The organism is Actibacterium sp. (assembly GCF_055134745.1).
On the sequence record NZ_JBSRVX010000031.1, the window covers coordinates 1 to 98469 of the forward strand.

Below are 98469 nucleotides of genomic sequence, written 5' to 3' on the forward strand. Positions count from 1 at the left end.
TGCCGGCTCTGGGATGTGAAGACCGGGCAGAAGCTGGACAAGGACGTGTTCCGGCGCGATCTGGGCAGCCTGACCGACGCCTATACCGAGGTCGCACGCCGGCTGGGCGTTCTGCCCACCAATGTGACCCACGCCACCAAGCCCACCCTGATCAACTGAAGGAAGCCCGCCAGATGAAAGCCCGTGTTCATGTCATGCTGAAAAACGGCGTTCTTGACCCGCAGGGCGAAGCGATCCGCCATGCGCTGGGAACGCTGGGCTTTGACGGGGTGCAGGGCGTGCGGCAGGGCAAGGTGATCGAACTGGACCTGGACGAGACCGATGCCGACAGCGCGCGCGCGCGCGTGACGGCCATGTGCGAAAAGCTGTTGGCCAATACGGTAATCGAAAGCTACAGCGTGGATATCGCCTGATGCGCGCGGCTGTCATCCGCTTTCCGGGATCGAATTGCGATCGTGACATGGCGGTTGCCATCGAAAGGGCGACGGGCCATGCGGTGCAGATGGTCTGGCACAAGGACAGCGTGCTGCCCCAGGGGCTGGATCTGGTGGCGATCCCCGGCGGGTTTTCCTTTGGCGATTATCTGCGCTGCGGGGCCATCGCGGCGCGTTCGCCCATTGCCCGTGCGATTGTCGATTTCGCCGGGCGCGGCGGGCATGTTCTGGGGGTGTGCAACGGGTTTCAGGTGCTGACCGAAACCGGGCTTCTGCCGGGTGCGCTGATGCGTAATTCCGGGTTGAAGTTCGTCTGCAAGACCGTTGATCTAAAAGTGGAAACTTCCGAAAGCCCCTTTACCTGCGATTATGAAAGGGGCCAGGTCATCCAGGTGCCGGTCGCCCATCATGATGGCAATTACACCGCCCAGCCCGACATGTTGGCGCGGTTGCAAGGCGAAGACCGCATCGCCTTTCGCTATGTCGATAATCCCAATGGCGCCATGGACGATATCGCGGGTATCCTGAGCGAGAACCGCCGGGTTCTGGGAATGATGCCCCATCCCGAACGCGCGGTAGAGCCGGCACAGGGCGGGACCGATGGATCGGTGCTTTTCCGCTCATTGCTGAGTGCGATGGTCGCCGGCTGATCGCGGGCTTGAGCGAAACGCGCCGCGCGCCTAATGTCGGTGCAATGACAAAGACCGGGACAGAGCTTGCGGAACGGCCTCTGGCGGGCGGCATTGGCTGGCCGGTCAGGCTGATCATTGTCCTGTTCATCGTGCTGGCGGTTGGTATCGTCTGGTTTTCGAACAACTGGCTGACAGAACGTTACACCACCAGCACCCGCAACCGCGCCGAGGTGCGGCTGGCGTTGTATTCGGGAAACCTGGTGTCAGAGCTGCGGCGCGCTTCGGTCGTGCCGGTGCTGCTGTCGCGTGATCCGACGCTGATCGGGGCGCTGAACGCCGCCGATTACAGCCAGAGTTCCGCGCATCTGATCTCTTACATGGAAGATATCGGCGCGGCCTCGCTGACGCTGCTGGACGAAAGCGGGCATGTGGTGGCAGCCAATGACCGCAGCAAGCTGGGGATGGATCTGTCACTGGCGCAGCAATTCATCGAGGCGCGGCGGGTGAACGAGAACGTCTTTGTCGCCGATCGCAATGCCTCGGGTGCGTTCGAGTTCAGCTATTCGCGGCGCATAAGTTCCAATGGCCAGATCGTCGGCGTGATTGTCGTGGGGGTCGATCTGGCCAAGTTCGAGCAAAGCTGGGGCGGTATTTCCGATGCGGTCGTCGTCACCAACAGCACCGGCGAGATCATCCTGTCGACCGAACCGACATGGCGGGGCCGCGATCTGGAACAGGCGCTTGCCGTGCGTTCGGCGCCGTCGGCCATTCAGCGCGCGCTGCAGGTGACGGCGGAATGGGCATCGCTGCCGCCGGATGCCTTTGTGATGGGCGCGGGCGTGATGCAGAACGAGGCGCGCGTGCCGTTCCAGGGCTGGCGCATGGTCAGTTTCACTACTTATTCGTCGATCCGCGAACGGGTCAACGGCGTGCTGGCGCTGGAAATCATGGGCTTTGCCATCCTGCTGGCGCTGACGTTTTACATGATGACCCGCAAGGCCCAGTCGCAGACGGTATTCTTTCAGCGCGAGTCGGCAGAGCTTCGCGCATTGAACGCCCGCCTGCAGCGGGAAATCGCCGAGCGTGAAAAGGCCGAAAAGCATCTGGAGGTGGCCGAACAGACCCTGGCGCAAAGTTCGAAACTGGCCGCTTTGGGCGAGATGTCGGCCGCTGTCAGCCACGAATTGAACCAGCCGCTGGCGGCGATGAAAACATATCTGGCGGGCGCGCGGTTGTTGCTGCAACGCAAGCGCCCGGACGAGGCGCTGTCGGCCTTTCTGCGGATCGACGATCTGATCGACCGCATGGGTGCGATCACCCGGCAATTGAAAAGTTATGCCCGCAAGGGCGGTGATGCCTTTGAACCGGTTGATTTCAAAGCGTCTTTGTCGTCATCCCTGGCGATGATGGAGCCGCAGCTGAAATCGCGCAAGGTCACGATCACCCGCACATTGCCGCCGCATCCGGTGATGGTATCGGCCGACCGGGTGCGGCTGGAACAGGTGATCATCAACCTGCTGCGCAATGCGCTGGATGCCACGAAGATGACGCCGGATGCCCAGATCGACCTGATCCTGTCGGCGGGTGAAACCGCCACCCTGACGGTGCGCGACAACGGGCAGGGGATCGAGGATCTGGATGCCCTGTTCGAGCCCTTCTATACCACCAAGGCCCCTGGCGACGGCGTCGGGCTGGGGCTTGCCATTTCTTCGGGGATCGTCAACGACCTTGGCGGACGGCTGACCGCGCGCAATGCGCGTGACGGTGGGGCCGTGTTCGAAGTACAGTTGCCGATCCTGGATGATAAGGTTCAGGCGGCGGAATAATGAGCAGGAGAGCAGTCATGGGACGTGGCATCAAGATTGCAATCGTCGATGACGAACAGGATATGCGCCAGTCGATCAGCCAGTGGCTGTCGCTGTCGGGGTTCGATACCGAAACCTATGCCTCGGCCGAAGAGGCGCTGAAATCCATCGGGGCCGATTTTCCCGGCGTCGTCGTTTCGGATATCCGCATGCCGGGTATGGATGGCATGGCCTTTCTGAAACGGCTGATGAGTCTGGACAGCAGCCTGCCGGTCATCATGATCACCGGACATGGCGACGTGCCCATGGCGGTCGAGGCGATGCGGGTGGGCGCCTATGATTTTCTTGAAAAGCCCTTCAATCCAGACCGGATGAACGAACTGGCCAAACGCGCCGCCCAGACCCGCCGGCTGACGCTGGACAACCGGGCATTGCGGCGCGAATTGTCAGACGGCACCGTGCTGATGAAGAAGCTGATCGGCACCTCGCCGGTGATGGAACGCCTGCGCGAAGATATCCTCGATCTGGGCCAGGCCGACGGTCATGTGCTGATCGACGGTGAAACCGGCACCGGCAAGACGCTGGTGGCGCATGCGTTGCATGCGGTCGGGCCGCGCGCCGGGCGCAAATTCGTTCAGATTTCCTGCGCGGCTTATGGCGAGGCCGAACTGGCCGCCCGCCTGTTCGAGCCGATGACAGATGACGGCGCTTTGCCGCTGGTGGAAGAGGCGCGTGGCGGCACCCTTTGCCTGGAAGACATAGAGGCGCTGCCTCAGGCGCTGCAGGCGCGGCTGCTGACCTTCATAAACGAGCAGGGCACCCCGGCCGAAACCCGCATCATCGCCGTGTCGAATCTGCAGGACCCGGGCAAGACCTGCGAAGACATGCTGCGCCCCGACCTGTACTATCGTCTGGCGGCGATGAAGATCACCCTGCCGCCGCTGCGCAGCCGTGGCGAGGATATCCTGACCCTGTTCACCCGCCTGTCCGACCAGTTCGCCGAGGAATACGGCTGTGATGCTCCACAGGTCAGCGCCCAGGAAGCTGCCCAGCTGTTGCAGGCGCCATGGCCGGGCAATGTGCGCCAGCTGATCAACGTCGCCGAACGGGCCGTGCTGCAGAACCGCCGCGGGTCTGGCACGATCGCTTCGCTGCTGATGACCGCTGATGACGACAGCCAGCCGGTGATGACAACCGAAGGCAAGCCGCTGAAAGAATATGTCGAGGCGTTTGAGCGGATGCTGATCGACAACACCATGCGCCGCCACAAGGGATCCATCGTCAACGTGATGGAAGAACTGAGCCTGCCGCGCCGCACCCTGAACGAGAAAATGGCCAAATATGGATTGTCGCGGTCTGACTATCTGTAAGGGTGGCAAACGGTCAGCCAGAAGCGATGCGAATTTTCGCAGAAAATTCGGGATGTCCGAATGACAGGGGCAGGGCGCGCCGACGGATCGGAAAAACACCATTGTCATTGGTCGCGTTCTGCCGCTAAGGTCTGGCAATGGCAGGCTGGCTGATCATTCAGCCCCGCATTGTTCAGTTTCGCTGATCCTGCGCGCTTCCGGCTTATGACCGGTGCAATCAGGGTCAGACCGACCGGCCGAGATGGCCACAAGATTGCCTTGCCCGGTTCGGGCGGGACATAACAACGGGTGCCAGCAACGGCGCCGGAGACAAACCGCGATGGAACGCGCGAGCACAGACAGGCATCAGACAGGCAGGCCTTGCGCCGCCACCTGTGCCGCTGTCGTACGCCCCAACGCCCAAATCAGACACCACCCGCACCGTATTCGCCCGCCAGGGCTGATGCGTGTGCGCCGGTGCAATGGAACACTATGGCTCAGAAAATGCTTATCGACGCCACCCACGCGGAAGAATGCCGCGTCGTGGTGGTTGACGGAAACAAGGTCGAGGAATTCGATTTTGAAAGCGTCAACAAACGGCAGCTTGCCGGAAATATCTATCTTGCCAAGGTAACGCGGGTCGAACCCTCGCTGCAGGCGGCCTTTGTCGATTATGGCGGCAACCGTCACGGCTTTCTGGCCTTTTCGGAAATTCATTCGGATTATTACCAGATTCCGGTGGCTGACCGCGAGGCGCTGCAGGCCGAAGAGGCCGCCTATGCCCGCGCCGAGGAGGAAGAGGAAAACAAACCCGCCAAATCCTCCAGCCGGTCGCGGTCGCGCAGCAAATCCAAGGCTCAGGCCACCACATCCACCGATGCGGTTGAAACCCGCGTGGTGGCCGACAGCATTCCGGGCATGGATGTGGTCGATCTGGACGACGAAACCGATCAGCCTGATACCGGCGACATCACTGATGCCGGTGCCGATGCAGATGACGTAACAGATGACGGCGATGCCGGGTCAGATGATCTGGACGATGCCGCCGCCCGCGATTCCGAAATCGAATCCGTGGCCGAAGAAGACGTGGCCGAAGAAATCCGCGCCCCGCGCAAACCGCGCCCCAAGCGTTACAAGATTCAGGAAGTGATCAAGGTCCGGCAGATCATGCTGGTGCAGGTCGTCAAGGAAGAACGCGGCAACAAGGGCGCGGCGCTGACCACTTATCTGTCGCTGGCCGGGCGGTATTGCGTGCTGATGCCCAATACGGCGCGCGGTGGTGGTATTTCCCGCAAGATCACCAATGCCGTTGATCGCAAGAAGCTCAAGGAAATTGCTGCCGAGATCGAAGTGCCGCAGGGTGCCGGGCTGATCGTGCGCACCGCCGGTGCCAAGCGCACCAAGGCCGAGATCAAGCGCGATTACGAATACCTGATGCGTCTGTGGGAACAGATCCGCGATCTGACACTGAAATCCATCGCGCCCGCCCCGGTTTACGAGGAAGGCAACCTGATAAAGCGCACGATCCGCGATCTTTATACCCGCGAGATTGACGAGGTTCTGGTTGAAGGCGAGGCCGGCTATCGCGTGGCCAAGGACTTCATGAAGATGATCATGCCGTCCCACGCCAAGAACGTGAAACATTATCAGGACCAGATGCCGCTGTTCGCCCGCTATCAGGTGGAAAGCTATCTGTCGTCGATGTTCAATCCGACCGTCCAGTTGAAATCGGGCGGCTATATCGTGATCGGCGTGACCGAGGCGCTGGTGGCCATCGACGTGAACTCTGGCCGGGCCACCAAGGAAGGCTCGATCGAGGAAACGGCGCTGAAGACCAACCTTGAAGCGTCGGACGAGATCGCCCGCCAGTTGCGCCTGCGCGACCTGGCCGGTCTGATCGTGATCGACTATATCGATATGGAAGAGCGCAAGAACAACGCCGCCGTCGAAAAACGCCTGAAAGACAAGCTGAAAACCGACCGCGCGCGCATTCAGGTCGGCCGGATTTCCGGTTTCGGCCTGATGGAGATGTCACGCCAGCGCCTGCGCCCCGGCATGCTCGAGGCCACGACCCAGCCCTGTCAGGCCTGCCACGGCACCGGGCTGATCCGCTCGGATGACAATCTGGCGCTGAACATCCTGCGCCAGCTGGAAGAAGAGGGCGTGCGCGGACGCTCCAAGGAAGTGTTGCTGAAGGCGCCGGTCGGGATCGTCAATTTCCTGATCAATCAGAAGCGCGACCATATCGCCGGGATCGAAACCCGCTATGGCATTTCGGTGCGGGTCGAGGCCGATCCTTTCCTTGTCAGCCCCGATTTCACCATCGACAAGTTCAAGACCGCCACCCGTGCCGTGCCTGATGTGGTGCTGCCGGTCGTGTCACTGGAATCGAGCGAATTCTCAGAGATCGACGAGACCGAGGACGAGGATCAGGACGATGCCGTGGTCGATGCCGAAGAGAGTTCGGAAACCGCAGCCAGCGCCGACGGCACCGCGCCCAAGAAACGCCGCCGCCGCCGCCGCCGCAAGAAAAGCAGCTCTGCCAGCGGTGAAACGAACGGTTCGGACCAGTCGGATAACGGTGATGACGATGAGGATGTGACGGCAGATCAGGAAACTGCCGCGCCCCAAGCCGGCGCGCCGGTTGACGAACCTGTGGCGGAACCTGTTGTGGACCCGGTGCCACAGGCTGCCCCCGAACCCGTTATCGCGGCCCAGGAGACAGCACCGGCCGAGACCCCGGAGCAAGAACCGCAGACCCCGGCCGCGGTCGTACCGCAACCCGAGCCGGCCGACGAAGCACCCGAACCAAAGCCCGAGCCGGAAATGGCCACGGCCGCCGAGGAAGAGGATGACGGAAAGCCCAAGAAACGCGGGTGGTGGTCGATCCGCGCCTGAAGATCGGAACGCCGGGTCACGCACCCGGCGTTTTTGTCTGTCCCCGCCGGATCAGATAGGCCTGCACCGGCCCCTGTTCGGACATCCCCAGAAAGTCATGCCCGGCCTGCGCGCAAAAATGTGGCACGTCGATCACCGCTGCCGGATCGCTGGCCAGCAGGCGCAGAACCGCACCTGGCGGCATGCCCAGCAGCCGCTTGCGCGCACGCAACACTGGCAGGGGGCACAGCAGGCCAATCGCGTCGATCTGTTCATCGTAATCCATGGCGGCGGGGCATAGGGGCCCCGTGCGGCAAAGTCTACGGGAATGTGACATCGCGCCAGATGACGCCAGCCTTTCGATAGGCTAGGAACGACGGAAAAGGGCACTGGATGTTTGGAATAGAAATTCTGGATGCGGGCTTGATCCCGGCGATGGTGGTGGCCTTGCTGGCCGGGGTGGTCAGCTTTGTCAGCCCATGCGTTCTGCCGGTGGTGCCGCCCTATATCGCCTATATGGGCGGGATCAGCATGGGCGAGCTGCAACAGGGCAGCGCGCGGCGCAAGGCGGTGCTGACGGCGCTGTTCTTTGTTCTTGGCCTGTCGACGGTGTTTCTGCTGCTGGGGTTCACGGCCTCGGCCTTTGGGATGTTTTTTCTGAGCAATCAGGACCTGTTCAACACCATTGCCGGGGTGGTCGTTATGGTGTTCGGCGCGCATTTCGTCGGTGTCTTCCGTATCCCGTTCCTGGAACGCGAGGCCCGGCTGGATGCGGGCGAGCGGGGCGGATCGGCCTTTGGTGCCTATCTGCTGGGGCTGGCCTTTGCCTTTGGCTGGACGCCCTGCATCGGCCCGCAACTGGGCGCGATCCTGTCGCTGGCGGCATCCGAGGGCGATGTGGGGCGCGGCACGGCCTTGCTGGCGGTCTATGCCGCCGGGCTGGGCATTCCGTTTTTGCTGGTGGCGGCCTTCTTCCCGTCGCTGACCGGCACCATCGCCTGGATGAAGCGCCATATGGGCCGGATCGAACGGATCATGGGCCTGCTGTTGTGGACGATCGGGCTGATGATGCTGACGGGCGGGTTTTCGCGAATGTCCTATTGGTTGCTGGAGACATTCCCGGCCCTGGGCGGGCTGGGCTGACGGCTTACTTTCGCCCCGAAGCCGCGCTATGCTGGAACCGGTAACAGGTGCAGGCGATGAACGATCAGGCAGGGCAACAGGTGGCGCGGCGGCGGGTATTCTATATCCCCGGCTATGACCCGTTCCCGCCGCGCCGCTATCGTGAACTGTATCGCAGCGAAGGTGCCGCGCAGGCGAAGATCAGCGGATATAACATTGAAATTACAGGTGATCCCGGTGCCAAAACCTTTGGCTGGGATGTGGTCGGGCACATGGACGGCGCACAGACCCGCGCCCGTATTGATGTGCTGGTCTGGTCCGATATCGTGCTCGGATCGATGGATCAGGGGATTGTCGCCACCTATCGCCAATTGCTGCGCACGGCGTGGATCTATATCGCCTCGGGCGCGCTGTTCCGGCTGATGCGGTTGCGCAAGGGGCCGGTGATCGCGGCACTTTATCCGGTGGTGATGCTGTTGGCGCAGCTGGGCGTGGCGCTGGCGGTGGCGCGGGGCGTGGGCGCGGTGCTGGGGCTGACGGGCCTGCCTTGGGTGGGCTGGCTGGGGCTGGCGGCGGTCTGGCCGGTTCTGCGCTGGTTTCGGGCGCGCGACGGGCGGCTGTTTGCCTGGTATCTGATGCATGACTATGCCCATTCCGCCGCGTTCTGGGGCGCCTATCCGCCCGAGATTGAGTCGCGCATGGCGCAGTTCCGCGCCCAGATCGCGCAGGCCCTGCAAAGCGATGTGGACGAGGTTCTGGTGATCGGCCATTCGTCCGGGGCCTATCTGGCGGTGTCGATTCTGGCCGACCTGCTGCGCGATGGGCGCGGCGCGGGGCCGGCATTGGCATTGCTGACATTGGGGCAGGTGATCCCGATGGTGTCATTTCTGCCGAATGCCAACCGGTTACGGGCCGATCTTAACTTTCTGGCCGGACGCGATGATCTCACATGGGTCGATGTCACGGCGCCGGGCGATGGCTGCACCTTTGCGCTGTGCGATCCGGTGGCGGTGACCGGCGTGGCGCCTGCCGATCAGCGCGGGCCGCTGGTTCTGTCGGCGGCCTTCACGCAAACCCTGTCGCCCGAACGCTGGGCTGCGCTGCGCTGGCGGTTTTTCCGGCTGCATTTTCAGTATCTGTGCGCCTTTGACCGGCCCGGCGATTACGATTATTTTCGCATCACGGCGGGGCCGGTCACGCTGGGGGCGCGGTTTGCCGGGCGCGCACCGTCCAAAAGCGCGGTCAGCCTGCCGGTTTCGCGCTATCGGACCATGGCCGCATGACGATCCCGCCCAAACCGGCCGCCCGGCCTGACAAGGTATCGCTTTGGCGGCATCTGCGGGCGTTTCGCCGCGATATCCTGTCATCGCAGCCGGCCAGGCTGTATCACGCCTGGATGGCCGAATTTCGCACGCCGTTCTTCAGGTCTTACCTGATAAATCAACCGGACCTGATTGATATTGTTCTGAAAGACCGCCCCATGAATTTCCCGAAATCCAACCGCATCGCCGAAGGGTTGCGCCCGTTGCTGGGCCAGTCGGTGTTTCTGACCAATGGCGCGCAGTGGCAGCGCCAGCGCCGTATCATCGACCCGGCCTTTGGGGGCGGGCGGCTGCGCGATACGTTTCCCGCGATGCTGGCGGCGGGTCAGGCGGCATCGGCCCGGCTGGCCGAAGGTGTGCGGGAAATCGAGGCCGAAACCAGCCACGCCGCCGCCGATGTGATCTTCCGAACGCTGTTCTCTTTGCCGATCGAAGACGCCGTGGCCGCGCAGGTGTTCGACCAGTTTCGCGCCTTTCAGCGGGCGCAGCCGGTGCTGAACGCAGGCGCATTCCTGCCGCTGCCCCGCTGGATGCCGCGCGGGCATCGCCGCCAGACGCGGGCCGCGGCGCGTCGGATCCGCGCGCTGATCACCGGGCTGACACAGGATCGCATGGCGCAGATCAGGGCCGGCACCGCGCCCGATGATCTGGCGACCAAGATCATGACCACCCCCGACCCCGAAACCGGCGAAACCTTCGCAACCGATGAAATGGTCGATCAGGTGGCGATCTTCTTTCTGGCGGGGCATGAAACATCGGCCTCGGCGCTGGCCTGGGCGCTGTATCTGCTGGCGCTGTTCCCCGATGCGCAGGACCGTGCGGCGGCCGAGGCCACAGCTTTTGCACAAAACCCAACGTTTTCAAACCTGTCCGCGCTGCGGTTCACCCGCGATGTATTCCGCGAGGCGCTGCGCCTGTATCCACCCGTGCCGATGATGGTGCGCCAGACCACCCGGCCCGAACAGTTTCGCAACCGTGATGTGCCGGTGGGCAGCCAGATCGTGATCTCGCCCTGGCACCTGCACCGGCATGACCGCCTTTGGCCCCGGCCCGATGAATTCGACCCGGATCGCTATGCCACCGAAGACGGCACCGCCTGCCTGCGCGATGCCTGGCTGCCGTTTTCCAGCGGCCCGCGCGTTTGCACCGGGGCGGGTTTTGCCATGGTCGAAGGGCCGTTGCTGCTGGCGCTGTTGCTGGCCAAGTGGCGCTTTGAGGCGCTGCCAGATCGCATACCGGTGCCGGTGGCGCATCTGACGGTGCGCGCGCGGGAGGGGATCTGGCTGCGGCTGACCCGGCGCTGATCGCTATTGCGGTGTCAGATGCGTGATGCCCGCTGCACCCGCCCGCGCCAGGGCGGGGTCCAGTGACATCGGCACATATTCACCCCGCCGCCACAGATCGCCCAGATCGTCATAATGACGGCTGAGCGGATGGCCCGACTGCCCGGTCGTGGTCACGAAAACCGAACTGTCGGGATCGGCAAAATCATAGACGCCCCGGTAAACCGCCCCGTGCACATTGGTGAACGGGTCGGGATCGGTGCCGCTGGACTGGCCGCGTTGCAATGTCTGATCGCCACCCGATGTGGACTGGCGAATATTGACCAGCCATTTCAGCACCGGCAGTCCGCCCAGCACCGGATGGTCGTGGCGGGCCTGATGCGCATCGCCCCAGCGCAGCGAGTCAAGATTGCGCCCGTAATGTTCCTCGATCCAGATCAGGGCCTCGTCCAGTGAAATTCGGGCGATATCGGTGCAGCTTTCCACCGCGGTCGATTGCACCACATCGCACCAGGCAGCCGCGCCATCGACATTGCGGAACACCCGTTCCAGGAACAGCGGTTCGACATGGGTGAACTCGGCGGCGAAGGGGCCCAGATCATCGCGGATCAGGCGATCCTGCAAATGCCGCATCCAGGCGGCATAGATCAGCGGCTCGGGCATGTGCTCGTTCATTTCGCCATTCCAGTTGGCCAGCAGGTCAAGCGCCCGCTGGCGCTGGCGTTCGCGGCTGCCGTCGGGGGCGGCCTCGCCGGTATACCACAGATCGCGCGCGATCAGCGGCAACAGGCTGCGTGCGGCAAAGCTGACCGTATCAAGCTGCGCCTCGATGAAACTTTCACGCGTGTGCACCTTGCGCCCCTGCATCAGGTTGCGCCAGCGCTGGATGCGCTGCGTGTCGCCCCAGTCGAAACTGACATGGCGCGGAAAGGGGGCATCGGTGATCTTGTTGTTCATATGGCCCAGAATACCGCCTTCGGGATTGATCCAGGCAGGGTTTTCGGCGGCCGGAAACACACCTTGCCACCGGTTTTCGGCGCGCCAACCGGGGCTGGGAATGCGGCCCTGGCTTTGGTGGCGCGCATCGCGGCGCGGCATCGCGCCGATCATCTGCATCGCGATGTCCTGTTTGTCGATCACACTCAGCATCATCGCCGGCGCGATCCAGCCTTCCCCGGCCTTCAGCGCATCCCGCGCCGACGGCGCGCGCATGATGTTCATCGCGGCTGACAGCGTGCTGTCGCGCGGCGTCAGCAATGTCCAGGACAGCGACGCCACATGGCCCGGCGGCGTGATGGATTTCAGATCGTAATGACTGCCTGGCAGAACCGGACCGTTCTCGGTCCAGCGCAGGGTGATCGTCACCGGATCGCCATCCTTGACCTTGATGATCGAGCGGCGCGTCACAAAGGGCTTGTATCCTTCGGGGGTCAGATATTCCTCGGGATTGTCGGGGTTGAGCTGTTCGATATGCACATCCTGATCGTCCAGATAGGCCGAGGTCAGACCCCAGCCCAGCCTGTCGGATCGCCCCAGCATCAGCGCCGGCGCGCCGGGCAAAGAGGCGCCGATGACCCCGCCCGATGAAAGATGCAGCGCGGCAAGATAAAAGATCGACGGCGCCGTAAAACCAAGATGCGGATCATTGGCCAGCAATGTATGCCCCGCCGCCGATCGCGACGGCGCGGCCACCCAGGCGTTCGACGCTCCGGCAAAGCCGCGCCGCACAAAAGGCGACAGCGGATCCGCCTGCGGGATCTCCAGCGCGGCAAAGCTGCGCGGCACGCCGGGCATCAGGGCTGCGTAATCGGGCAGGGCGGTGATGGCCGCGCCCGGCACATCCGGCAGCAGATCGCGCAGCCGCTCAGGCGGCAGGATCAGCGAGGCCCGCGCGCGCAACACCTCGGTTTCCAGCCCGCCCGCCAGTTGAAGGCCGACCAGCTTGCCGATCGCGATCGAATCGGCCGGCTGCCAATAGGCGATTTCATTCGAGAACATGAAAAACTCTGGCGCGCCACGCCCCAGCGCGCCCTTGTTGACCTCGGCGATCCAGGCGTTCACGCCGCGGGCATAGGCCTCCAGCGCGCTGCGGGTTTCGGGATCTTGCACGGCCAGCGATTGCACCGCCAGCGCATAGAGATCGAAGCGGCGCATTAATTCGTCGGTCTTGACGGTGCGCTGGCCGAACATCTCGCTAAGCCGGCCCTGAACAGTGCGCCGCATCAGCGTCATCTGCCACAGCCGGTCCTGGGCATGGGCAAAACCAAGCCCGAAATAGATATCTGCATCGCTTTGGCCAAAGATATGCGGCACATCGGTCGTGTCGCGGACAATCTCGACCGGGCCGGAAAGGCCCTGAACCGAATAGCCGGCATTGTAATCGGGCAGCGAACGCGCGGCCAGGTAATAGACCCCGGCCGCAGCCATTGCCGCCAATGCGATCAGTGCCATCAGAAGGCGCAACAGCCAGCGATAAAGGATCGGCATCATGGTCCTTGTAATTGCGCGCGGGTCAGGCCAACGACTGGGCGCAAGGTAAGCGATCGCTGTGCCATGCGAAAGGGACCGCGCGCCCTGATTTGCACGGCCCCGCCAGTATCAGGGTCGGGATGCCTCCGGCGGGGGTATTTGGGCCAAGAATAAACGGCACATCCCCATCTTCTTGGCACAAATACTCATCTTCCACCTGACTGCGCTTGCCGCACGGCCTGTCAGGGAATGATGCGGGTATATTTGGTGCCCGCCAGCGAGGCGCCGACGATCAGCCCGGCCTGACCAAACACGACCGCGATGATCGGGTCGAGCGCGGTCAGGGTTTCGGCCGACACGTTTCCGCCCTGATCCTTGAGCGCATATTCCAGATCGGCGCCGGCCGACCATCCGGCCGAGCGGCGGAAATCCGACAGCGCGTCTTCGGTCATGAAGAACAGCGCATGGGCATATTGCTGCGCCCCGAATTGCAGGCCGAACGACCCCTGCGTGGCGGAATAGTAATCGACAGTGATGTCGTTCACCCGCAGCGCGCCCTGCCCATATGCCCCGCCAACGAAGAAGCCCGCCTTGGTCATCAGCGGCATCCACAGGATGCCATGGGCCTTGGCGGCCAGATCCGAGGTGCCGGGATAGGTGTTGAACAGGTAATTGCGCGTGCTGTCCACGCGGGCGTCGATGGTGGGGCCGCCATTGCTGCCGATGCCATTGCCGCAGGCGGCGGTCATGGCGGTGGTGGCCCCAGCGGCCATCAGGAATTTGCGTCGGGAATAAATGCTCATGCTCTTGCCCTTATGGTGCCTCGGGTTCTTGGTCTTGTCTGACCATTACCCCTATCTATAGGGGTTTTGACGGGCCCTGTCATCATAACTTGTGGTTCCTCGTCGCGGCGAACCGGCATATCTATGCCAGAAGGCGTGCCGCATGGGGGGCGAAATAGGTCAGGATGCCGTCGCATCCGGCGCGTTTGAAGGCCAGCAGCGATTCCAGGATCACCTTGTCGGACAGCCAGCCATTGGCGATGGCGGCCTGCATCATCGCGTATTCCCCCGACACCTGATAGGCGAAGGTCGGCACGCCGAATTCGGTTTTTACACGGGTGCAGATATCCAGATAGGGCAGGCCCGGCTTGACCATGACCATATCCGCGCCTTCGGCCAGATCGCGGGCCACCATGCGCAAGGCTTCGTCGCCATTGGCGGGATCCATCTGATAGGTGTTCTTGTCGCCGCTCAGCGCGCCCGAGGCGCCCACCGCATCGCGGAAAGGGCCATAGAAGTTCGACGCATATTTCGCCGAATACGACATGATCGCCACATCCGTATGTCCGGCGGTTTCCAGCGCGGCGCGGATGGCCCCCACGCGACCGTCCATCATATCGGACGGGCCCAGGATATCGGCCCCCGCTTCGGCCTGGGCCAGCGCCATCTTGACCAGCGCCGCGACGGTTTCGTCATTGACGATGACGCCGTCGCGCACGATGCCGTCATGGCCGTTGATGTTATAGGGATCCAGCGCGATATCGGTCATCACCGCGATATCGGGCACGGCCGCCTTTATGGCGCGGATCGCCCGGTTCGACAGGTTGTCGGGGTTCCAGGATTCTTCGCACAGCAGGGTTTTCAGCGCGGGATCGGTATAGGGAAACAGGCAGATCGCCGGGATGCCCAGATCGGCGGCCATCCGGGCGGCGGCCACGGCGCGATCCACCGACAGCCGGTTGACCCCGGGCATCGAGGCGACCGGCTCCTCTATCCCGTCACCGTCACGCACGAAGACGGGCCAGATCAGGTCGCCGGCGGTCAGGACGTTTTCCCGCACCAGCGCGCGCAGGGCCGGGGATTTGCGCAGACGGCGCGGGCGGGCGGCCGGAAAGGGGGCGGGCAGGGCAGGCATGGGCAAACCTTTGGCTTGTTTTCCCCTGCGTGGCATGGTTTTGGCCATATCTCAAGGGTAGGATTCCCGTCATGACGGGACTAGGGTCCGGCAGGCGCATAAGCGGGGGCAAGGTTTGAACTGGTATACGTCCGTCTTCGAAGTGATCGACATGCGGTCATTTTCCAACCTGTGGTACTGGATCATGCTGGCGGTTGTCTGGTCTTCGACATCACACTGGGTGCTGGGGGTGCCCTTTGATCTGATCCAGCGCGCCGCCCGCCACGGGGGCCAGGCCGAGCAGGACCTGCAAGACATCGTGCGTATCAATGTGAACCGTATCCAGTACATTTCCGGCGTATCCGGCATGTGGATTTTGGGATTTGCCTGTTTCATCCTGACCGTGCTGGCGGTTCTGGGCTTCTTTTACCGGATCGAGTTTTGCCAGGCGGTGTTCCTTCTGGCGCTGCCGCTGTCGCTGATCGGGGCGTTCAGCGTGCGCAGGGCGCATCGTATCGCGGCCGAGGCGCCCGACGGGGCCGAACTGCGTTACAACCTGATGGCGCATCGTCGGATCACGCAGGTAATCGGCATGATCTCGATTCTTGTCACATCTATGTGGGGCATGTGGCAGAACATGGCGATCGGCGCGCTGGGTGGTTGACAGCGCGGCCTGCGCGTATAACTGACAGCCCCATGTCCCGGTCCGATCACATCACTGTCGGCGGCGCGCCCGAGGGGTTCGACGCAAGGCTTCTGGCGCGAGAGCTGGAAAAAACCGGGGGACCGGTGTGCCATATCGCGCGCGATGACAAGCGGCTGGCCGAAATGCGCGCCGCACTGGCGTTTTTCGCCCCCGCCGCGACGGTTCTGGATTTTCCGGCATGGGATTGCCTGCCCTATGACCGGATATCGCCCAATGCCGATGTGTCGGCGGCCCGGATGGCCACGCTGGCGGGGCTGGCGCATGGGCTGCCGGGGCCGTTCATTTTGTTGACCACACTGTCGGCCGCCATGCAATATGTGCCGGCGCGCGCGGTGTTGAAACGATCGGCATTTGCCGCGCGTGTAGGGCAGCGAATTGATGAAGCAGCGCTGCGCAAATTTCTGACAGAAATGGGTTTTTCGCAATCGGCCACGGTGATGGAGCCGGGCGATTACGCCATTCGCGGCGGCATCATCGACATATTTCCGCCCGGTCAGGGCGGGCCTGTGCGATTGGATCTGTTCGGCGACGTGCTGGACGGCGCGCGCCGGTTCGATGCCGCCACCCAGCGCACCGTTGAAAAACTGGATGCGATCGAACTGGCCCCGGTGTCAGAGGTGATCCTGGACGAGGCCGCGATCACCCGGTTTCGTCAGAATTACCGCATCGCCTTTGGGGCCGCGGGCAATGACGATCCGCTGTACGAGGCGGTCAGCGCCGGGCGCAAGCATCAGGGGCTGGAACACTGGCTGCCGTTCTTTCATGACGGGCTGGAAACGCTGTTCGACTATCTGCCTGGCGCTTCGGTGTTTCTGGACGATCAGATCACACCGGCGCGCCTGTCGCGCTGGGAAGGCATCGCGGACCAGTATCAGGCCCGGCACGATGCGATGTCGGCCAAAGGGCGCCTTGATACGGTCTATAAACCCTGTCCGCCGGGGCAGCTTTATCTGGACGATACCGCCTGGGCGGGGGCAATCGCGGGCCATCGTGTGCTGCAACTGGTGCCGCTGCCGCAAAGCACCGGGCCGGGGGTCATTGATGCGGGGGGGCGGATCGGGCGCAATTTTTCGCCCGAACGCAAGCTGGAAAACATAAATCTTTTTGGGGCTTTGGCAGATCATATCAAGGTTTGCCGCAAGGATGGGCCGGTGGTTATCGCCAGCTATTCCGAAGGGGCGCGCGAGCGTCTGACCGGGCTGCTGGATGATGAAGGCGTCAGCGATGCCATACCGGTCACCGACATCCGCGATGTGGCGGCGGGCCGGGGGCTTTATGTCGCGGTATGGCCGCTGGAACACGGGTTTCATGGGCCGGGGCTGACGGTGATCGCGGAACAGGATGTGCTGGGTGACCGGCTGATCCGATCCGCCCGAAAACGCCGCCGGGCCGAAAATTTCTTGTCCGAGGCCCAATCCCTGTCGCCCGGCGATCTGGTGGTGCATGTCGATCATGGGGTCGGGCGTTATATGGGGCTGGAAACCATCACCGCGATGGGCGCGCCGCATGAATGTATCGCGCTGGAATATGCCGGGGGCGACCGGCTGTTCCTGCCGGTGGAAAATATCGAACTTCTGTCGCGCTTCGGCCATGAAGACGGGCTGCTGGACAAGCTGGGCGGCGGCGCCTGGCAGGCCAAAAAGGCGCGGCTGAAGGAACGTATCCGCCTGATCGCAGATCAGTTGATCCGGGTGGCCGCCGAACGCGCCCTGCGCCGCGCGCCGGTGCTGGAGGCAAGCCACCACATGTGGGAAGAATTCAGCGCCCGTTTCCCGTATGAGGAAACCGAGGATCAGCTGAAAGCCATCGGCGATGTGCTGGCCGACATGGCATCGGGCCACCCGATGGACCGGCTGATCTGCGGCGATGTCGGTTTCGGCAAGACCGAGGTCGCCATGCGCGCGGCCTTTGTCGCGGCGCTGTCGGGGGTGCAGGTGGCGGTGATCGCACCGACCACGCTGCTGGCGCGCCAGCACGCGAAAAGCTTTGCCGAACGCTTTCGTGGATTTCCGATCAATGTCAGAACCCTGTCGCGCTTCGTGAATGCAAAGGAAGCCGCGCAAACCCGCGAAGGTCTGGCCGATGGAACGGTCGATATCTGCATCGGCACCCATGCGCTGCTGGCCAAGAATATCCGCTTTGCCAATCTGGGCCTGCTGGTGATCGACGAGGAACAGCATTTTGGCGTCACCCATAAGGAACGTCTGAAACAGATGTGGTCCGACATCCACGTGCTGACACTGACCGCCACCCCGATCCCGCGCACGCTGCAGATGTCGCTGACCGGGGTGCGCGATCTGTCGATCATCGGCACGCCGCCGGTGGACCGGTTGTCGATTCGCACCTATGTTTCCGAATTCGATACCGTGACGATCCGCGAGGCGTTGCTGCGCGAACATTATCGCGGCGGGCAAAGCTTCTTTGTGGTGCCGCGCATCAGCGATCTGCCCGAGATCGAGGATTTCCTGCGCAACCATGTGCCCGAAGTCACCTTTATCACCGCCAATGGCCAATTGGCGGCAGGCGATCTGGATGACCGCATGAACGCCTTTTACGATGGCAAATATGATGTGCTGCTGGCCACGACCATCGTTGAATCGGGTCTGGATATTCCCACGGCCAACACGATGATCGTATACCGGGCCGATATGTTCGGGCTGGCGCAGCTTTATCAGATCCGTGGCCGGGTAGGCCGATCAAAAACCCGCGCCTATGCCTATCTGACGACCGCGCCGCGCAAGCCATTGACACCGCAGGCAGAAAAGCGGTTGCGGGTGCTGGGCAGCCTGGATCAACTTGGCGCCGGGTTCACACTGGCCAGTCAGGATCTGGATATTCGCGGTGCCGGCAATCTGGTGGGCGAGGAACAGTCCGGCCATGTGCGCGAGGTGGGCTTCGAGCTGTATCAGGCGATGCTGGAAGAGGCGATCGCCGATATCCGGGCGGGCCGCGCCAATATACTGACGGAATCCGATGGCCAATGGGCGCCGCAGATCAACCTTGGGGTGCCGGTGCTGATCCCCGAAGCTTTCGTTCCCGATCTGGATGTACGGCTGGGCCTGTATCGCCGCCTGTCCGGGCTGACCACCAAGGTCGAACTGGAAGGCTTCGCCGCCGAGTTGATCGACCGTTTCGGTCCGCTGCCGCGCGAGGTGAACACATTGCTGCTGGTGGTGCGGATCAAGGCCATGTGCAAACGCGCGGGCATTGCCCGGCTGGATGGCGGCCCCAAGGGCGCGACTGTGCAGTTTCACAACGACAAATTCGCCAACCCCGCAGGGCTGGTGGAATTCATTCAGGGTGAAAAAGGGTCGGTAAGGGTCAGGGATAACAAGATTATCCTATTGCGCGACTGGTCCACCGAGGCCGACAGGATCAAGGGCGCCTTTGCCATTGCCAAGGCATTGGCCGAACATGTGGTGGCCGCCAAACGCGCCTGATCACGCGGCGGGGCTGACTGGGTCAGCGACCGTCAGCCGCATCAGCAAGAACGCGCCCCCCGAACAGAACAGCGTTCCCAGCAGCGCCGGAATGACCGTGCCGTTGAAGGCCAGCCCGACCGGCACCGCAATGGCCACCCCCATGACGGTGGCCAGGGCCGTGATGATCGAGGCCGCGGTGCCCGCGATATGGCCCAGATGCTGCAAGGCCAGCGCGTTCAGGTTGCCAAATGTCAGCCCCACCATGAAGAATATGGACGTGGACCAGATGAAGAATACCGGAAAGACCAGCGCCTGCGGCAACAGGTTTCCCAAGGTCAGTATCAGATAGGTCAGCGAAATTGCGGTCTGCCCGCCAAAGGCAGATATTGCCATGCGCCGCATTCCCAGGCGCATCACCAACTGTCCGTTCAGTACCGTGCCAGCGCCAGCCAGAACCGCCATCGCCGCGAACCACAGCGGAAAACTGTCGCCCTTGCCGAAGACATCGGCATAGATCTGCTGGGTCGACGACAGCGCGGCGAACATCTGGCCAAAGCCAAGGCCGATCACCACGATATAGATGCGCACCAGCCCGTTGCCCAGAACTTCGCGCAGGGCGGCCATCAACGGGGCAATGCGCAGCGGACGGCGGCGCTCGGGTGGCAGGGTTTCGGGCTGGCGCAGATGCAGCCACAGCCCGGCGCACAGCGCCACCAGAACAAAGGCCAGAAACACCGCCCGCCAGCCAAACAGTGCGATGATGACCGCGCCGACTGAAGGGGCCATGGCGGGGACCAGCATGAACACCGTCATCACGAAGGATGTAACCTGCGCCATGCGGCGGCCTTCGTACAGATCGCGGATCATGGCCATGGATGTCACACGCGGGCCGGCGGCGCCGATGCCCTGCACCAGACGCGCGGCCAGCAGGGTTTCGATGCTTTGCGCCTGCCAGGCCAGCAGCGCCCCCACGATATACAGGCCCAACCCGGACAGGATCACCGTCTTGCGCCCGAACGCATCGGACAAAGGTCCCGAAAACAGCGTGCCGATACCCATGCCCAGCACGAAGGATGTCAGGATCAGTTGCGCGCGGTTCACGTCATCTGGCACCAGCGTGCGCGCGATCTCTGGCAGGGCGGGCAGCATCGCGTCGATGGAAAAGGCAATGATCGCAAAGATCGACGCGGTCAGCGCCACAAATTCTGGCAGGGAAAGGGGGCGCTTGGGCATGAATTATCCGATGGATGATTGATTTGCGGCAAGCTAGACCCGCAAGGCCAGATTGACCAGTGCGCGGTCTGTGCATGTGCGAAGGTTGGCTTGTGCGCGGGGCGCGGTTCAATCCTGCGCGATCTGTTCCATCAGCTCGTCTATCGCCTGTTCCCACAGATGCGCGGGCTGCGCGCCTGACAGCACATGCTGATTGGCCAGAATATAGGTGGGCACGCCGCTGACGCCCCGGCTGCGGGCATGGGCGTCGCGATCACGAATCATCTGTGCATCGGCATCGCCCGACAACAGGCGGGCGATGGCCGGGCCATCCATTTCCGCCCGTTCCGCCAGCGCCACCAGAATATCCGGGTCGCCGATATCCTGACCATCCTGGAAATAGGCCTGAAACAGGAAGGACACCATCGCCAGTTGCCGCCCTTCGATTCCGGCCCAATGGATCAGCCGATGCGCGTTCAGCGTGTTGGGAATGCGGGGGATCTTGTCGAAATTGATGGTCAGCCCGGCCTGCTCGGCGGCGGCCTCGACCCGCTTGTACATCTGGTCGGCCCGGTCGGCACGCCCGAACTTTTCGGTCAGATAGGCGTGCCGGTCGACGCCCGCGGCGGGCATGTCGGGGTTCAGTTGAAACGGGTGATATTCCACCGTCAATGGATGACCCGGTCGTGCGGCCAGCGCCCGGTCCAGACCGGCCTTGCCGATATAGCACCACGGGCAGATCGGGTCGGACAGGATATCAAGTTTGATCATGCGTGCTTTCCCATGCCTGCCGCAGCGCACGGCGGTTCAGCTTGCCATTGCCCCCCCTGGGCAGGGCCGCCATATGAATATACAGCCTTGGTTGTTTATAGCGCGCCAGCCGGGTTTCGGCAAATGCGCGCAAGGCGGCTTCGTCGGTCGGGGTGCCGGTGTAAAAGGCGGCGATCACAGTGGTGTCGGATTTGATCTGCACCTCGGTTGTGGCGACCTCGGTCAGGTTGGGATGGGCGGCCAGGGCGGCCTCGACCTCCAGCGGGGAAACCCGGAAGCCGCCGGCATTCATCATGTCATCGCCGCGCCCCAGATAGGTGATAGCCCCGTCTTCGGCCATTTCCACCATATCGCCGGTCAGGAACCAGTCGCCGTGAAACCGGGCGATGGTTTCGGCCTGCGCACCGTAATAACCCAGCATCAGCCCCGGATCGCGCCGCGATATCGCCAGTTGGCCCGGTATGCCGCGCGGGGTGGGCCCCGTGATCTCATCCAGCACCGCGATGCTGCGCCCCGGCTGGGCATAGCCTGTGGCCGGGCGCGGCGCGGGCCGGGCGGGGCTGCCGGAGATGAAGGTGGAACATTCCGACATTCCCAGCGCCTCGTACAGGGCGGTGCCGGTGGCGGCATTCCAGGCGATCCGCGTGGTTTCGGGCAGTTTTTCACCGGCAGACAGCGCATGGCGCAGGTCGGGCAGGGGCGGGATTTGCCCTTTCAGCATCTGGCGGAACACGCCGGGGGCGGCGGCAAACAAGGTGGCGCGGTGGCGCGCCAACAGGGCGGGCAGATCGGCCGGGGCCACATCCGCACCGGGGATCAACGCGGTGGCCCCGATCGCCCAAGGATCCAGCAACCCGGTGCCCAGCGTATAGGTCCAGTTGAACGCGCCCGCATGCAGCAACCGATCACCCGCGCGCAACCCATACCAGCCATCCCACATCATGCGCCGCGCCCAGACCGCGCGATGGGCGTGGATCACGGCGCGGGGATTGCCGCTGCTGCCGGATGTGAACACCATATAGGCGGGGCGTTCGGGGTCGCCCATCACGTAATCGGCGGGGGGATGGGTGAACAGGCGTTCCAGCTGATCGCTGTGCAGAACCGGCGCCGTGGTTTCGGGCAGGGCCACGCCGGGGCCTGCGATGATCAGCGCGGGGTCGATCTGTCGTGCCAGCCTGGTGATTTCCGGCGTGGTCAATTGCGCCGAGGTCGGCACCGGGATCAGCCCCGTCGCGATGGCCCCCAGAAAGGCGATGGGAAAGTCGACCGTATTGCCCAGCCGCAGCAACACCCGGCTGCCGGGTGGCACCCCGCGCGCGGCCAGCCCGCCCGCCACGCCGCGCACGGCCCGTTCCAACCTGGCAAAGCTCCAGTCATCGGCGCTGTCAGCGCGGATGATGGACAGCGCCGTCTTGTCGCCCGTTGCCGTGGCATGTGACAGCACATAGGCCGCCAGATTGAACGGGGCCGGGCAGGGGGCGGGGGCAAGATCATGGGTTATCGACAACATGCCCCCTGCTAGCGCCGGGTTGCGGGCTGTGCAAGATTGGCCGTTTCGCAGAAAGTTTCATATTGTGCAAAATCGTGTCAATGATAGGACCAATAAGAAGATACAAGGGAGGAGAACGATATGGCGTCCCGCACGCTTCGCAATTCCGCCGCCATCGTCGGCGTGGGCGAAACAACCTATTACAAGCACGGGCAATCGCCTGATCCCGAATTCAAACTGGCGTTGAAGGCAATATTGAATGCCTGTGCCGATGCCGGGGTCGACCCGCGCGATATCGACGGATTTTCCGGTTTTGCCAATGATCGCAGCGAATCCGTGCGGCTTGCCACCGCCCTTGGCACCCGCAACATGCGCTTTACCGCGATGCATTGGGGCGGCGGTGGCGGTGGCACGGCGGGGGCGGTGGCCCATGCGGCCGCGGCCATCCATTCGGGGCTGGCCGATTGCGTGGTGGTGTTCCGGTCACTGGCCCAGGGCCAGTTCGCGCGCTATGGCCGCACCGCCTATGGCGCGGACAGCGGCACCGAAGTGCCGACCATCGCCGGCGATCTGGCCTTTTCGCTGCCATATGGCGCAATTTCCCCGGCGCAGCGTTTCGCGATGAAAGTGCGCCGGTTCATGCATGATTACGGCGTGAAGCAGGATGCGATGCGCGCCATCGCGCTGGCGGCCTATCATCATGCGCAGTCCAACCCGCGGGCCATCATGCAGGGCCGCCCCCTGACCGAGGAAAAATACGACGCCTCGCGCTGGATCGTGGAACCATTCCACCTGTATGATTGCTGCATGGAAAATGACGGCGCGGCAGCGGTTATCCTGATGTCGGCCGAGCGCGCCCGCGACATGGCGCAAAAACCGGCTTATGTGATGGCCGCCAGTAGCAACATGGATTACCGGTACAACGCCCATGGCCATAACGCGCCCAATTACGGCACTGCCGATTTCGTCGATGCCGGGCCGCGTCTGTTTCAGACGGCGGGCATCAAGCCATCCGATGTCGATGTCGTTCAGGCCTATGAGAACTTCACCGGCGGCGCGATGATGAGCCTGTGCGAACATGGTTTCTTCAGCCCCGAGGAAACCAATGATGTGCTGACCAGGGATAACCTGATCGCACAGGGCGGACGTTTGCCGCTGAATACCAGCGGCGGGCATCTGGCCGAATGCTATATGCATGGAATGAACCTGATCATCGAGGGCGCGCGCCAGATTCGCGGCCAATCGACCAATCAGGTCAGGGATGCCAATATTGCCGCGATGATCGCAGGGCCGATGGTGGCCCCGGTCAGCAGCCTGTTGCTTGGATCGGAGGCCACGCTATGAAAACCGCAAGTTTCTATCTGCCCGAAGGCCTGCCGGTTCCCGTCACCGAGGCCGATGGCCTGAGCGCGCCGTTCTGGGACGGGCTGCAACAGGGCGTCGTCAAGGTGCAACGCTGCAACGCCTGCCAGACCTGGCAATGGGGCCCCGAATGGATTTGTCACCACTGCCATTCCGACGATATCGCCTGGGTCGAGATCGAACCCAAGGGAAGGATTTTCAGTTGGGAAAGGGTCTGGCATTCGGTCCATCCGGCATTGAACGAAAATGTGCCCTATCTGGTGGTGCTGGTCGAACTTCCCGGCGCGGGTAATATCCGCATGCTGGGCAATCTGCTGGGCGATCCAAAGCAGGAGGTTCAGATCGGCGCCGCCGTGACCGGTGTGCTGGAGCATCACCCAAACGCGCCCAAGCCCCACAGCCTGCTGCAATGGAAGCTGGGCTAGGGGTCAAAGCATCGCGGGCAGGCTGGCCTTCAGCCTGTCCATCCCGCCGGGGCGCCATCCCAATGCGCGCATCTTGTCGGTGCGCATTTGCGATATCGGCGCTTCGGCTCGGGGCGGCAGGGGCGTGCTGATACGTACCTGCCCGGCCACCAGCGCCAGCAGATCGTGCCGGTCCAGCACCATATCCGACAGGTTATAGGCCCCCGCCGCCGCCGCGCGGCACAGACGCGCCGCCGCCGCCAGATCAGCGCCGTGCAATTCGGTGGCGCGGCGCGGCGCGATGGCGCGCCCAGCCCGGAAATCGTCGAACAGATCGGCCCATTTATGCCGCTGGCCGGGGGCGGCGGGGCCATAGACGCCGGTGGCGCGCAGGCTGGTGCCTGAAAATTCACCTGAGGAAAGACCGGCAAGTATCTGTTCGGTATCCCATTTTATCTGACCATACAGTGTATCCGGGCGCGGAGTCAGGGTTTCATCCAGCACCGTTCCGGGCGGATAGTCACCATAAACGGCGCGGCTGGACAGGAACTGAACCTGTTTCACGCCCGCATTGCGTGCGGCCTGAAACAGGGTGGCCGTGCCATCCAGATTGGCGCGTATGAATCCGGTGGCATCATCCCCCTCCCCGCCGCGATATTTGCCCGGCACATGCGCAAAGGCGCAATGGATCAGCAGGTCATACCCGCCCAGATCAGGCTGTTCGCCCAGACGATAGGGCATCAGCGCGACGCGGCCCTTGAACTCACCCATGCTGCGACCCAGCAGGGTGACATCGTCCCCGCCGTCAAGCGCGTCCAGCACCAGAAACCGGCCCACCAGCCCGGTGCCGCCGGTGATGGCAATCCTCATGCGCGCGGGCCCGGCAGGCTGGCGATATCGGGCACCGGCCCATCCCCGGCATAGGCGCGCCACAGGTCAATCAGCGGGCGTAATTGCGCCGCCTTTTCATGGGCTTCCCAAGGTTTTTCATACTGAAAATGCAGCACGTGAATGGCGGACCAGTCCCACAGATCGGGCAGGGCGAACCAGACATATTGCAGCATGTTGTAATAGACCGGCAGCCCGTGCCAGTCGGGGAAGAATTCCTGCAAGAAGGTCTGATCGGTGCGCCGCCAGAACGCGCCCGGCACGTCAAGCCGGGCCAGCATCACATCGAACACCGCCGGATCGGGGCGCGCGGTAAAGACGCCCGAATTCATTCGGTGAAAATCGGCCAGCCCTTCATATACATTAGGGGCGGCGCAGAACTGTGGGTAATCAAACAGTTTATCGCAGTTGCGCAGCACCAGCGTATCGGCATCCAGAAACACCACCCGGTCATAGGGCAACTGCCACAGCCGCAGCTTGGCAAAATTATCCAAGGGCGTGTGAAAGGCGGGCTTGGTGCCTTTGGTAAAGGGCGCGGCCCCGTGCAGTTTCGCCCGTGCATGGGCCTGGTTGAAGGCGTCCGATGTCGGCAGCAGGTCAACCGGCACCAGCCGCGCGCCGCGTGCGGCCAGCGGGGCCAGCGCCGCGTCGGACACGCCACCGGTATGCATCACCACGATATCGGCATCGGTGCCCGACAGCGACAACGAACGCACCAGCGCCCGCGCCCCCTGCGCGAAATCGTCATTCGTCACCAGCGTGACATAGGCGCGGCGCGTCATGAAACGGATTTGAGCCGCTTGCCCTCGGGGTCTTTTTCCACCCGCTGGGCGATGTCCCTGGTCCAGGCCGAAACGGCGGGAACCCGTTTGCGATCAATACGATGCGCGTATTTCTTCGCAACCTCTACCACCTCGTCCAGCAGGCCTTCCTGCAAGGTGGTCGGGTTCAGCCCCAGCGCCAGAAACTGATCGTTCTTGACGATCAGATCGTTTTCCTCGGCCTCCTTGCGCGGGTTGGGCAGATAGGCGATGCGCGCGCCGGTCTGTTCGGCGACCAGTTCGGCCAGATTGCGCACCCGGTGGGTTTCGGTCATCTGGTTGAAGATCTTGACCCGCTCGCCCGCGCGGGGCGCATCCGACAGCGCCAGCTCGATGCAGCGCACCGAATCCTGCAGATGGATAAAGGCCCGCGTCTGCCCGCCGGTGCCATGCACGGTCAGCGGATAGTCGATCGCGGCCTGGATCAGAAACCGGTTCAGCACGGTGCCATAGTCGCCGTCATAGTCAAAGCGGTTGATAAGCTGTTCGTGGCGCCGGGTCTGATCGGTATGGGTGCCCCAGACGATGCCCTGATGCAGATCGGTGATGCGCAGCCCGTCATTCTGGGCATAGAACTGAAACAGGATCTGATCGAGCGATTTGGTCATGTGATAGACCGAACCGGGCCGGGTCGGATAGAGGATCTCTTGCGATTTCTTGCCATATGGCGTGTCGATCTGCACATCCAGATAGCCTTCGGGGATCGGCGCACCGACCGATGAATAGCCATAAACCCCCATCGTGCCCAGATGCACCAGATGCGCGTCGATCCCGGTTTCCACCAATGCGGTCAGCAGGTTATGCGTCGCGTTGACGTTGTTGTTGACGGTATAGACCTTGTGGCGGTCCGATTTCATCGAATAGGGGGCGGCGCGCTGTTCGGCGAAATGGATCACCGCATCGGGCCGGTTTTCGGCCAGCCACTGCTTGAGCCGTTCATATTCGGTGGCCAGATTCAGCAGGTGGAAATGCAGCTCCTGCCCGGTCAGTTGTTTCCAGATCCGGCAGCGTTCCTGAATGCTGTCCATCGGTGTCAGGGATTGCACGCCCAGTTCGGTGTCGATCCAGCGGCGCGACAGGTTGTCGATGATGTGAATCTCGTGCCCCTGATTGGACAGGTGCAGGGCGGTGGGCCAACCGCAAAATCCATCGCCGCCCAGAATTGCAATCTTCATGCCCACCCCCGTGATTTCGCGGCTCATTCGCCAGCATCTGTGTTACCTCTGCGATAAGGATGCCGCATGTGAATGTCATTTGAAAGTTTTGTGTCAAGGGGCGTGAATCCGGCAGGTTTTCGCGCAGTCTGCATATCGGTCCAACAAATGAAAAAACGCCGCTTGATGCGGCGCATTCGAAAACATGACGGATAGTGCAGCCTTAGCTTCCCCAGGTGCGGATATCACCGCAATCCATGTGAACGAAGTTCGAGCGGGAATATTTCCCGACACCACCGGCATTGCAGGCCGATGCGGCGCGGAACATCTGGCTGACCGAGCGGCTTTTGAGCCGCAGATCGGCGGCCTGTGCCTGCATATGCAGCGAATTGCGGGCCACGGCGCTGGAGCTTTCACGAAGCATCGCATTGGTCTGCGGTGTGCGATAGCCCGACAGCAGCATATAGGGTTCGTCAATATCCATCAGGCGATGGGCCGCCGCGGCGATGTCGATGGTGCGCAGATCAATCGTTTTCTTGGCGTCGCTGCGCCAGTCCCGCATGAAATAGGTGATCTCGTCAGCGGCTTCCTTGATATACTGACCGTCGATCCAATAGATCGTGTTGATCGATTCACCGGTGCGGCCGGAATACATGGAAATCCGTCGTACATCGCCGGCGCCGCGCAATATGCCGAAAGCCTTTGAACTGGTGGGCACCGCCGCGATCGTCGTGGCTGCGAAGGCCGCAAGCAATCCCCGCCGTGAAATGCACGATAAATCCGCTGTCATGGTGTAATCTGCCCGTTCCGTACATGCTGCCGCCATTTTTTGCGGCTTGTTGCGTTGTCATCCCCCGATGTGCCTTATTTCTATGCCATGGTTCGCGGTATCGACCAAGTGCGGATTCGGCAACAATGTCAGGAATTAATGACTATAGGCAGAAAATTGCTCAAAATTGCCGTTGCGGAAGAATTGGCGTTCAGGCGTGCCTGTGCAACACAGGCGGTCGCAATGGCCATCTGGCGCTATTGTGACTGGACAGACAAAACGCGGGTCGGGCACCTGTGACACATGACGGCCGGATAAGATGAACAGTGGTATGAACAGGGTTTTAGTGGTGCATAACAAGGCATTTTACAAAGGTTTCGCAGCTGTGGCGATGTTTGTCGCGGCTCTTGCGATGACAGGCCCGCGGGCCGGGGCGCAGGATGTCGCATTCAAGCAGGCGCTGGCGCAGGCAGCCGCGGGCGACCGGGCGCTGGCTGAATTCTACCGCACACGCGGTTATGAACCCTTGTGGACATCAGGCGGGGATGGCGCGCGCCGCCGTGCCTTGTTGCAGGCGCTGGACGGGGCCGATGATCATGGCCTGCCTGCCGCGCGTTATGACGCCGCCGCACTGGAGCAGTTGTTCCGCAGCGCGCGCACGCCGAATGATCTGGGCCGGGTCGAGGCCGAAGCCAGCCGGATTTTCCTGCAATATGCACAGGATATCCAGACGGGCGTTCTGAATCCGGGCCAGTTGGATGACGAAATCAAGCGCGTCCCGCCGCGCCGCGACCGGCTGTCGCAACTGGATGCCTTCGCCAAAAGCAGCCCGCGCGCTTACATGAATTACCTGATCCCCGGCAGTGGCGAATATAATCGCCTGCTGGTCGAAAAGCAGCGATATGAACGTATTCTGGGGGCCGGTGGCTGGGGCGAAACCGTGCCCGATACCAAGTTGCAACCCGGTGATTCCGGGCCGGCGGTGGTCATGCTGCGCAACCGGCTGATCGCGATGGGCTATATGGGCCGATCGTCGCAGCAGGTCTATGATGCGACACTGCAACGTGCCGTTCAGGCCTTTCAGCAGGATCATGGCCTTGCGCCCGACGGGGTGGCCGGCGCGGGCACGATCGCCGAAATCAACCAGCCGCCCGAACTGCGCCTGCAGTCGATCATCGTCGCGATGGAGCGGGAACGCTGGCTGGGGCCGGACCGGGGCAAGCGGCATGTTCTGGTCAATATCCCGGATTATCACGCGCGCATCGTCGAAAACGGCAAGACCGTGTTCGAAACCCGCGCCGTGGTCGGATCGAACCGCAAGGATCAGCGCACACCGGAATTTTCCGATACGATGGATCACATGATCCTGAACCCCACCTGGAACGTGCCGCGTTCGATCGTGGTCAAGGAATACCTGCCGCTGCTGAAAAAGAACCCCAATGCGGCGGGGCAATTGCGGATGATCGACGCATCGGGGCGCGTGGTTGACCGCAATGCGGTGGATTTCAGCGCCTATACCGAAAACACCTTTCCCTATGGGCTGAAAGAGCCGCCTTCGGATGGCAATGCGCTGGGGCTGGTGAAATTCATGTTCCCCAACCCCTATAACATCTATCTGCATGATACCCCGGCCAAATCGTTGTTCGGGCGTGAAACCCGCGCGTTTTCACATGGCTGTATCCGGCTGGCCGACCCGTTCGATTTTGCGTATGCGCTGCTATCGGCGCAGGTGCGTGATCCGCAGGGATTTTTTCAGGCGACGCTTGCCGGGGGCAAGGAAACGCGTGTCGATCTTGTCCGACCCTTGCCGGTGCATCTGATCTATCGCACGGCGTTCACTCAGGCTAAGGGTCATATCCAGTTCCGTCGCGATATCTATGGGCGCGATGCAGAGATCTTCGCCGCCCTTGCAAAGGCCGGGGTGGTTCTTCGCGCCATTCGGGGATAATCCTGTCCCCCGAGGTGATGTGACGGGCATTGGCAAGAGGGGCAACATGGTTTTTACAATTCAGCAGATCGCCGATGCCTTGGGGGCCGAGGCGGTGGGAGATGTTTCCCTGACCGTCGCCCGCGCGGCCGAGCCGGCCCAGGCGGGCCCCGATGCGCTGGCCCTGGCGATGAGCCCGAAATTTGCCGAGGGTCTGGCACAGGGTCAGGCGCGCGCCGCGATTCTGTGGCCCGGGGCCGACTGGCAGGCGATGGGGCTGGCGGCGGCGATCTTTGTAGCGCGTCCGCGCTATGCGCTGTCGGGGCTGACCCGCCTGATGGATCCCGGCCCCCGCATCGCGCCGGGCGTTCACCCCAGCGCCATCATTGATGATACCGCCCTGATCGGGATCAATGCCGCCATCGGCCCCTTCGTGGTGATCGGTGCCGGTGCACGGATCGGCGCCAATGCCCGCATCGCATCGCATGTCAGCATCGCCGAGGATGCCCGCATCGGCGATGATGTGCTGCTGATGCAGGGCGTGCGCATCGGCGCGCGCGTGGTGATCGGCGATCGCGTGATCGCGCAGCCCGGCGCGGTGGTGGGGGCGGATGGGCTGTCTTTCGTGACGCCGGAAAAATCGACGGTCGAAACCGTGCGTGAAAACCTGGGCCAGGTCGGCAATGTCGCGGCCCAAAGCTGGGTGCGCATTCATTCGCTGGGCAGCGTGCAGATCGGTGACGATGTCGAACTGGGGGCCAATTCGGCCATCGACCGTGGCACGATCCGCGACACGCGCATCGGGGCGGGCACCAAGATCGACAATCTGGTTCATGTCGCCCATAACGTCCAAATCGGGCGCGATTGCCTGTTTGCGGCGCTTGTCGGCATCGCGGGCACCACGAAAATCGGCGATCGGGTGGTGCTGGGCGGGCAGGTCGGCGTGGCCGATAACCTGTTCGTTGGCGATGATGTCGTGGCGGGTGGCGGCACCAAGATCCTGTCGAATATCCCCGCCGGACGGGCGGTTCTGGGCTATCCTGCCATGAAGATGGAGACCCATATCGAGACCTATAAGGGGCTTCGGCGCCTCCCTAGGTTGTTTTCGCAGGTGGCCGACCTGCAAAAAGCTGTTTCAAAGCGCGACCAGAACGACTAAATCAACGCCACAGACAGGGCAGGGAAGCAAACCATGACGGAATCCGTGAAAGACAGGGTGATCCGCATTCTGGCCGAACAGGCTGTTCTCGAAGTGTCGGATGTCGGAATGGACAACACGTTGGAGGATCTGGGAATCGACAGTCTTGGGCTGGTCGAATCGATTTTCGCGATCGAGGAAGCCTTTGACATCCAGGTGCCCTTCAACGCCAATGATCCCACCGAAAGCGAATTCGACATCTCGTCGGTCGCCGCGATCGTCCGCGCCGTCGAGGCTTTGGTGGCCGACCAGAAAGTATGAAGCGCGTCGTCATAACCGGGCAGGGAACGATCAACGCGCTTGGCGCGAATGCGCCCGATACAATGAAAGCCATGGCCGAAGGCCGCTGCGGCATCAGCGAACTTGATATCCGCGATGTCGAACGCCTGTCGATCCGCATCGGCGGGCAGGTGCATGGCTATGACCCCGAAACCCATTTCAACCGCCAGCAGATCGCGCTGTATGACCGCTTCACCCAATTCGCGCTTCTGGCCGCGAAAGAGGCCATCACGCAGTCGGGGCTCAGCTTTTCGGGCGATCTGGCGGCGGCGTCAGGCGTGGTGCTGGGCACATCCGGCGGCGGGATGAACACGCTGGATGAAAATTATCGCAGCGTCTATGAAGACGGCAAGAACCGCGTGCATCCCTTTGTCGTGCCCAAGCTGATGAACAACGCCGCGGCCAGCCATATTTCGATGGAATACAACCTCAAGGGGCCCAGCTTTACCGTGGCCACCGCCTGTGCGTCATCCAATCACGCGATGGGGCAGGCGTTTCAGCTGGTGCGTTGCGGGGCAAGCCAGGTGATGATCACCGGCGGATCGGAATCGATGCTGTGCTTTGGCGGGATCAAGGCCTGGGAAGGGCTGCGCGTCATGTCCAAGGATGCCTGCCGCCCGTTTTCTGCCAATCGCAACGGCATGGTCCAGGGCGAAGGGGCAGCGATCTTTGTCTTTGAGGAATACGAACATGCCCGCGCGCGTGGCGCAGATATTCTGGCCGAGGTGATCGGCTTTGCCATGACATCGGACGCCTCTGATATCGTGATGCCCAGCAAACACGGCGCGGCGCGCGCCATCGCCGGCGCCGTGCGCGATGCCGGGGTGAACCGCACCGATATCGGCTATATCAACGCCCATGGCACCGGCACCGCCGCGAATGACAAGACCGAATGCGCTGCGGTGGCCGATGTGTTCGGGGCCCATGCCGACCGGTTGATGATCTCGTCAACCAAGTCGATGCATGGTCATCTGATAGGTGGCACGGGGGCCGTGGAGCTGCTGGCCTGCATCATGGCGTTGCGTGACGGCATCATCGCGCCCACCATCGGCTATGAAGAACCCGACCCGGAATGTTCGCTTGATGTGGTTCCCAACGAGGCCCGTCAGGCCAGGGTCGATGTGGTTCTGTCAAACGCCTTTGCCTTTGGCGGGCTGAACGCCGTGCTGGCGCTGCGCAGGATCTGAACCAAACCTTGGCCGGGCGCGCGATGCGCCCGGACCCTTTGCACCGGCTATTCTTGCGCGGCCGCAAGCGCGGCTTTGGATGCCTCCAGACCCGCGGTAAAGCCTTTCAGCGAAATGTTCAGATCCACCGAACTGTCCGGGGCACCGACGGGCACGATGCTCAGAACCGCTGTCGCCCCGGATTTCATTGTGGCAACCTCTTCGGGGGTAAAGCCAAGCCGCGCCACACAGCCCACGCGGCTGCACCAGGCAAAGGGGTAACGCTTTACCGCGCCGCCATCAATGGCAAGGCGCACCTGCTGGGTCAGCAGCGTTTCCAGCGGCGTGATCACGGTTGCGCCGGCGGCGGCCTGCTGTCCATCCGGCAAGGCGAAAATGCTGATTTCGGCGACCGAATTGTCATTTTCGTCTTTCAACAGCTGATACAGCTCGCAGGGGTCTGTCTTGCCCTCGGGCGCGTGCACACAGCGCAGTTGCCATGCGCCGAACTCTTCGCGGACATAGGCGCTGCCGATCTCTTCCTTGCCAAGCGACAGGGGCTGCTCGGCTGCGGGTTTGGCGGCCGGCGTTTCGGGCTTGTCTTTCTGGTCCTGTGCCTGTGCCCCGGCAGCAAGGCCCAGCGACAGGGCGACGATAAAGGCGGCGGTGGTCGGAAACTTGAACATATCGATCCTTGATCTGGTCTGATATCTGTCTGCGCCCTCTAGCACGGGTCGGCGGCGCTGTCAGGCCGAAAGCAGCGACATTGTCAGGCTATGGCAAGAAAACGCCATGAAAAAAAGCCGCGCCCGGGGGCACGGCCAGTCTGTCAGGGAGGAAGTCATGCCACCGGACAGGACCCGAACGCCCGGTTGCAGATCAATGCTGGCACAAAGAGGTTAAGAATGTATTTTAACGTGACACGGCGCAGCAGGGGAGTTTCATGAGCGATACGATTTTCATCGGCGGTGGTGGCGAAGACTATGGCGCGCCACAGGATCTTTTGCTGCGCTATGGCAACCGACATGGGCTGATCGCGGGGGCCACCGGCACCGGCAAGACCGTGACCCTGCAAATCATGGCCGAAGGCTTTTCCGCTGCCGGCGTTCCGGTTTTCCTGTCTGACGTCAAGGGCGATCTGTCAGGGCTGGGCGCTGCGGGATCAGCGGCGCACAAGCTGCATGACGCCTTTGCCAAACGCGCCGCCACCATCGGACTTGATCTGACCTACCAGGCCTTTCCGGTCACCTTCTGGGACATGTTCGGCGCGCAGGGCCACCCGATCCGCACCACGGTCGCCGAAATGGGGCCGCTGTTGCTGTCGCGCCTGCTGGAACTGACCGAGGCGCAGGAAGGTGTGCTGAACATCGCCTTTCGTCTGGCCGATGAACAGGGGCTGGCGCTGCTCGATCTGAAAGACCTGCAGGCGCTGCTGGTCTGGCTGGGCCAGAATGCGGGCACGCTGACGCTGCAATACGGGAACGTGTCCGCAGCCTCGATCGGCACGATCCAGCGCCGCTTGCTGGTGCTGGAAAACCAGGGCGCGGCACAGTTTTTCGGCGAGCCGGCGGTCGATCTGGCCGATCTGATGCTCTGCGATGACCAGGGACGGGGGCGGATCAATATCCTGGCCGCCGATCAATTGATGCAATCGCCGCGCCTTTACGCCACCTTCCTGCTGTGGCTGCTGTCGGAACTGTTCGAATCCCTGCCCGAGGTCGGCGATCCCGACAAACCCAAACTGGTCTTCTTCTTTGACGAGGCGCATCTGCTGTTCGACGACGCGCCCAAGGCTCTGGTGGACAAGGTCGAGCAGGTCGCCCGCCTGATCCGCTCCAAGGGGGTCGGCGTCTTCTTCATCACCCAGAACCCGGCGGATGTGCCCGACGATATCCTGGGCCAGCTGGGCAACCGGGTGCAGCACGCGCTGCGCGCCTTCACCGCCAAGGATCAGAAAGACCTGGCGCGCGCCGCCCAGAACTATCGCCCCAATCCACGCTTCGACACCGAAACCGCCATCAAAGAGGTCGGCACCGGCGAGGCGCTGACATCCTTTCTGCAGGCCAAGGGCGTGCCGGGCGTGGTCGAACGCACGCTGATCCGCCCGCCATCCTCGCAGCTTGGGCCTCTGACTGCCGATCAGCGCCGCGCCCTGATCGACGCATCGCCCCTTGCGGGCAAATACGACACGTTGGTCGACCGCGATTCGGCGCATGAGAATCTGACCCGCCGGGCAGCCGAGGCCGCCAGGGCCGCGCAAGAGGCAGAGCGGATCGAGGCCGCGGATAAATCACGGGCCGACGCGCCCGCCTCGCGCCGCTATACCGGCAGCAACAGCCGGGCCAGAAAGGAAACCTCGATCGGGGCCGAGATCGGCAAGGTTGTGATCAAGGAATTGAAAGGCACCACCGGAAAACGCATCGTGCGCGGCATTCTGGGCAGCCTGTTCAAGGCACGCTAAGGCCGCCGCCCGTTGCGGCCGTGGACATGAGTATTTGGGCCAAGAAGATGCAGCAGTGTGATCCCTGTCTTCTCTTCTTGGTCCAAATACTCTCGCCGAAGGCGGGCGCCCGCAACGGGCGCCGTTTTACAGGGGGCGGATCTTGAGGCGGGTCAGGCGGTTGTCCTTGCGGGCCGCGACTTCGAAGCGGAAGCCGTGAAAGCTGAAGATCTGGCCTTCATTGGGAATGGTCTGGGATTCATGAATCACCAGCCCGGCCACGGTATTGGCTTCGTCATCGGGCAGTGACCAGTCGGTGGCGCGGTTGAGATCGCGGATGGTCATGGCGCCGTCGACGATCAGGGTGCCGTCTTCAAGCCTGCGCATCGGATTTTCGGCGCCGACGTCGAATTCGTCGGTGATCTCGCCCACGATCTCTTCGAGTATGTCTTCCAGCGTGATCAAGCCCTGCAATGCACCATATTCATCCACCACCAGGGCAAAATGGGTATGGCGGCGCAGGAATTCGCGCATCTGGTCGTCGAGTGTCGTGGTTTCGGGCACGAAATAGGGTTTCATCGCCACGTCGGTGATCTTGAAATCGGCCAGCGCGGCCAGCGTGCGTTCGGGGCCGCGCACCAGCTTGTCGATGGCGCGCAGAAGATCCTTGGCATGGACAACCCCGATGATGTTCTCCGGATCGCCGCGATACAGCGGCAGCCGGGTATGGGCGCTGTCCAGACAGCGCGAGATCAGCACTTCGGAGGGTTCATCGGCATCCAGCATCTCGATATTGGAGCGGTGTCGCATGATCTCTTCGACGGTGCGCTCGCTCAGGTCGAGCGCGCCCAGGATGCGGTCACGGTCTTCCTTGTGCACGACCCCTTCGGAATGGCCCAGTTGCAGCGCGCCGGCTATTTCCTCGCGCACGGCCAGAATATGGGTGTCGGGGTCGGTCTGCACGCCGAACAGCGCCAGGATCAGGCGCACGAAGGCGCGCACGGCGTTGACCATGGGCGAGAATACGAAGATCACCCAGCGCACCAGCGGCGCCATGCGCGACGCGGCCGTTTCGGCATTGGTGATAGCATAAGTCTTGGGCAGAACCTCGGCGAAGATCAGCACCAGCAGGGTCATTGCCAGCGTGGCAAATGCCACGCCGCTGTCGCCCAAAACCCGCGTGAACAGCGATGTGGCCAGCGAGGCCGCCAGGATGTTGACCAGATTGTTGCCCAGCAGAACCGACCCGATCAGCCGTTCATTGTCTTCGGTGATGTCAAGGGCGGTTTGCGCGCCCTTCGACCCCTTGTCGGCCTGGGCGCGCAGTTTCCCGCGCGAGGCTGCGGTCAGCGCGGTTTCCGAGCCGGAAAAGAAGGCCGACAGCATCAGCAGGCCGACAATCGCGGCGCATGTCAGCCAGAAGGCCGTGTCGAGATGTTCAGCAATGGTCATCGTGGCATCCTGCAAGACTTTGGGATCTTATGCGGTTTGTAAAGATATGGATCAAGCCGTGCCGCGCCGCCGGGCCAGCGGGTGATGATCCAGAACCAGATCGCGCAGCCGGTCTTCCAGCACATGGGTATAAATTTCGGTTGTGGAAATATCGGCATGACCCAGCATGGTCTGAATTGCGCGTAGATCGGCGCCGCCCGCCAGAAGATGGGTGGCAAAGGCATGGCGCAGGGTATGCGGCGTGACCCGGCCCGGATCGATCCCGCCCGCAACCGCCAATGTCTTGATCATCGCATAGAAGCGGTGGCGGGTCAGATGGCCTTCGCGGCTGTGGCTGGGAAACAGGAACCAGCTGGGCGGGGCGCCTGTTTTCTGGTTCTGTGCCTGAACCATGGCGTCGCGCCGGGTCAGCCAGTCGGCCAGCGCTGACCGCGCCGGGGGCGACAGCGGCACCATGCGTTCCTTGCCGCCCTTGCCGCGCACCAGCAGCATCCGCGGATCGCCGCGCGCCGCCGATACCGGCAGGCCCACAAGTTCGCTGACGCGCATGCCGGTGGCGTAAAGCAGTTGCATCAGGCAGGTATCGCGTATCTGGTCGCGTCCGGGCCGTTGTGCGGCCTCGATCAGGCGGTCCACCTCGGCGATGGTCAGCGTCTTGGGCAGGCGCTTGTCCTTGCCGGGGCCCTTGATCTGCAGGGCGGGATTGTCGGCGCGCCAGTTTTCCTCGAAGGCGAAACGATACAGCTGACGGATCGCCGACAGACGCCGGGCACGGGTGGCGCGCGACAGGCCCTGCGCATCGCAGGCTACCAGATAATCCTCGATATCGGCGCGTTCGGCCTGCATCATTTCTCGGCCCCGGGTTTCGACCCAGCCTGCGAAATCGGTCAGATCGCGGGCATAGGCCAGCTGGGTGTTGCGGGCGGCATCGGTTTCAGCGGCATTGGCCTGCAGGAATGTCTGGATCTGGCGGGCGTGATCAGGGGTCATCCGTGCCGCTCCAGCACCAGCAATTGCAGGGCGGCACGGCGGGCATCGGCCTCGAGGCCGGCGCGGCGCAGCACCACCAGGCCTTCGGTCACATCGGCCACATCGCCATGGGCGCCGTCGCTGATCAGGTTGACGGCCAGCAGCACGGCCTCGCCCACGCGGCCCTCGGACAGGCGGGTCTGCATTGCGGGGCCGGGTTGCGCATCCGGGGCAAAGGCGGCGGCGATACGTTCGGCCATCGGCCCTGTCTGGGGCTGCCCGGCGATATCACCGCGCGCCAGCCCGGCCAGGAAGGCATCTTCGGGGGGCAGATCCGTGCGGGCCTGGGCAATGCGGGCGGCCTCGTCCGACAGCAGCCCCACGCGAAACGCCAGGGCGCCCGCCGGGCCGGCCAGATCAAAATGGGATAGCTGGTCGCCGTATAGCCGGGCAAAGGCCACTTCCAGACCGGCGGATTGCATGGCCTGCCAGACACCGGGCAGGGCAGAGGCAACCGCATCGGAATTGCGGGACAATACTGCAATATCAAAGGTCTGCAACGCGGCAACGCGGTCCCAGACCCCGCCTGACGCCGCCGGGCGCTGGCGGGTATAGATACCCAGCAGCCGGTTGGGTTCGATTGCCCCGCTGCGCGCCAGCCGCTCGGCCGCCTCGATCTGCGCCTTCCAGCCGGTGGTGTTGCGCAGGTCGGCCTGGGCAAAGGCCAGCGGCAGGCCTGTGGTGGGCAGGGGTTCACCGATCGCCTCCAGCATCCGAAAAACCAGCGGGCTGGGGCGTTGGGGCGGCGGCAGCAGGCTGGCTTCGGCTTCGGGGTCCAGTTCCAGGAAACGCACCAGAAGATCCGACATTGCCGAATCGATGAAGCCCAGCGCGGTGCCGGTTTCCAGCGTCAGCGCCGCCGCGTTCCAGTCGCCGCCCCGCGCCAGGCAGAAGATCCGCGCCGGAAAGGTGGGCGCGATATCGGGGGTGGCGCGCATCGTGTCGCAGGCCCGGTTTTCCTGGCCCGTCAACAGCGATACGTCGAACCAGCGGCGAAACAGCTCCGGGTCGTTGGGCCCGGCGCGTTCAAGCAGGGCCTGAGCCTGGTCCAGCGCGCCCATATCCAGCAGCCGGTCCAGACGCGCCAGCAGCAACTGGCCCGCGTCATCATCATTGCGGGGCGGATCAAGTTCGGCCAGCAGGATGCGATGCAGCAAGGCCTGCATCGCAGGCAGGGCATCGGCCCGGTCGGCACGGATCAGCCGCGCGATTTCGCTGCCCGGGGTCGGCCCCCAGAATTGCGCGGGCAATCCTGCCACCGCGGGCGACAGCAACCCGACCGCATCGGGATTGGGCTGGCCCAGCGCCGTGACGGTGATCTGGCCGGTTGCCGCCGTGCTGGCAACACCCGGTTCGGCCAGGTTGGGCGGCGCGGCAACCGACCGCGACAGCCAGTCGATTGCCGAAAGGGGGGCCTCGGCCTGTGCAAGACCGGCACTGGCGATAAGGCAGGCAAGCGCGCCTTTAATTGACATCCAGCGTCACCGGTTGTCTGACGGGCTGGCGCTGTGGGGCAAGATCGCCGATATAGGCAAAGCCGACCAACAGGAAAAATCCCATGACGATCAGAAATACCAATGCTTTGAAAATGCGCCCCATTTGCCCTGCCTTTGCTTTTGTCGCTTTGTGACCTGCGATTTCTACGCGTTATATATAGCATTTTGGGAAAGATCACGCCATTGAGGAACGAATTGTGAAGAACGGCGGGAGGTTGCCCATTGGCCGGGCGGCTTAAAAAAACAGTTGTGCTGGTCGGGATGATGGGGGCGGGCAAGACGGCGGTCGGCACGGCGCTGGCCCGGCGCATGGGCGTTCCCTTCGTCGACAGCGACGAGGAAATCGTCAAGGCCGCCAATATGTCGATCGCCGAAATATTCGAGCGTGACGGCGAGCCGTTCTTCCGCCAGAAGGAATCACAGGTGATCCGCCGGCTTCTGGCCGGGTCAAGCTGCGTTCTGTCGGCCGGGGGCGGCGCGTTCATGTCGCCCGAAAACCGGGCCGCGATATCGCAGATGGGCATATCCGTCTGGCTGAAGGCCGATCTGGATGTGCTGTGGCAGCGGGTGCGCCACAAGGATACACGCCCCTTGCTGCGCAACCCCGATCCGCGCGGAACGCTGGAACGGCTGATGGCCCAGCGCGCGCCGGTCTATGCGCTGGCTGATCTGACGGTCGAATCCCGGCCCCATTATTCGGTCGACGACATGGCCAGCGCGGTTCTGGCGGCACTGGCCGCGCGACCCGATGTCTTGCAACAGGAAAATCACCAATGAGCATCGAAACCGTTCACGTGCCGCTGCCGGGGCGGGAATATGACATTCATATCGGTCCGGGTCTGATGGCACAGGCCGGCAGCATGATCGCGCCGTTGCTGGCGCGGCCGCGCGTTGCGGTCATCACCGATGAAAACGTGTCTAACCTGCATCTGGACGGCTTGAAGGCGGGACTTGCCAGGGCCGGCATAGACATGGAGTCGCTGGTGCTGCCGGCGGGTGAATCGACCAAGGGCTGGGATCAGTTTTCACGCGCCGTCGAATGGCTGATCGCGGTCAAGGTCGAACGGCGCGACATGGTGGTTGCCCTGGGCGGCGGGGTGATCGGCGATCTGGTCGGTTTTGCCGCCGCCGTGCTGCGACGCGGCGTGCGCTTCGTGCAGGTGCCCACATCGCTGCTGGCGCAGGTTGACAGCTCGGTCGGGGGCAAGACGGGGATCAATTCGCGCCAGGGCAAGAACCTGATCGGCGCCTTTCACCAGCCCAGCCTCGTGCTGGCCGATATCGACGTGCTGAACACGCTGCGCCCGCGCGATTTTCTGGCCGGATATGGCGAGGTCGTGAAATACGGCCTTCTGGGCGATGCGGCGTTCTTCGACTGGCTGGAAGGGCAGGGCCCGGCGCTGGCGCGTGGCGATGCGGGCGCACGGGTGCGCGCGGTGCGCCGGTCTGTGGAAATGAAGGCCGAACTGGTGGTGCGCGATGAAACCGAACAGGGCGATCGCGCGCTCTTGAACCTGGGTCACACATTCGGCCATGCGCTGGAGGCCGCCACCGGCTATTCCGAGCGGTTGCTGCACGGCGAAGGGGTTGCCATCGGCTGTGCGCTGGCCTTCGAGCTGTCGCAGCGGATGGGGCTGTGCAGCCAGGAAGACCCCTCGCGCATTCGTGCGCATCTGGATGCGATGGGCATGAAAAAGGATCTGGCAGATATTGCGGGCGATCTGCCGGATGCCGACGGTCTGCTGGACCTGATGGCGCAGGACAAGAAAGTGCGCGACGGGCGGCTGACCTTCATTCTGGCCCGTGGCATCGGTCAGGCCTTTGTCACGTCGGATGTGGATATCGCACAGGTGCGCAGCCTGTTGACCGAGGCGCTGACGGGGCGCTAGTCACGGCCCGCCAGCACCATCAACTCGCCGATGTTTTCACGGGTGATATAGCCCAGCATCCGTCCCGCCGCATCAGTCACAGCCATGGCGGGCGCCTGCGCGTGATGCAGCGCATCCAGCGCCTTGTCCAGCGGCGCGCCCAGGTCGACACCCGGCACCGGTGCGATCATCGCGTGACCGACGGTCTGGTCGGGGTCTTTGGCGGCAAGGGCGTGAAACAGCGCGTCGCGGGTCAGAAACCCCACCGGCGCGCCATTGGGGCCCAGAACCGGAAATTCCCGCTGGGTGGTGCGGATCAGCGCGGCAGCGGCAGCCTGCAGGCTGTCGCCCGGAGACAGGCTTTCATATGCGGTGATCATCGCCTGACGCGCCAGCATCTGGCGCGCGGTCATGTGCAGCGTGACATCCGAGCGTTCGGCGGCGGCGGCCATGAACACGAAAACCGCGATCAGCAGCAGGATCGGATTGCCGCTGGTCAAGCCCCAGAACCCCAGCCCAAAGGCCAGCGCCTGTCCGGCCCCGGCGGCAATCCGGGTGGCGGTGATGCGGTCGGTGAACAGCGACAGGCCCGCGCGAAACACCCGCCCGCCATCCATCGGAAAGGCCGGCAACAGATTGAACAGCGCCAGGAACAGGTTGACCGCCGCCAGACGCGACAGGAAATTCTGTTGCGGGTCGTCGAACTGGACCAGCACATCCAGCCGGGTGGCCGCGCCGAAGGCCAGCGACAGGATCGCCCAGATCGCCACGCTGACCGCCGGACCGGCCAGCGCCACGGTGATTTCCTGCAGGGGCTTTTCGGGCATCCGTTCCAGCCGCGCCATGCCGCCGATCGGCAATAGCGTGATGTCGGGGGTGGCGATGCCATAGCGGCGCGCGGTCAGCGCATGGCCAAGCTCATGCGCCACCACGCAGGCAAACAAGGCGACAATGAACAGCACGTTTTGCACCGCCGCCGCCGCGCCACTGTCCAGATAGGCGGCCACGCCGATCCACAGAAGCAACAGAAAAAACGTCGCATGAATCCGCAGTTGCGATCCGAACAGGTGCCCGACGGGAAAAGACCATGTCATCTTTCAGGCTCCTGCGCCGGGGCGTCCCGCCCGGTCGGGCCGTTCAGAACGGGATTTCGTCATCCATGTCGCGTGCCGGGGATGCGCCGCCATAGTCGCGCCCGCCCGACGGGCCACTGTCATAGCCGCCCTGCGACCCGCCATAACCGCCGCCACCCGATGCGCCGCCGCTTTCGCCGCGCCCATCCAGCATGATCAGCGAACCGTTGAAGCCTTGCAGGACGATTTCGGTCGAATATTTGTCGGCACCCGACTGATCCTGCCATTTGCGGGTCTGCAACTGGCCCTCGATATAGACCTTGGACCCTTTGCGCAGATATTGTTCGGCCACCCGCACCAAACCTTCCTGAAAGATCGCCACCGAATGCCATTCGGTCTTTTCGCGGCGTTCGCCGGTGGCCTTGTCCTTCCAGGTTTCCGAAGTGGCGATGCGAAGGTTGCACACCTTGCCGCCATTGGGAAAGCTGCGCACTTCGGGGTCGCGACCCAGATTACCTATCAGGATTACCTTGTTTACCGATCCGGCCATCTTGCCCCTCCTTCGAATCTCGGTGGTGTGTCCCAGCCGTTACACCACCGCATCGCGGTTAATGAAAGGTGAAACTTGCCCCGGTTGCGGTCAAGGTCCAAGCAAAATCTTTTCAAGCGGCCGCGCCGCGTGTCACAGGTCCGGTGCCTGCAAACGCACGCAGGAAAGGCTGGCGGAGGAACCGATCTGTTGTATAGTCGCGCCGCTGCACTGGTTCATGGGGGATGAAATGCGCATCACGGGCGCAGGTCTGGTTTTGCTGTTATCGGCGCATCCGGTATTGGCCGATAAGGCCGTCGTCAGTTCCAAGGCGCGCGCGATGCTGTTTTCGTCGCAGACGCGGGTGCTGGATACCCGTGCAGCCACGCAATATTCGAATTCGGTGCGCTTGCAGCCGCCTTCGGCCTATGGCCTGTCGGGCAGCCCGTCCTATACGGGCAGCTATCGTGGCGCCTATCTGGAGGTGGCCCGCGCGGTGGCCCGCCGCCACGGCGTGCCCGAAGACCTGTTCCTGCGGCTGGTGCAGCAGGAAAGCGGCTGGAACCCCGGTGCGCGCAGCCATAAGGGCGCGATCGGCCTGGCGCAGCTTATGCCGGAAACCGCGCGCGGGCTGGGCGTCGATCCGCATGACCCCGAACAGAACCTGGAAGGCGGGGCGCGCTATCTGCGCCGCCAATTCAACAAGTTCGGCAACTGGCGTCTGGCGCTGGCAGCCTATAATGCCGGGCCGCAGGCGGTGGAAAGACACGGCGGCGTGCCCCCCTATGCGGAAACGCGCAATTACGTGAAGGCAATCTGGGGCGGCTAGACCCCAGGCGGATACTGCCTGACGTGCCGCAAGGCTCAGGCCGCGCCCTTGCGAAAGGCCAGCGGTGGCTTGCCCACACGCGCCTGGAACGCGCGGGTGAAATAGGCCGGCGAGGCAAAGCCAAGCCCGGCCGCGATATCCTTGACCGGCTGTCTGGTATCGGCCAACAGGCGGCGCGCCTCGGCCAGCTTGCGCTCGGTCAGAAAGCTGGAGGCGGTGCGGCCGCAGCTTTGCTTGCACACGCGGGTCAGATGGGTGGGCGTGACACCCAGCCTTTGCGCATAATCCGCCACGCTGTCATGGCTGTGAAAGCCCTGTTCCACCAGATCGCTGTATCGCCGCATCAGGCGGCGCGTGGCGCTGGATTGCGCCAGCGCGTCTTCATGGCTGTTCACCTGCCGCTCCAGCCAGACCGACATCAGCCCGGCATAATGCTGCATGGCGCGTTCAAAGGCGGGTTGCTTGCGGTCGAATTCGCGTTGCAGGCTTTCAAGGATCACTGTCATCTCGCCCTGATCCTGCGCATCGCGGATGCGCAGATGGCAGGCATGGTCGGGCAGGATCAGGTCATGCCCGGCCCCCAGAATGACGGCGGTGCCGAACACCGGCGCGGTGATGTCAAACGCATGCATCGTGCCCGCGGGGATGAACACGACATTATGCGTGCCAAAGCCGCGCGTCGTGCCGGCCACGGTAAGGCGGCCCTGGCCGCGCGTGAACCACAGCAACTGGTCGCTGGAATAGCTGCGCATGGCGGCGGTGCGCCATTTGTCGCCCTTCAGCATCACATGCAGTGAAACAAGGCGCAGGTCAGGAACTTGCATTCGGCACTCCTTCGGCTTGGAGGTTGGACAAGTGAAATTCGTATCGGGGCGATTCGAATCAGGCAATCAGGAATGTTCGAATCGTGACTCTGGGCGAATCATCGCCGAAAACCGTTACCCTGCGGCAACAACGCGCCAGCCCCGCATGCGGGCGCGAAACCAGGTGCGCTGGCGTTTGGCATATTGGCGCGATGCGGCCCGGGCCTGTTCACGGGCCTGATCCAGCGCGATTTCGCCGCGCAGATGGGCGATCAGGTCCGGCGCGCCGATCGCCTTGCACGACAGCAGGGCCGGGTTCCAGCGCGGCAGGTTGTTGCGGGCCTCGTCCAGGGCGCCATGCTGCAGCATCAGGTCGAACCGGCGGTCGATCCGCTTCGCCAGCCAGTCGCGCCCGGCCTCCAGTACAAAGGGCTGGGCGCGGTCTGGCGACAGCAATGGCGGGGGTGTGTCATCCTGCCATGACGCCAGCCCGCGCCCGGTGGCCTGTTGCACCTCCCAGGCGCGCTGCACGCGCACCGGGTTCAGCGGGTCGACGCGGGTTGCTGTCACGGAGTCCAGCTCGGCCAACATTCCGGCATGGCCTTCGGCCAGACGCCTTGCATCGGCGCGGGCGCGAATGGCGGGCGGGGTCGGCGGGATCGCCGCCAAGCCTTCGGTCAGGGCCGTGAAATACAACCCCGTGCCCCCCACGATGATCGGGCGGGCATCCCCGGCCAGCAGCGGCGCCACGTCGCGCAGCCAATGGCCAACGGAATAGTCGCCATCCCACGCGATATGCCCATACAGCGCGTGGGGCAGGGCGGCCTCATCCGCCAGCGAAGGGCGCGCCGTCAGCACCCGCCAGCCATCGAATACCTGCAACGCATCGGCATTTACGATCACGCCCCCCTGACGCGCCGCCAGTTCCATCGCCAGGGCCGATTTGCCGCTGGCGGTGGGCCCGGCGATCAGCACCGGCCGGTCCGGGTCGATGTCTGCGGGTAACTTCACGCGGTGATCCTGTCGTTAAGCGTTGAACCTGCCGCTCTTTTCCGACATTTTGCGCCCAACGCCAAGACCAGCCCGGAGAAGACTACATGAACGATGGCAAACCGACCGCGGCCTATAAGCGTGTGCTGCTGAAAATTTCGGGCGAGGCGCTGATGGGCGATCAGGGTTTTGGCCTGCATCCGCCGACTGTTCAGCGCATCGCGGCCGAGGTCAAGACCGTGTCGGATATGGGCGTTCAGGTCTGCATGGTGATCGGGGGCGGTAATATCTTTCGCGGGCTGCAAGGCAGCGCACAGGGGATGGAGCGCACCACGGCGGATTACATGGGCATGCTGGCGACCGTGATGAACGCGCTGGCCATGCAATCGGCGCTGGAAGGGCTGGGCGTCTATACCCGCGTGGTATCGGCCATTCCGATGGATCAGGTCTGCGAACCCTATATCCGACGCCGCGCCGTGCGCCATCTGGAAAAGGGCCGCGTCGTGATTTTCGCCGCCGGAACCGGCAACCCCTATTTCACCACCGATACCGCCGCCACACTGCGCGCCAGCGAAATGGCCTGTCAGGCGATTTTCAAGGGCACCAAGGTGGATGGCGTATATGATGCCGACCCCGTGAAGAATCCCGATGCAAAAAGATTTGATCGGATCAGCTATGACGATGTGCTGATCAAGAACCTGAAGGTGATGGATGCCTCGGCCATCGCGCTGGCGCGTGACAACGATCTGCCGATCATCGTGTTTTCACTGGATGAACCCGGCGGTTTTCGGGGAATACTGGCCGGGGAAGGCACCTATACAATCGTGCATGGTTGACGCTATAGCAGGAGCAGGCCCGGCAAGAGGCGAACACCGACAAGAAGCGAGTAGACAACATGGCTGACGAGATCGAGATAGACCTGGATGATTTGCAGCGCCGCATGGACGGTGCCCATGCCGCCCTGCGCACTGAATTTGCCAGTCTGCGCACCGGGCGCGCCTCGGCCGGGATGCTGGAGCCGGTGATGGTCGATGCCTATGGCCAGTTGACCCCGATCAATCAGGTCGGCACCGTCAACGTGCCCGAGCCGCGCATGGTCACGATCAACGTCTGGGACAAGGCGCTGATCGGCAAGGTTGAAAAGGCGATCCGCGAAAGCGGGCTGGGCATCAATCCCCAGACCAACGGCACCATCATCATGCTGCCCATCCCCGAGTTGAACGAGGAGCGCCGGCGCGAACTGACCAAGGTCGCCGCCCAATATGCCGAAAGCGCCCGCGTCGCCATCCGCAATGTGCGACGCGACGGCATGGACCAGCTGAAAAAGGCCAAGGCCGACGGGATGAGCGAAGACGACCAGAAGATCTGGTCGGACGAGATTCAGGAGCTGACCAACGCGGCCATTGCAAAGGTCGACAAGGCGCTCGAGGCGAAACAGCAGGAGATCATGCAGGTCTGAGGCCTGTTCATGATCGGGAAGGGGCTTTCCTTGGCCGCGACGAAAGAATTGCAAGGCGGGCCCCAGCACGTTGCCATCATCATGGATGGGAATGGCCGGTGGGCACAGCAACGCAATCGTCCCCGGCTGTTTGGTCATCAGGCCGGCGCGCGCCGGGTGCGCGAGATCGTCAATGCCTGCCCGGATCTGGGCATAAAATACCTGACGATCTTTGCGTTTTCGACCGAGAACTGGAAACGCACCCAGGCCGAGGTTTCTGGCCTGATGATGCTGTTTCGACGCTATATCCAGAAGGAATCGCAGGCCCTGCTGCGCGAAGGCGTTCGGGTGCGGTTCATCGGCGACCGCGACCGGCTGGAGGCCAAGCTGGTGCGCCTGATGGACGAGCTGGAAACCCTGACCGCTGGCAATGACCGGGTGCATCTGACCATCGCGCTGAATTACGGCGGCCGGGACGAGGTGGCCCGCGCCACCAGACGCCTGGCGCATGAGGTCGCCGCCGGCCATATCCGCCCCGAGGATGTCGATGCCGAAACGCTGGCGCGGTTTCTGGATACCTGTGTGCTGCCCGATCCCGATCTGGTCATTCGCACCTCGGGCGAGGCGCGCATTTCCAATTTCCTGCTGTGGCAGTCGGCCTATGCCGAATATGAATTCACGCCCGTCCTTTGGCCCGATTTCACCGCCGAGATTTTCGGCGAGATCGTCGGCCGTTTTTCCCAGCGCGAACGTCGTTTCGGCGCGATCGGGCACTGAGATGGCACGCGCGGGTCAGTGGGACGATCTGGTGGTGCGGCTGGGATCGGGCGCGGCAATGGCCGCGGTCGGCATCGTGCTGATCTGGGCGGGGGGCGCGTGGTTCGCGCTGTTGGCCGCGCTGGTCAGCGGCATCATGATCTGGGAACTGGCGCGGATGCTGGCGCCTGCACAGACCATGCTCGCGCTGGGTCTAGGGGTTGTCGGGGCGGCGGTGGTGCTGCTGGCGCGGCTGACGCCGGATCTTTATGCGCTGTGGGTGGTGTCGCTGCCGGCGCTGGCCGGCTTTGCCACCATCCGGCGCGACCGGGTGCTGTTCATGCTGTTCGCGCTTGGTATCCTGCTGGCCGGTTACGGGCTGTCGGGGTTTCGCGACAATTACGGCATGGTCTGGCTGTTCTGGCTGGTGCTGGTGGTGATCGCGACGGATGTGTTCGGCTATTTCGGCGGACGGCTGATCGGGGGGCCGAAATTCTGGCCGCGAGTCAGTCCGAAGAAGACCTGGGCCGGAATTGTCGCGGGCTGGATCGCGGCGGCGCTGATCGGGGTCATCTTCCGGCAGTTCACCAATGCGGGCGTCGATCTGCCGTGGATTTCCGTTGCCCTGTCCTTTGCCAGCCAGTTGGGTGATATTGCCGAAAGCGCGATCAAGCGCCATGCCGGTGTCAAGGACAGCTCGAACCTGTTGCCCGGCCATGGCGGCTTGTTCGACCGGTTCGACGGGCTGCTGGGCGCCTCACTTTTCATGTTGTTGGTTGCACAGTTCGTCTATGTGCCAGAGGTTACATTCTAGACAATGCGGCGGATTTCCATCTTTGGCGCCACCGGCTCGATCGGGGTAAATACGGTTGATCTGATCACCCGGCAGGGCGGGTCTGACGCCTATGACGTGGTCGCCCTGACCGGCGGGCGCAACGTGGCGCGGCTGGCGCAGCAGGCGCGCGATCTGCGCGCCGATATGGCGGTGACCTGTTTCCCAGAGTGTTACACGGCACTGAAAGAGGCGCTGGCCGGCAGCGGGATCGCCGCCGCCGCCGGGCCCGATGCCGTGGCCGAGGCCGCCGACCGTCCCGCCGACTGGACGATGTCGGCCATCGTGGGCGCGGCCGGGCTGGTGCCGGGGCTGCGCGCGTTGCGCCATGGCGGCACCCTGGCGCTGGCCAACAAGGAAAGCCTTGTCACCGCCGGACCCTTGCTGATGCAGACCGCGCGCGATCACGGCGCGCGCATTCTGCCGGTGGACAGCGAACATTCGGCGATTTTCCAGACGCTGGTCGGCGAAGACCCCGCCGCGGTTGAACGGATCATCATCACCGCATCAGGCGGGGCTTTTCGCGACTGGCCGCTGGACCGTCTGGCGACGGCAACGCCCGCACAGGCCGCGACCCATCCCAATTGGGATATGGGCCAGCGCATCACCATCGACAGTGCGTCCATGTTCAACAAGGCGCTGGAAGTGATCGAGGTGCAGGAATATTTCGGCGTCGATCCGACCCAGATTCAGGTTCTGGTCCATCCGGAATCGCTGGTCCATGCCATGGTGGGCTTTCGCGACGGCGCGATCATGGCACATCTGGGGGCGGCCGATATGCGCCATGCCATCGGCTATGCCCTGAACTGGCCCGACCGGGCCAACCTGCCGGTGGAACGGCTGGATTTCGCCAGGATCGGCCAGCTGAATTTCCGTGATCCCGATCCGGCGCGCTATCCGGCGTTGGTTCTGGCGCGCCAGGTGATGGCGACGCGCGGGCTGGCCGGGGCGGTGTTCAACGCCGCCAAGGAAGCGGCGCTGGATGCCTTCATCGACGGACGGATCGGATTTCTGGCGATGGCGGAAGTGGTCGGCGCGGTTTTGGACAGGGTTTCGCACGAAACGAGTCTCACTAATGCCGTGATCAGTCTTGATAATGTCATGCAAGCTGATCAACTGGCCAGAGACTGCGCCGCGCAGATCATAAAAAAATCGAAGCAGTATTAAAGGAACGCTTGTGGAAATTCTTGGCCTTGTCCCGTCGTTCGGAAATCTTCTGTATACCCTTGGCGCTTTTGTTCTGGCGCTCAGCATCATCGTCGCGGTGCATGAATATGGCCATTACATCGTGGGCCGCTGGTGCGGTATCCGGGCCGAGGTGTTTTCGCTGGGTTTTGGGCCGGTGCTGTTTTCGCGCGAAGATCATTGGGGCACGAAATGGCAGATCGCCGCGCTTCCCTTTGGCGGATATGTGAAATTCCTGGGCGACGCCAACGCGGCCAGTGATCGTGCCAGCGCCACCTTGGCCGATATGGATGCCGAGACACGCCGCCATACGATGCATGGCGCCCCGCTTTGGGCGCGGGCGGCAACCGTGGCCGCCGGACCGGTGTTCAACTTTATCCTGTCCTGCATCGTCTTTTCGATGGTGCTGCTGTTTCAGGGCAAGGCGATCGAACCGCCCACGATCGGGCAATTGCAGACTGTTCCGGTTGCGTCGGCCGAACTTTATGCCGGCGACCAGATCGTCGCGATCGAGGGCATGGCGACGCCCGATTATGCGGCCTTGTATGACGTGATCGAAAAGCTGCCGGTGTCGCAGCAACTGGCCTATGACATCCGTCGCGCCGGGCGCGACATGCAGGTCAGCGGACCCTATCCCTTTCCGCCGCTGGTGACCGGCTTGCAGGCCGGATCTGCGGCGATGGATGCCGGGCTGAAGGTTGGCGATGTCATCGTCACCCTGGACGGCGAACCGGTGCCTGCCTTCAAGCAATTGCAGCAGATCGTGACCCAATCGGACGGGCGCGAGCTGCAACTGGGTGTGTGGCGCGACGGCAAGATGGTGGATTTTACTCTGGCGCCGCGCCGGGTCGATCTGCCGCTGCCCGATGGCGGGTTCGAAACCCGCTGGCTGATCGGGATGACGGGCGGGCTGTTCTTTGAACCCCGGACCGAGACCCCGGGAATCGGTTCGCTGTTGTCTTACGGTCCCGAACAGGCGCTTATGATCGCGCGCTCCAGCATTTCGGGGCTGTATCACATGATCACCGGCTCTATCAGCAGCTGTAACCTGCGCGGACCGCTGGGCATTGCCGAAACATCGGGCGCGGCCGCAAGCCAGGGCTGGATCAGCTTCATCTGGTTCATCGCGGTGTTGTCCACGGCCGTGGGCCTGCTGAACCTGTTTCCGATCCCGGTTCTGGATGGCGGGCATCTGGTGTTCCATGTCTACGAGGCCCTGACAGGGCGTCCACCGTCAGACCGGGCCTTGCGGGTGCTGATGGGGATCGGGTTTTTCCTGCTGATGGCGTTGATGCTGTTCGCGCTGACCAATGACGTTCGCTGCCCCTAAGCGGCCCGTTTGATGCCGCAAAGCTGACATAGTCAGCCCCTAGACAGAAATGGCCGGCCTGTGTCGAACCTTTCAGGAGGACGTATAGATGCACACGCTTTCACAGGGCTATCGCGGCCTGTCGCTTCTGGTGAATCTCAACTGGGATCGCCTGTTCTATCTTGCCACGATCTTCGCGGCGCTCAGTGCGGGCGCCTATCTGGGCACGATTCTATAGAAACAAGCTGCATCTTGTGTCACCCAGGGGGCACTTACCACACAGTTTTGTCTGTAAACGCGCAATTTGATCGCCCTTGCCTTTTGACAATCGGCGCCTTTGGCACTACTCAGTAGGGCAATCATGGCGTCAATGCGGGGCAGGCTGATGACCAATAATAATGACAGGGCGGTAAATCGGGCAGCTTGGCGGGCAGGGCGGCCCGGATTGTTGTTCTGGGCGATCATATTTGTGCTGGGGATCAGCCTTGCGATCACGCCACATCGGGCACTGGCGCAGGAATACCGGTTTTCCAGTTTTGATCTGCGCGGAAACCAGCGCGTCGATGATGCCACGATCCTCAGCTATGCCGGGATTGCCCCCGGCCAGGCGGTTTCGGCGGCGCAACTGAACGAGGCCTATCAGAAAATAGTCGACAGCGGCCTGTTCGAAGAAGTCGCCATCACCCCGCAGGGCGGAACCCTGGTGATCAGCGTCACCGAATATCCCACGATCAACGTCATCAGCTTTGAAGGCAACAGCCGGATCAAGGATGATATCCTGTCCGGTCTGATCCGGTCGCAGTCGCGCCGGGTCTACAGCCCGCGCCAGGCCGAATCCGACGCCGCCGCCATCATCGAGGCCTACAGCCAGCAGGGGCGGCTTGCCGCCAACGTGACCCCGCGCATCATTCGCCGGTCTGACAACCGTGTTGATCTGGTCTTCGAAATCGCCGAGGGCGGCGTGATCGAGGTGCAGCGCATTTCCTTTGTCGGCAATCGCAGCTTTTCGGATTATCGCCTGCGCCGGGCGCTGGGAACAAAACAGGCCGGCCTGCTGCATAACCTGATCCGGTCCGATACTTACGTGGCCGACCGGATCGCCTTTGACCGCCAGGCGCTGAGCGATTTCTATATGTCGCGCGGGTTCATCGACTTTCAGGTTCTGTCCGTCACCTCGGCGTTGACCCGCAAGCGTGATGCCTTTCTGATCACCTTCAACCTGCGCGAAGGCCAGCAGTTCCGCTTTGGCAAGATTTCCGCCTCTTCCAGCCTGCCCGAAGTGGATGCCGCCGAATTCCAGTCGGTGATCAAGCTGCGCCCGGGCATCGTCTATTCGCCGGTTCTGATCGAAAGCACGATCGAGCGGCTTGAACGGCTGGCCCTGCAAAAGGGGCTGACATTCGTGCGCGCCGAACCCCGCGTGACCAGAAACGAGCGTGACCAGACGCTGGATATCGATTTCGCCATCATCCGTGGCCCGCGTATCTTCGTCGAGCGTATTGATATCGAGGGCAATGCCACCACGCTGGATCAGGTGATCCGTCGCCAGTTCAACACCGTCGAGGGCGACCCGTTCAACCCGCGCGAGATCCGCGATTCCGCGCGGCGTATCAGGGCACTTGGCTTTTTCGAAACCGCCAATGTCGATACCCGGGCGGGCACCTCGCCCGACCGCGTGATCGTCGATGTGAACGTGCAGGAAAAGCCCACCGGATCGCTGTCCTTCGGCGTCAACTATTCGGCCACGAATGGCGCGGGCGGCGTGATCAGCTTTGCCGAAACCAATTTTCTGGGGCGCGGGCAGGGGCTGAACCTGGCCTTCGATACCGGGCTGGACAGTTCGCAATCCTCGTTCAGCTTTACCGAGCCGGCCTTTCTGGGGCGCAATGTCAGGTTCCGCTTCAGCGCCGCCTATGAACAATCGGATGAGCTGAACAATGCGCTGTATCGCACGCGCAACCTGCGGCTGGGCGTGGGCCTGGAATTCCCGGTCAGCGAGAATGGACGACTGGAGGCCCGCTATACCATATCCGAAGACAATATCTTCCAGTATACCGGCACATCCACAATCATCACCGCAGAGGCCGCGCAGGGCGCCCTGACCACCAGCAAGCTGGGCTATTCCTACAGCTATGACACGCGCAAGACCGGGCTGAATCCCAATGCAGGCGTTCTGCTGCGGATCGGGCAGGATTATGCCGGGCTGGGCGGCGATTCCGAATATATCGAAACCACCGCACTGATCGCTGGTGTGACCACGATGCGCAACGAGGATGTCGAACTGCGCGCCGAACTGGAAGGCGGCTATATCAGCATGCTGTCAGGCAACAGCCGGGTGACCAACCGCTATTTCGGCAACGGCAAGATCCGCGGTTTTGACGGCAACGGCCTGGGCCCGCGCGACCCCGCTGTTCCGGGCGGCGAAGCCTTGGGCGGCAACGCCTTTGCCGTTGCCCGGCTTGAGGCGGCATTCCCGCTGGGCCTGCCGCAGGAATACGGCATTCGCGGCGGTGTCTTTGCCGATGTCGGATCGGTCTGGAGCCTGGACAACACCAATGGCGGCGCGGTTGATGACAGTCTCAAGCTGCGCTCGGCCATCGGTGTATCGCTGTTCTGGGACAGTGTGCTGGGGCCGCTTCGGTTCAACTTCTCGCGTGCGATCAAGAAGGAAAGCTACGATAATACCCGCAGCTTCGATCTGACCTTCTCGACGCGGTTCTGATCCGATGCGCTGGCTGCGCCTTATGGCGATCGGCCTGGCGCTGGCAGGCGTGGCCCAGCCGGCGGCGGCACAAACCGCCGACGCGGCCCGCCCACGCAGCCCGGTTCTGACCGTGGATCAAGAAGCGCTGTTCACCGACTCGCTGCGGGGTCAGTCCATGCTGGCCGAGATTGACGAGGCATCGCGCGCGCTGGCCGCCGAAAACCGCCGGATCGAGGCTGAACTGGTCGCCGAAGAACAGGCCCTGACCGATCAGCGTCCCACGCTGGACGCCGTAACCTTTCGCGAACGCGCGGCAGCCTTTGATGCCAAGGTCGTGCGTATCCGCAATGAACAGGATGAAAAGGCGCGCCAACTGGTCGTGCAGCGCGACAAGATGCAACAGGAATTCTATACCGCTGCCCTGCCGGTTCTGACCGAAATCGTGCGTGACCGCGGGGCGCTTGTGGTTCTGGACAGCCGGTCGGTGATCATGGCCGCAGGCACGATCAACATTACCAGGGATGCCATCGCGCTGCTGGATGAGGCATTTCAGGAACCCGACACCCAGCCCGGGCAGGACGGTCCGCAATAACCCCGGCGCGCCTTGTCTCATTGCGGGGTTGTTGATAGGTGAACGGTTGAAATACGGCAAGGCAGCACGACAAGAGAGGGCCCGTTCATGAGCGTCGACATCCCCACCGAGGCCGATATCAGCCTGATAAAACGGATCATCCCGCATCGCTATCCATTCCTGCTGGTCGACAAGGTGCGCGATATTGTGCCCAATACATCGGCCGTCGGCATCAAGAACGTCACGGTGAACGAACCCCATTTTCAGGGGCATTTTCCCGAACGCCCCATCATGCCCGGCGTCACGATCATCGAAGCCCTGGCCCAGACCGCCGCCGTCATGGTCGGGGTGTCAAAGGGGCTGGCCGACAAGAACATGCTGGTCTATTTCATGGCCATCGACAAATGCAAATTCCGCCGCATGGTGGTGCCGGGCGATGTTCTGGAACTGCATGTGACCGCCAAGCGAGGCGGATCGAAAATCTGGAAATTCGAGGGCGTGGCCAAGGTTGGTGATGAAATGGCCGCCGAGGCCGAGTTCACCGCCATGATGGATATGCCGCAGGAGTAGGCCGGATGGCAATTCACCCCAGCGCGCGAATACACGCAAGCGCGATCATCGAAGACGGTGCCAGCCTTGGCGCCGATACGGTGGTCGGCCCGTTTTGCATCGTCGGGCCGCAGGTGCGGCTGGGTGCGCGGGTCTTGCTCAAAAGTCATGTGGTTGTCACGGGTGATACCGAAATAGGCGACGACACCCAGATCTTTCCCTTCGCCAATATCGGCGACATTCCCCAGGATCTGAAATTCGCCGGTGAAAAGACCCGGCTGATCGTGGGCGCGCGCAACCGTATCCGCGAAGGCGTGACGATGAATACCGGCACGGCGGGCGGTGGCGGCATCACCCGCGTGGGCGACGATTGCCTGTTCATGACCGGCGCCCATGTCGGGCATGATGTGCAGGTCGGCAACCGGGTGATCCTGGCCAATCAGGTGGCGCTGGCCGGGCATTGTATTCTGGCCGATGATGTCATCGTGGGCGGGCTGTCGGGGATTCATCAATTCGTGCGCATCGGACGCGGCGCGATCATCGGCGCGGTCACGATGGTCACCAATGACGTGATCCCCTATGGCCTGGTGCAGGGGCCGCGCGGCGGGCTGGACGGGCTGAACCTGGTCGGGCTGAAACGGCGCGGCGTTTCGCGTGCCGACATCGCCGCCTTGCGCGCCGCCTATCAGGCGCTGGCGCAGGGCGAGGGCGCCTTTCAGGACCGCGCCCGCCGCCTGGCCGAAGACACCGACAGCAGCTATGTGCGCGAAGTCACCGATTTCATCCTGGGCCAAAGCGACCGGTCCTTTCTGACGCCGGGCTAGGGTCATGGCGGGGCAGACAGCGATCATCGCCGGGCAGGGGGCGTTGCCGGTGCTGCTGGGCCGGGGACTTGCGGGACTGGGCGCGCCCTTTGTCGTGGCCCAGATGGCGGATTTTCCGTTCGATAATCCCGATGGCTGGCCGGTCGAAACTTTCCGGGTTGAAACGCTCGCGCATCTGTTTGACCGGCTGCGCGCGCTGGGGGTCGATCGGGTCAGCTTTGCCGGGGCGGTGCGCCGCCCGGCCATTGACCCGGCCCGGATTGATCCTGACACTGCCCGGCTGCTGCCTCGCCTGCTGCCGGCTTTCGGTCAGGGGGATGACGCGCTGTTGCGCGCGGTGATTGCATTGTTCGAAGAGGCGGGTTTTGCCGTGCTGGGTGCGCATGACCTGCTGCCGGGCCTGCTGCCGGGGCCGGGCGTGCTGACCCGCGCGCAGCCCGATGCCGGCGCGCAGGCCGATGCGGCGCGCGCCGCCGATATCGTGGCAACCCTTGGCGCCGCCGATCTGGGGCAGGGGGCGGTGGTGGCGGGCGGGCTGTGCCTGGCGGTCGAAACCCTGCCCGGCACCGATGCGATGTTGCACTGGGTGGCCGATGTCGCCGGAAAATTCCGGCGCGACGGGTCGGGCGGCGTGTTATTCAAGGCGGCCAAACCCGGTCAGGATCGCCGGATCGATCTGCCGGTGATCGGCCCCGATACCGTCGCCGCCTGCACCCGCGCCGGCCTGTCGGGCATCGCGTTTCAGGCCGGCAGCGTCATGCTGCTGGACCGTGCTGCCACCATCGCCGCGGCCGATGCCGCCGGCCTGTTCCTGTGGGCGCGATGAAACGGTTTTTCCTGATCGCGGGCGAACCCTCGGGCGACGCGCTGGGGGCCGCGCTGATGGAAGGGTTGCGCCAGTTGCACCCCGATGTGCAGTTCACCGGCGTCGGCGGCCCCCTGATGGCCGAACAGGGGCTGGTCAGCCTTTTCCCGATGGACGAGCTGTCGGTGATGGGCATCGCCGAGGTTCTGCCCCGCTATCGCGCGCTGATGCGCCGGATCAACCAATGCGCCGAAACCGTGCTGCGCGAAAAACCCGATGCGCTGATCACCATCGACAGCCCCGATTTCAGCCTGCGGGTCGCGCGCCGGGTCAAGGCGGCCTCGGATATCCACACCGTGCATTACGTCGCCCCCACGGTCTGGGCCTGGCGGCCGAAACGTGCGGAAAAGCTGGTGGGAGTCATCGATCAGGTGCTGGCATTGTTCCCGTTCGAGCCACCCTATCTGCAACGCCACGGGCTGCGCTGCGATTTCGTCGGCCATCCGGTCGTGACCGCCCCGCGCGCCAGCCGCGATGAGGCCGCGGCGTTTCGCAAACGCCATGGTATCGGCGCGCACACGCCGCTGGCCCTTGCCCTGCCCGGATCGCGCCAGGGCGAGGTTGCCCGCCTGACGCCGATCTTCGGCGATGCCCTGGGCGTGGCCCGCGGCCAGCACCCCGATTTGCAGATCGTGCTGCCCGCCGCCGGGGCGGTGGCCGCTCTGGTAACCGATCTGACCGCCAATTGGCCCCACAAACCGATCATCCTGAACCCGCAGGGCCTACCGGCCGCAGTCGCCCAGGCCGAGAAACGCGCAGCCTTCGCGGCGGCTGATGTCGCGCTGGCGGCTTCAGGCACGGTATCGCTGGAACTGGCCGCCAGCGCGACACCGATGGTGATCGCCTATCGCATGAACCCGATCAGTTTTCGCATCATCCGGTCGATGGCGCTGATCGACACCGTCACGCTGGTGAATATCGTCACCGACACCCGTGTGGTGCCCGAATTCCTTGGGCCGGACTGCCAGCCCGGCCAAATCGGCCGGGCCCTGTCCGAACTGCTGACCGATTCGAAGGCCCGCGCCGCCCAGATCGCAGCGGCGCACCTGACAATGGAGCGACTGGGGCAGGGGGCGGAACCACCCGGCCTGCGAGCGGCCCGTGCCGTGCTGGATGGGCTTTCCCCCTGATCTTCTTGGCGAAAATACTCCCGCCGGAGGCGCAAAATTTTTCCGGAAAAATTTTTGGTCCCCTCAGGCGCCGCGCCAGATCCAGCCACCACCCAGCACCCGGCTGCCACCGGTTTCATAAAACACGCAGGCCTGGCCGGGGCTGACGCCTTCCTCGGGTGTCAACAACTCGACCTCGGCGGTGGTAGGTGACAGCGGGCGCAGGATCGCCTCGCGCGGCGGGCGGGTCGATCGAACCTTGACCGAAATTTCCCAACAGTCGCGATCGGTGATTGCCTTATCGCCCAGCCAGTTGATCTCGCGGATCGGAACGATGCGGGTGGTCAGCATTTCCTTGGGGCCGACGATGACGCGCCGTGCATCGACATCCAGCCGCACCACATAAAGCGGGTCCGTCAGCCCGCCGATTCCCAACCCGCGCCGTTGCCCGATTGTGTAATGGATCACGCCGTCATGCTGGCCCAGAACGGTGCCCCGTGTATCGACGATCTCGCCCGGTTGGGCGGCGCCCGGGCGCAGTTTTTCAATAACGGCGGCGTAATTGCCATCGGGCACAAAGCAGATATCCTGGCTGTCGGGCTTGTCGGCCACCGGCAGGCCATATCGCGCCGCCAGCGCCCGGGTCTCGGCCTTGCTGACCAGATGACCCAGCGGAAAACGCAGAAAGTCCAGTTGTTCGGCCGTGGTCGAGAACAGGAAATAGGACTGATCGCGCGCGGGGTCCGCAGCCACATGCAGACGGGCCCCCGTCAGACCGCCCTTGCGTTGGATGTAATGGCCAGTGGCCATGCAATCGGCGTCCAGATCGCGGGCGGTGGCCAGCAGATCCTTGAATTTTACCCGCTCGTTACAACGAATACAGGGCACCGGCGTGGCCCCGGCCAGATAGCTTTCGGCGAATTCATTGATCACGGAATCGCGAAAGATATTTTCGTAATCCAGAACATAATGCGGAAAGCCCATGGTTTCGGCCACACGGCGTGCATCGTGAATGTCCAGCCCCGCACAACAAGCCCCCTTTTTGGCCAACGCCGCACCGTGATCATACAGTTGCAGCGTGACCCCGATCACGTCATAGCCTTCATCGGCCAGCATCGCCGCCACGACAGAGCTGTCCACCCCGCCCGACATCGCCACCACCACGCGCGTCTGCGCAGGCGGTTTTGCAAAACCGAGCGAGTTCAGCGGCGGCTGGGTTTCGTCAAGCGACATCAGATTCACCTTTGGGGAAAGTTCCCCGAAATATAGGAAAATGCCACATATACTCAACCCCTTCGTTTCATCCGTCGTTAAGCACGCCGGTCACAGGCTGCCCGCGCGAGATATGAAAGGGGTGCCATGTATATCAAACGGATCACGGGGCCGCGCGCCATCACCTTGCCTGACGGCACATCCATGACATTGGCGGACCTGCCGCCGCCCGACACCAAACGTTGGGTTGCCAGCCGCAAGGCCGCTGTGTTGCGGGCACTGGCCAGCGGGTTGATCACCCGCGCGCAGGCGCTGGAAACCTATGCCCTGTCGGATGAGGAACTGGATGGCTGGACCCGCGCGGTGTGCCAGCACGGGCCGCGCGCGCTGAAGGTCACGAAGTTACGTCGCTATAGACAACCCTGAATTGCATCGCTAGCATTTATTCATTGGTAACGGGTAATTAACCATTCTTATTCAATGCTTGGTTGAGTGATACGCATAGAAAGGGGCTTGTTTAATATGCGCGTTCTTTTGATTGAAGATGATCCCACTACCTCCAAAAGCATCGAGATGATGCTGACCCACGCCAATCTGAATGTCTATACCACCGACATGGGCGAAGAAGGGGTCGATCTGGCGAAACTATATGATTACGACCTGATCCTGCTGGACCTGCACCTGCCCGACATGACCGGGCACGAGGTGCTGCGCCGCATCCGCCTGGCGCGCGTCGATACGCCGATCCTGATTCTGTCTGGCGCGGATGATACGGACAGCAAATTGAAAGGTTTCGGTTTCGGCGCTGATGATTACCTGACCAAACCCTTTCACCGCGAAGAACTTGTGGCGCGCATCCACGCGATCATCCGCCGCTCGAAAGGCCATGCGCAATCGCTGATCAAGACCGGCCGCATCACTGTGAATCTTGATGCCAAAACTGTTTCGGCCGATGGCAAGCCGGTGCATCTGACCGGCAAGGAATATCAGATGCTGGAACTGCTCAGCCTGCGCAAGGGGACGACGCTGACCAAGGAAATGTTTCTCAACCATCTTTACGGCGGCATGGATGAACCCGAACTGAAGATCATCGACGTATTCATCTGCAAGCTGCGCAAGAAACTGGCACAGGCCACTGATGGCGAAAACAATATCGAAACCGTCTGGGGCCGTGGTTATGTACTGCGCGATCCGGAACCGGTGATGGAAACCGGGCGCATCGCCATCGGCGCCTGAACCGGGCCTGTTGCGCAATCTGCTGCCGGGGGCGCGTGTCCCTGGTCATGTGCAACCGACTGGACCTGAGGGCGGTGTCCTCCTATCAATTCCGCAGGACAGGCCGCAGGGGGCGGATATGGCGGATTTGAAACCCGTGGACAGATTGACCAAGGATGAGGCCCGCGCCGAACTGGCGCGGCTGGCGGCTGCCATAGGGGCGGCCGATATTGCCTATCACCGCCAGGATGCGCCCGAGATATCGGACGCCGAATATGATGCGTTGAAGATACGCAATCGGGCGATCGAGGCACGCTTTCCCGATCTCAAACGCCCCGACAGCCCCTCTGAATCGGTGGGAATCGCCCCGGCAGAAGGTTTCGGCAAGGTCGTCCATGCGGTGCGAATGCTGAGCCTGGAAAACGCGTTCGCGGCAGATGACATCACCGAATTCGACGCGCGTATCCGCAAATTCCTGGGGCTGGCTACGGATGCGCCGCTGGCCTATACCGCCGAACCCAAGATCGACGGTTTGTCACTGTCGTTGCGCTATGAACAGGGCAAACTGGTTCAGGCGGCCACACGTGGTGATGGCGAAACAGGTGAGAATGTCACCGCAAATGCCAGAACCATAAGCGATATTCCCCAAAACCTGACCGATGCGCCTGATCTGCTGGAGGTGCGGGGCGAGGTATATATGGCGCATCACGATTTCACCGCCCTCAATGCCCGCCAGGCGGCTATCGGGGCCAAGACCTTTGCCAATCCGCGTAACGCGGCTGCAGGATCCCTGCGCCAACTTGATGCACAAATCACCCGGACCCGACCCTTGCGATTCTTTGCCTATGCCTGGGGGGCGCTATCGGCCCCGCTTGCCGATACCCAGAAAGGCGCCATCGACCGGTTGGCGGCACTGGGGTTTTCGACCAACCCGCTGACGGTACTGTGCGACGGGCCGGATCAACTGCTGGCGCAATATCGCGCCATCGAGAGCCAGCGCGCCACGCTGGGCTATGACATCGACGGGGTGGTTTACAAGGTCAACGATCTGGGGCTGCAGGCGCGGCTGGGGTTCCGATCGACCACGCCCCGCTGGGCGATCGCGCATAAGTTCCCCGCCGAACTGGCCTGGACACGGCTGGAAAAGATCGAAATTCAGGTCGGGCGCACCGGTGCCCTGTCACCGGTGGCGCGTCTGCATCCGGTTACGGTGGGCGGGGTTGTGGTGTCGAATGCCACCCTGCATAACGAGGATTACATCGCCGGCCAGGATGCGCGCGGCCATCCGATCCGCGACGGCAAGGATATCCGCGAAGGTGACTGGGTGCAGGTGTACCGCGCCGGTGACGTGATTCCGAAAATCGCCGATGTTGACATCAGCAAGCGCCCGCAAGACACAGAAAAATATCTATTTCCCATCAAATGTCCCGAATGCGGGTCCGATGCGATCCGCGAAGAGGGCGACGCCGTGCGCCGCTGCAGCGGTGGTGTGATCTGCCCCGCGCAAGCGGTTGAAAAACTGAAGCATTTCGTAAATCGCCCCGCTTTCGATATCGAAGGCTTGGGGGCGAAACAGATCGAGGCATTTTACGCCGATGGCTGGATCCGCGAACCCGCCGATATCTTTACCCTGCGCGACCGTTTTGGCGCTGGCATTCAGCAGTTGAAAAACCGCGAAGGTTGGGGCGATAAATCGGCCGCAAACCTGTTCAACGCGATTGATGAACGCCGTTCCATTCCGCTGAACCGGCTGATCTTTGCCCTGGGCATTCGCCACGTCGGCGAGGCGGGCGCCAGCCTGCTGGCCAATCACTATGGCAGCTGGCCGGTTTTCGAGACCGCGATGACCACCGCCCGCATTAATGAGGGCCCCGAATGGGACGAACTGACCGGCATTGACGGGGTAGGCGATGTGATGGCCACGGCACTGGTCACAGCCTTTCACCAACCCGCCGAACGCGCCAGCATCGACCGTTTGCTGGTCCATCTTGACGTGCAGGAAATGGCCGCGCGCGGTGCCGTCGACAGCCCCGTGGCCGGCAAGACCGTGGTCTTCACCGGCACGCTGGAAAAGATGACACGCGCCGAGGCCAAGGCCCGGGCCGAGGCCCTGGGCGCCCGCGTGGCCGGGTCGGTTTCGGCGAAAACTGATCTGTTGGTGGCGGGGCCGGGGGCGGGCAGCAAGGCGAAAAAGGCCGCCGATCTGGGCGTGCAGGTGATCGACGAAGACGCCTGGCTGGCGCTGATCGGATGACCGGGCGGCCCGATATCTTGTTTCCGCTGTTCGCGGGGCTTGAGGCGCTGGACGGCGTCGGCCCGAAAACCGCCAAGACGCTGGGGCAAATGGGCATCGAAAAGCCGCGCGATCTGCTGTTTACCCTGCCGCATTCGGGCATCGACCGCACAAGGCGCGCCTCGATCCGCGATGTGGTGCCGGGCAGTGTGGCCACCGTGGAAATTGAGGTGGGCCGCCACCATCCCCCCGCCAGCCGCGGCCGCCCCTACCGGATCGACGCACAAGACGCGGCCACCAGCTTTCAGCTGGTCTTTTTCCATGCCCAAGGGGATTACCTGCAAAAACAGCTGCCCACTGGCCAGCGCCGCGTGGTGTCAGGCAAGGTCGAACTGTTCGACGGGGTGGCGCAGATGGTGCATCCCGACCACATGCTGCGCCCCGATCAGGCCGAGGCGATCCCGAAGTTCGAACCGGTCTATCCGCTGACGGCGGGTGTGACGCAAAAGCTGATGGCGCGGGCGGCACAGGCGGCGTTGGACCGTGCGCCGGATCTGGCCGAATGGATCGATCCGGCCCTGATGGTGCGTGAAACCTGGCCCACCTGGCGGGCCGCCATCCGCGCCGCCCATGCCCCGCAAAACGCCGCCGATCTGGCCGCCACCGCGCCCGCCCGCCAAAGGCTGGCCTATGATGAGCTGTTCGCCCATCAGTTGACGCTGGCGCTGGCGCGGCGCGATCAGCGGCGCGGGGCGGGCAAGCCGACCACCGGCAACGGGCGGCTGCGCCGCAAGGTGCTGGCGGCCTTGCCTTACCGGCCCACGGGTGCCCAAGCCCGCGCGATGGACGAAATCGCCGCCGACCTGGAAAAGCCCGTCCGGATGAACCGGTTGTTGCAGGGCGATGTTGGTGCCGGCAAGACGCTGGTGGCGTTCATGTCGCTGTTGGTGGCGGTCGAATCCGGCGGGCAGGGTGTGATGATGGCCCCCACCGAAATTCTGGCGCGTCAGCATCTGGCCGGGTTGCAGCCGCTGGCCGAACAGGCCGGTGTGGTGCTGGAAATTCTGACCGGGCGCGACAAGGGGGCCGAGAGGGCCGCGAAACTGGCCGCACTGGCGCGCGGCGATATTCACGTGCTGGTCGGCACCCATGCAGTTTTCCAGAAAGGGGTCGAGTTTCACGACCTGCGGCTGGCGATTATCGACGAACAGCATCGTTTTGGCGTGGCCCAGCGGATGGAACTGGCGGCCAAGGGGCAGGGCGCGCATGTGCTGGTGATGACGGCCACGCCAATTCCGCGCAGTCTGGCGCTGGCGCAATATGGCGATATGGATGTGTCGGTGCTGGATGAAAAACCGCCCGGTCGCCAGCCGGTGAAAACCGCGCTGGTGTCAACCGCCCGCATGGATGAGGTGGTGGAACACCTGCGCGGCGCGATTGCCGAAGGGCGGCAGGCCTATTGGGTGTGCCCGCTGGTCGAGGAGAGCGAACTGGTTGACATGACCGCGGCGCAAGAGCGGTTCAAACGCCTGCGCGCGGCCTTGGGCGAGGGGCGCGTGGGGCTGGTGCATGGCCAGATGCCCCCGGCCGAAAAGGATGCCGCGATGGCGCGTTTCAACGCGGGTGAAACGGCCGTGCTGGTCGCCACCACGGTGATCGAGGTGGGCGTCGATGTGCCCAACGCATCCATCATGGTGATTGAACAGGCCGAAAGTTTCGGCATGGCGCAACTGCATCAGCTGCGCGGTCGGGTGGGGCGCGGGGCTGCGGCCTCGACCTGTTTGCTGATGTATCAGCCGCCCTTGACGGAAAGCGGCCGCAAACGGCTGGAGGTTCTGCGCCAGACCGAAGACGGCTTTGCCATTGCCGAGGAAGATCTGGCCCTGCGCGGTGCAGGCGATGTGATCGGCACCGCCCAATCGGGCCTGCCCCGGTTCCGCATCGCCGATCTGGAACGTCAGGCGGCATTGATGGCGGTGGCGCAAAGCGACGCGCGCAAGCTGCTGCTGGACGATCCTGAACTGACCACCCCGCGCGGCCAGGCGGCACGGGTGTTGCTGTGGCTGATGGAACAGGACAGGGCCATCCGTTTGATTTCAGTGGGTTAGGCCGAATGTTCTTAATTGTTCGCTAATGTTCACTAAAAGTTCTTTACTTTGCGGCAGCGATATGAGAACAAAGTGGCAACAAGATCAATTGCCAAGGATACAAACCATGCTGAAGGATCTGAAATCCACGTTCGAGCGCAGCGCGCCCACATTGATGCAGGATTGCCTTGGCGCCGTGTCGCTGGTGATCATGCTGGTGGTCGGCCTGCATCTGCCCGGCCTGATCTGAACCCGTTTCTGCCTGCGGTCTGTTCCGGGTTTCGCATTCCCCGATGCGGTTGCCTGTCCCACCCGGTTTTCAGATACGCCCCTGCCGCCGCCTTCGTCCCCGAAGTGCGGCGGTTTTTTTATGGTGGCGGGTCAGGCTGAACTGGCGGATGTGGCGGTGGCCGCGTCAAAGGCGTCAAGCGTGGCCTCGAGCGACAGCAGGATCGAGGCGTGCCGGTTCTTGTAATCGCGCGCAGGGCCCAGAACCTGAAGCCCGTCAAAGGGGGCGTGGGGATCAGGCCCGCCCTGTTTCAACATCGCGGCCAGCTGGTCGCGCGCGGTTTGCACCTGATCGCGGGTGCAGCCGATTATATTTGCGCCCACCACGGCGGCTGCGGCCTGACCCAGGGCGCAGGCTTTGACATCCTGGGCAAAATCGCTGATCCGGCCATCCGCAATGATCAGATCAACCGTGACGGTCGATCCGCAAAGAGGTGCCCGCTTGCGTGCAGACCCATCGGGCGCGTCCAGATGTCCCAGATGCGGGATATCGGCGGCCAGGGCCAGGATACGCTGGGAATAAAGCTTGATCAGATCGGTCTCGGCGCTCATGTCTTTCCCTTTCGCGGTCTTTCCCCTAGATAGCCTCGCATCCGGCCTTTGCAAAGGAGTGCGCCCATGGCTTTTGACCCGGCCAGCCTGAAATACGATACCCAGGGCCTGATCCCCGCCATTGCCCAAAGCGAAAGCGGCGAGGTGCTGATGATGGCCTGGATGAATGCCGCCGCGGTGGCGCGCACGTTGGACACCGGGCGCGTGACCTATTGGTCACGGTCGCGTCAGGCGTTCTGGGTGAAGGGCGAAACCAGCGGCCATGTGCAACGGTTGGTGGATCTCCGGGTGGATTGTGATCGTGACTGTCTGTTGCTGGTCGTCGATCAGACCGGCCCGGCCTGCCACACCAACCGGCGCAGTTGTTTTTATACCGCAGTGCGTAACGGACAAGAGGTTGAATTGCTGCGCCCGGAAGAATGAGTATTTGTGCCAAGAAGATGGATCATAGCCCGATCATCCGGCGAATGTCGGCAGGGCTGGCGCCATCAGTGCGGTATCGGGCAATGGCGCGGGCATCGTCGCGCTTGGCCAGCCGTTTGCCCTGATCGTCGCGGATCAGGTGGTGATGGTGATAGCGTGGCGTCGGAAGTTTCAGTAAAAACTGAAGAAGAACCTGCAAGGCTGTGATTTCAAACAGATCACTGCCACGAACGATCTCGGTGATCTGCTGGGCCTCATCGTCAACGACCACTGCCAGACTGTAAGAGACCGCGCCCATGTCACGGCGCGCCAGAACCGTATCGCCGATCTGCTGGGTCAGGTGATCGGCGTTCAGCGGATGATAACCGGCGTGATCGGGGCCGCTGTCATGAAAGCCCAGGCGGCTGACATCGCCCAGGCAGTCAATGGCACGGGCCATGTTCAGGCGCAGCGCATCGCCGGGCAGGCGGCTGGCCATGGCGCGCGTGCGGCAGGTGCCGGGATAGGCCGGGCTGGCCGGCGCGCCTTCTTGGGGGGCGGTTTGGGCGGCACGGATATCGCCCCGGCTGCACGAGCAGGGATAGACCAGCCCGGCATCCGTCAGCCGATCGAGCGCGTGCTGATAGCCGGGCAGATGCTCTGACTGGCGGCGCACAGGCTGTTCCCAATGCAGGCCCAGCCAGTTCAGATCGTCATAGATCTGGGTTTCCCAGTGGGGGTGACAACGGTCAGCGTCGATATCGTCGATCCGCAGCAGAAAGGCACCCTCCTGTTCCTGTGCGCGTTGAAAGGCCAGCAATGCTGAATAGGCATGGCCCAGATGCAGCGGCCCGGTGGGCGAGGGTGCGAACCGGGTGCGGTATGTCACAGCGTCAGCCAGACCGACCACGCGGATTTGGCGCGATCTGTATAGGCCTGATACCGGTCCTTGCGGCCGCGACGCCCGGCTTTGAGGCCCTCGACCGGGGGAAACAGGCCGAAATTCACGTTCATCGGCTGAAAGGTTTTTGCATCGGCGCCGCCGGTGATGTGGGTGACCAGCGCGCCGGTGGCGGTTTCGGGGGGCGGCGGGGGCAGGGTGCGGCCCTGCAATTCGGCTACGGCCAGACGGGCCGCCAGCAGACCCATCGCGGCGGATTCGACATAGCCTTCCACCCCGGTGATCTGCCCGGCAAAGCGGATATGGGGCCGCGATTTCAGGCGCAGCTGATTGTCCAGCAAGGTGGGTGAGTTCAGGAACGTGTTGCGGTGGATGCCGCCCAGCCGGGCGAAGCGGGCATTTTCCAGACCTGGAATCATACGAAAAACAGCGGCTTGCGCGCCGTGTTTCATCTTTGTCTGGAAACCCACGATATTATAGAGCGTCCCAAGTGCATTGTCGCGGCGCAACTGCACCACCGCATGGGCCTTGATATCGGGCTGATGCGGATTGGTCAGGCCGACCGGTTTCATCGGCCCATGGCGCAGGGTTTCGCGGCCACGTTCTGCCATGACCTCGATCGGCAGGCAGCCGTCGAAATAGCCCGCGGTTTCGCCCTCGTGAAATTCGGTCTTCTCGGCGGTCAGCAGCGCGTCGATGAAGGCGTCATAGGTGGCGCGGTCCATCGGGCAGTTGAGATAGGCGGTGCGCTGTTCCTCGGTCTCGCCCTTGTCATAGCGCGACTGGAACCAGACCTGGCTGAGATCAATGCTGTCGAAATGGACGATGGGCGCGATGGCGTCGAAAAAGGCCAACGCATCGGCCCCGGTTTCGGCCTGGATCGCGCGCCCCAGCGCATCCGATGTCAGCGGTCCGGTGGCGATGATCCAGTTGCCGCTATCCGGCAGGGCGGTGATTTCGCCCGGCTGAACGGTGATCAGGGGATGCGCGCGCAGCCTGTCTGTCACCGATTGCGCGAACTTATCGCGATCCACCGCCAGTGCCCCGCCGGCGGGCAGGGCATTGGCATCGGCCATTTCCATGATCAGCCCGCCTGCGGCGCGCATTTCCCAATGCAGCAGGCCGACGGCGTTCTGTTCGCTGTCATCCGAGCGGAAGGAATTGGAGCAGACCATTTCGGCCAGATTGCCGGTCTGATGGGCAAAGGTACCGACCTGCGGCCGCATTTCGTGCAAGATGACGGGGATACCGGCCTGCGCGGCCTGCCAGGCGGCTTCGGATCCGGCCATGCCGCCGCCGATGATATTGAGCGCTTTGTTCATGCCGCCGATGTAAGTCAGATCGCGGGCAAGGGGAAGGGGCGGCCAATTGGCCACCCCCAAAGCGTCAAGCGGTTGCCTTGGCCGACAGCCAGCGTTCCACCGACAATGCGCCGGCACCATGAACGACCAACAGCAGCAGACCGCCGGTTATGGACAGGTTTTTCATGAACATGATCATCTGCATCTGATCCGCCGGAACGTAATGAAACAGAAAACCGGCGATCAGCGTGAAGCCGGCCAGCAGAAAGGCGGCGATACGGGTCTGATAGCCGACCAGAATCGCGATTCCGCCCAGAACTTCGACCGCGATCGTCGGCCAGATCAGGATACCGGGCACATTCATGGCCTGCATATAGCCCATGGTGCCGTCGATGCTGCCCAGTTTCTGAAGGCCCGACAAAATGAAGATGGCGGCCAGCAAGAGGCGCGCCAGAAGGTCGGCATAAGGTTTGAGATCGGTCATTATTGAATTCCCTGTTGCACCCGTCCGGGCAATGGGAATTCAATAACGTTGTGTTACGACGCAGAGAATTCGGGATTCTCTCACATCAACTGCGCGTTAGTGCACAGCCTGGTGATCAATAATCGACCGCCATCCCGATGTCGCAAAGATAGGCCTTTTCATGCGGCGCGAATTTAGAGCGCTGCGCGGCCTTGGCGGTTGTATTGGTCTTGGCGCGGGGGGCAAAGAATTCGGCCATGGTGGCAAACAGGCTGCCCAGTGCGATGGCATTGCCCGAGGGTTCGTTGATCAGCTTGGCGTCAAAATCGGTCTGGGTCATTTAAGCCTCCATCTGCTGTGTCGGATCGGACGTTTGGTCCGGTCTGCGATGCTGTCCCGTGAACTCATCCTAGGCGTGCAGTAAGTCCGCTTTTCGTTAGCTTTGTGTTAATTCTGTGTCCGCAGATATCAGAATTTTTTGTCATTTATCGCCGGACACAAAAAAGTCGGGGCGACCCCGAAGGACCGCCCCGAACAAGCCTGAGAGTGGGGCTTGGTAGTTACAGAATATCTTTCCAGCCGTGCCGGTACATGCTCCAACGCCCGCCGCCAAACAGAACCAGCGGCATCGCAAGGGCATAAACGGTCAGCAGAATGATCGAAGGCAGAATATCCACGAACAGCGAGTCTGTCTGCACATAAGCAAAGGCCGTGAACAGAACCCCGCCCAGAAGGGCCACAACGCGGGTGCGGATACCGAACATCAGCCAGATGCCGATGACGAATAGCAACATGTTTACCCCGATCGCACTGAAATTCATCAAGGTCGTATAGGCATCAAAGCCAGAGGCTTTGACCTCCATCAAGGGTGTCACCAAGGCATCCATGGATTGCTGTATCAATAAAAACGACAGCCCCAGTCGAAAGGGCACCTGCAAGGATGGGAACCGTGTCTGCATCATACTGCCTCGAAGTCTTGTTTTTTTGTTATCATTACAACTATAGCGAGATTGACAATCTCCTTTGCCGCGAATGCCTTTTTGCAAATTCGCAAACATTTGTTATTAAATGATAATTTTAATTAATTTTGTCTTAATTGACGAGTTGCGTCGATGATCCAGTCGCTGACAAGCTTGATGATCGGGTCTATGCGTCGCGTCTGGTGATACAGCATCCACAATTCGACCGCATAAGACTGGTCCGGATCGCCCACAGGCTGCAACATCGGATCGCATTGGGCCAGTGGCGCGGGCAGTATGCCCGGCAGTCTTGTGGCCTGGATCACCGCAATTGCCTGATCGAAATTGGCGGTCCGTATGATGGGCTCGCGTCCAAACAGGCGCAGACCCATCTGATTGCCAAGCAAATTATCGAAATCACGCGCAATACCGACCCATTCATCATCGCCTGTCAGAGGGGCATAGCCATAGGCGCGCAAATTCATTGTGCCGACACGGCGATGCACAATGCGCCCGGTTTCGGGCCGGGTGGTCTGGATGACAATATCGTAATCCCCAAGGCCTTCGCCGCCATAGCGTTCAAAAAACTCAAGCTGCACGTTTTCCAGCATGGCCGCTGCATTTTGCAGAGAGGGGAACAGAATCTGAGAGCATAAAACGGGGGGCGCGCCGATACGCACCGGCAAGCGTTCGCTTGGGCTGAGAACCGAGACACTGTTCAGCTCGCTGCTCAGTTCGGAATCGAACATGTCAAGCATTTCCAGCAGGCTTAGCACCTTGGGGTGTGCGCTCCAGCCTGAGGACGACTTGAGGAATGGCGGAAAGCCAAGCTGCTCGGTAAGTTTTTCGATGCGCCGTGAAACCGTGGCAACATTTGTTCCCATCACGGACGCCGCAGCCGACATCGTCCCGCTTTTATGTACCGCGAGCAAGAATCGCAGGTCGTCCCAGTTGTTCATCGTGTTCTCGTATTGCCGCGCTTTGCCTAACGCGGCAACGCGTCATTCGGTTCCGTTGTCGACGCCCTGATCTGCGATCCAGGCCACCGATACCACCTCTTCACCCTTAGAGGTATCGAACACACGCACTCCGCCTGCCGATCGCGAGCGGAAGGAGATATCTTGAACCGGGCAGCGAATGGCCTGGCCCGTGCTTGTCACAAGCATGATCTGATCGTCGATCTCGACCGGGAAGCTGGCGACCAGCCTGCCGCCGCGCATGGCCTTGTCCATGGCCTGAACCCCCTGGCCGCCGCGTCCGCGCACCGGATAGTCATGGCTGGACGACAGTTTGCCCGCGCCGCCAGCGGTGATGGTCAGGATCAGATCCTCGGCCGCCGACATCTCGACATAGCGGTCCTGGCTGAACTCGCCGGCGGCTACTGTGTCTTCGTCTTCGTTTTCGGCGTCATCGGCCAAGCCGGCCACGGCGCGGCGCATCTTCAGATAGGCGGCGCGGTCTTCAGGCGTCGCCTCGAAATGCCGGATCACCGCCATCGACACGACATGATCGCCTTTGGCCAGCCGGATACCGCGCACGCCGGTGGAATCGCGGCCCTTGAACACGCGCACCTCGGTCGTGGGGAAGCGGATCGCCCGGCCAAGCGAGGTGACCAGCATCACGTCCTCGTCCTCGGTGCAGATGCGGGCATTCACCAGGCTGACACCATCGGGCAGCTTCATCGCGATCTTGCCGTTGGATTTGACATTGGTGAAATCTGACAACTGGTTGCGCCGCACATCGCCATCAGAGGTGGCAAACACGATCTGCAGATCGTCCCATTCTTCTTCGGGCCGGTCCACCGGCATCACTGCGGCCACCGACATGCCCACCGGGATCGGCAGGATATTGACGATGGCCTTGCCCTTGGCGGTGCGTCCGCCTTGTGGCAGGCGCCAGGTCTTCAGTTTATAGACCATGCCTTCGGTGGTGAAGAACAGCAATTGGGTATGGGTATTGGCCACGAACAGGGTGGTGACCACGTCTTCGTCCTTGGTGGCCATGCCCGACAGGCCCTTGCCACCCCGGCGCTGCGCGCGGAATTCAGCCAGCGGCGTGCGTTTGATATAGCCGGTCTGGGTGACGGTCACGACCATGTCTTCGCGTTCGATCAGGTCTTCGTCTTCCATGTCGCCCGACCAGTCGACGATCTCGGTGCGGCGGGGCACGGCGAAGGCGGCCTTTACCTCGCGCAGCTCATCCGAAATGATCGCCATGATCCGGTCGCGCGATCGCAGGATATCCAGATATTCGCGGATCTTGCCGGCCAGTTCCTGCAACTCGTCAGTGACTTCTTTCACGCCCATCGCAGTCAGGCGTTGCAGGCGCAGGTCCAGAATGGCGCGGGCCTGAATTTCCGACAGGTTATAGGTGCCATCATCGTTCATCGTGTGGCTGGGATCGTCGATCAGCTGAATATATTCGGCGATGTCATGGGCGGGCCAGCGGCGCGTCATCAGCTTTTCGCGCGCCTCGGCCGGATCGGCCGAAGACCGGATGGTCGCCACGACCTCGTCCACATTGCTGACGGCCACGGCGAGACCGCACAGGATATGGCTGCGTTCACGTGCCTTGCGCAATTCAAACGCGGTGCGGCGGGCAACAACTTCTTCGCGGAAGTCGATGAAATATTTGATGAAATCACGCAGCAACAACTGTTCCGGCCGCCCGCCGTTCAGCGCCAGCATGTTGCAGCCGAACGAGGTTTGCATCGGGGTAAAGCGGAACAGCTGGTTCAGCACCACCTCGGCGGTGGCATCGCGTTTCAGCTCGATCACCACGCGCACGCCGATCCGGTCGGATTCGTCCTGAACGTGGGAAATGCCTTCCAGCTTCTTGTCGCGCACAAGTTCGGCGATCTTTTCGATCATGCTGGCCTTGTTCACCTGATAGGGAATCTCGTCCAGAATGATGGCATAGCGATCTTTCCTGACTTCCTCGATCCGGGTTTTCGCCCGGATGATGACCGAGCCGCGCCCTTCAAGATAGGCCTTGCGCGCCCCCGATCGGCCCAGAATGATGCCGCCCGTGGGAAAATCCGGGGCAGGGATATAGGTGATCAGGTCTTCGCTGCTCAGGTCGGGGTTTTCGATCAGCGCCAGCGTGGCGTCGATCACCTCGCCCAGGTTATGCGGCGGGATGCGGGTGGCCATGCCCACCGCGATGCCTTCGGCACCGTTGACCAGCATATTGGGATAGCGCGCGGGCAGGACCGTCGGTTCGCGGTCCTTGCCATCGTAATTGTCCTGAAAATCGACGGTATCCTTGTCGATATCGGCCAGCAGGAATGCCGCGGGCTTGTCCATCCGCACTTCGGTATAGCGCATCGCGGCGGCGTTATCGCCGTCCATCGACCCGAAATTGCCCTGACCGTCCAACAGCGGCAAAGACATCGAAAACGGCTGTGCCATCCGCACCAGCGCGTCATAGATCGCGGAATCCCCATGCGGGTGGTATTTGCCCATCGTATCGCCCACGGGACGGGCGGATTTACGATAGGGTTTGTCATGGGTATTGTTGGTTTCGTGCATCGCAAACAGGATGCGCCGGTGCACCGGTTTCAACCCGTCGCGCAGGTCGGGAATGGCGCGGGATACGATCACACTCATCGCGTAATCAAGATAGGAGGTTTTCATCTCCTGCTCAATACTGATCGACGGGCCGCCATAGGCAGGCCGCTGCGGCGCGTTTTCGTCTTCGTTTTCGGGGATTTCCGGCGTGTCGGTCACGTAAGCTCCCGCCCATTCTGCGTCAGGCTATATATTGTTGCGCCGACTATATCTTAACCGCGATCTTGTGCGCAATGGGCAGGGGGCAGGAAAACGGCCCCAACCCGCATGCAATCGGGAAACAAGGATGAATTCGGCTGCGGCGATCAAAGAAATGTGGCGATAATGCGGCCACGGCGCGCACTAGCATGTCACCAATCCCGGATCGGCCTGATCTTGCCGCAAGGGAAGCGGCATTCCGCCAAACCTGCGGGCCAGCGCCACGATTGCACCCGGATGAGTTGTGGAACAAATTTCATGCCGTGGTATTTTTGTTTTACCGATTATGTTTGAAAGGGTTTTGAAATGAACAGACTCTTGCCTTTGGCGGGGCTGGCCGGGTTGATTTTCGCCGCTGCACCTGTCGCTGCCTCGACCACCACGATGACCTATAATTTCGACACGCAGCCTGCCGATATCTGTGCCGGGGTTGCGGTTCAGGGGCCCATCACCGGCACCATGCCCAACCAATGCCTGTATGGCATCGCGTTGCAATCGGTGGTTCTGGGCGATGACGGCCTGTATGACAGCGCCATGCTGAGCACCGATCATGGCTATGTCTTCGATCTGCTGGCAGGCGATATCTTTGCCTTGTCCAGGATCCAGCGCATAGATGCCCGCGCGGTGGCTGATTACACCGCCTTTTATGACGCCTTGCCGCTGGCCGATCAGTTTTCCTATCCGCATGGCTATTATTACCCCGGCGAATGGCCGGTGGAGTTTCTGGCCGAATACACCGCTTACAGCGCGGAAAAAGACCCGCTCAGCGGTTTGCTGATCCAGGGCTATCGCAACAACGTGCTCAAGGCCGAACAACTGATCACCAGCGATGGAAACGGGCTGGCCTTCGATCCGGCCTTCACCAAGCTTGACCGCGTGACGATCACTGCCACCAATGGCGGCAATCTGTATGGCTTCAACGGTTTCATCACCTCGACGATTGCGGGGGGGTATTATTATGCCTGCGAGGCCAATTGCGTCGGCGGCAGCTATGACAACCTGGTGCTGAACATCGCCGCGGTGCCGTTACCGGCCGGCGGGCTGCTGCTGGGGACAGGGCTGATCGGCCTGACCGTCGCCAGACGTCGCAAGAAACGCGCCGCCTAGGATTTCAGGGCGGCGCGCAGCCAGATCAGCGCCAGAATCAGCGCGAAAATCGCGTTCAGGTTGGCCATGGACAGACCGAACATCTGCCAGGCTACCTGATCGCACATAATCACGCGCGGCGCTTCGGTCACGCTTAACAGATCCTTGCCGGACAGGCCCGACAGGGCATTGCCGCCGCCGGTGCAGGATGTTGGCCCCTGCCACCAATGCCGCTCCACACCACTGTGATACAGGCCGATGCCGCTGGTCGCCAGCGCGGCCAGCGCCCCGAGCGCGGGCAGGGCCGCCCCCCGCCACATCAGCGCCAGCAGGCCGATAACGACCGCCGCCAGATGCGGCCAGCGCTGCCAGATGCACAGTTCGCAAGGCGGATAGCCGCCAATATACTGGAATCCAAGCGCCCCCAGCAGCAACGCCGCCGAGCCACCCGCCGCCAGCAATATCAAACCATTGCGTGTCACAGGTATTTCACCAGAAAGAACCCGCCCACCAGCAACACCATGAACAGGGTAAACATCAACCCCAGCCGGCGTTCGATGAAATCACGAATGGGTGTGCCGAATTTCCACAACAGGGCCGCGACCACGAAAAACCGCAAGCCGCGCGCGATGATGGCGGCGACAATGAACACCGGCAATGACAGATGCGTCCAGCCCGATACGATGGTGATCACCTTGAACGGGAACGGCGTCACACCGGCCACCAGAACCGCCCAGGCACCATAATGGTTGAAGCGTTCAGCAAAGGCGGTGGCGGCGTCGGTCTTGCCATAGAATTCAAGGATGTGCTGGCCGATGCTGTCAAACAGCACAGCCCCGATGAAATAGCCCAGCAATCCGCCCAGAACCGATGCCACCAGCGCGATCAGCGCGATCAGCCAGGCGCGTCTTGGTCGCGCCAGGATCATCGGGATCATCAGCACATCGGGCGGAATCGGAAAGACCGAGCTTTCGATAAAGGCGACCAAGGCCAGCGCCCAAAGGGCGTATCGGCTGTCGGCCAGCGAAATTGTCCAGTCATACAGCTTGCGGATCATCGCGGCCCGTCCCTTGCATCGGTCGCCGCAGTTGCATCATGGGGGCGGCGGAAGGTCAAGATGCGGAAAGCTTTGCGCCGAACGAACATGCCGATTAGAAGTTGTCTGGTGTATCGGGTCAGGGGTGTCACATGAAATGGCAAGGTCGGCGCGGCAGCGGCAATATCGAGGACCGGCGCACGCGCCGGGGCGGGGCCGCCGTCGGCGGCATCGGCGGGCTTGGCGTTCTGGCGGTGCTGGTCATCGGTTACTTTCTGGGTATCGACGTGACCCCGCTGTTGCAGGATGTCGCAGCGCCCCAGCCTGGGGCAACGGTCGAACTGACCGAGGCGGACAGGCGCGCCGGTGAATTCGTATCCGTCACCCTGGCCGATACCGAAGAAATATGGGCCGGCATCTTCGACCAGCAGGTCGATCGCCCCTATCAGCCCCCGGTTCTGGTGCTGTTCAAATCGGCCACGCAATCGGCTTGTGGCGGGGCAAACGGGGCAACGGGCCCGTTTTACTGCCCGTCCAATCAGAAGGTTTATCTGGACACCGATTTCTTCACCACCCTGTCGCAGCGCCTGGGGGCAGGGGGCGATTTCGCCGCCGCCTATGTCATCGCGCATGAGGTGGCCCATTCGGTGCAGGACCAGCTTGGTATCCTGGGGCAGGTCAATCAGCTGCGCCAGCGTGCATCGGCTGAACAGTCCAACGCGCTGTCGGTGCGCATCGAATTGCAGGCCGATTGTTTTTCCGGCGTCTGGGCCGCTCATGCCCAGAACCGGTTCGCCACCCTGGAACCCGGCGATGTGGCCGAGGCAATGAATGCCGCCAGGCAGATCGGCGATGATACGTTACAGCGCAATGCCGGCCAGCGCCCGATGCCCCATACCTTTACCCATGGCACATCGGAACAGCGCCAGCGCTGGTTTGCGACCGGATACAACAGCGGTGACATGAATACCTGCAACACCTTCGAGGCGCGCAACCTGTAACGCATTTCTGCCCGTTGACCGCCGCGCGGGGGCGCGCTAAACGACCCGGCACAGGGCCCGAGTGGCGGAATGGTAGACGCAGGGGATTCAAAATCCCCCGCCGCAAGGCTTGTCGGTTCGAGTCCGACCTCGGGTACCAGGGCTTTCTTTCCATCGCGACAGCATCCCGATTCGGCGGGGTTCTGCCGATCTGCGGCAGGTCGGACGATCAATCCGGCGTGGCGACCCCGATTGTGCATGTTTCCCGAACGATCGCGCCGCCATATTCCTGCCACAATTGCGCAGCGATGCCCGGGTTTCTGGCAAGGCCCCAAAAAACAGGCGATTTCCTGAAAATCAGGGTGACTTGCGCCATATCTCTTGGAAAACAGGCGAATATTGCTGCTTTTCATTTCCGAATTTCAGGCTGATCCAGCATCATGAAGGCATAAATGTGTCATGACTTGACCGCTTTCGCCGCATTGACGCCCTGCTTTTCGCCATCTCGATGCCACTTTTCGCTTCACGGCGTGGCATGCTGGCGTAAACAGAAGGCGTCTGGGTGGGGGCACCGGAAGCGGCACCTGCCGACGAAAACAGACCGTGCCGGAAACGGCGCGACACGAAAGGAAGACGGGATGACCCGACCTGAAGGAAACATCGCGACAGCCCGGCCCGGCGCGGCTGGCATCGTCGTGCCGTGTTTCACGCCTGGCACCAGCATCGCCACGCCCAAGGGCGAACGCATGGTCGATTTCCTGAAGCCCGGCGACAAGGTCATCACACGCGACAATGGCATTCAGGAAATCCGCTGGATCGGCAAGCGTGTTCTGAACGGGCGCGACATGACCATCGCGCGGCATCTGAAGCCTGTTCTGATCCGGGCCGGTGCCTTGGGGGGTGGCTTGCCCGAGAACGATATCGTCGTCAGCCCGAACCACCGCTTTCTGACCAATACCGATCGCAGCCTCGTCGAATACAGCGACCCCGAGGCGCTGGTGGCGGCCAAGCATCTGGTCAACAACCGGGGCATTCATGTGCTGGACACGCTGTCCACCACCTATATTCACTTCATGTGTGACCGACACGAAATCGTGCTGGCGCATGGCTGCTGGACCGAAAGCTATCAGCCGACCCAGCGCACGATCGACGGAATGGGAAATGCACAGCGCACAGAGCTGCTGGAGCTGTTCCCAAGCCTGAAGACAAAGGAAGGCGTCGCCGGCTTTACCGCCGCGCGCCCGACCACAACCGATCCGGTCATCCGGATCCACTGACGCGGAATATGCAGCCGGGCAGGCGCGTGTTGCGCATGTCCCCTGTCCGGACCGCGTTCTGTGGATGTGGTCCGGACAGTAAAATTTGAATGTGACGGTCGGGTGGGGGCCCGGCCGGAGCGGTGAACAGCGGGATGAACACGGCTGTTCCATCGCCAAGCGGGTGTAGATGAGTTGAAAAGGTGCTGCCATGGCCGTGATTACCGGAAATGACGAAGACAACGTGCTGCGTGGCACGAACAAGGCCGACACGATTTATGGCAAGGATGGCGATGACGTCATCAATGGCCGCGGCGGCGATGACATCATCTATGCTGGTGACGGTGATGACGTTGTTGAAAGCAGCCCCGGCGATGACATCATCTATGGCGAAGAGGGCAACGATATCCTGGAAGGCGGCACCGGCGACGACGTGATCTATGGCGGCCCCGGCGATGATCGCATGAATGGCGATCAGGGCAGCGACCGCTTTATCATCACCGAGGCCGGCAATGACAGGGTATTCGGCGGCGAGGATTGCGACGGCAAAGATATCGACGTTCTGGACCTGTCGGCGGGGTTGGGCACGGCCTATGCCGATGTGAACGTTCTTTATGATCCCAATGACCCCGAAGCCGGGACCGTTCAGTTTCTGGATGACCAGGGCACGGTGACCGGCACGCTGACCTTCAAGGAAATTGAAAAGGTCATCGTCTGTTTCACGCCAGGCACCATGATCGCCACCCCCAAGGGCCTGCGCCCGGTGCAGGATCTGCGCACAGGCGACCGGATCATCACCCGCGATAACGGCATTCAGGAAGTGCGCTGGACCGGCCGCAGCGATGTGGGGGCCGCCGCCATGGCCGCCGCGCCGCATCTGCGCCCGATCCTGGTGCGCGCCGGGGCCTTGGGCAATGGCATGCCGGACCGCGACATGATGGTCAGCCCCAGCCACCGGATGCTGGTGGCCTCGGATCGCTCGGCGCTGTATTTCAATGAACACGAAGTTCTGGTGGCGGCAAAACATCTGCTGCATATGCCCGGGATCGAACGCGCGCCGGTGCAGGACACCGCCTATCTGCATTTCCTGTGCGACCGCCACGAGGTCGTTCTGTCCGATGGCACCTGGACCGAAAGCTTCCAGCCGGGCGATCATTCGCTGGGCGGCATGGACCACGCGCAGCGGGCCGAGATTTTTGAACTGTTCCCCGATCTTGCGACCGCACCGGGGCTGGCGGCCTATACCGCCGCGCGCAAGACCCTGAAACGGCACGAGGCGCGGCTGCTGGCGTAATGGCCTAGCCCGTCTGCCCGCTTCGCCGCCGCCATTCGGCCCAGTCCTGCGGCGTGTCCAGATCGGTCACGGCCCGCAGACCGGGCAGGGGGATGGTGCGTATGCTCTCGGCATGGGCGGCCAGAACCGGTCGCGCGCCGGTATCACCGGTCAGGTCCGTCAACGCCCCAAACAGCGGCCGCGCGAACAGCACGGGATGCCCCGGCCGGCCTTCGGGTGTAACGGCGCGCAGGATCAGGGCGGTGGGATCGGCGCTGAACCCGTCGATGAACCGGATCAGGTCTTCCGTCCCCAGATCGGGCATATCGGCGGGCAGTATGATCACCGCCGCGATATCGGCGGGCAGGGCGCGGACCCCGGCCCGGATCGAGGCCGCCATGCCTTCTGTGGCGTCGTCCACCATGACCATCTGCACCGCCAGCCCGTCCAGCGCCGCGCGCCGCGCGGGATTGCCGGGTGGCAATGTCACCACAACCTGCGCGCCCGTGGCCAACGCCGCGCTGGCCTGACGCCGCAACAACGGCACGCCGCCCACCGGCTGAAGCAGCTTGTCCGGCCCGTTCATGCGTCGTGATGCACCAGCCGCCAGCACAAGCACGGCGATGCGGGGGGCGGGGGTGTTGCGGGATGTTTTGCCTTGCGCCATGGCACAAGCGAAAGCAGGTTTGCCGCGCGCAATCAAGGCCCGGCCCGTTTTTGGGTGGCGCGGGCCAGCGGCAGAGCCTATATGTGCGGGCGCGAAACCAGACTTGCGGAGCAAAGATAATGACGACGTGGCAGAAAACCGACTGGCGGACCAGGCCCCGGGTTCAGATGCCCGACTATACCGATCCGGCCGCGCTGACCGCGGTCGAAGCGCAGCTGTCGAAATTTCCGCCGCTGGTCTTTGCCGGCGAGGTGCGCAGCCTGCGCGCCAAGCTGGCCGCCGCATCGCGCGGCGAGGCCTTCCTGTTGCAGGGCGGCGACTGCGCCGAAAGCTTTGCGGAATTTTCCGCCGACAATATCCGCGACACGTTCAAGGTGCTGTTGCAGATGGCTGTGGTGCTGACCTTTGCCGCCAAGGTGCCTGTGGTCAAGGTGGGCCGCATGGCTGGCCAGTTCGCCAAGCCGCGTTCGGCCCCGACCGAAACCATCGGCGGGGTGGAACTGCCATCCTATCGCGGCGATATAATCAACGGCTTTGATTTCACCCCCGAGGCCCGCGTGCCCGATCCTAGCCGGATGTTGCAGGCCTATACCCAGGCGGCGGCGTCGCTGAACCTGTTGCGCGCGTTTTCCAAGGGCGGCTATGCCGATATTCACCGGGTTCACAGTTGGACTCTGGGCTTCACCGATCGTGAAGAAGCCGAGAAATACCGCGAAATGGCCAGCCGCATATCGGACACGCTGGATTTCATGTCTGCCGCCGGGATCACGTCGGAAACGTCGAACGCGATGTCGACGGTGGATTTCTATACCTCGCACGAGGCGCTGCTGCTGGAATATGAAGAGGCCTTGACACGGGTGGATTCGACCACCGGCCAGACCATTGCCGGATCGGGCCATATGATCTGGATCGGGGATCGCACGCGCCAGCCGGACGGGGCGCATGTCGCCTTTGCGCGCGGTGTGCAGAACCCGATCGGGCTGAAATGCGGGCCCTCGCTGAGCAGTGACGATCTGAAGCGGCTGCTGGAGCTGTTGAACCCCAAGAACGAGGCCGGGCGCATCACCCTGATCGCGCGGTTCGGGGCGGGCAAGGTCGGCGATCACCTGCCGCGCCTGATCAGGGCGGTGCGCGAAGAGGGCGCGAATGTGCTGTGGACCTGCGACCCCATGCACGGCAACACGATCAAATCGGCCAGCGGTTACAAGACACGCCCGTTCGAAAACGTGCTGCACGAGGTGCAGGAGTTTTTCGCGATCCACAAGGCCGAAGGCACCATTCCCGGCGGCGTGCATTTCGAGATGACCGGCAAGGATGTGACCGAATGCACCGGCGGCGTGCGTGCCGTCAGTGATGAAGATCTGTCAGATCGGTATCATACGGCCTGCGATCCGCGGCTGAATGCCAGCCAGGCGCTGGAACTGGCGTTTCTGGTTGCCGAAGAACTGTCAGGCCGACGCGAAGAGGCCCGGCGCGCGATCCTGTAATCCGTGGTTCCGGCAGTGATGCCTGTGGATCGTCGTTCTGATTTGCGCCCCGAACCGATGGTCGGGGCGCAACCGTTTGGGGCAGGCGTTGAGCGGCCGTCTGGCGGATCAGTTGCGCCGTGAGTATTTTCACCAAGGTGATGGAGCTAGGGTAAAGTATCGGCGCTGTCGCTTTTCACCAGGCGCAGATGCGGGCGGGCCGGTTGTTCGAAAGCGGTGTGGGTTTCGGCGAAACCGGAGACCGGGCTGCCGTGCCCGATCGGTGGGGGCGCCAGTCGCCGGATCTGGGTCGATGTGATCCGCAAGCGGCAAGGGACGCGCCTGCCTTGCCCGTCGGTCGCCAGACAGGCCAGCGCGCGGCTGACCCCGCCCTGATCGTCGCGCAGGGGCAGAATCAGCATCAGACCTTCCAGAGTGCCGTTTTCACCGGTCAGGCTGAGCCGCAGGGATTGTGGCCGGTCGAACAGATCGCCGGCGATATCAGCCAGGATGTCGCGCGCCTTTGGCACGAACAGGGTGCCCAAGGGCAGGCCGCGCAGATCCATGCCCATCAGCGCATTCACGGACTGGCCCGACAGCCGGATGCGCATCTGCCCTGCGGCGATACGTTCAAGCATCAGGATATGCGGCAGCGCCTGGTCCAGCCCGCGCGGATCCAGATCGGCGCGATCGGGCAGCGCGCGCCCGTCACGCAGCGCGTCCCAGTAGGATTCGACCTGATCAATCAGGGGAAAACGCATATTCCGGCGAAACCCGTTGAGGGGAATGATCTTGTCCCCGCTGTAAAAAATCCGTTCCATGCCGCACCTTGACGCTGCACCCCGGGGTGCCGTTGTCGTTGCGGGACGGTCTGTGCTAACGCTGGCCCGCAACGGTTACCCAAGTGTTAACATGGCATGATCCGCCACCAATTTAGGGAAAATTTTCGGCATATGGTTAACTCGATGACAGGTTTTGCCAGTGGCGCGGGCCAGATGGACGGGCTGCGCTGGTCCTGGGATATTCGCAGCGTCAATGCCAAGGGTCTGGATCTGCGCCTGCGGGTGCCCGACTGGATTGGCGGGCTGGAACAGGCGATCCGCGCAGAGCTGACGCGCCGGCTGGGGCGTGGCAATGTCAGCCTGACATTGCGGCTGACGCGCGATGCGGCGGCGGGCGGGCTGGTGATCGACAGTCAGGCGCTGGCCGGTGCGCTGGCCGCCATCGGGCAGATAGAGGCGGCCGCGCAGCAGCAGGGGCTGGCATTGCGCCCGGCCAGTGCCGCCGATGTGGTGAATATGCGCGGGGTTCTGGGAACGCCCGCCGAGGAGGACGAGGAAACCGGGCCACTTCTGGCGGCGCTGATGGAAGATCTGGCCGGGCCGGTCGCGGCGCTATGTGCGATGCGGGCCGAAGAAGGGCGGGCCTTGCTTGGGGTCTTGCACGGGCATCTGGACCAGATCGAGACCCTGGTGCGGGCGGCATTGCAAGAGGCCGAGCAACGCAAGGATCAGATGGCCGAGACCCTGAACGCCAATCTGGCGCGGGTGCTGGCCGGTGCCGACGCGGCCGATGCCAATCGCGTGGCGCAGGAACTGGCGCTGATCGCCGTCAAGGCCGATATTCGCGAGGAACTGGACCGGCTGGAGGCGCATGTGCTGGCCGCGCGCGGCTTGTTGACAAGCGATGACCCCGTGGGGCGGCGGCTGGATTTCCTGATGCAGGAATTCAACCGCGAAGCCAACACCCTGTGTTCCAAGGCGCAGTCGGTGGCGCTGACCCGGATCGGACTTGACCTGAAGGCCGTGATAGACCAGATGCGCGAACAGGTTCAGAACGTGGAGTAAGACATGGCCAGCCGGCACGGATTGCTGATTATCCTGTCTTCGCCATCGGGCGCGGGCAAATCGACACTGGCGCGCCGCCTGCGTGATTGGGACCCCGATATCCGGTTTTCGGTATCCGCCACGACCCGCCCCCCGCGCCCCGGCGAACAGGACGGGCGGGAATATTTCTTTCGCACGCCTGAGGAATTCAATGCCATGGTCAAGGCCGGCGCGATGCTGGAACATGCCGAGGTGTTCGGAAACCTTTACGGATCACCCGCTGCCCCCGTGCAGGCCGCGATCAGCGCCGGACAGGATGTGTTGTTCGATATCGACTGGCAGGGCGGCCAACAGGTGCGCGAAACCAGCCTGGGCAATTTGCACGCGCTGTCGATCTTTATCCTGCCGCCCTCGATCGCTGAACTTGAACAGCGGTTGCGCAGCCGGGGCCAGGATGACGACGCAGTGATTGCCACACGCATGCGCAAAAGCCGTGACGAGATCAGCCATTGGGCCGAATATGATTATGTGCTGGTGAATGACGATCTGGATGCTACCTTTGCCAGGCTGCAAACCATCGTCAGCGCCGAACGTCTGCGCCGGTCGCAGCAGCCCGATCTGGTAGAGATCGTCCGCAGGCTGAACAGCGAGTTCGAGGAGAGATCATGACAATTTACGCATTCGACGGCATCGCCCCGACATTTCCCGATGACGGCGATTACTGGATCGCGCCCGATGCCAATCTGATCGGGCGGGTCGTGATCGAAAGCGGGGCATCGGTCTGGTTCGGCTGCACGCTGCGCGGGGATAACGAATTCATCACCGTGGGCAGGGGCAGCAATGTTCAGGAAAACGTGGTTTGCCACACCGATTATGGCTTTCCGCTGACCATCGGGCGCGATTGCACCATTGGGCACAAGGCGCTTTTGCATGGCTGCACCATTGGCGATCAGACGCTGATCGGGATGGGTGCGATGGTCATGAACGGGGCCAAGGTGGGGAATAACTGCCTGATCGGGGCGGGGGCGATCGTGACCGAGGGCAAGGAAATTCCGGACGGGTCGATGGTGCTGGGTGCGCCAGGCAAGGTCGTGCGCCAGCTGGACGAGGCATTCTTGCAGCGGCTCAAACGCTCGGCCGAGACCTATCAGAAAAAGATGCGCGCGTTTCGCGCGGGGCTGAGCGTGATCGGTTAATGCCGGGCAAGGCATACCAGCGTGACCTGAACGCGCGGGCATAGCGCGCGCAATTCATTGCGGACGACCTCGGGGCGGGGCAGTGGCGGGGTGACCACGACATAACTGCCCCGCCAACCCGACAGCCCCAATTCGCGCGCCATATCGCTGGCATCAAACTGGTCCGACATCAGCGGCGTCACCACGCATTCGGCAAAGGGGACACTGGCCAATGCGGCATGCAGGAACGCAAAGGGCAACCGTTCGATGCGGCATATTTCGGCCCGCTCGGGGATATCAGGCAACTGGTCCTCGCTCAGCCCGAAGACCAGCGCAACCGGCCCTGACGCGGCTTCATTACTGGTGCCGGGACGCAGGTTAAGATGTTTGAACGCCAATTTACCGCAGCCTTGAATTAACCCATACCAATTGGCCTAGCCTGTGCTGCGACAGATTGCTGCGCTTCAGATCGAAATACCAGTGTTTTCAGATCGAAGGCCGAATTCCGTAGAAAAATGTCATCAGTTGAACCGATGTTTAGTCAAATGTCTCGTGATTTGGATTTTTCACGTGATAGTGATCATGGCGGCGAACAGTCATACAGGTCATGCAGCGAATGGAATCCGAACTTGTCCGAACCATCCTTGCTGGGATTCCACGGCCCATCGTGCTGATCTCGGCCGATGAACGGGTCGCGGCGATGAATGATCGTGCGCGCCAGATGTTCGGGTCGGCCGGAATCGGGCGGCATTACATCACGGTGCTGCGCCAGCCCGCATTGCTGGACAGCGTCGAGATGACCCTGCGCCTGGGTCAGACGCGCAGCATTCGCTATCTGACCACTGATCTGACCCGCGAAGCCACGTTCGAGGTGACATCCAGCCCCATAGAGGACAGGGGCCGACAGGGTGCGCTGTTGTGTTTCGAGGATGTGACAGAACGCGAACAGGCCGGCGAGATCCGCCGCGATTTCGTAGCCAATGTAAGCCATGAACTGAAAACCCCGCTGACGGCGCTGCTGGGATTCATCGAAACGCTGAAAGGACCCGCACGCAACGATCCCAAGGCGCGGGACCGTTTCCTGGACATCATGGAGCGCGAGGCAGAGCGGATGAACCGCCTTGTGCGCGATCTTCTGTCACTCAGCCGGGTCGAGGCCGAAGAACGGGTGCGTCCGTCGACCCGTGTGGATGTGGTCGCACTGGTGCGCTCGTCGGTGCTGACGCTGCGCCCGATGGCCAATGACGCCGGTGTGCGGTTGATTGTAACCGGTCACGAGGATCCGGTGATGGTGCCGGGCGATTCCGATCAACTGGTGCAGGTCTTTACCAACCTGATCGAGAACGCGATCAAATATGGCGGGGCCGGGGGCAGGGTGACGGTGGAAATCAGCGTTCTCGAACGTGAACTGGCCTTTCGCGGGCCGGGTATCCGGATCGACGTGATCGACCAGGGCGAAGGATTCGACCCGGTGCATATTCCGCGACTCACCGAACGATTTTACCGCGTCGACAGCCACAGATCGCGCGAAAAGGGCGGCACCGGGCTGGGGCTGGCCATCGTCAAGCATATCGTGAACCGTCATCGCGGCCGTTTTCGCATTGAAAGCACGCCGGGGCAGGGCAGCCGCTTTTCCATCATGTTGCCAACCAGTTAACGAGGCCCGGATTTCGTCGACAACTCTTTCCAGTTGTCTAGATTTTCGCCGGCCCTCCGGTTGTCATCAAACTGTTACGTATCTGTCACAAAAGCATTGTCACACAGCACTACGACGCGGCTGAGGTTTCCATTCGGGGAACCGTCATCAAGACATCAGGAGCTATATATGTCCTTTGTGAAACTGACCGCCTCTGCGATGGCAATCGCAGCCGTTTCGGCAACCGCAGCGATGGCACGTGACAATATCCAGATCGCCGGTTCCTCGACGGTTCTGCCCTATGCAACCATTGTCGCCGAAGCCTTTGGCGAGAATTTCGATTTCCCGACCCCGGTGGTCGAGGGCGGTGGTTCGGGTGCCGGCCGCAAGAAACTGTGCGAAGGCGTGGGCGAGAACACCATCGACATCGCCAACTCTTCCTCGCGCATCAAGCAATCCGATATCGACCTGTGCGCCTCGAACGGCGTGAACGAGATCATCGAGGTCCGCATCGGCTATGATGGCATCGTCTTTGCCTCGGATATCAACGGCGCAGAATTCGGCTTTACCCCGGCTGACTGGTACAATGCACTGGCCGCCAAGGTCGTGGTTGACGGCAAACTGGTCGACAACCCGAACAAGAGCTGGAACGAAGTCAACGCAGCACTGCCCGATCAGGCGATCCTGGCCTTCATCCCGGGCACCAAGCACGGCACCCGCGAAGTATTCGACGAGAAGGTGATCGCGGCCGGCTGTGAAGAAACCGGCGCCGCTGCCGCCTTCAAGGCCGCTGGCGACGACAAGGGCTGCACCATGCTGCGCACGGACGGTATGTCGGTCGATATCGACGGCGACTATACCGAAACGCTGGCCCGCCTGGAGGCCAACAAGAACGCCATTGGCGTGTTCGGCCTGTCCTTCTATGAAAACAACACCGACAAGCTGCGCGTCGCCACCATGTCCGATGTCGTTCCTTCGACCGAGTCGATCTCTTCGGGTGAATATCCGGTGTCGCGTCCGCTGTATTTCTACATCAAGAAGGCCCACCTGGGCGTGATCCCGGGCCTGCAGGAATATGTCGACTTCTTCGTGTCGGATGACATGGCAGGCCCCGACGGCCCGCTGGCCGCCTATGGCCTGGTATCCGACCCCGAGCTGGCCAAGACCCAGGAAATGGTCGCCGCCGGCACCCCGATGGGCCCGCTGAAGTAAGCACCATCCGCGGATGGCGCCGTGCGGGCGCCATCCGTCCCTTTTTCTGACCTGTCACCGGAGCTGCCATGAGCATTGGACTCATTTCGCTGATCGTGCTTGCCATTGCGGCAATCGGTTTCATTCTTGGTCGTCAGCGATCGCTGCAGATGGTCGATGGCGATATTCGCAAATTGCATTCCCTGCCTGGATATTACGGTCAGACTGTCGCGCTGTTCGCGGCCGTTCCCGCCTTTCTGGTGATGATGATCTGGCTGTTGGCGCAACCGATTTATATCGAAAGCCGCGTGTCGGGCATGATCGGCACGGCAGACATCGCCGAGGGCAGCTCGATCAGCCTGGTCATGGCCGATGTCCGGCGCATTGCAGACGGTCTGGACAAGGCCGTCGCGGCCGGTCTGGCGACCGAAGACGATCTTGACAGGATGCGGGCCGATTTCACCGATGTGCGCGGCAGACTGGCAGAAGTTGGTATCGCCGTGGGCTCGAATGTCGGCCAGCCCGCATTTTTGGCGGCCAAGGAATATCGCACGCTCAGCACAGGGCTGCGCCTGGCCATGGCGGGGATCGTTCTGGCGCTTTGTCTTGGCGGGGCGATCTATGCCTATCTGCGCATCACCCCGGAATTTCGTGCCCGCAACGTGTCGGAACTGTCGATCAAGTCGCTGCTGATCCTGTCGTCACTGGTGGCGATCCTGACGACCGTGGGCATCGTTCTGTCGCTGGTCTTCGAGACCGCGCATTTCTTCCGCCTGTATCGGGCCAGCGATTTCTTTTTCAACCTGACCTGGAACCCGCAGTTTCGCGGCGGGTCCGACCTTGGGATCATCCCGCTGCTGTGGGGCACACTGTATGTGTCTTTCGTGGCGCTGATCTTCGCGGTGCCGGTCGGGCTGATGGCGGCCATCTACATGGCGGAATATGCCACCAAGACCGTGCGTTCGGTGGCCAAGCCCGCCATCGAGATCCTCGCCGGCATTCCCACCATCGTCTATGGCCTGTTCGCCCTGATCACGGTGGGCCCGTTGCTGCGGGATTATTTCGCCCAGCCGCTGGGCTTGGGGGCATCCTCGTCCTCGGTGATGACGGCGGGCCTGGTGATGGGGCTGATGCTGATCCCGTTCGTATCGTCGCTGTCCGATGACGTGATCAACGCCGTGCCGCAGGCAATGCGCGACGGGTCTTACGGGCTGGGGGCAACCCAATCGGAAACCGTCAAGCAGGTGATCCTGCCGGCCGCCTTGCCCGGCATCGTGGGGGCGATCTTGCTGGCCGCCAGCCGCGCCATCGGCGAAACCATGATCGTGGTCATGGGGGCAGGGGCCGCGGCCAAGCTGAGCCTGAACCCCTTTGAGGCGATGACGACGATCACCGTCAAGATCGTCAGCCAGCTGACCGGCGATACCGAGTTCGCCTCGCCCGAAACGCTTGTCGCCTTTGCCCTTGGCCTGTCGCTGTTCGTCGTGACGCTGGGGCTGAACGTGGTCGCACTTTATATCGTGCGCAAATACCGGGAGCAGTACGAATGACCGATTTGACCGCCTCTTCTGCTGCGGGCGGGGCCTCGCCGCACAGTGGATCGCTGCTGACGATCGACCCGCTGACCCGCAAGCGCAACGCCGCCGAAAGCCGGTTCAGGATCTATGGCATCGTTGCCGTTGCCATCGGCGTGCTGGCGCTGGTCGCGCTGCTGACCTCGGTGCTGGCCAATGGTCTGTCGGCCTTCAACCAGACCTTCATCCGCATGGAGGTCTATCTTGACCCCGCCAGACTGGACAAGGTTGGCGAGCGCAACCCCGATGACATCGCCAAGACAACCACCTTCGGCTATCTGCCGCTGATCGAAAAATCATTCGAAACCGCCTTTCAGCGGCCCGAAATCGGGCTTGAGGGGATCACTGTCAAACAGGCTGCCAAGCTGATTTCAGCCGAGGCCCCGGCCCAGTTGCGCCGTTTCGTCATCGCCAATCCCGACCGTATCGGCGAAACGGTATCCTTCGATTTTCTGGCCAATGGCCGGATCGACGGCTATTATAAGGGGCGCGTCACGATGGAAACCGCGCAAGTCGACAGCAACGTCTCGCCCGAGCAATTGCAATTGGCTGACCAGTTGAAAGAGGCCGGGCTGCTGACCACTCATTTCAACTGGGATTTCCTGACAAATGCCGACGCTTCGGAAACCCGCCCCGAGGCCGCTGGCCTTGGCGTTGCAATCCTTGGCTCGCTTTACATGATGATGGTAGTTCTGGTTCTGGCCTTGCCCATCGGCGTGGCCGCCAGCATCTATCTGGAAGAATTCGCGCCCCAGAACCGCTGGACCGACATCATCGAGGTGAATATCTCCAATCTGGCCGCAGTGCCGTCGATCGTGTTCGGTATCCTGGGGCTTGCAATCTTCATCAACTTTGCCGGTCTGCCACAATCGGCACCCATTGTGGGCGGGCTGGTGCTGACACTGATGACGCTGCCAACGATCATCATCGCCACCCGGGCCTCGCTGAAATCGGTGCCGCCCAGCATCCGCAACGCGGCGCTGGGTGTAGGGGCGTCGAAAATGCAGGCTGTGTTCCACCATGTTCTGCCGCTGGCCGCGCCCGGCATTCTGACCGGCACGATCATCGGCCTGGCCCAGGCGCTGGGTGAAACCGCGCCGCTGCTGCTGATCGGCATGGTGGCCTTCGTGCGTGACTATCCTGCCGGGCCGCCCGAAGGGCTGTTCGATCCGGCATCGGCGCTGCCGGTGCAGGTTTACAACTTTACACAGCGCGCCGACCCTGCCTTTGTGGAACGGGCTTCGGGGGCGATCATCGTGCTGTTGATCTTCCTTTTGTTCATGAACGCCGTCGCGATCCTGCTGCGCCGCCGTTTCGAACGCCGCTGGTAAGGACCGCCGAAAATGAACGATATGCGAATTGTGGAGAGAGACGTGAGCACCAACAACATCAAGATCACGGCGCGCGACTGTCAGGTCTATTACGGCGAAAACCACGCGATCAAGGATGTTAACGTCGATATTCTGGACAAGACCGTGACCGCCTTCATCGGGCCGTCGGGCTGTGGCAAATCCACCTTCCTGCGCTGCCTGAACCGGATGAACGACACCATTCCGGTCTGCCGGGTTACGGGCGATATCCTGCTGGACGGCGAAGATATCTATGACTCCAAGGTCGATCCGGTGCGGCTGCGCGCCAAGGTGGGCATGGTGTTCCAGAAACCCAACCCGTTCCCCAAGTCGATCTATGACAATATCGCCTATGGACCGCGCATTCACGGCCTTGCCAGAAACAAGGCCGAACTTGATGAGATCGTTGAAAAATCCCTGCGGCGCGGCGCGATCTGGAACGAGGTGAAAGACCGGCTGGATGCCCCGGGCACCGGCCTGTCGGGCGGTCAGCAGCAACGCCTGTGTATCGCGCGCGCCATCGCCACCGAACCCGAGGTTCTTCTGATGGACGAACCCTGTTCGGCGCTGGACCCGATCGCGACCGCGCAGGTCGAGGAACTGATCGACGAATTGCGCTCGCAATATTCGGTGGTGATCGTGACGCATTCGATGCAGCAGGCCGCGCGCGTCAGCCAGAAAACCGCGTTCTTCCACTTGGGCAATCTGGTGGAATATGGCGAGACCGGGCAGATTTTCACCAACCCCAAAGACCCGCGGACCGAAAGCTATATCACTGGCCGGATCGGCTGAGAAAGGCGTATCAAATGTCGGATAAAGGCCAACATATCGTTGCTTCCTATGATCGCGATCTTGAAGCGATCCAGGCGCTTATCATGAAAATGGGCGGGCTGGTCGAGGCCGCCATTCTGGATGCCGCCACATCGCTGGAACGGCGCGATGAAGAACTGGCAGAACGCGTGCGCCAGGGCGACAAGGCCATCGACGCATTGGAAGAGCGCGTGAACGAGGAATGCGCCCGCCTGTTGGCAATGCGCCAGCCCATCGCATCGGACCTGCGCACCGTGCTGAGCGTGATGAAAATCAGCGCCAACCTGGAGCGGGTGGGGGACTATGCCAAGAATCTGGCCAAGCGTACCTCGGTTCTGGTTCAGATGCAGCCCATCGAAGGCTCGGCCGGCGCGATCCGGCGCATGGCCAAGGCGGTCGAGGGCATGATGAAGGATGCGCTGGATGCCTATATCCAGCGGGATGCCGAACTGGCCCAGGATGTGCGGATGCGCGACCATGATGTTGACCAGATGTATAACGCGCTGTTCCGCGAATTCCTGACCTTCATGATGGAAGATCCGCGCAACATCACCGCCTGCATGCATCTGCATTTCATCGCCAAGAACATCGAACGCATGGGCGACCATGTCACCTCCATCGCGGAACAGGTGATCTATCTGGTGACGGGCGTCATGCCCGAAGACAACCGTCCCAAGGGTGACCGGACGCCATACGACAATACGGGCGTGAAATGATGGCAGGCGCTGAACAACCAACCGTTCTGATCGTCGAGGATGAGCCCGCACAGCGCGAGGTTCTGGCCTATAACCTGGAAGCCGAGGGATTTGCCGTATCCAAGGCCGATAACGGTGAGGAAGCCTTGCTGTTGGTCGAGGAAGGCGCGCCCGATATCATCGTTCTTGACTGGATGCTGCCCAATGTGTCGGGGATCGAGGTGTGCCGCCGCCTGAAAAGCCGCACCGAAACCCGCAACGTGCCGATCATCATGCTGTCGGCCCGTTCCGAAGAGGTGGACCGGGTGAGGGGGCTTGAAACCGGGGCCGACGATTATGTCATCAAACCCTATTCGGTCGTCGAGCTGATGGCCCGTGTCCGCGCCCAGCTGCGCCGCACAAGGCCCGCATCGGTTGGCGAACAGTTGCAATTCGAAGATATCGTGCTGGATGCTGAAACGCATAAGGTGTTTCGCAGCGAAAAGATCCTGAAACTGGGCCCGACGGAATTCCGGCTGTTGTCGACCTTCATGGAAAAACCCGGCCGCGTCTGGAGCCGCGAGCAATTGCTGGATCGTGTCTGGGGCCGCGACATCTATGTCGATACACGTACCGTTGACGTGCATATCGGACGCCTGCGCAAGGCCCTGTGCCAATATGGTGGGGCAGACCCGGTGCGCACGGTGCGCGGCGCCGGATATGCGCTGGGCTAAGTCCGATAATAAGTATTATGTTAATTATTGATTGGATGGCATAGCAAACATACGCCGTTTGCTATTCGCCTCTCCACTGTGGTTTGCGTTTTTCTACAAAGGCTTGCGCGCCTTCCTTTATATCGCGGCTGTTTCGCATCGCCTCAAGCATTGAAAACCCGTCGCCGTGTTGGTTGTCAAAGCAGCGACGAATATCCGGGTTCTGCAATCCTTGCATCGCGACCTGCTTGGTGGCCATGACCGACAGCGGTGCATTCGCGGCAATGTCGCGCGCCATTGCCATGGACTGATCCATCAGGCGGTCGGCCGGTGCAATCTCGTTGATCAGCCCAAGGTCAAAGGCGCGCTGCGCGCTGACGGGTTTTGCGGTCAGCAAGATCTGCATCGCCGGCTTCAGCCCGATCTGCATCGGCAAGCGGATCATGCCACCACCAATCGCGGCCACGCCAATTTTCGGCTCCGGCAAACCAAAGGTCGCATGGTCTGTTGCAACGATCAGATCGCAGGCCAGCGCCAGTTCAAATCCACCACCCAGTGCCAGACCGTTCACAGCAGCAATAATCGGTTTGTAACAGTCATAACGCTGCGCCAATCCGCCGTAACCGCTTGGCGGATAGGATATTTTTCTACCTTCGGCGCTGATGCGGGCGTTTTCGGCAATGTCGGAACCGGCGCAGAACGCACGATCTCCCGCGCCCGTCAGAATGGCGACGCGCAACGTATCATCGTGCTGAAATTCGTCAAACACGCGATGCAATTCCCATTGCATCGCGTTGTTCAGCGCATTCATCTTGTCTGGGCGGTTCAACGTAACGATCAGTATATCGCCCTGTCGCTGAACAAGCAGCGAATTTGCAGACTGTGCCGGCATATGCGTGAACTTTCCAATCAAATCGGGCGCCCAACATGCAGGACGCCCGAAATTCAGCTTAAAACATAACCGTAAGTGGCTGTTTTCAAGCGTTTAACAGAATCTCCGTCAACTCTGTAGGATAATCGACCATGACATCATGCCCGACATCCAACGCGATGGCAGTCCAACCTGCATCTGCCTTTGCCGCGGCCAGCGCCGCATCGAAAGCCCCGCTGGCGAATTTCTGGGCGCGGATATAGGTCTTGCGAGAAATCGCAGCGCCGCCGGCCACCGGACCCGAGGGCTCCAGAAAGGTTTTCAGCGGTTGTGGTGTCATCTTGGCCGTCACCCATTCACTGTTTTCGGGTAATACCGCGAAATATTCAGCCGGAAGCGGATCCCAGGCACGCAGGCCATCGTCCCAGAGTTTCTGCATATATCCGCCGGTTTGCGGATCGGCCATGCTGGCCACGCTGTCGCCTTCGCCGGGATGGAACGCATCCAGATATACGATCGCGGATATCTTGTCGGCGGCCTTGTCGGCCACGCCGGTGATGACCATCCCGCCATAGGAATGACCCACCAGGATGATATCGCTCAGCCCTTCCCATTCGATCACGTTCAGAATGTCGGTGACATGCGTCGACAGGCCGGTTTCGTCCTCGCGCAGATGCGAGCGTTCGCCCAGACCGGTCAATGTCGGCGTGTACACCTTGTGGCCCTGGGCCTGCAATTGGTCGGCGACCCGCCGCCAGCACCAGCCGCCATGCCATGCACCATGTACCAGCACAAAGGTCTTGGCCTCGCCCGCAGCCTGCGCGGTATTGCCGGCCATGGTAACACCAACGGCCAGCCCTGCAGCCCCTGCCCCGAACATGCGTCGCGAAATTCCATAAGGTTTGTCAGTCATGGCTTCCTCCCATTTAAACACTGCGCAAATCTCTGGCAGGCCCGATCATATGTCAAGGTAAATGGCAGCGCCGTTGATGGCGAAACATCATCACCCCCGAAATGGCGCTAAACCCTCGACAGGCCATAGGGTTCGCGCATAGATTGATTGAAAAATGAGGGACGCGATGACGTCGATACTGATCCTGAACGGCCCGAACCTGAACCTGCTTGGAACCCGCCAGCCCGAGGTCTATGGCACCACGACCCTTGCCGATATAGAGGCGCTGTGTGTCGACACCGGGCGCGCGCTGGGGGTCAACATAAGCTGCCAGCAATCCAATCATGAAGGCGCGCTGATTGATGCGATACACGCCGCGCGCGGCCTGCATGATGGCATCATCCTGAATGCGGGGGCCTTTACCCATACTTCCGTTGCCTTGATGGATGCGATTTCATCGGCGCAATTGCCGGTGGTCGAACTGCACCTGTCCAATATCCATGCGCGCGAGGCCTTTCGGCATAAGTCCTATATCGCGCCAGTTGCTGTGGGCCAGATCTGCGGGTTCGGCGCTGCGGGTTATGCGCTGGCGATCAGGGCCTTGCTGGGACATCTGCAGGCAAAGACGTGATAATCGACGATCTGGAAGCCCTGACCGCGGCCGCGACCATCGAAGAGGTCTGGTCAATATTGCTGAAAACAATGGGCAGGTTCGGCTTCGATCGGCTTATCTATGGCTTTGCACATTTCCGGGCTACGGCCACGATCAGCGACGCGAGCGAGGCGTTGATCCTGTCAAACCTGCCGCAGCAATATATGAAGCGGTTCATTGATGACGGCCTGTATTTCAATGGCCCCATGGTGCGATGGGCTGCCGATAATGTCGGTGCGATGTCCTGGCAGATGCTGGCCGATCAGATCAGCGCAGGCACCCTGCCCGAGGCCCAGGCGCGCGTGGTTGCGGTCAATCACGCCTATAACGTGGTTGCGGGATATACGATCGGGTTCGCGCATAACGTGGGCCGGGCCAAGGGTGCGCTGGGGCTGATCGCCCGCCCCGGCCTGAGCCAAACCGATGCCGATGCAATCTGGGCGCGATACGGGCGCGAGATTATGCTGATATGCAATATCGCGCATCTGCGCCTGTCCACCCTGCCCTCGGCCAGCGCACGCAATGTGTTGACAAAGCGCCAGCGCGAAGTGTTGGAATGGGTCGGTCAGGGAAAGACATCGCAGGATATCGCCGCGATCATGGGGCTGACGCAGACAACCGTTGAAAAACACCTGCGGCTGGCGCGCGAAGCCTTGCAGGTGGATACGACGGCACAGGCCATTCTGAAGGCCGCCATTCACAAACATATTTTTCTGGTTGAAAACTGACTCGGGCATTCGCCCCAAAAGTATGGTATTCCACACTTTGATTACGCTACGTAATCTTTAGGCTGCAGGCGTTCCGTGAGTGGTGGCATTGGCCTGGGAACATGAACATCGTGCCCGCGCGATTACGTGAAGGCGGTGTTCTTAATAATCAGTCTGTCAGTGTATAGTCCGCTGACAGGCTGTCCCTCATGTTGCGTCTGCCCTCATCCCCAATGAAGCGGCGCGACAAAAAACGGTGCAGCCTTGCGGCTGCACCGTTTGCGTTTCATCAGGGCTTTTACAGATCAGCCCTTGGCAACCTTGGCCACTTCGGCGGCAAAATCTTCGGATTCTTTTTCAATGCCCTCGCCAACTTCGAGACGCTTGAACCCGATCACCTGAACGCCGGCTTCCTTGGCTGCGGCCTCGACCGTCAGGTCGGGGTTCACGACAAAGGCCTGCCCCAGCAGCGTCACTTCGGACAGGAACTTCTTCATCCGGCCCTCGATCATCTTTTCGATCACGGCTTCGGGCTTGCCGCTTTCGCGGGCCTGCTCGACCAGGATCGCCTTTTCACGGGCGACCAGCTCGGGCGACAGATCGTCGGCCCCCAGCGAGGCCGGATTGGCGGCGGCGATATGCATCGCGATCTGGCGGCCAATACCGTTATCGGTGCCTTTCATGGCGACCAGCACACCGATCTTGCCCATGCCATCCGTGGCGGCATTGTGCACATAAGCGGCGATGCTTTCGCCTTCGATCGATTCCATACGGCGCAGGGCCATGTTTTCGCCGATCGTGGCGATTTTCGCGGTGATTGTATCCTCGACCGATTTCCCGCCCAGATCGGCGGCTTTCAGGGCCTCCAGATCGGCAGATTTGAGCGCGACACCGGCAACGGCGGCGACCATGGTCTGAAATTCGGCGTTCTTGGCGACAAAATCGGTTTCAGAGTTGATTTCCACCACAATCCCGCGCCCGCCTTCCACCGCAACCGCGACCAGTCCCTCGGCGGCCGTGCGGCCGGATTTCTTGGCGGCCTTTGCCAGCCCCTTGGTGCGCAGCCAGTCAACGGCGGCTTCGAAATCGCCGTCGGTTTCGGTCAGCGCCTTTTTCGCATCCATCATGCCTGCGCCGGTTTGTTCGCGCAGTTCTTTCACCATTGCTGCGGTGATTGCCATCTCGGCTCTCCTCGATCAATTCTGTTACCCGGGCGCAAGCCCTAGCTGCGCCCGGTATCGTTCATGTGACAGTCGCGGGGCGATCAGGCCTCGGCGCGGGCTTCGTCCAGCAGTTCCTCGACGGGGGTGTCTTCCAGCGCGCCCAGATCGACGCCGGCGGCATCCATCTGTGCGGTCATCCCGTCCAGGGCCGCCCGGCTGATCAGATCGCAATACAGCGCAATAGCGCGGGCCGCATCGTCATTGCCGGGGATCACATAGTCGATGCCCTTGGGCGAACAGTTGGTATCGACCACCGCCACAACCGGGATACCCAGTTTCTTGGCTTCGGTGATCGCCAGGGCTTCCTTGTTCACGTCAATGACGAACAACAGGTCGGGCACGCCGCCCATTTCACGGATGCCGCCAAGGCTGGCCTGCAATTTGGCCTGCTCGCGCTCCATGCCAAGGCGTTCCTTCTTGGTCAGCCCTTCAAAGCCCTGCTCCATCTGCTCGTCGATGGCCTTGAGGCGCTGGATGGATTTCGACACGGTCTGCCAGTTGGTCAGCGTGCCGCCCAGCCAGCGGTGGTTCATGTAATACTGCGCGCATTTTTCGGCGGCTTCGGCCACCGGGCGCTGTGCCTGACGCTTGGTGCCGACAAACAGGATGCGGCCGTTGCGGGCCACCGTGTCGCGCACCAGTTTCAGCGCCGCATCCAGCATGGGCACGGTCTGGGTCAGGTCGATGATGTGAATGCCGTTGCGATCACCATAGATGAATTCCGCCATGCGCGGATCCCATCTTTGGGTCTGGTGGCCATAATGAACGCCAGCCTCAAGCAGCTGACGCATAGAAAAATCAGGAAGCGCCATATCCAATTCCTTTCCGGTTTGCGCCTGAGCGGGGCATCAGGGCGCCCGGGCATTGCCCGAACCCCAACCGGTGGACCAGACGGGATTTCTCCCCGAATGGCCCTACCCCGCCTGTGAAGTAGCGCGCGTTTAGACGCAATCCGCGCCCAAGACAAGCCCTGCCGGCGGTTTCGGCCAGATAATAGGCGCGCTGACCTGGCAAAACGGTAAAACGGCAGGTCGTATGACATATTTGCCCTGCCACAACGCGATCGCAGTTGTCGTCGCCCGGGCAACCGCCTAGATTGGCAAAGGCGCAGCGAGCAGCAGGATCATGACCGAACAGCACGACGAAGACGCCCCGCAACCCGAACGCCGGCGCCGCTTTTCGCCGTTGCGCGGACTGCGCGGATCGTTCCTGACAGGCATGGTGGTGATCGCCCCCATCGGGCTGACCGTCTGGCTGATCTGGACAATTATCGGCTGGGTGGATGGTTTCGTTCTGCCGCTGGTGCCCCAGAAATATCACCCGCAGAATTATATCGGCATCGACATTCACGGCGTCGGGGTGATCTTCTTTCTGATCTTCACGCTGATCGTCGGCTGGCTGGCCAAGGGCATTATCGGGCGCTCGCTGCTGGGTTGGGGAGAAAGTCTGGTTGACCGGATGCCGGTCGTGCGCAGCATCTATAACGCGCTCAAGCAGATTGCCGAAACCGTGTTCTCACAGGCGGAATCCTCGTTCGAGGAGACCTGCCTGGTTGAATATCCACGCAGGGGTGTCTGGGCGGTGGGCTTCATCACCACCGCAACCAAAGGCGAGATCGAACGTCGCATTCCCCGTGATGAGGCAATCATCAGCGTGTTCCTGCCCACAACGCCGAACCCGACATCGGGCTTTCTGTTGTTCGTGCCACGTTCCGATGTCATCGTGCTGAACATGACTGTCGAAGAAGCCGCCAAGATGGTCATCTCGGCCGGGCTGGTTCATCCCGAAGACCGGGGCACCCTGCCGGTGCCGATCCCGGGTGAAGGGCCACACAAGCCCACCCGCAAGCGCGCGGATCACTGAAACATCTGGATGAGATCCACCGTGGCGGTCTTGTTCAGGGCGGCGCGGTGTTGCGTCAGAAATTCTTCGGCCGTCTTGCGCCCGGCCAGTTTCAGCATATCCAGCAGCGCGGGGTTCGGCATGGCCTTGGTGGCCTCGGTCAGTTGCACCATCAGCGCATCATCGGCGATCATGTGAACCAGCACATCCTTCATCGACCCGCGCTCGATCCTGCCCTCGGCAATCAGGCGCTTGACGAAGGCAATCGCGCGCAGGTCGTGCAGCAGGGATGAATTGAAGCTGACCTCGTTGATGCGGCTGCGGATATCCTGTGGCGAGACGGGCACGTTTTCCCGCCGGATCGGGTTGATATTCACGATCACGATGTCATCGGGCAAGGCACGATCGTAAAGCGGAAACAGCGACGGATTACCGGTATAGCCGCCATCCCAATAGGCCTCGGTCACGCCGGTATCGGGGTCTTCGATCTCGATCGCCTGAAACATGGTGGGCAGGCAGGCCGAAGCCAGCAGCGCATCGGCGGTCACGTGGTCCTTGCCAAAGACCTTGACCTTGCCGCTGCGCACATTGGTGGCGCAGACGAAAAACGCCGGGCCATCGGTCGCACAGACAGAATCGAAATCCAGCTGTTCCACCACCCCGCGCAACGGATGCTTGTAAAGCGGGCCCATCGCATAGGGGCTGAACAGGCGCGATGCGCTTTCGGCCATCGCAAAGGCCATATTGGTGGCAAAACCCTGCGTGACCCAGGACATGGGCGG

The 98469-nt window shown here is 62.2% G+C and carries 97 protein-coding genes and 1 tRNA gene; 59 read left to right on the forward strand and 39 right to left on the reverse strand.

What is annotated here, in order from left to right; all coding sequences use genetic code 11:
- The 6 genes from ACTCHC_RS06670 to ACTCHC_RS06695 form a co-directional block, all read left to right on the forward strand.
- On the forward strand, positions 1 to 159 hold a 159-nt coding region (locus ACTCHC_RS06670), incomplete at its 5' end, for a phosphoribosylaminoimidazolesuccinocarboxamide synthase (RefSeq protein WP_463021800.1).
- 14 nt (positions 160 to 173) lie between these two features.
- Positions 174 to 413, forward strand: a complete 240-nt coding sequence (purS, locus tag ACTCHC_RS06675; RefSeq protein ID WP_463021700.1) for a phosphoribosylformylglycinamidine synthase subunit PurS — start codon at positions 174 to 176, stop codon at positions 411 to 413.
- Positions 413 to 1084 carry a phosphoribosylformylglycinamidine synthase subunit PurQ gene (gene purQ, locus ACTCHC_RS06680; protein WP_463021701.1) on the forward strand — a complete coding sequence of 224 codons (672 nt, stop codon included), beginning with the start codon at positions 413 to 415 and terminating at the stop codon, positions 1082 to 1084. Before purS ends, purQ begins: the two co-directional genes overlap by 1 nt.
- Positions 1085 to 1128: 44 nt before the next feature.
- On the forward strand, positions 1129 to 2892 hold the full coding sequence (locus tag ACTCHC_RS06685) for a sensor histidine kinase (RefSeq protein ID WP_463021702.1): 1764 nt from the start codon (positions 1129 to 1131) through the stop codon (positions 2890 to 2892).
- Positions 2893 to 2909: 17 nt separating this feature from the next.
- The gene (locus ACTCHC_RS06690) at positions 2910 to 4241 is read left to right on the forward strand and encodes a sigma-54-dependent transcriptional regulator (protein WP_463021703.1); all 1332 of its coding nucleotides are present in this window, start codon (positions 2910 to 2912) and stop codon (positions 4239 to 4241) included.
- A gap of 471 nt (positions 4242 to 4712) precedes the next feature.
- Positions 4713 to 7118: an Rne/Rng family ribonuclease gene (locus tag ACTCHC_RS06695; RefSeq protein WP_463021704.1), complete on the forward strand. Its 2406-nt coding sequence runs from the start codon at positions 4713 to 4715 to the stop codon at positions 7116 to 7118.
- Between the two features lie 16 nt (positions 7119 to 7134).
- Here the strand turns inward: ACTCHC_RS06695 and ACTCHC_RS06700 are convergent, their stop codons facing one another.
- Positions 7135 to 7383 carry a sulfurtransferase TusA family protein gene (locus ACTCHC_RS06700; RefSeq protein WP_463021705.1) on the reverse strand — a complete coding sequence of 83 codons (249 nt, stop codon included), beginning with the start codon at positions 7381 to 7383 and terminating at the stop codon, positions 7135 to 7137.
- A gap of 107 nt (positions 7384 to 7490) precedes the next feature.
- Here ACTCHC_RS06700 and ACTCHC_RS06705 point away from each other — a divergent pair, with 107 nt between their 5' ends.
- From ACTCHC_RS06705 to ACTCHC_RS06715, 3 genes are read left to right on the forward strand one after another with little or no spacing between them, the layout of a single operon-like run.
- Positions 7491 to 8240 carry a cytochrome c biogenesis CcdA family protein gene (locus ACTCHC_RS06705; protein ID WP_463021706.1) on the forward strand — a complete coding sequence of 250 codons (750 nt, stop codon included), beginning with the start codon at positions 7491 to 7493 and terminating at the stop codon, positions 8238 to 8240.
- A gap of 56 nt (positions 8241 to 8296) precedes the next feature.
- Positions 8297 to 9502, forward strand: coding sequence for a hypothetical protein (locus ACTCHC_RS06710; protein ID WP_463021708.1), 1206 nt, complete (start codon positions 8297 to 8299; stop codon positions 9500 to 9502).
- On the forward strand, positions 9499 to 10845 hold the full coding sequence (locus ACTCHC_RS06715; protein ID WP_463021709.1) for a cytochrome P450: 1347 nt from the start codon (positions 9499 to 9501) through the stop codon (positions 10843 to 10845). The genes ACTCHC_RS06710 and ACTCHC_RS06715 overlap by 4 nt, the downstream gene beginning before the upstream one ends.
- 3 nt (positions 10846 to 10848) lie before the next feature.
- On the opposite strand, the gene ACTCHC_RS06720 is transcribed toward ACTCHC_RS06715, so the two are convergent.
- From ACTCHC_RS06720 to hemB, 3 genes are all read right to left on the reverse strand, one after another.
- Positions 10849 to 13311, reverse strand: a complete 2463-nt coding sequence (locus tag ACTCHC_RS06720; RefSeq protein WP_463021710.1) for a penicillin acylase family protein — start codon at positions 13309 to 13311, stop codon at positions 10849 to 10851.
- 224 nt (positions 13312 to 13535) lie between these two features.
- A complete protein-coding gene (locus ACTCHC_RS06725) occupies positions 13536 to 14096 on the reverse strand; it encodes a lipid-binding SYLF domain-containing protein (protein WP_463021711.1) in 561 nt (186 codons plus the stop codon).
- A gap of 121 nt (positions 14097 to 14217) precedes the next feature.
- A complete protein-coding gene (gene hemB / locus ACTCHC_RS06730) occupies positions 14218 to 15210 on the reverse strand; it encodes a porphobilinogen synthase (RefSeq protein WP_463021712.1) in 993 nt (330 codons plus the stop codon).
- Positions 15211 to 15325: 115 nt separating this feature from the next.
- Here hemB and ACTCHC_RS06735 point away from each other — a divergent pair, with 115 nt between their 5' ends.
- Together ACTCHC_RS06735 and mfd are read left to right on the forward strand one after the other, a co-directional pair.
- Positions 15326 to 15853: a component of SufBCD complex gene (locus tag ACTCHC_RS06735; protein ID WP_463021714.1), complete on the forward strand. Its 528-nt coding sequence runs from the start codon at positions 15326 to 15328 to the stop codon at positions 15851 to 15853.
- A 32-nt stretch (positions 15854 to 15885) separates the two neighbouring features.
- Positions 15886 to 19335 (forward strand): transcription-repair coupling factor, encoded by a 3450-nt coding sequence (gene mfd / locus ACTCHC_RS06740; protein WP_463021715.1) that lies wholly within the window; start codon positions 15886 to 15888, stop codon positions 19333 to 19335.
- On the opposite strand, the gene ACTCHC_RS06745 is transcribed toward mfd, so the two are convergent.
- From ACTCHC_RS06745 to ACTCHC_RS06755, 3 genes are all read right to left on the reverse strand, one after another.
- Positions 19336 to 20550, reverse strand: a complete 1215-nt coding sequence (locus ACTCHC_RS06745) for a multidrug effflux MFS transporter (protein ID WP_463021716.1) — start codon at positions 20548 to 20550, stop codon at positions 19336 to 19338. It lies immediately after the preceding gene.
- A gap of 108 nt (positions 20551 to 20658) precedes the next feature.
- The gene (locus tag ACTCHC_RS06750; RefSeq protein ID WP_463021717.1) at positions 20659 to 21300 is read right to left on the reverse strand and encodes a DsbA family oxidoreductase; all 642 of its coding nucleotides are present in this window, start codon (positions 21298 to 21300) and stop codon (positions 20659 to 20661) included.
- Complete coding sequence (locus ACTCHC_RS06755) at positions 21287 to 22810, reverse strand: class I adenylate-forming enzyme family protein (RefSeq protein ID WP_463021718.1); 1524 nt, start codon at positions 22808 to 22810, stop codon at positions 21287 to 21289. Before ACTCHC_RS06755 ends, ACTCHC_RS06750 begins: the two co-directional genes overlap by 14 nt.
- A gap of 120 nt (positions 22811 to 22930) precedes the next feature.
- On the opposite strand from ACTCHC_RS06755, the gene ACTCHC_RS06760 reads away from it, so the two are divergent.
- Both ACTCHC_RS06760 and ACTCHC_RS06765 read left to right on the forward strand, forming a co-directional pair.
- Positions 22931 to 24133, forward strand: coding sequence for a thiolase C-terminal domain-containing protein (locus ACTCHC_RS06760; RefSeq protein ID WP_463021719.1), 1203 nt, complete (start codon positions 22931 to 22933; stop codon positions 24131 to 24133).
- Complete coding sequence (locus ACTCHC_RS06765; RefSeq protein ID WP_463021720.1) at positions 24130 to 24576, forward strand: Zn-ribbon domain-containing OB-fold protein; 447 nt, start codon at positions 24130 to 24132, stop codon at positions 24574 to 24576. The genes ACTCHC_RS06760 and ACTCHC_RS06765 overlap by 4 nt, the downstream gene beginning before the upstream one ends.
- 3 nt (positions 24577 to 24579) lie before the next feature.
- Here ACTCHC_RS06765 and ACTCHC_RS06770 read toward each other — a convergent pair whose 3' ends face one another.
- The 4 genes from ACTCHC_RS06770 to ACTCHC_RS06785 form a co-directional block, all read right to left on the reverse strand.
- Positions 24580 to 25425, reverse strand: coding sequence for an NAD-dependent epimerase/dehydratase family protein (locus ACTCHC_RS06770; RefSeq protein ID WP_463021722.1), 846 nt, complete (start codon positions 25423 to 25425; stop codon positions 24580 to 24582).
- Entirely contained in the window at positions 25422 to 26225 is an 804-nt protein-coding gene (locus ACTCHC_RS06775) for a glycosyltransferase (RefSeq protein ID WP_463021723.1), read from the reverse strand. The genes ACTCHC_RS06770 and ACTCHC_RS06775 overlap by 4 nt, the downstream gene beginning before the upstream one ends.
- Entirely contained in the window at positions 26222 to 27439 is a 1218-nt protein-coding gene (locus tag ACTCHC_RS06780) for an NAD-dependent epimerase/dehydratase family protein (RefSeq protein WP_463021724.1), read from the reverse strand. The genes ACTCHC_RS06775 and ACTCHC_RS06780 overlap by 4 nt, the downstream gene beginning before the upstream one ends.
- A gap of 202 nt (positions 27440 to 27641) precedes the next feature.
- Positions 27642 to 28208 carry a YcbK family protein gene (locus ACTCHC_RS06785; protein ID WP_463021725.1) on the reverse strand — a complete coding sequence of 189 codons (567 nt, stop codon included), beginning with the start codon at positions 28206 to 28208 and terminating at the stop codon, positions 27642 to 27644.
- Between the two features lie 310 nt (positions 28209 to 28518).
- Here ACTCHC_RS06785 and ACTCHC_RS06790 point away from each other — a divergent pair, with 310 nt between their 5' ends.
- The 4 genes from ACTCHC_RS06790 to ACTCHC_RS06805 are packed head-to-tail and all read left to right on the forward strand — an operon-like array spanning position 28519 to position 32778.
- Entirely contained in the window at positions 28519 to 30135 is a 1617-nt protein-coding gene (locus ACTCHC_RS06790; protein ID WP_463021726.1) for a L,D-transpeptidase family protein, read from the forward strand.
- A 46-nt stretch (positions 30136 to 30181) separates the two neighbouring features.
- Complete coding sequence (lpxD, locus tag ACTCHC_RS06795; RefSeq protein WP_463021727.1) at positions 30182 to 31273, forward strand: UDP-3-O-(3-hydroxymyristoyl)glucosamine N-acyltransferase; 1092 nt, start codon at positions 30182 to 30184, stop codon at positions 31271 to 31273.
- 33 nt (positions 31274 to 31306) lie between these two features.
- On the forward strand, positions 31307 to 31573 hold the full coding sequence (locus ACTCHC_RS06800; protein WP_463021728.1) for an acyl carrier protein: 267 nt from the start codon (positions 31307 to 31309) through the stop codon (positions 31571 to 31573).
- Positions 31570 to 32778 (forward strand): beta-ketoacyl-[acyl-carrier-protein] synthase family protein, encoded by a 1209-nt coding sequence (locus tag ACTCHC_RS06805; protein WP_463021729.1) that lies wholly within the window; start codon positions 31570 to 31572, stop codon positions 32776 to 32778. Before ACTCHC_RS06800 ends, ACTCHC_RS06805 begins: the two co-directional genes overlap by 4 nt.
- Before the next feature lie 47 nt (positions 32779 to 32825).
- On the opposite strand, the gene ACTCHC_RS06810 is transcribed toward ACTCHC_RS06805, so the two are convergent.
- A complete protein-coding gene (locus tag ACTCHC_RS06810; protein WP_463021730.1) occupies positions 32826 to 33443 on the reverse strand; it encodes an invasion associated locus B family protein in 618 nt (205 codons plus the stop codon).
- Between the two features lie 257 nt (positions 33444 to 33700).
- On the opposite strand from ACTCHC_RS06810, the gene ACTCHC_RS06815 reads away from it, so the two are divergent.
- Positions 33701 to 35218, forward strand: coding sequence for a helicase HerA-like domain-containing protein (locus ACTCHC_RS06815; protein ID WP_463021731.1), 1518 nt, complete (start codon positions 33701 to 33703; stop codon positions 35216 to 35218).
- Positions 35219 to 35344: 126 nt separating this feature from the next.
- On the opposite strand, the gene ACTCHC_RS06820 is transcribed toward ACTCHC_RS06815, so the two are convergent.
- From ACTCHC_RS06820 to ACTCHC_RS06835, 4 genes are read right to left on the reverse strand one after another with little or no spacing between them, the layout of a single operon-like run.
- Entirely contained in the window at positions 35345 to 36649 is a 1305-nt protein-coding gene (locus tag ACTCHC_RS06820) for an HlyC/CorC family transporter (protein ID WP_463021732.1), read from the reverse strand.
- A 51-nt stretch (positions 36650 to 36700) separates the two neighbouring features.
- Entirely contained in the window at positions 36701 to 37639 is a 939-nt protein-coding gene (locus tag ACTCHC_RS06825) for a site-specific tyrosine recombinase XerD (RefSeq protein WP_463021733.1), read from the reverse strand.
- On the reverse strand, positions 37636 to 39153 hold the full coding sequence (locus ACTCHC_RS06830) for a hypothetical protein (protein ID WP_463021734.1): 1518 nt from the start codon (positions 39151 to 39153) through the stop codon (positions 37636 to 37638). Before ACTCHC_RS06830 ends, ACTCHC_RS06825 begins: the two co-directional genes overlap by 4 nt.
- A complete protein-coding gene (locus ACTCHC_RS06835; RefSeq protein ID WP_463021735.1) occupies positions 39143 to 39277 on the reverse strand; it encodes a hypothetical protein in 135 nt (44 codons plus the stop codon). The genes ACTCHC_RS06830 and ACTCHC_RS06835 overlap by 11 nt, the downstream gene beginning before the upstream one ends.
- Before the next feature lie 119 nt (positions 39278 to 39396).
- Between ACTCHC_RS06835 and ACTCHC_RS06840 the strand changes: the two genes are divergently transcribed.
- A complete protein-coding gene (locus tag ACTCHC_RS06840) occupies positions 39397 to 39951 on the forward strand; it encodes a shikimate kinase (RefSeq protein ID WP_463021736.1) in 555 nt (184 codons plus the stop codon).
- Positions 39948 to 41063, forward strand: coding sequence for a 3-dehydroquinate synthase (gene aroB, locus ACTCHC_RS06845; RefSeq protein ID WP_463021737.1), 1116 nt, complete (start codon positions 39948 to 39950; stop codon positions 41061 to 41063). Before ACTCHC_RS06840 ends, aroB begins: the two co-directional genes overlap by 4 nt.
- Here the strand turns inward: aroB and ACTCHC_RS06850 are convergent.
- Together ACTCHC_RS06850 and ssb are read right to left on the reverse strand one after the other, a co-directional pair.
- Complete coding sequence (locus tag ACTCHC_RS06850) at positions 41060 to 42136, reverse strand: site-2 protease family protein (RefSeq protein WP_463021738.1); 1077 nt, start codon at positions 42134 to 42136, stop codon at positions 41060 to 41062. The two genes, aroB and ACTCHC_RS06850, sit on opposite strands and share 4 nt — an antisense overlap.
- Before the next feature lie 43 nt (positions 42137 to 42179).
- Positions 42180 to 42665, reverse strand: a complete 486-nt coding sequence (gene ssb, locus ACTCHC_RS06855; protein ID WP_463021740.1) for a single-stranded DNA-binding protein — start codon at positions 42663 to 42665, stop codon at positions 42180 to 42182.
- Between the two features lie 229 nt (positions 42666 to 42894).
- Between ssb and ACTCHC_RS06860 the strand changes: the two genes are divergently transcribed.
- Positions 42895 to 43473 (forward strand): lytic transglycosylase domain-containing protein, encoded by a 579-nt coding sequence (locus ACTCHC_RS06860; protein WP_463021741.1) that lies wholly within the window; start codon positions 42895 to 42897, stop codon positions 43471 to 43473.
- Positions 43474 to 43508: 35 nt separating this feature from the next.
- Here the strand turns inward: ACTCHC_RS06860 and ACTCHC_RS06865 are convergent, their stop codons facing one another.
- Positions 43509 to 44297 carry an AraC family transcriptional regulator gene (locus ACTCHC_RS06865; RefSeq protein WP_463021742.1) on the reverse strand — a complete coding sequence of 263 codons (789 nt, stop codon included), beginning with the start codon at positions 44295 to 44297 and terminating at the stop codon, positions 43509 to 43511.
- 114 nt (positions 44298 to 44411) lie between these two features.
- A complete protein-coding gene (gene miaA, locus ACTCHC_RS06870; RefSeq protein WP_463021743.1) occupies positions 44412 to 45287 on the reverse strand; it encodes a tRNA (adenosine(37)-N6)-dimethylallyltransferase MiaA in 876 nt (291 codons plus the stop codon).
- 86 nt (positions 45288 to 45373) lie between these two features.
- Between miaA and pyrH the strand changes: the two genes are divergently transcribed.
- From pyrH to lpxB, 13 genes are all read left to right on the forward strand, one after another.
- Entirely contained in the window at positions 45374 to 46102 is a 729-nt protein-coding gene (gene pyrH / locus ACTCHC_RS06875) for a UMP kinase (RefSeq protein WP_463021744.1), read from the forward strand.
- Between the two features lie 59 nt (positions 46103 to 46161).
- Entirely contained in the window at positions 46162 to 46725 is a 564-nt protein-coding gene (frr, locus tag ACTCHC_RS06880; protein WP_463021745.1) for a ribosome recycling factor, read from the forward strand.
- 81 nt (positions 46726 to 46806) lie between these two features.
- Positions 46807 to 47481, forward strand: a complete 675-nt coding sequence (uppS, locus tag ACTCHC_RS06885; RefSeq protein WP_463021801.1) for a polyprenyl diphosphate synthase — start codon at positions 46807 to 46809, stop codon at positions 47479 to 47481.
- A gap of 1 nt (position 47482) precedes the next feature.
- Positions 47483 to 48274, forward strand: coding sequence for a phosphatidate cytidylyltransferase (locus ACTCHC_RS06890; RefSeq protein ID WP_463021746.1), 792 nt, complete (start codon positions 47483 to 47485; stop codon positions 48272 to 48274).
- Positions 48275 to 48277: 3 nt separating this feature from the next.
- Positions 48278 to 49459 carry a 1-deoxy-D-xylulose-5-phosphate reductoisomerase gene (gene dxr / locus ACTCHC_RS06895; protein ID WP_463021747.1) on the forward strand — a complete coding sequence of 394 codons (1182 nt, stop codon included), beginning with the start codon at positions 48278 to 48280 and terminating at the stop codon, positions 49457 to 49459.
- 10 nt (positions 49460 to 49469) lie between these two features.
- A complete protein-coding gene (gene rseP / locus ACTCHC_RS06900) occupies positions 49470 to 50807 on the forward strand; it encodes an RIP metalloprotease RseP (RefSeq protein ID WP_463021748.1) in 1338 nt (445 codons plus the stop codon).
- A gap of 88 nt (positions 50808 to 50895) precedes the next feature.
- Positions 50896 to 51024, forward strand: coding sequence for a hypothetical protein (locus tag ACTCHC_RS06905; protein ID WP_463021749.1), 129 nt, complete (start codon positions 50896 to 50898; stop codon positions 51022 to 51024).
- A 147-nt stretch (positions 51025 to 51171) separates the two neighbouring features.
- Positions 51172 to 53508, forward strand: coding sequence for an outer membrane protein assembly factor BamA (gene bamA, locus ACTCHC_RS06910; protein WP_463021750.1), 2337 nt, complete (start codon positions 51172 to 51174; stop codon positions 53506 to 53508).
- Between the two features lie 4 nt (positions 53509 to 53512).
- Entirely contained in the window at positions 53513 to 54082 is a 570-nt protein-coding gene (locus tag ACTCHC_RS06915) for an OmpH/Skp family outer membrane protein (protein ID WP_463021751.1), read from the forward strand.
- An 87-nt stretch (positions 54083 to 54169) separates the two neighbouring features.
- The gene (fabZ, locus tag ACTCHC_RS06920; protein WP_463021752.1) at positions 54170 to 54631 is read left to right on the forward strand and encodes a 3-hydroxyacyl-ACP dehydratase FabZ; all 462 of its coding nucleotides are present in this window, start codon (positions 54170 to 54172) and stop codon (positions 54629 to 54631) included.
- A gap of 5 nt (positions 54632 to 54636) precedes the next feature.
- Positions 54637 to 55434, forward strand: coding sequence for an acyl-ACP--UDP-N-acetylglucosamine O-acyltransferase (gene lpxA / locus ACTCHC_RS06925; protein ID WP_463021753.1), 798 nt, complete (start codon positions 54637 to 54639; stop codon positions 55432 to 55434).
- Positions 55435 to 55438: 4 nt separating this feature from the next.
- Complete coding sequence (locus ACTCHC_RS06930) at positions 55439 to 56260, forward strand: LpxI family protein (RefSeq protein ID WP_463021754.1); 822 nt, start codon at positions 55439 to 55441, stop codon at positions 56258 to 56260.
- Positions 56257 to 57429: a lipid-A-disaccharide synthase gene (gene lpxB / locus ACTCHC_RS06935; RefSeq protein ID WP_463021755.1), complete on the forward strand. Its 1173-nt coding sequence runs from the start codon at positions 56257 to 56259 to the stop codon at positions 57427 to 57429. Before ACTCHC_RS06930 ends, lpxB begins: the two co-directional genes overlap by 4 nt.
- A 63-nt stretch (positions 57430 to 57492) precedes the next feature.
- Here the strand turns inward: lpxB and mnmA are convergent, their stop codons facing one another.
- Positions 57493 to 58641 (reverse strand): tRNA 2-thiouridine(34) synthase MnmA, encoded by a 1149-nt coding sequence (gene mnmA / locus ACTCHC_RS06940; RefSeq protein ID WP_463021756.1) that lies wholly within the window; start codon positions 58639 to 58641, stop codon positions 57493 to 57495.
- Between the two features lie 126 nt (positions 58642 to 58767).
- On the opposite strand from mnmA, the gene sciP reads away from it, so the two are divergent.
- From sciP to ACTCHC_RS06965, 5 genes are all read left to right on the forward strand, one after another.
- Positions 58768 to 59046 carry a CtrA inhibitor SciP gene (sciP, locus tag ACTCHC_RS06945; protein WP_463021757.1) on the forward strand — a complete coding sequence of 93 codons (279 nt, stop codon included), beginning with the start codon at positions 58768 to 58770 and terminating at the stop codon, positions 59044 to 59046.
- Between the two features lie 96 nt (positions 59047 to 59142).
- A complete protein-coding gene (gene ctrA / locus ACTCHC_RS06950) occupies positions 59143 to 59856 on the forward strand; it encodes a response regulator transcription factor CtrA (RefSeq protein ID WP_463021758.1) in 714 nt (237 codons plus the stop codon).
- A gap of 118 nt (positions 59857 to 59974) precedes the next feature.
- Entirely contained in the window at positions 59975 to 62089 is a 2115-nt protein-coding gene (ligA, locus tag ACTCHC_RS06955; protein WP_463021759.1) for an NAD-dependent DNA ligase LigA, read from the forward strand.
- Positions 62086 to 64176, forward strand: coding sequence for an ATP-dependent DNA helicase RecG (recG, locus tag ACTCHC_RS06960; RefSeq protein ID WP_463021760.1), 2091 nt, complete (start codon positions 62086 to 62088; stop codon positions 64174 to 64176). Before ligA ends, recG begins: the two co-directional genes overlap by 4 nt.
- A gap of 106 nt (positions 64177 to 64282) precedes the next feature.
- Entirely contained in the window at positions 64283 to 64405 is a 123-nt protein-coding gene (locus tag ACTCHC_RS06965; protein ID WP_463021761.1) for a hypothetical protein, read from the forward strand.
- A 131-nt stretch (positions 64406 to 64536) separates the two neighbouring features.
- On the opposite strand, the gene ACTCHC_RS06970 is transcribed toward ACTCHC_RS06965, so the two are convergent.
- Positions 64537 to 64995, reverse strand: a complete 459-nt coding sequence (locus tag ACTCHC_RS06970; protein ID WP_463021762.1) for an iron-sulfur cluster assembly scaffold protein — start codon at positions 64993 to 64995, stop codon at positions 64537 to 64539.
- Positions 64996 to 65061: 66 nt separating this feature from the next.
- Here ACTCHC_RS06970 and hisI point away from each other — a divergent pair, with 66 nt between their 5' ends.
- Entirely contained in the window at positions 65062 to 65418 is a 357-nt protein-coding gene (hisI, locus tag ACTCHC_RS06975; protein WP_463021763.1) for a phosphoribosyl-AMP cyclohydrolase, read from the forward strand.
- A 22-nt stretch (positions 65419 to 65440) separates the two neighbouring features.
- Here the strand turns inward: hisI and gluQRS are convergent, their stop codons facing one another.
- The 7 genes from gluQRS to gyrA all read right to left on the reverse strand — a co-directional run bounded on the left by gluQRS (position 65441) and on the right by gyrA (position 72749).
- On the reverse strand, positions 65441 to 66286 hold the full coding sequence (gene gluQRS, locus ACTCHC_RS06980) for a tRNA glutamyl-Q(34) synthetase GluQRS (RefSeq protein ID WP_463021764.1): 846 nt from the start codon (positions 66284 to 66286) through the stop codon (positions 65441 to 65443).
- Entirely contained in the window at positions 66283 to 67620 is a 1338-nt protein-coding gene (gene trmFO / locus ACTCHC_RS06985; RefSeq protein ID WP_463021765.1) for a methylenetetrahydrofolate--tRNA-(uracil(54)-C(5))-methyltransferase (FADH(2)-oxidizing) TrmFO, read from the reverse strand. The genes gluQRS and trmFO overlap by 4 nt, the downstream gene beginning before the upstream one ends.
- A 64-nt stretch (positions 67621 to 67684) precedes the next feature.
- Complete coding sequence (locus ACTCHC_RS06990) at positions 67685 to 68083, reverse strand: DoxX family protein (protein WP_463021766.1); 399 nt, start codon at positions 68081 to 68083, stop codon at positions 67685 to 67687.
- Positions 68084 to 68198: 115 nt separating this feature from the next.
- Positions 68199 to 68402 (reverse strand): hypothetical protein, encoded by a 204-nt coding sequence (locus ACTCHC_RS06995; protein ID WP_463021767.1) that lies wholly within the window; start codon positions 68400 to 68402, stop codon positions 68199 to 68201.
- A 220-nt stretch (positions 68403 to 68622) separates the two neighbouring features.
- On the reverse strand, positions 68623 to 69021 hold the full coding sequence (locus ACTCHC_RS07000) for a hypothetical protein (protein WP_463021768.1): 399 nt from the start codon (positions 69019 to 69021) through the stop codon (positions 68623 to 68625).
- A gap of 122 nt (positions 69022 to 69143) precedes the next feature.
- Entirely contained in the window at positions 69144 to 69980 is an 837-nt protein-coding gene (locus tag ACTCHC_RS07005; RefSeq protein ID WP_463021769.1) for a LysR family transcriptional regulator, read from the reverse strand.
- A gap of 42 nt (positions 69981 to 70022) precedes the next feature.
- Positions 70023 to 72749, reverse strand: a complete 2727-nt coding sequence (gene gyrA / locus ACTCHC_RS07010) for a DNA gyrase subunit A (protein ID WP_463021770.1) — start codon at positions 72747 to 72749, stop codon at positions 70023 to 70025.
- Between the two features lie 345 nt (positions 72750 to 73094).
- Between gyrA and ACTCHC_RS07015 the strand changes: the two genes are divergently transcribed.
- The gene (locus tag ACTCHC_RS07015) at positions 73095 to 73895 is read left to right on the forward strand and encodes a VPLPA-CTERM sorting domain-containing protein (protein WP_463021771.1); all 801 of its coding nucleotides are present in this window, start codon (positions 73095 to 73097) and stop codon (positions 73893 to 73895) included.
- Here ACTCHC_RS07015 and ACTCHC_RS07020 read toward each other — a convergent pair.
- Together ACTCHC_RS07020 and ACTCHC_RS07025 are read right to left on the reverse strand one after the other, a co-directional pair.
- Positions 73892 to 74356 carry a disulfide bond formation protein B gene (locus ACTCHC_RS07020; RefSeq protein WP_463021772.1) on the reverse strand — a complete coding sequence of 155 codons (465 nt, stop codon included), beginning with the start codon at positions 74354 to 74356 and terminating at the stop codon, positions 73892 to 73894. The genes ACTCHC_RS07015 and ACTCHC_RS07020 overlap by 4 nt on opposite strands.
- Positions 74353 to 74931: a YqaA family protein gene (locus ACTCHC_RS07025; RefSeq protein ID WP_463021773.1), complete on the reverse strand. Its 579-nt coding sequence runs from the start codon at positions 74929 to 74931 to the stop codon at positions 74353 to 74355. The genes ACTCHC_RS07020 and ACTCHC_RS07025 overlap by 4 nt, the downstream gene beginning before the upstream one ends.
- A gap of 131 nt (positions 74932 to 75062) precedes the next feature.
- On the opposite strand from ACTCHC_RS07025, the gene ypfJ reads away from it, so the two are divergent.
- From ypfJ to ACTCHC_RS07045, 4 genes are all read left to right on the forward strand, one after another.
- Entirely contained in the window at positions 75063 to 75911 is an 849-nt protein-coding gene (gene ypfJ / locus ACTCHC_RS07030; RefSeq protein ID WP_463021774.1) for a KPN_02809 family neutral zinc metallopeptidase, read from the forward strand.
- A 55-nt stretch (positions 75912 to 75966) separates the two neighbouring features.
- Positions 75967 to 76050 (forward strand) — tRNA-Leu (locus ACTCHC_RS07035).
- A gap of 478 nt (positions 76051 to 76528) precedes the next feature.
- Positions 76529 to 77167, forward strand: coding sequence for a Hint domain-containing protein (locus ACTCHC_RS07040; RefSeq protein ID WP_463021775.1), 639 nt, complete (start codon positions 76529 to 76531; stop codon positions 77165 to 77167).
- Positions 77168 to 77357: 190 nt separating this feature from the next.
- Positions 77358 to 78440 (forward strand): Hint domain-containing protein, encoded by a 1083-nt coding sequence (locus ACTCHC_RS07045; protein WP_463021776.1) that lies wholly within the window; start codon positions 77358 to 77360, stop codon positions 78438 to 78440.
- A gap of 4 nt (positions 78441 to 78444) precedes the next feature.
- Here the strand turns inward: ACTCHC_RS07045 and ACTCHC_RS07050 are convergent, their stop codons facing one another.
- The gene (locus ACTCHC_RS07050; protein WP_463021777.1) at positions 78445 to 79086 is read right to left on the reverse strand and encodes a nucleotidyltransferase family protein; all 642 of its coding nucleotides are present in this window, start codon (positions 79084 to 79086) and stop codon (positions 78445 to 78447) included.
- A 119-nt stretch (positions 79087 to 79205) separates the two neighbouring features.
- Between ACTCHC_RS07050 and ACTCHC_RS07055 the strand changes: the two genes are divergently transcribed.
- On the forward strand, positions 79206 to 80573 hold the full coding sequence (locus tag ACTCHC_RS07055) for a class II 3-deoxy-7-phosphoheptulonate synthase (protein ID WP_463021778.1): 1368 nt from the start codon (positions 79206 to 79208) through the stop codon (positions 80571 to 80573).
- 146 nt (positions 80574 to 80719) lie between these two features.
- On the opposite strand, the gene ACTCHC_RS07060 is transcribed toward ACTCHC_RS07055, so the two are convergent.
- Complete coding sequence (locus ACTCHC_RS07060; RefSeq protein ID WP_463021779.1) at positions 80720 to 81373, reverse strand: PAS domain-containing protein; 654 nt, start codon at positions 81371 to 81373, stop codon at positions 80720 to 80722.
- A gap of 132 nt (positions 81374 to 81505) precedes the next feature.
- Between ACTCHC_RS07060 and ACTCHC_RS07065 the strand changes: the two genes are divergently transcribed.
- From ACTCHC_RS07065 to ACTCHC_RS07075, 3 genes are read left to right on the forward strand one after another with little or no spacing between them, the layout of a single operon-like run.
- Positions 81506 to 82399: a YicC/YloC family endoribonuclease gene (locus ACTCHC_RS07065; protein WP_463021780.1), complete on the forward strand. Its 894-nt coding sequence runs from the start codon at positions 81506 to 81508 to the stop codon at positions 82397 to 82399.
- A gap of 3 nt (positions 82400 to 82402) precedes the next feature.
- Positions 82403 to 83047: a guanylate kinase gene (gmk, locus tag ACTCHC_RS07070; protein ID WP_463021781.1), complete on the forward strand. Its 645-nt coding sequence runs from the start codon at positions 82403 to 82405 to the stop codon at positions 83045 to 83047.
- A complete protein-coding gene (locus ACTCHC_RS07075) occupies positions 83044 to 83574 on the forward strand; it encodes a gamma carbonic anhydrase family protein (protein WP_463021782.1) in 531 nt (176 codons plus the stop codon). Before gmk ends, ACTCHC_RS07075 begins: the two co-directional genes overlap by 4 nt.
- Here ACTCHC_RS07075 and ACTCHC_RS07080 read toward each other — a convergent pair.
- Positions 83571 to 83951, reverse strand: coding sequence for a hypothetical protein (locus ACTCHC_RS07080; protein ID WP_463021783.1), 381 nt, complete (start codon positions 83949 to 83951; stop codon positions 83571 to 83573). The genes ACTCHC_RS07075 and ACTCHC_RS07080 overlap by 4 nt on opposite strands.
- Positions 83952 to 84169: 218 nt before the next feature.
- On the opposite strand from ACTCHC_RS07080, the gene ACTCHC_RS07085 reads away from it, so the two are divergent.
- From ACTCHC_RS07085 to phoB, 7 genes are all read left to right on the forward strand, one after another.
- Complete coding sequence (locus ACTCHC_RS07085; protein ID WP_463021784.1) at positions 84170 to 85210, forward strand: sensor histidine kinase; 1041 nt, start codon at positions 84170 to 84172, stop codon at positions 85208 to 85210.
- A 168-nt stretch (positions 85211 to 85378) separates the two neighbouring features.
- A complete protein-coding gene (locus tag ACTCHC_RS07090; protein WP_463021785.1) occupies positions 85379 to 86401 on the forward strand; it encodes a substrate-binding domain-containing protein in 1023 nt (340 codons plus the stop codon).
- 68 nt (positions 86402 to 86469) lie between these two features.
- Positions 86470 to 87930, forward strand: a complete 1461-nt coding sequence (pstC, locus tag ACTCHC_RS07095) for a phosphate ABC transporter permease subunit PstC (protein WP_463021786.1) — start codon at positions 86470 to 86472, stop codon at positions 87928 to 87930.
- The gene (gene pstA, locus ACTCHC_RS07100) at positions 87927 to 89285 is read left to right on the forward strand and encodes a phosphate ABC transporter permease PstA (protein WP_463021787.1); all 1359 of its coding nucleotides are present in this window, start codon (positions 87927 to 87929) and stop codon (positions 89283 to 89285) included. Before pstC ends, pstA begins: the two co-directional genes overlap by 4 nt.
- Before the next feature lie 12 nt (positions 89286 to 89297).
- Complete coding sequence (pstB, locus tag ACTCHC_RS07105) at positions 89298 to 90095, forward strand: phosphate ABC transporter ATP-binding protein PstB (RefSeq protein ID WP_463021788.1); 798 nt, start codon at positions 89298 to 89300, stop codon at positions 90093 to 90095.
- Positions 90096 to 90109: 14 nt separating this feature from the next.
- Entirely contained in the window at positions 90110 to 90829 is a 720-nt protein-coding gene (gene phoU, locus ACTCHC_RS07110; protein ID WP_463021789.1) for a phosphate signaling complex protein PhoU, read from the forward strand.
- A complete protein-coding gene (gene phoB / locus ACTCHC_RS07115; RefSeq protein ID WP_463021791.1) occupies positions 90829 to 91521 on the forward strand; it encodes a phosphate regulon transcriptional regulator PhoB in 693 nt (230 codons plus the stop codon). The genes phoU and phoB overlap by 1 nt, the downstream gene beginning before the upstream one ends.
- A 61-nt stretch (positions 91522 to 91582) precedes the next feature.
- Here the strand turns inward: phoB and ACTCHC_RS07120 are convergent, their stop codons facing one another.
- Both ACTCHC_RS07120 and ACTCHC_RS07125 read right to left on the reverse strand, forming a co-directional pair.
- On the reverse strand, positions 91583 to 92392 hold the full coding sequence (locus ACTCHC_RS07120; protein ID WP_463021792.1) for an enoyl-CoA hydratase-related protein: 810 nt from the start codon (positions 92390 to 92392) through the stop codon (positions 91583 to 91585).
- Positions 92393 to 92477: 85 nt separating this feature from the next.
- Positions 92478 to 93284 carry an alpha/beta hydrolase gene (locus ACTCHC_RS07125; RefSeq protein ID WP_463021793.1) on the reverse strand — a complete coding sequence of 269 codons (807 nt, stop codon included), beginning with the start codon at positions 93282 to 93284 and terminating at the stop codon, positions 92478 to 92480.
- Between the two features lie 166 nt (positions 93285 to 93450).
- Here ACTCHC_RS07125 and aroQ point away from each other — a divergent pair, with 166 nt between their 5' ends.
- Positions 93451 to 93894, forward strand: coding sequence for a type II 3-dehydroquinate dehydratase (gene aroQ, locus ACTCHC_RS07130; protein ID WP_463021794.1), 444 nt, complete (start codon positions 93451 to 93453; stop codon positions 93892 to 93894).
- Positions 93891 to 94643 carry a helix-turn-helix transcriptional regulator gene (locus tag ACTCHC_RS07135; RefSeq protein ID WP_463021795.1) on the forward strand — a complete coding sequence of 251 codons (753 nt, stop codon included), beginning with the start codon at positions 93891 to 93893 and terminating at the stop codon, positions 94641 to 94643. Before aroQ ends, ACTCHC_RS07135 begins: the two co-directional genes overlap by 4 nt.
- A 284-nt stretch (positions 94644 to 94927) precedes the next feature.
- Here ACTCHC_RS07135 and tsf read toward each other — a convergent pair whose 3' ends face one another.
- Both tsf and rpsB read right to left on the reverse strand, forming a co-directional pair.
- The gene (gene tsf / locus ACTCHC_RS07140; RefSeq protein WP_463021796.1) at positions 94928 to 95803 is read right to left on the reverse strand and encodes a translation elongation factor Ts; all 876 of its coding nucleotides are present in this window, start codon (positions 95801 to 95803) and stop codon (positions 94928 to 94930) included.
- Positions 95804 to 95886: 83 nt separating this feature from the next.
- Entirely contained in the window at positions 95887 to 96657 is a 771-nt protein-coding gene (gene rpsB / locus ACTCHC_RS07145; protein WP_463021797.1) for a 30S ribosomal protein S2, read from the reverse strand.
- A 313-nt stretch (positions 96658 to 96970) separates the two neighbouring features.
- Between rpsB and ACTCHC_RS07150 the strand changes: the two genes are divergently transcribed.
- Positions 96971 to 97708 carry a DUF502 domain-containing protein gene (locus ACTCHC_RS07150; protein ID WP_463021798.1) on the forward strand — a complete coding sequence of 246 codons (738 nt, stop codon included), beginning with the start codon at positions 96971 to 96973 and terminating at the stop codon, positions 97706 to 97708.
- Here ACTCHC_RS07150 and ACTCHC_RS07155 read toward each other — a convergent pair.
- Positions 97702 to 98469 (reverse strand): patatin-like phospholipase family protein (locus ACTCHC_RS07155; RefSeq protein WP_463021799.1); only part of this gene is annotated, 768 nt, incomplete at its 5' end. The two genes, ACTCHC_RS07150 and ACTCHC_RS07155, sit on opposite strands and share 7 nt — an antisense overlap.

Excerpts from the sequence above, each read along its gene's own strand:
- purS (WP_463021700.1), top strand. The coding sequence starts at position 174 with ATGAAAGCCCGTGTTCATGTCATGCTGAAAAACGGCGTTCTTGACCCG.
- purQ (WP_463021701.1), top strand. The coding sequence starts at position 413 with ATGCGCGCGGCTGTCATCCGCTTTCCGGGATCGAATTGCGATCGTGAC.
- ACTCHC_RS06685 (WP_463021702.1), top strand. The coding sequence starts at position 1,129 with ATGACAAAGACCGGGACAGAGCTTGCGGAACGGCCTCTGGCGGGCGGC.
- ACTCHC_RS06690 (WP_463021703.1), top strand. The coding sequence starts at position 2,910 with ATGGGACGTGGCATCAAGATTGCAATCGTCGATGACGAACAGGATATG.
- ACTCHC_RS06695 (WP_463021704.1), top strand. The coding sequence starts at position 4,713 with ATGGCTCAGAAAATGCTTATCGACGCCACCCACGCGGAAGAATGCCGC.
- ACTCHC_RS06700 (WP_463021705.1), bottom strand. The coding sequence starts at position 7,383 with ATGGATTACGATGAACAGATCGACGCGATTGGCCTGCTGTGCCCCCTG.
- ACTCHC_RS06705 (WP_463021706.1), top strand. The coding sequence starts at position 7,491 with ATGTTTGGAATAGAAATTCTGGATGCGGGCTTGATCCCGGCGATGGTG.
- ACTCHC_RS06710 (WP_463021708.1), top strand. The coding sequence starts at position 8,297 with ATGAACGATCAGGCAGGGCAACAGGTGGCGCGGCGGCGGGTATTCTAT.
- ACTCHC_RS06715 (WP_463021709.1), top strand. The coding sequence starts at position 9,499 with ATGACGATCCCGCCCAAACCGGCCGCCCGGCCTGACAAGGTATCGCTT.
- ACTCHC_RS06720 (WP_463021710.1), bottom strand. The coding sequence starts at position 13,311 with ATGCCGATCCTTTATCGCTGGCTGTTGCGCCTTCTGATGGCACTGATC.
- ACTCHC_RS06725 (WP_463021711.1), bottom strand. The coding sequence starts at position 14,096 with ATGAGCATTTATTCCCGACGCAAATTCCTGATGGCCGCTGGGGCCACC.
- hemB (WP_463021712.1), bottom strand. The coding sequence starts at position 15,210 with ATGCCTGCCCTGCCCGCCCCCTTTCCGGCCGCCCGCCCGCGCCGTCTG.
- mfd (WP_463021715.1), top strand. The coding sequence starts at position 15,886 with ATGTCCCGGTCCGATCACATCACTGTCGGCGGCGCGCCCGAGGGGTTC.
- ACTCHC_RS06745 (WP_463021716.1), bottom strand. The coding sequence starts at position 20,550 with ATGCCCAAGCGCCCCCTTTCCCTGCCAGAATTTGTGGCGCTGACCGCG.
- ACTCHC_RS06750 (WP_463021717.1), bottom strand. The coding sequence starts at position 21,300 with ATGATCAAACTTGATATCCTGTCCGACCCGATCTGCCCGTGGTGCTAT.
- ACTCHC_RS06755 (WP_463021718.1), bottom strand. The coding sequence starts at position 22,810 with ATGTTGTCGATAACCCATGATCTTGCCCCCGCCCCCTGCCCGGCCCCG.
- ACTCHC_RS06760 (WP_463021719.1), top strand. The coding sequence starts at position 22,931 with ATGGCGTCCCGCACGCTTCGCAATTCCGCCGCCATCGTCGGCGTGGGC.
- ACTCHC_RS06765 (WP_463021720.1), top strand. The coding sequence starts at position 24,130 with ATGAAAACCGCAAGTTTCTATCTGCCCGAAGGCCTGCCGGTTCCCGTC.
- ACTCHC_RS06770 (WP_463021722.1), bottom strand. The coding sequence starts at position 25,425 with ATGAGGATTGCCATCACCGGCGGCACCGGGCTGGTGGGCCGGTTTCTG.
- ACTCHC_RS06775 (WP_463021723.1), bottom strand. The coding sequence starts at position 26,225 with ATGACGCGCCGCGCCTATGTCACGCTGGTGACGAATGACGATTTCGCG.
- ACTCHC_RS06780 (WP_463021724.1), bottom strand. The coding sequence starts at position 27,439 with ATGAAGATTGCAATTCTGGGCGGCGATGGATTTTGCGGTTGGCCCACC.
- ACTCHC_RS06785 (WP_463021725.1), bottom strand. The coding sequence starts at position 28,208 with ATGACAGCGGATTTATCGTGCATTTCACGGCGGGGATTGCTTGCGGCC.
- ACTCHC_RS06790 (WP_463021726.1), top strand. The coding sequence starts at position 28,519 with ATGAACAGGGTTTTAGTGGTGCATAACAAGGCATTTTACAAAGGTTTC.
- lpxD (WP_463021727.1), top strand. The coding sequence starts at position 30,182 with ATGGTTTTTACAATTCAGCAGATCGCCGATGCCTTGGGGGCCGAGGCG.
- ACTCHC_RS06800 (WP_463021728.1), top strand. The coding sequence starts at position 31,307 with ATGACGGAATCCGTGAAAGACAGGGTGATCCGCATTCTGGCCGAACAG.
- ACTCHC_RS06805 (WP_463021729.1), top strand. The coding sequence starts at position 31,570 with ATGAAGCGCGTCGTCATAACCGGGCAGGGAACGATCAACGCGCTTGGC.
- ACTCHC_RS06810 (WP_463021730.1), bottom strand. The coding sequence starts at position 33,443 with ATGTTCAAGTTTCCGACCACCGCCGCCTTTATCGTCGCCCTGTCGCTG.
- ACTCHC_RS06815 (WP_463021731.1), top strand. The coding sequence starts at position 33,701 with ATGAGCGATACGATTTTCATCGGCGGTGGTGGCGAAGACTATGGCGCG.
- ACTCHC_RS06820 (WP_463021732.1), bottom strand. The coding sequence starts at position 36,649 with ATGACCATTGCTGAACATCTCGACACGGCCTTCTGGCTGACATGCGCC.
- ACTCHC_RS06825 (WP_463021733.1), bottom strand. The coding sequence starts at position 37,639 with ATGACCCCTGATCACGCCCGCCAGATCCAGACATTCCTGCAGGCCAAT.
- ACTCHC_RS06830 (WP_463021734.1), bottom strand. The coding sequence starts at position 39,153 with ATGTCAATTAAAGGCGCGCTTGCCTGCCTTATCGCCAGTGCCGGTCTT.
- ACTCHC_RS06835 (WP_463021735.1), bottom strand. The coding sequence starts at position 39,277 with ATGGGGCGCATTTTCAAAGCATTGGTATTTCTGATCGTCATGGGATTT.
- aroB (WP_463021737.1), top strand. The coding sequence starts at position 39,948 with ATGAGCATCGAAACCGTTCACGTGCCGCTGCCGGGGCGGGAATATGAC.
- ACTCHC_RS06850 (WP_463021738.1), bottom strand. The coding sequence starts at position 42,136 with ATGACATGGTCTTTTCCCGTCGGGCACCTGTTCGGATCGCAACTGCGG.
- ssb (WP_463021740.1), bottom strand. The coding sequence starts at position 42,665 with ATGGCCGGATCGGTAAACAAGGTAATCCTGATAGGTAATCTGGGTCGC.
- ACTCHC_RS06860 (WP_463021741.1), top strand. The coding sequence starts at position 42,895 with ATGCGCATCACGGGCGCAGGTCTGGTTTTGCTGTTATCGGCGCATCCG.
- ACTCHC_RS06865 (WP_463021742.1), bottom strand. The coding sequence starts at position 44,297 with ATGCAAGTTCCTGACCTGCGCCTTGTTTCACTGCATGTGATGCTGAAG.
- pyrH (WP_463021744.1), top strand. The coding sequence starts at position 45,374 with ATGAACGATGGCAAACCGACCGCGGCCTATAAGCGTGTGCTGCTGAAA.
- frr (WP_463021745.1), top strand. The coding sequence starts at position 46,162 with ATGGCTGACGAGATCGAGATAGACCTGGATGATTTGCAGCGCCGCATG.
- uppS (WP_463021801.1), top strand. The coding sequence starts at position 46,807 with ATGGATGGGAATGGCCGGTGGGCACAGCAACGCAATCGTCCCCGGCTG.
- ACTCHC_RS06890 (WP_463021746.1), top strand. The coding sequence starts at position 47,483 with ATGGCACGCGCGGGTCAGTGGGACGATCTGGTGGTGCGGCTGGGATCG.
- dxr (WP_463021747.1), top strand. The coding sequence starts at position 48,278 with ATGCGGCGGATTTCCATCTTTGGCGCCACCGGCTCGATCGGGGTAAAT.
- ACTCHC_RS06905 (WP_463021749.1), top strand. The coding sequence starts at position 50,896 with ATGCACACGCTTTCACAGGGCTATCGCGGCCTGTCGCTTCTGGTGAAT.
- bamA (WP_463021750.1), top strand. The coding sequence starts at position 51,172 with ATGACCAATAATAATGACAGGGCGGTAAATCGGGCAGCTTGGCGGGCA.
- ACTCHC_RS06915 (WP_463021751.1), top strand. The coding sequence starts at position 53,513 with ATGCGCTGGCTGCGCCTTATGGCGATCGGCCTGGCGCTGGCAGGCGTG.
- fabZ (WP_463021752.1), top strand. The coding sequence starts at position 54,170 with ATGAGCGTCGACATCCCCACCGAGGCCGATATCAGCCTGATAAAACGG.
- lpxA (WP_463021753.1), top strand. The coding sequence starts at position 54,637 with ATGGCAATTCACCCCAGCGCGCGAATACACGCAAGCGCGATCATCGAA.
- ACTCHC_RS06930 (WP_463021754.1), top strand. The coding sequence starts at position 55,439 with ATGGCGGGGCAGACAGCGATCATCGCCGGGCAGGGGGCGTTGCCGGTG.
- lpxB (WP_463021755.1), top strand. The coding sequence starts at position 56,257 with ATGAAACGGTTTTTCCTGATCGCGGGCGAACCCTCGGGCGACGCGCTG.
- mnmA (WP_463021756.1), bottom strand. The coding sequence starts at position 58,641 with ATGTCGCTTGACGAAACCCAGCCGCCGCTGAACTCGCTCGGTTTTGCA.
- sciP (WP_463021757.1), top strand. The coding sequence starts at position 58,768 with ATGTATATCAAACGGATCACGGGGCCGCGCGCCATCACCTTGCCTGAC.
- ctrA (WP_463021758.1), top strand. The coding sequence starts at position 59,143 with ATGCGCGTTCTTTTGATTGAAGATGATCCCACTACCTCCAAAAGCATC.
- ligA (WP_463021759.1), top strand. The coding sequence starts at position 59,975 with ATGGCGGATTTGAAACCCGTGGACAGATTGACCAAGGATGAGGCCCGC.
- recG (WP_463021760.1), top strand. The coding sequence starts at position 62,086 with ATGACCGGGCGGCCCGATATCTTGTTTCCGCTGTTCGCGGGGCTTGAG.
- ACTCHC_RS06965 (WP_463021761.1), top strand. The coding sequence starts at position 64,283 with ATGCTGAAGGATCTGAAATCCACGTTCGAGCGCAGCGCGCCCACATTG.
- ACTCHC_RS06970 (WP_463021762.1), bottom strand. The coding sequence starts at position 64,995 with ATGAGCGCCGAGACCGATCTGATCAAGCTTTATTCCCAGCGTATCCTG.
- hisI (WP_463021763.1), top strand. The coding sequence starts at position 65,062 with ATGGCTTTTGACCCGGCCAGCCTGAAATACGATACCCAGGGCCTGATC.
- trmFO (WP_463021765.1), bottom strand. The coding sequence starts at position 67,620 with ATGAACAAAGCGCTCAATATCATCGGCGGCGGCATGGCCGGATCCGAA.
- ACTCHC_RS06990 (WP_463021766.1), bottom strand. The coding sequence starts at position 68,083 with ATGACCGATCTCAAACCTTATGCCGACCTTCTGGCGCGCCTCTTGCTG.
- ACTCHC_RS06995 (WP_463021767.1), bottom strand. The coding sequence starts at position 68,402 with ATGACCCAGACCGATTTTGACGCCAAGCTGATCAACGAACCCTCGGGC.
- ACTCHC_RS07000 (WP_463021768.1), bottom strand. The coding sequence starts at position 69,021 with ATGCAGACACGGTTCCCATCCTTGCAGGTGCCCTTTCGACTGGGGCTG.
- ACTCHC_RS07005 (WP_463021769.1), bottom strand. The coding sequence starts at position 69,980 with ATGAACAACTGGGACGACCTGCGATTCTTGCTCGCGGTACATAAAAGC.
- ACTCHC_RS07015 (WP_463021771.1), top strand. The coding sequence starts at position 73,095 with ATGAACAGACTCTTGCCTTTGGCGGGGCTGGCCGGGTTGATTTTCGCC.
- ACTCHC_RS07025 (WP_463021773.1), bottom strand. The coding sequence starts at position 74,931 with ATGATCCGCAAGCTGTATGACTGGACAATTTCGCTGGCCGACAGCCGA.
- ypfJ (WP_463021774.1), top strand. The coding sequence starts at position 75,063 with ATGAAATGGCAAGGTCGGCGCGGCAGCGGCAATATCGAGGACCGGCGC.
- ACTCHC_RS07040 (WP_463021775.1), top strand. The coding sequence starts at position 76,529 with ATGACCCGACCTGAAGGAAACATCGCGACAGCCCGGCCCGGCGCGGCT.
- ACTCHC_RS07045 (WP_463021776.1), top strand. The coding sequence starts at position 77,358 with ATGGCCGTGATTACCGGAAATGACGAAGACAACGTGCTGCGTGGCACG.
- ACTCHC_RS07050 (WP_463021777.1), bottom strand. The coding sequence starts at position 79,086 with ATGGCGCAAGGCAAAACATCCCGCAACACCCCCGCCCCCCGCATCGCC.
- ACTCHC_RS07055 (WP_463021778.1), top strand. The coding sequence starts at position 79,206 with ATGACGACGTGGCAGAAAACCGACTGGCGGACCAGGCCCCGGGTTCAG.
- ACTCHC_RS07060 (WP_463021779.1), bottom strand. The coding sequence starts at position 81,373 with ATGGAACGGATTTTTTACAGCGGGGACAAGATCATTCCCCTCAACGGG.
- ACTCHC_RS07065 (WP_463021780.1), top strand. The coding sequence starts at position 81,506 with ATGGTTAACTCGATGACAGGTTTTGCCAGTGGCGCGGGCCAGATGGAC.
- gmk (WP_463021781.1), top strand. The coding sequence starts at position 82,403 with ATGGCCAGCCGGCACGGATTGCTGATTATCCTGTCTTCGCCATCGGGC.
- ACTCHC_RS07075 (WP_463021782.1), top strand. The coding sequence starts at position 83,044 with ATGACAATTTACGCATTCGACGGCATCGCCCCGACATTTCCCGATGAC.
- ACTCHC_RS07085 (WP_463021784.1), top strand. The coding sequence starts at position 84,170 with ATGGAATCCGAACTTGTCCGAACCATCCTTGCTGGGATTCCACGGCCC.
- ACTCHC_RS07090 (WP_463021785.1), top strand. The coding sequence starts at position 85,379 with ATGTCCTTTGTGAAACTGACCGCCTCTGCGATGGCAATCGCAGCCGTT.
- pstC (WP_463021786.1), top strand. The coding sequence starts at position 86,470 with ATGAGCATTGGACTCATTTCGCTGATCGTGCTTGCCATTGCGGCAATC.
- pstA (WP_463021787.1), top strand. The coding sequence starts at position 87,927 with ATGACCGATTTGACCGCCTCTTCTGCTGCGGGCGGGGCCTCGCCGCAC.
- pstB (WP_463021788.1), top strand. The coding sequence starts at position 89,298 with ATGAACGATATGCGAATTGTGGAGAGAGACGTGAGCACCAACAACATC.
- phoU (WP_463021789.1), top strand. The coding sequence starts at position 90,110 with ATGTCGGATAAAGGCCAACATATCGTTGCTTCCTATGATCGCGATCTT.
- phoB (WP_463021791.1), top strand. The coding sequence starts at position 90,829 with ATGGCAGGCGCTGAACAACCAACCGTTCTGATCGTCGAGGATGAGCCC.
- ACTCHC_RS07120 (WP_463021792.1), bottom strand. The coding sequence starts at position 92,392 with ATGCCGGCACAGTCTGCAAATTCGCTGCTTGTTCAGCGACAGGGCGAT.
- ACTCHC_RS07125 (WP_463021793.1), bottom strand. The coding sequence starts at position 93,284 with ATGACTGACAAACCTTATGGAATTTCGCGACGCATGTTCGGGGCAGGG.
- aroQ (WP_463021794.1), top strand. The coding sequence starts at position 93,451 with ATGACGTCGATACTGATCCTGAACGGCCCGAACCTGAACCTGCTTGGA.
- tsf (WP_463021796.1), bottom strand. The coding sequence starts at position 95,803 with ATGGCAATCACCGCAGCAATGGTGAAAGAACTGCGCGAACAAACCGGC.
- rpsB (WP_463021797.1), bottom strand. The coding sequence starts at position 96,657 with ATGGCGCTTCCTGATTTTTCTATGCGTCAGCTGCTTGAGGCTGGCGTT.
- ACTCHC_RS07150 (WP_463021798.1), top strand. The coding sequence starts at position 96,971 with ATGACCGAACAGCACGACGAAGACGCCCCGCAACCCGAACGCCGGCGC.